General features: G+C 54.9%; 84 protein-coding genes (1 of these 84 running past the window's edge). 37 read left to right on the top strand and 47 right to left on the bottom strand.

The window, feature by feature from the left end; genetic code table 11:
- A protein-coding gene (locus tag CGZ80_RS18325) for an excinuclease ABC subunit UvrC (RefSeq protein WP_094417104.1) crosses the window boundary here: on the top strand, nucleotides 1–590 show its 3' portion. 793 nt of this gene lie to the left of the window's left edge; only the last 590 of its 1,383 coding nucleotides appear in the window; its start codon lies off the left edge, out of view; its stop codon occupies nucleotides 588–590.
- Between the two features lie 693 nt (nucleotides 591–1,283).
- On the opposite strand, the gene CGZ80_RS18320 is transcribed toward CGZ80_RS18325, so the two are convergent.
- The 5 genes from CGZ80_RS18320 to CGZ80_RS18295 all read right to left on the bottom strand — a co-directional run bounded on the left by CGZ80_RS18320 (nucleotide 1,284) and on the right by CGZ80_RS18295 (nucleotide 9,555).
- On the bottom strand, nucleotides 1,284–1,712 hold the full coding sequence (locus tag CGZ80_RS18320) for a response regulator (protein WP_094417102.1): 429 nt from the start codon (nucleotides 1,710–1,712) through the stop codon (nucleotides 1,284–1,286).
- Between the two features lie 8 nt (nucleotides 1,713–1,720).
- On the bottom strand, nucleotides 1,721–3,175 hold the full coding sequence (locus CGZ80_RS18315; RefSeq protein ID WP_094417100.1) for a sensor histidine kinase: 1,455 nt from the start codon (nucleotides 3,173–3,175) through the stop codon (nucleotides 1,721–1,723).
- Nucleotides 3,176–3,575: 400 nt separating this feature from the next.
- Entirely contained in the window at nucleotides 3,576–5,585 is a 2,010-nt protein-coding gene (locus CGZ80_RS18305; RefSeq protein ID WP_094417096.1) for a methyl-accepting chemotaxis protein, read from the bottom strand.
- A gap of 303 nt (nucleotides 5,586–5,888) precedes the next feature.
- Nucleotides 5,889–8,372, bottom strand: coding sequence for an ATP-binding protein (locus CGZ80_RS18300; RefSeq protein WP_094417094.1), 2,484 nt, complete (start codon nucleotides 8,370–8,372; stop codon nucleotides 5,889–5,891).
- Complete coding sequence (locus CGZ80_RS18295) at nucleotides 8,356–9,555, bottom strand: ABC transporter substrate-binding protein (RefSeq protein WP_233148507.1); 1,200 nt, start codon at nucleotides 9,553–9,555, stop codon at nucleotides 8,356–8,358. Before CGZ80_RS18295 ends, CGZ80_RS18300 begins: the two co-directional genes overlap by 17 nt.
- A 316-nt stretch (nucleotides 9,556–9,871) precedes the next feature.
- On the opposite strand from CGZ80_RS18295, the gene CGZ80_RS18285 reads away from it, so the two are divergent.
- The 3 genes from CGZ80_RS18285 to CGZ80_RS18275 all read left to right on the top strand — a co-directional run bounded on the left by CGZ80_RS18285 (nucleotide 9,872) and on the right by CGZ80_RS18275 (nucleotide 14,298).
- Nucleotides 9,872–10,459, top strand: a complete 588-nt coding sequence (locus CGZ80_RS18285) for a response regulator transcription factor (RefSeq protein WP_094417090.1) — start codon at nucleotides 9,872–9,874, stop codon at nucleotides 10,457–10,459.
- A 282-nt stretch (nucleotides 10,460–10,741) separates the two neighbouring features.
- The gene (locus tag CGZ80_RS18280) at nucleotides 10,742–11,389 is read left to right on the top strand and encodes a hypothetical protein (protein ID WP_143544020.1); all 648 of its coding nucleotides are present in this window, start codon (nucleotides 10,742–10,744) and stop codon (nucleotides 11,387–11,389) included.
- On the top strand, nucleotides 11,386–14,298 hold the full coding sequence (locus CGZ80_RS18275) for a PAS domain-containing hybrid sensor histidine kinase/response regulator (RefSeq protein ID WP_094417086.1): 2,913 nt from the start codon (nucleotides 11,386–11,388) through the stop codon (nucleotides 14,296–14,298). Before CGZ80_RS18280 ends, CGZ80_RS18275 begins: the two co-directional genes overlap by 4 nt.
- Here the strand turns inward: CGZ80_RS18275 and CGZ80_RS18270 are convergent, their stop codons facing one another.
- From CGZ80_RS18270 to CGZ80_RS18215, 12 genes are all read right to left on the bottom strand, one after another.
- Complete coding sequence (locus tag CGZ80_RS18270; protein ID WP_094417084.1) at nucleotides 14,299–15,984, bottom strand: pilus assembly protein TadG-related protein; 1,686 nt, start codon at nucleotides 15,982–15,984, stop codon at nucleotides 14,299–14,301.
- A gap of 101 nt (nucleotides 15,985–16,085) precedes the next feature.
- Nucleotides 16,086–16,559 (bottom strand): TadE/TadG family type IV pilus assembly protein, encoded by a 474-nt coding sequence (locus tag CGZ80_RS18265; protein WP_158222762.1) that lies wholly within the window; start codon nucleotides 16,557–16,559, stop codon nucleotides 16,086–16,088.
- A gap of 16 nt (nucleotides 16,560–16,575) precedes the next feature.
- Nucleotides 16,576–16,995, bottom strand: a complete 420-nt coding sequence (locus tag CGZ80_RS18260; protein ID WP_158222761.1) for a TadE family protein — start codon at nucleotides 16,993–16,995, stop codon at nucleotides 16,576–16,578.
- A gap of 38 nt (nucleotides 16,996–17,033) precedes the next feature.
- Nucleotides 17,034–17,963 carry a type II secretion system F family protein gene (locus CGZ80_RS18255; RefSeq protein WP_094417078.1) on the bottom strand — a complete coding sequence of 310 codons (930 nt, stop codon included), beginning with the start codon at nucleotides 17,961–17,963 and terminating at the stop codon, nucleotides 17,034–17,036.
- A 17-nt stretch (nucleotides 17,964–17,980) separates the two neighbouring features.
- Nucleotides 17,981–18,826, bottom strand: coding sequence for a type II secretion system F family protein (locus CGZ80_RS18250; protein ID WP_143544019.1), 846 nt, complete (start codon nucleotides 18,824–18,826; stop codon nucleotides 17,981–17,983).
- Nucleotides 18,827–18,936: 110 nt separating this feature from the next.
- Nucleotides 18,937–20,232, bottom strand: coding sequence for a CpaF family protein (locus CGZ80_RS18245; protein WP_103296576.1), 1,296 nt, complete (start codon nucleotides 20,230–20,232; stop codon nucleotides 18,937–18,939).
- A 28-nt stretch (nucleotides 20,233–20,260) separates the two neighbouring features.
- Nucleotides 20,261–21,478: a CpaE family protein gene (locus CGZ80_RS18240; RefSeq protein WP_094417076.1), complete on the bottom strand. Its 1,218-nt coding sequence runs from the start codon at nucleotides 21,476–21,478 to the stop codon at nucleotides 20,261–20,263.
- 334 nt (nucleotides 21,479–21,812) lie between these two features.
- On the bottom strand, nucleotides 21,813–22,991 hold the full coding sequence (locus tag CGZ80_RS18235) for an HD domain-containing phosphohydrolase (RefSeq protein WP_158222760.1): 1,179 nt from the start codon (nucleotides 22,989–22,991) through the stop codon (nucleotides 21,813–21,815).
- On the bottom strand, nucleotides 22,981–24,195 hold the full coding sequence (locus CGZ80_RS18230; RefSeq protein WP_094417072.1) for a response regulator: 1,215 nt from the start codon (nucleotides 24,193–24,195) through the stop codon (nucleotides 22,981–22,983). Before CGZ80_RS18230 ends, CGZ80_RS18235 begins: the two co-directional genes overlap by 11 nt.
- On the bottom strand, nucleotides 24,192–26,003 hold the full coding sequence (locus CGZ80_RS18225; protein WP_158222759.1) for an ATP-binding protein: 1,812 nt from the start codon (nucleotides 26,001–26,003) through the stop codon (nucleotides 24,192–24,194). Before CGZ80_RS18225 ends, CGZ80_RS18230 begins: the two co-directional genes overlap by 4 nt.
- A complete protein-coding gene (locus CGZ80_RS18220) occupies nucleotides 25,996–28,308 on the bottom strand; it encodes a PAS domain S-box protein (RefSeq protein ID WP_233148506.1) in 2,313 nt (770 codons plus the stop codon). The genes CGZ80_RS18225 and CGZ80_RS18220 overlap by 8 nt, the downstream gene beginning before the upstream one ends.
- A gap of 83 nt (nucleotides 28,309–28,391) precedes the next feature.
- Nucleotides 28,392–28,988: a hypothetical protein gene (locus CGZ80_RS18215; protein ID WP_094417066.1), complete on the bottom strand. Its 597-nt coding sequence runs from the start codon at nucleotides 28,986–28,988 to the stop codon at nucleotides 28,392–28,394.
- Between the two features lie 759 nt (nucleotides 28,989–29,747).
- Here CGZ80_RS18215 and CGZ80_RS18205 point away from each other — a divergent pair.
- The 4 genes from CGZ80_RS18205 (at nucleotide 29,748) to CGZ80_RS18190 (ending at nucleotide 35,083) form a co-directional block, all read left to right on the top strand.
- Complete coding sequence (locus CGZ80_RS18205; RefSeq protein ID WP_094417062.1) at nucleotides 29,748–31,604, top strand: 2-oxoacid:acceptor oxidoreductase subunit alpha; 1,857 nt, start codon at nucleotides 29,748–29,750, stop codon at nucleotides 31,602–31,604.
- 90 nt (nucleotides 31,605–31,694) lie between these two features.
- Complete coding sequence (locus CGZ80_RS18200; protein WP_094417060.1) at nucleotides 31,695–32,705, top strand: 2-oxoacid:ferredoxin oxidoreductase subunit beta; 1,011 nt, start codon at nucleotides 31,695–31,697, stop codon at nucleotides 32,703–32,705.
- 221 nt (nucleotides 32,706–32,926) lie between these two features.
- Nucleotides 32,927–33,868: a cysteine synthase A gene (gene cysK, locus CGZ80_RS18195; protein ID WP_094417058.1), complete on the top strand. Its 942-nt coding sequence runs from the start codon at nucleotides 32,927–32,929 to the stop codon at nucleotides 33,866–33,868.
- 183 nt (nucleotides 33,869–34,051) lie between these two features.
- On the top strand, nucleotides 34,052–35,083 hold the full coding sequence (locus tag CGZ80_RS18190; RefSeq protein WP_094417056.1) for a DUF4261 domain-containing protein: 1,032 nt from the start codon (nucleotides 34,052–34,054) through the stop codon (nucleotides 35,081–35,083).
- A 393-nt stretch (nucleotides 35,084–35,476) separates the two neighbouring features.
- On the opposite strand, the gene CGZ80_RS18185 is transcribed toward CGZ80_RS18190, so the two are convergent.
- A complete protein-coding gene (locus CGZ80_RS18185) occupies nucleotides 35,477–36,472 on the bottom strand; it encodes an AI-2E family transporter (protein ID WP_094417054.1) in 996 nt (331 codons plus the stop codon).
- Nucleotides 36,473–36,972: 500 nt separating this feature from the next.
- Here CGZ80_RS18185 and CGZ80_RS18180 point away from each other — a divergent pair, with 500 nt between their 5' ends.
- Genes CGZ80_RS18180 through CGZ80_RS18170 form a run of 3 tightly spaced genes read left to right on the top strand, consistent with a single transcriptional unit; the run spans nucleotide 36,973 to nucleotide 41,388 of the window.
- Nucleotides 36,973–38,721 carry an Hsp70 family protein gene (locus tag CGZ80_RS18180; RefSeq protein WP_094417052.1) on the top strand — a complete coding sequence of 583 codons (1,749 nt, stop codon included), beginning with the start codon at nucleotides 36,973–36,975 and terminating at the stop codon, nucleotides 38,719–38,721.
- Nucleotides 38,718–39,746, top strand: a complete 1,029-nt coding sequence (locus tag CGZ80_RS18175) for a hypothetical protein (protein ID WP_094417050.1) — start codon at nucleotides 38,718–38,720, stop codon at nucleotides 39,744–39,746. Before CGZ80_RS18180 ends, CGZ80_RS18175 begins: the two co-directional genes overlap by 4 nt.
- Complete coding sequence (locus CGZ80_RS18170) at nucleotides 39,733–41,388, top strand: hypothetical protein (protein ID WP_094417048.1); 1,656 nt, start codon at nucleotides 39,733–39,735, stop codon at nucleotides 41,386–41,388. Before CGZ80_RS18175 ends, CGZ80_RS18170 begins: the two co-directional genes overlap by 14 nt.
- A 6-nt stretch (nucleotides 41,389–41,394) precedes the next feature.
- Here the strand turns inward: CGZ80_RS18170 and CGZ80_RS18165 are convergent, their stop codons facing one another.
- The 5 genes from CGZ80_RS18165 to typA form a co-directional block, all read right to left on the bottom strand.
- Nucleotides 41,395–42,048, bottom strand: coding sequence for a sensor histidine kinase (locus CGZ80_RS18165; RefSeq protein WP_094417046.1), 654 nt, complete (start codon nucleotides 42,046–42,048; stop codon nucleotides 41,395–41,397).
- 29 nt (nucleotides 42,049–42,077) lie between these two features.
- Complete coding sequence (locus tag CGZ80_RS18160) at nucleotides 42,078–42,443, bottom strand: STAS domain-containing protein (protein WP_094417044.1); 366 nt, start codon at nucleotides 42,441–42,443, stop codon at nucleotides 42,078–42,080.
- A 220-nt stretch (nucleotides 42,444–42,663) separates the two neighbouring features.
- Complete coding sequence (locus CGZ80_RS18155; protein ID WP_094417042.1) at nucleotides 42,664–43,221, bottom strand: hypothetical protein; 558 nt, start codon at nucleotides 43,219–43,221, stop codon at nucleotides 42,664–42,666.
- Nucleotides 43,221–43,754 carry a hypothetical protein gene (locus CGZ80_RS18150; protein WP_094417040.1) on the bottom strand — a complete coding sequence of 178 codons (534 nt, stop codon included), beginning with the start codon at nucleotides 43,752–43,754 and terminating at the stop codon, nucleotides 43,221–43,223. The genes CGZ80_RS18155 and CGZ80_RS18150 overlap by 1 nt, the downstream gene beginning before the upstream one ends.
- A 389-nt stretch (nucleotides 43,755–44,143) precedes the next feature.
- A complete protein-coding gene (gene typA / locus CGZ80_RS18145; RefSeq protein WP_409994555.1) occupies nucleotides 44,144–45,934 on the bottom strand; it encodes a translational GTPase TypA in 1,791 nt (596 codons plus the stop codon).
- Nucleotides 45,935–46,420: 486 nt separating this feature from the next.
- On the opposite strand from typA, the gene CGZ80_RS18140 reads away from it, so the two are divergent.
- The 9 genes from CGZ80_RS18140 (at nucleotide 46,421) to CGZ80_RS18100 (ending at nucleotide 54,823) form a co-directional block, all read left to right on the top strand.
- Entirely contained in the window at nucleotides 46,421–47,770 is a 1,350-nt protein-coding gene (locus CGZ80_RS18140) for a Na(+)-translocating NADH-quinone reductase subunit A (RefSeq protein ID WP_094417036.1), read from the top strand.
- Between the two features lie 103 nt (nucleotides 47,771–47,873).
- On the top strand, nucleotides 47,874–49,172 hold the full coding sequence (locus tag CGZ80_RS18135; RefSeq protein WP_094417034.1) for an NADH:ubiquinone reductase (Na(+)-transporting) subunit B: 1,299 nt from the start codon (nucleotides 47,874–47,876) through the stop codon (nucleotides 49,170–49,172).
- A complete protein-coding gene (locus tag CGZ80_RS18130; RefSeq protein WP_094417032.1) occupies nucleotides 49,159–49,977 on the top strand; it encodes a Na(+)-translocating NADH-quinone reductase subunit C in 819 nt (272 codons plus the stop codon). Before CGZ80_RS18135 ends, CGZ80_RS18130 begins: the two co-directional genes overlap by 14 nt.
- Nucleotides 49,978–49,980: 3 nt before the next feature.
- A complete protein-coding gene (locus CGZ80_RS18125; protein ID WP_094417030.1) occupies nucleotides 49,981–50,607 on the top strand; it encodes an NADH:ubiquinone reductase (Na(+)-transporting) subunit D in 627 nt (208 codons plus the stop codon).
- Nucleotides 50,608–50,628: 21 nt separating this feature from the next.
- On the top strand, nucleotides 50,629–51,267 hold the full coding sequence (gene nqrE, locus CGZ80_RS18120) for an NADH:ubiquinone reductase (Na(+)-transporting) subunit E (protein ID WP_198953730.1): 639 nt from the start codon (nucleotides 50,629–50,631) through the stop codon (nucleotides 51,265–51,267).
- A 57-nt stretch (nucleotides 51,268–51,324) separates the two neighbouring features.
- Nucleotides 51,325–52,545 (top strand): NADH:ubiquinone reductase (Na(+)-transporting) subunit F, encoded by a 1,221-nt coding sequence (gene nqrF, locus CGZ80_RS18115; protein WP_094417026.1) that lies wholly within the window; start codon nucleotides 51,325–51,327, stop codon nucleotides 52,543–52,545.
- Between the two features lie 36 nt (nucleotides 52,546–52,581).
- Nucleotides 52,582–53,946: an FAD:protein FMN transferase gene (locus CGZ80_RS18110; RefSeq protein WP_233148505.1), complete on the top strand. Its 1,365-nt coding sequence runs from the start codon at nucleotides 52,582–52,584 to the stop codon at nucleotides 53,944–53,946.
- Nucleotides 53,947–54,008: 62 nt separating this feature from the next.
- Entirely contained in the window at nucleotides 54,009–54,362 is a 354-nt protein-coding gene (locus tag CGZ80_RS18105; protein ID WP_143544018.1) for a hypothetical protein, read from the top strand.
- Entirely contained in the window at nucleotides 54,344–54,823 is a 480-nt protein-coding gene (locus CGZ80_RS18100) for an NADAR family protein (RefSeq protein ID WP_094417022.1), read from the top strand. The genes CGZ80_RS18105 and CGZ80_RS18100 overlap by 19 nt, the downstream gene beginning before the upstream one ends.
- On the opposite strand, the gene CGZ80_RS18095 is transcribed toward CGZ80_RS18100, so the two are convergent.
- The 5 genes from CGZ80_RS18095 to pilM form a co-directional block, all read right to left on the bottom strand.
- Nucleotides 54,824–55,366, bottom strand: coding sequence for an HD domain-containing protein (locus CGZ80_RS18095; protein ID WP_094417020.1), 543 nt, complete (start codon nucleotides 55,364–55,366; stop codon nucleotides 54,824–54,826).
- A gap of 236 nt (nucleotides 55,367–55,602) precedes the next feature.
- Nucleotides 55,603–56,604 (bottom strand): porphobilinogen synthase, encoded by a 1,002-nt coding sequence (gene hemB / locus CGZ80_RS18090; RefSeq protein WP_233148504.1) that lies wholly within the window; start codon nucleotides 56,602–56,604, stop codon nucleotides 55,603–55,605.
- A gap of 109 nt (nucleotides 56,605–56,713) precedes the next feature.
- Nucleotides 56,714–58,840, bottom strand: coding sequence for a hypothetical protein (locus CGZ80_RS18085; RefSeq protein ID WP_094417018.1), 2,127 nt, complete (start codon nucleotides 58,838–58,840; stop codon nucleotides 56,714–56,716).
- 126 nt (nucleotides 58,841–58,966) lie between these two features.
- Nucleotides 58,967–60,850 carry a hypothetical protein gene (locus tag CGZ80_RS18080; protein WP_094417016.1) on the bottom strand — a complete coding sequence of 628 codons (1,884 nt, stop codon included), beginning with the start codon at nucleotides 60,848–60,850 and terminating at the stop codon, nucleotides 58,967–58,969.
- 75 nt (nucleotides 60,851–60,925) lie between these two features.
- On the bottom strand, nucleotides 60,926–63,163 hold the full coding sequence (gene pilM / locus CGZ80_RS18075) for a type IV pilus assembly protein PilM (RefSeq protein WP_094417014.1): 2,238 nt from the start codon (nucleotides 63,161–63,163) through the stop codon (nucleotides 60,926–60,928).
- A gap of 912 nt (nucleotides 63,164–64,075) precedes the next feature.
- Here pilM and CGZ80_RS18070 point away from each other — a divergent pair.
- Nucleotides 64,076–66,958: a hypothetical protein gene (locus CGZ80_RS18070; RefSeq protein ID WP_094417012.1), complete on the top strand. Its 2,883-nt coding sequence runs from the start codon at nucleotides 64,076–64,078 to the stop codon at nucleotides 66,956–66,958.
- Nucleotides 66,959–66,999: 41 nt separating this feature from the next.
- On the opposite strand, the gene CGZ80_RS18065 is transcribed toward CGZ80_RS18070, so the two are convergent.
- From CGZ80_RS18065 to dxr, 5 genes are all read right to left on the bottom strand, one after another.
- On the bottom strand, nucleotides 67,000–67,620 hold the full coding sequence (locus CGZ80_RS18065) for a LuxR C-terminal-related transcriptional regulator (protein ID WP_094417010.1): 621 nt from the start codon (nucleotides 67,618–67,620) through the stop codon (nucleotides 67,000–67,002).
- A 360-nt stretch (nucleotides 67,621–67,980) separates the two neighbouring features.
- Nucleotides 67,981–69,945: a family 16 glycoside hydrolase gene (locus CGZ80_RS18060; RefSeq protein ID WP_233148503.1), complete on the bottom strand. Its 1,965-nt coding sequence runs from the start codon at nucleotides 69,943–69,945 to the stop codon at nucleotides 67,981–67,983.
- Between the two features lie 320 nt (nucleotides 69,946–70,265).
- The gene (locus CGZ80_RS18055) at nucleotides 70,266–71,573 is read right to left on the bottom strand and encodes an adenosylmethionine--8-amino-7-oxononanoate transaminase (protein WP_094417006.1); all 1,308 of its coding nucleotides are present in this window, start codon (nucleotides 71,571–71,573) and stop codon (nucleotides 70,266–70,268) included.
- A 6-nt stretch (nucleotides 71,574–71,579) separates the two neighbouring features.
- Complete coding sequence (locus CGZ80_RS18050; RefSeq protein ID WP_094417004.1) at nucleotides 71,580–73,727, bottom strand: site-2 protease family protein; 2,148 nt, start codon at nucleotides 73,725–73,727, stop codon at nucleotides 71,580–71,582.
- A gap of 269 nt (nucleotides 73,728–73,996) precedes the next feature.
- Complete coding sequence (gene dxr, locus CGZ80_RS18045; protein WP_233148502.1) at nucleotides 73,997–75,310, bottom strand: 1-deoxy-D-xylulose-5-phosphate reductoisomerase; 1,314 nt, start codon at nucleotides 75,308–75,310, stop codon at nucleotides 73,997–73,999.
- 453 nt (nucleotides 75,311–75,763) lie between these two features.
- On the opposite strand from dxr, the gene ftsH reads away from it, so the two are divergent.
- From ftsH to CGZ80_RS18020, 5 genes are all read left to right on the top strand, one after another.
- Nucleotides 75,764–77,731, top strand: coding sequence for an ATP-dependent zinc metalloprotease FtsH (ftsH, locus tag CGZ80_RS18040; RefSeq protein ID WP_409994554.1), 1,968 nt, complete (start codon nucleotides 75,764–75,766; stop codon nucleotides 77,729–77,731).
- Between the two features lie 27 nt (nucleotides 77,732–77,758).
- The gene (locus tag CGZ80_RS18035) at nucleotides 77,759–78,754 is read left to right on the top strand and encodes an SMP-30/gluconolactonase/LRE family protein (protein ID WP_094417000.1); all 996 of its coding nucleotides are present in this window, start codon (nucleotides 77,759–77,761) and stop codon (nucleotides 78,752–78,754) included.
- A gap of 100 nt (nucleotides 78,755–78,854) precedes the next feature.
- The gene (locus CGZ80_RS18030; protein ID WP_094416998.1) at nucleotides 78,855–79,088 is read left to right on the top strand and encodes a hypothetical protein; all 234 of its coding nucleotides are present in this window, start codon (nucleotides 78,855–78,857) and stop codon (nucleotides 79,086–79,088) included.
- 32 nt (nucleotides 79,089–79,120) lie between these two features.
- The gene (locus CGZ80_RS18025; protein WP_094416996.1) at nucleotides 79,121–79,849 is read left to right on the top strand and encodes a TIGR00266 family protein; all 729 of its coding nucleotides are present in this window, start codon (nucleotides 79,121–79,123) and stop codon (nucleotides 79,847–79,849) included.
- A gap of 185 nt (nucleotides 79,850–80,034) precedes the next feature.
- A complete protein-coding gene (locus CGZ80_RS18020) occupies nucleotides 80,035–80,790 on the top strand; it encodes a hypothetical protein (RefSeq protein ID WP_094416994.1) in 756 nt (251 codons plus the stop codon).
- A gap of 131 nt (nucleotides 80,791–80,921) precedes the next feature.
- Here the strand turns inward: CGZ80_RS18020 and CGZ80_RS18015 are convergent, their stop codons facing one another.
- The 4 genes from CGZ80_RS18015 to msrB all read right to left on the bottom strand — a co-directional run bounded on the left by CGZ80_RS18015 (nucleotide 80,922) and on the right by msrB (nucleotide 88,954).
- Complete coding sequence (locus tag CGZ80_RS18015; RefSeq protein WP_094416992.1) at nucleotides 80,922–85,898, bottom strand: Ig-like domain-containing protein; 4,977 nt, start codon at nucleotides 85,896–85,898, stop codon at nucleotides 80,922–80,924.
- 587 nt (nucleotides 85,899–86,485) lie between these two features.
- Nucleotides 86,486–87,043, bottom strand: coding sequence for a DUF6580 family putative transport protein (locus tag CGZ80_RS18005; RefSeq protein ID WP_094416988.1), 558 nt, complete (start codon nucleotides 87,041–87,043; stop codon nucleotides 86,486–86,488).
- A 198-nt stretch (nucleotides 87,044–87,241) separates the two neighbouring features.
- Complete coding sequence (locus CGZ80_RS18000; protein WP_143544017.1) at nucleotides 87,242–88,072, bottom strand: hypothetical protein; 831 nt, start codon at nucleotides 88,070–88,072, stop codon at nucleotides 87,242–87,244.
- Between the two features lie 240 nt (nucleotides 88,073–88,312).
- The gene (gene msrB / locus CGZ80_RS17995; protein WP_233148501.1) at nucleotides 88,313–88,954 is read right to left on the bottom strand and encodes a peptide-methionine (R)-S-oxide reductase MsrB; all 642 of its coding nucleotides are present in this window, start codon (nucleotides 88,952–88,954) and stop codon (nucleotides 88,313–88,315) included.
- A 114-nt stretch (nucleotides 88,955–89,068) separates the two neighbouring features.
- Here msrB and CGZ80_RS17990 point away from each other — a divergent pair, with 114 nt between their 5' ends.
- Complete coding sequence (locus tag CGZ80_RS17990; protein ID WP_094416982.1) at nucleotides 89,069–90,001, top strand: ABC transporter ATP-binding protein; 933 nt, start codon at nucleotides 89,069–89,071, stop codon at nucleotides 89,999–90,001.
- 8 nt (nucleotides 90,002–90,009) lie between these two features.
- Here CGZ80_RS17990 and CGZ80_RS17985 read toward each other — a convergent pair whose 3' ends face one another.
- The 4 genes from CGZ80_RS17985 to CGZ80_RS17965 all read right to left on the bottom strand — a co-directional run bounded on the left by CGZ80_RS17985 (nucleotide 90,010) and on the right by CGZ80_RS17965 (nucleotide 95,671).
- Nucleotides 90,010–91,449, bottom strand: coding sequence for an aldehyde dehydrogenase family protein (locus tag CGZ80_RS17985; RefSeq protein ID WP_094416980.1), 1,440 nt, complete (start codon nucleotides 91,447–91,449; stop codon nucleotides 90,010–90,012).
- Between the two features lie 132 nt (nucleotides 91,450–91,581).
- Nucleotides 91,582–92,715, bottom strand: a complete 1,134-nt coding sequence (locus CGZ80_RS17980; protein ID WP_094416978.1) for a hypothetical protein — start codon at nucleotides 92,713–92,715, stop codon at nucleotides 91,582–91,584.
- A gap of 366 nt (nucleotides 92,716–93,081) precedes the next feature.
- Nucleotides 93,082–94,191 carry a hypothetical protein gene (locus tag CGZ80_RS28080; protein ID WP_158222757.1) on the bottom strand — a complete coding sequence of 370 codons (1,110 nt, stop codon included), beginning with the start codon at nucleotides 94,189–94,191 and terminating at the stop codon, nucleotides 93,082–93,084.
- Nucleotides 94,192–94,444: 253 nt separating this feature from the next.
- A complete protein-coding gene (locus CGZ80_RS17965; RefSeq protein WP_143544016.1) occupies nucleotides 94,445–95,671 on the bottom strand; it encodes a hypothetical protein in 1,227 nt (408 codons plus the stop codon).
- Nucleotides 95,672–95,834: 163 nt separating this feature from the next.
- Here CGZ80_RS17965 and CGZ80_RS17960 point away from each other — a divergent pair, with 163 nt between their 5' ends.
- Nucleotides 95,835–96,191: a hypothetical protein gene (locus tag CGZ80_RS17960; RefSeq protein ID WP_233148500.1), complete on the top strand. Its 357-nt coding sequence runs from the start codon at nucleotides 95,835–95,837 to the stop codon at nucleotides 96,189–96,191.
- A gap of 170 nt (nucleotides 96,192–96,361) precedes the next feature.
- On the opposite strand, the gene CGZ80_RS17955 is transcribed toward CGZ80_RS17960, so the two are convergent.
- The 3 genes from CGZ80_RS17955 to CGZ80_RS28075 form a co-directional block, all read right to left on the bottom strand.
- Nucleotides 96,362–98,791, bottom strand: coding sequence for a TolC family protein (locus CGZ80_RS17955; protein ID WP_094416968.1), 2,430 nt, complete (start codon nucleotides 98,789–98,791; stop codon nucleotides 96,362–96,364).
- A 266-nt stretch (nucleotides 98,792–99,057) separates the two neighbouring features.
- Nucleotides 99,058–99,834, bottom strand: coding sequence for a hypothetical protein (locus tag CGZ80_RS17950; RefSeq protein ID WP_158222756.1), 777 nt, complete (start codon nucleotides 99,832–99,834; stop codon nucleotides 99,058–99,060).
- A gap of 277 nt (nucleotides 99,835–100,111) precedes the next feature.
- Complete coding sequence (locus CGZ80_RS28075; protein WP_158222755.1) at nucleotides 100,112–100,276, bottom strand: hypothetical protein; 165 nt, start codon at nucleotides 100,274–100,276, stop codon at nucleotides 100,112–100,114.
- Nucleotides 100,277–100,408: 132 nt separating this feature from the next.
- On the opposite strand from CGZ80_RS28075, the gene CGZ80_RS17945 reads away from it, so the two are divergent.
- From CGZ80_RS17945 to CGZ80_RS17925, 5 genes are all read left to right on the top strand, one after another.
- Entirely contained in the window at nucleotides 100,409–101,941 is a 1,533-nt protein-coding gene (locus tag CGZ80_RS17945; RefSeq protein WP_143544015.1) for a GAF domain-containing protein, read from the top strand.
- A gap of 387 nt (nucleotides 101,942–102,328) precedes the next feature.
- On the top strand, nucleotides 102,329–102,931 hold the full coding sequence (locus tag CGZ80_RS17940; protein ID WP_094416962.1) for a nitroreductase family protein: 603 nt from the start codon (nucleotides 102,329–102,331) through the stop codon (nucleotides 102,929–102,931).
- Between the two features lie 287 nt (nucleotides 102,932–103,218).
- Nucleotides 103,219–104,568 (top strand): PP2C family protein-serine/threonine phosphatase, encoded by a 1,350-nt coding sequence (locus tag CGZ80_RS17935; protein ID WP_233148499.1) that lies wholly within the window; start codon nucleotides 103,219–103,221, stop codon nucleotides 104,566–104,568.
- A 40-nt stretch (nucleotides 104,569–104,608) separates the two neighbouring features.
- A complete protein-coding gene (locus CGZ80_RS17930) occupies nucleotides 104,609–105,976 on the top strand; it encodes an ATP-binding protein (RefSeq protein WP_094417128.1) in 1,368 nt (455 codons plus the stop codon).
- A gap of 18 nt (nucleotides 105,977–105,994) precedes the next feature.
- Nucleotides 105,995–106,804: an inositol monophosphatase family protein gene (locus CGZ80_RS17925; protein WP_094416958.1), complete on the top strand. Its 810-nt coding sequence runs from the start codon at nucleotides 105,995–105,997 to the stop codon at nucleotides 106,802–106,804.
- A gap of 11 nt (nucleotides 106,805–106,815) precedes the next feature.
- Here the strand turns inward: CGZ80_RS17925 and CGZ80_RS17920 are convergent, their stop codons facing one another.
- A complete protein-coding gene (locus CGZ80_RS17920) occupies nucleotides 106,816–107,613 on the bottom strand; it encodes an aminotransferase class IV (RefSeq protein WP_158222754.1) in 798 nt (265 codons plus the stop codon).
- A 71-nt stretch (nucleotides 107,614–107,684) separates the two neighbouring features.
- Entirely contained in the window at nucleotides 107,685–108,797 is a 1,113-nt protein-coding gene (locus CGZ80_RS17915; RefSeq protein ID WP_143544014.1) for an alpha/beta hydrolase, read from the bottom strand.
- A 255-nt stretch (nucleotides 108,798–109,052) separates the two neighbouring features.
- Between CGZ80_RS17915 and CGZ80_RS17910 the strand changes: the two genes are divergently transcribed.
- The 3 genes from CGZ80_RS17910 (at nucleotide 109,053) to CGZ80_RS17900 (ending at nucleotide 111,135) form a co-directional block, all read left to right on the top strand.
- A complete protein-coding gene (locus tag CGZ80_RS17910) occupies nucleotides 109,053–109,517 on the top strand; it encodes a hypothetical protein (RefSeq protein ID WP_233148497.1) in 465 nt (154 codons plus the stop codon).
- 138 nt (nucleotides 109,518–109,655) lie between these two features.
- Nucleotides 109,656–110,624 (top strand): transglutaminase-like domain-containing protein, encoded by a 969-nt coding sequence (locus CGZ80_RS17905; RefSeq protein ID WP_094416952.1) that lies wholly within the window; start codon nucleotides 109,656–109,658, stop codon nucleotides 110,622–110,624.
- A 130-nt stretch (nucleotides 110,625–110,754) separates the two neighbouring features.
- On the top strand, nucleotides 110,755–111,135 hold the full coding sequence (locus tag CGZ80_RS17900) for a hypothetical protein (protein ID WP_094416950.1): 381 nt from the start codon (nucleotides 110,755–110,757) through the stop codon (nucleotides 111,133–111,135).
- Nucleotides 111,136–111,144: 9 nt separating this feature from the next.
- Here CGZ80_RS17900 and CGZ80_RS17895 read toward each other — a convergent pair whose 3' ends face one another.
- Nucleotides 111,145–112,707, bottom strand: coding sequence for an alkaline phosphatase D family protein (locus CGZ80_RS17895; RefSeq protein WP_233148496.1), 1,563 nt, complete (start codon nucleotides 112,705–112,707; stop codon nucleotides 111,145–111,147).
- Nucleotides 112,708–112,818: 111 nt separating this feature from the next.
- On the opposite strand from CGZ80_RS17895, the gene CGZ80_RS17890 reads away from it, so the two are divergent.
- Nucleotides 112,819–113,868 (top strand): alpha/beta hydrolase, encoded by a 1,050-nt coding sequence (locus CGZ80_RS17890; RefSeq protein ID WP_233148495.1) that lies wholly within the window; start codon nucleotides 112,819–112,821, stop codon nucleotides 113,866–113,868.
- Nucleotides 113,869–115,343 lie beyond the last annotated feature (1,475 nt).

Below are 115,343 nucleotides of genomic sequence, written 5' to 3'. Positions count from 1 at the left end.
TGCTGGAACGGCTCGAAGAACGCGGTGAACTGGACACGCACGCCCAACCGGAAGTGTTCTACATCGATCCAAAGAAGGGCTTGGCTGGCCTACGCAAAGTCTTAGGTCTGAGCGAGACGCCACGAGTCATCGAAGGGATGGACATCGCGCACCTCGGTGGCGGCGAAACGGTTGCCAGCTTGGTGCAATTCATTGACGGCCTACCTTTCAAACCGGGTTACCGCCGCTTCAAAATCAAAGACGTCGACGGCATCGATGACTTCCGAAGCATGTATGAAGTCGTCTCACGACGGTTCCGACGACTTTCAGATGAACAAGAATCGTTCCCGGATATCCTGCTGATCGACGGCGGCAAAGGTCAATTGAATTCGGCAATGGCGGCGTTCCGCGATCAAGACATCACGCCGCCAACGGTGATTTCGCTTGCCAAACGCGAAGAGGAAATCTTCCGTCCTGGCGAAAGCGAACCACTGCGGTTGAGCAAGAATTCGTTCGCACTTCGCTTGCTCCAATACGTCCGTGACGAATCTCACCGATTCGCCCAGCACTACCACCACATTCTGCGCAACAAGTCGACCTTCGACCGATAGGGCGGCGCGCTGCAAGGAACGACTTCTAGTCTGCTTCTACATCAGCCCTGTTACAGCGCCCAATTCACTGATTGGCCGACCCGAAAGCCGGCACAAAAGCCCGGCTCACTTCACGTGATGGACCAACACGCAACTCAAACCGAACACAAAACATTCGAAAGAGTTGCTTTGGGCGAAAATTTTCAAAATTAACTGATGATCGATTTGGCCAATTGAAGCGTGAAACGCCGTCCATTAATCGGGATTAGGGGCAAACCGTTCAAAACTAGCAACCAAAATCGTTCAACTCGGCGATAGCAACTGTGAAGCCTTAAGCAAGGCCCAAATTTTGATATTGGTGGATTTTGCGTTTCGCCATAGACTCTGCGTATTCAACAACGAGGCGGGGCAAACCTGCTAAAGCGTTTTGGAAGATGAGTTAGCAGCAGGCCAAATTGTTGGATAAACGTTGGGGCATTGGACGCATGATGCGTTCAAGGTTGAGTCGCATGACGCGATCGAATGAGATGGATTTTATTTCGACTCGATTGTCGGCTCTTATTGCACCTCAGTGGACCTGTTTCAAGGTCCACTGGGGTTTTTTCATGGACTGACCGAAACGCCTGTACGTAAACAGTGATCGCAAGACTTCCTTGCTACCGCGAGGCAGTGATTACACCATCGCTGCAACTGAAATCAACAGCGGATAGACGCTTATTCGCTCGTGTTCAGACAGTAATCTTCGATCAGACGTTTCGCGTCTTCTTTTGAGATCGGCTTGACCAAGTACTCTTTTACAAAGCCAAACTTGGCCGCCCGGTCACGGTCATCTTTGAAGTTGGACGACGTGTACATCGTGACGACCACCTCGCGGTCGCTCTGTTTCCCAAAGTGCTCTTGAATCGCTTCGAGGACTTCAAAACCGTCTACACGTGGCATGTTGATGTCGAGCAGAACCAGTGTTGGCGGTGGCGGATCACCCATCACACGCGTGCGTTCGTCATGATCGATGAACTTTTCAAGAAAGCGGTCACCGGCAGGAAACTCAACCACCTCGACTTCATAGCCCAACATCCCAATCACTCGTTTGGCGAGGTATCGGTCGGGTTCACTATCATCGACGACGACAACGGAAATGCCCATTGTGGACCTTATTGAGCGGTGTTCGCTGGCAGGGGGAGTATCACGGTGAAAATGGTCATGCCTTCGGCACTACACACTTCGATCGAACCTAATAACTGCAGCACATTCTTCTTGGCAATCGCCAACCCCAACCCACTTCCCGGGATATCACTGTCAGCAACACGCTCGAACGGTTCAAAAACCCGGACGTGGTGCTTCTCAGCAATCCCGATGCCGTTGTCAGCAACTGTCAGATGAAACCCGTCAGGCTCGATCGCCGTGATCACTTGGACGATCTTCTCCGCCTCCGACTTCTTCTGGAACTTAACGGCATTGGAAAGCAAATTCTGCAAAATGATATCAAATCTCGCGGGGACTGTTCGGATCGGTTGCTTGTGCGCTAGATAGGTCTGCAAAGAGACATTGCCGACATCTAGCCCAGCCCAAATCTGCTGCAAGTGCTCATCGACATCAATCTCCTCCCAATCAGACTGCATCATGTCCGACTTTGCTAGTCGCAAAGTGTCTTCGATGCGCGTCGTAAGTGTTGCCGCAAGATCCGTACACTTGATCAAATTATCACGCACTTCCGGGATCGCACCGGTGTCGAGATCGACCAGACAAAACTGCAGCAAGCCGAGGATAGACGTCAATGGAGCCTTTAAATCATGCGATGCACTGTACGCAAAGTGCGCAAGTTCTTCGTTTAAACGCAGTAATTGCTCGTTCTTTTCCTGAGTGCGTTCCTCACGCGCCTTGCGATCGGTCGTGTCAATGATCGTCGCCATTGTCGATCGCCCCCCTGTTTCATGGATGGGGGTTAACGCAATCTCGATAGGAAACTCAGTTCCGTCTTTGCGCAGTCCAAAGAGGTCGCGTCCGAACCCCATTCCCCTTGAACTGTGATCGGCAAGATAGCTGGTTCGATAGACAGAGTGCTTTCTGCGATAGCGTTCGGGCACCAGCATTTCGATCGAACGACCGAGAATTTCCTCGGTATCGTACTGAAACATCTCGCCAGCACTCACATTGGCCAATTCAATGATGCCTCGTTCATTGACCTGGATCATTGCACTCGACGCAGCGTTCAGAGCGCGACGGATGAACGCCTCGTTCTTTTTCCGTTCGCGAATATCCAGCACCGAGGCCAACACTACCGGATGGCCTTTCAGTTTTAGATGATCGAGTCCAATCTCGACCGGCAATAGCGTCCCATCTTTACGAACCCCATAGAGTTCGCGGCCGGAACCCATCTGGCGACTGGTCGGCAATTCGAAATAGGCATTGCGCAAATCTTGGTGATACTGGCGCGCATCCTTCGGCACCAAAATCTCGACCATTTTGCCGGTCAGTTCGCCACGTTCATAGCCGAACAGGTCGTCCAGGCGTCGATTCGTTTTTAGTATCACACCATCGGCCGATGCCAACAAAATTGGTACCGGGCTAAGCTCTGCATCGATCACGAATTGATCGCGCTTGTCCATCTAAACGAATGCCTGCTGAATTGGAATTGTCACCATTGCCTGTCGTCGTGAAACTGAGCGGAGCACTGTGCCGAAAAGTCACAATTGCTAACTTTATCACCATTAGCTGATTCCCATTGGAAACGAAAGACGTTTTCGACAGAGGAACGAGTGAACTTCTCATTCGGCGACATGATGCGTTTCCTGAGTCCCCCGTGGACGTGGGCAGCTTTTCCATTGAAAGTTGCCCAGATCAGTCGCATCAATTGCTCAGCGTTTCCACACCAATCAGTGAATACTCGTCAGGCAGCCAAATTGCCTCGCACGAGTATCTCCCTCCGCCATCCTGAGAGTTTAGAGCACAAAGAATCTTCAGGATGGCACACAAAGGGAAGTCCCCAACAAGTCAATCGACCTTGTTCTAGGCGTCCATATCCCAGTCAAACTCGTCATCCACCGGCGTTTCAGGTTTGATTTCGCGCGGTGGCGGATCCGAGAACGCAGGGGGCCCCTTGGGCAACGGTGGTTGCCCCAAATGGAACTTGCTCACCAGGTCGTTCAAGTGGTGAGCGTGATTGAGCACCGAGGACGAGGTCCCAGCAAGTTCTTCGGTTTGATTGGCGTTGGACTGTGTCACTTCATCCATCTTCGACACCCCACCGTTCACTTGCTGAATCGCAGTCAATTGCTCGACGGACGCCGATGCAATCTCCGCAACGAAATCGGTCACTTGGCGAACCGAGTTGACAATCTCGTCGAGCGTTTCACCCGATTTATAAACCAACCGTGTGCCACGTTCGACTTTGCTGGTCGAATCCTGGATCAACAATTTGATCTCTTTGGCCGACGAAGCACTTCTCTGCGCCAAGTTGCGAACCTCCGATGCGACGACCGCAAACCCGCGTCCTTGTTCACCCGCTCGAGCAGCCTCGACCGCGGCATTGAGTGCCAGCAAGTTTGTCTGGAAGGCGATTTCGTCGATCGTTGTGATGATGTCAGAAATTCGCTTCGACGAGTCGTTGATCTCCTGCATCGCTTGGACGGCTTCGCCGACCACTTTGCCACCTTCAGAAGCAACGTTACGCGACGAATCCGCAAGCGAACGCGCGGTCTGTGCACTCTCGCTATTTTGCCGGACCGTCTGTGTAATTTCCTCAAGGCTGGAAGCCGTCTCTTCCAACCGGCATGCTTGGTCTTGGGCACCGCGTGAGATCTCGGATGCCGCATTGGTCATCTCTGTTGATGCCGTTGCGACCATCGAGGAAACTTCTCGCACGCGGGTCAGTGCGTCGCGGACCGATTCGACGGCACGTCCCAGCGCCTTGGCGACTTTTCCGATCGCGTCATTGCCGAAATCGGGGAACTGCAAATCGAATTGACCTTCGGCGATTCGATTGACGATCTGCAAAACCGACTCGACTTTATCGTTGGTTTCCTGTGCCTCGATACGCTGTCGTTCAGAGTTTTCCTTGATCTCCTTTTCCATCTGAACCTTTTCCGAAATTACCTCCCAGGTAACCATCGTCCCCAAGCGGACACTATTCGGATCAAAAACCGCCTTGACGCTCAATTCCAATGTCTCAGGGCCGACAGGGATTCGGGTCTTAATGGGCAGATTTTTGTGATCGCCAACGATACCGCGTTGCTTCGCTGGCGTTCGGTGAAAGATATCGATTGATTGACCGACAATGTCATCTGCCTTGACGGGAAGAAACTGCTCGAGCTTCTTCAGCGTCACGGTGGCTTCCGGATTCATGTAGCGAATGATGTTGTCGTTGTCAGCAAAGACCATCGCTGCCGATGCTTCCATCATCGCATTGACGCGATTGATTTCAGAATCCCTTTCGCGTCGGGACTCTGTGATGTCGTAGCCCACTTTGATGACTTTGGTTACTTTCCCACTGCCATCACGGATCGGGCTGTACGTCGCACTAATCCAGATCTCGTCGCCGTCCTTGTTCACTCGCTTGAACTCGCCCGACTGACTGATGCCTTGCGCAAGATCCGCCCAAAACGAACGATACTCTTCGCTCTTGGCAAGTTGTTTGTCGACGAACATTCGATGATGTTTGGCTTTGATTTCGGACAGGCTGTATCCGACCAGCGACAAAAAAGGCTCGTTTGCCGATTCAATCGTTCCGTCAGGATTGAATTCAATACAAGCCTGGCTATTGAAAAGGCTATCGTGGATCTCCCGATAGCGATTGAGCTCGCGCTTCGTTTTGTCCAGCACTTTGAACGCCGACTGCAACTCGCCATAGAGATGCCCGACCGCATAGTTCTCCGTCGCCGGGAACTCGTCAGGAAAGTCACCTTCGATCGCCCGATTGACAATCGTGGAAAGCTCTTCCAACCGTGAAAGCGTTGCGTTGTACTCGCGCGACTTGCTACCTGGTACGAGACTGACGAGTCTTTGCCCCAGTCCAATCATATTAATCGCCCCTGCAAGGATCGAAATGAAACAGTACTTGTGGCGTCTTATCGCAAACGACAATCCGCCGACTACCGCCCAAAATGCACCGGAATAGCGATCAGTTGCCGTTCCATTGAGTATTTCAAGCTCACACTTTTTCTTACGTCACCCCCCTTGCACCAAAGCGATTGGGCGAGTGGATGACGGTAAACGGCACTGGCAAATTCATCCAATCAAATGACGGCAATCTCGCTGTCCGCAACGAAGTGAGACAACGAAATCGGCTTCACCTTTCGTTCGAGTGTTTGCCTCGAGCGACGGTCAAACCAAAGCTTCTTGAGGAGCTTCGCGACCGGCATTTTCGATTGACTCAGTCGTCGGCAACGTCAAAGTAAACTTGGCACCTTTCCCAAGCCCTTCACTTTCGACTTCCAACTTCCCGCCCATATTCGAAGCGGCCAATGCGCAGGAATGCAAGCCAAAACCATGGCCTTCATCTTTCGTCGTAAACCCATGCTGAAAAATTTTCATAAGGTTCGACTCTTCGATCCCGCATCCGTAATCCTTCACCGAAATCTTTACATTCGGGCCTTCCTGGTGGATGTCGATCTCGATGCTCTTCGCTTCGTGATCGTCGCCGTTGGACGCTTGCTGCGCATTCTTGATCAAGTTCACCAAGATCTGCAGAACGTCATGTTTGGATGCGAAAATGCATGGTGCCGCCGAGAACTTTTTGACGACTTCAACACCGTGACGCGTCAAACTCGCACTGTGAAGCAGGATCGCATTTTCGATCAAGTCGGTCGGATTCAGTGATTCCGTACCGCCGCCTAGACGGGCAAACGATTGCTGCGATGCGACAATCGCTTTGATGTGCTCGATACTTTCGAATAACTGATCGACTTCTTTGAGCTGCTCATCTTGGTCGGTAGCCAACTGTGTGGAAACGCGACCAACAAACTGCACCACCGCATCGCGTCGCCCCGTATCGCTGAGAAACTCGGAAAGGTCGCTTTGATGTTCTGACAGCAATGCCGCAATCTTTTGCAGCGACGCCAGTTCAGATGAACCGATACTATCACGCAAGACGTTGGCCGAAACATTGACACTGTTCAAAACGTTTCCGACGTTGTGCAACACGCCGGTCGCGACCTCGGCCATCCCCGCATAACGTTCCGCCATCCGCAGTTCAGAGTTCAAGGTTTCGGCAACGCGTTGGGCTGCGATTTTCCCCGAAATATCGCGTTCGATCCAAATGTATCGGGCACCGCCCGTCTCGTGCAAAATCGGACGCATTTCAAGAGCGACCCAATAAAGATCGCCTTCCCGGTTTGCGACGCTTAGTTCACAGTCAATTCCTCGTTGGCTTGCAAATGCCTCATGAAACTCCTCTGCCATCTCCGCATCGACACCAGATCTTTCCAATCGGTCGAACCAGTGCGATCCGGCGACCTCTTCGTGTGTGTAACCGGTCATTCGCTCAAACGCTTCGTTGACCCACTCGATGATGCCCTCGGCATTGGTAATGGCGACCGCATTGTCAGTGTGCTTAGCAACCAGGGAAAGCAATGAAAGGTGTTCCGATGATGATTTCAGTTCAAGCGACGCCGCTTCCAATTCGACCGCTTGATGTTCCAATGCGGTGAACTGCGTCACGATCGTATCGGAAATCTTTCTCGCCAATCCCGTAAACACGAGACCAAAAATCACTCCAAAAACCAGAATGAGATACATCGCTTGGCGAATCGCGCGCGATGCGACCGTTCCCGAACCATTTGAAAACTCCGCAAGATTCGTAAAAAGTTGATTGCGAGCTTCTACAAATTCGTCAATTCGAGCATAGCGGAGTTGCTCAAGTTGATTGAGTTCTTCTTGGAGTAAAAGCCAATTCTCACACGCGTTAAAAAAACCGCCATGTCCAGGCTCAATCGTTTGATACGTCGAGTGACGACGGAATCCTTCACCGAGCAAGTTATTCATCACGTTGCTTAGCAAGTTGCGGTACTCTTCCAACGGTCCAACCGGTGTCCCCGCTGTAATCTCTCGCTCGAGTCTCAAGAGACATCCGGAAATGTAGTTGTCCTTTAAGTCGGTCAATAAATCACGATCCGTTGTCACGAGTAGTCGGTCGCAAAGCGATTCCAGTTCGACAACTTCGTCCGTTTCTGCTCCAAGGTGGTAAACAGGGCGGAAGGTTTTCACAAACTCAACCGCGGCTTTTTCCTTGTCATCGCCGTCCAAATTGCGATAGTCTCGCAACTGAATCGCTTGACGCAGTGCCTCTTCACCGACCGCTACGTCGAGGCTCGCATGAAGTGCGCCGATCGCAGACCTCGTCGATTTTGAACACGCCAACCGTTCTTGCTCCGCGACCTGCAACCGTTGGGCAAAGTGATAGCAACGGCGATTTAGGTCTTCGAGGCCGGCAATTTTTTCTGCTAGATCCTTCGCAGTCTCTCCCATCTGTGTCGTCGCAGTGGTTCGCATGTCCTCCGGGAGATCGAGGAACTCCCATCGTTCCGTCGGTGGCTTTTCGGCAATCAGATCGCCTTGGAAGAGCGGGGTGGTGTAGTGCACCGAGCGTGTTAGCTGGTCATTTGCCGACGCGATCGATGCGGCGACTGCTTCGGCAATCTCGTCGCGTGCGTTGCGGTCGTTTTGAATTTGCAGCATCGACCAAATCAGAATCCCGACAATTGCACCCGCAGCGATGATTCCGAACCACGCCAAATTACGTACAGATCCGTCCGGCGCTTTTGATTTCGCGATTGTCGCTGAAACCTTCGATTCATTCGATTTTCGCATCGACAATTATTTCCTCCCAACGCATCGGCTGGACATTTTCTGAATGAATAACTGTGGGCCAAACGCTGTCGCTGGCTTGGTGGTGAGTAGTTGACAGATACAGCGGGCGTTCGAGTCCCAAATCAAATTCGCCGAGACCATCAAACGCGTCGACGATTGCGTCGCGTGTAATTTCGCCTTCGCAGGAATCCAATGCGTGAATCAACATGCGGGCTGCGATGTACCCCTCGAGCGCCCCGAATGTCGGTGTAGCATCGCTCTTGATTGCGCTAAACGCGGCACGAAATTCTTTAGCGATGGGGAGATCCGATTCCGGATGAGGGACGACCTGCGTCACGATGACGTTCTCGCCTTCGTCACCCAACAACGAGGCAAGTGACTCGGCGCCGACGAACGATACGTTTGCGAAAATCACGTCCAGTCCCGACGACTTGGCAAGCTTGATGAACTTTGCGCATGGTCCATAGGCGCCGACCATGATCACTGCTTTTGGCGGCACCGGGCTGAGCAACAATTCCGCGAGTGCCCCTTCAATGGCCATCGTGTTTCGCTCGTACCGGACATGGAGAATCTGGTGCTTGTCCTTGATTCCATGCTCGCGCAACACGTCGACTCCGCCAAAGTAGCCCGCATCACCGAACGCATCTCGCTGGGTAAAAAAAGCGATCTCATTTGGCTTGCACCCGGCATACCGCATGAGCGCGCTGACAATCTCTCGCGTTTCTTGAAGATAGCTAGCACGGTAATTGATCACGTACCGTTCCGTTGGCTCTTTACGAAGCACGCTACCACCAGAGTATGCCGCGATAAAAGGTGTCTTGTTTGCAATTGCGATTGGCATCGCTGCGATCGCTGTGGGTGTTCCGACATTGGCAATAATGCCTAGTACAGCTTCCTCTTCGATGAGCGTTCTCATGTTGGGAACCGTCTGCTTCGGTTCATAGGCATCATCCAGCACCACAAGTTCGAGTTCCTGACTTGCGATGCCGCCGTTTCGGTTTCGTTCCGCGAATGCGGCTTCCACCCCAATGCGGACTTCGCGTCCGAGTGCACCGGCTGGACCTGTCAAAGCCGTCGACATGCCGAACTTCAACGTTCGCAGGTCACTTTGCTCTGCATTCAATTGTCCGCCGGCGAACACTCCCAGCAACGCGATCGTGGCTGGAACCCATAGTGATTTCACAACTAACTCCGGATGGCAATTCACGAAAAGAACTTCGCATCAATTCAACTAGCGAACCCCTATCGTAGGAAACGAACCACCGAATTCAGAATCATCTGACTTGACGGCAAACAGTTGTCTGTGTCGGTTGATCTCCAACCTGCTGCGACAATGCATCCACGTGGCTTGATCGTGAGGCGACAGTGCATCGTCCGAGTTCCGTCGCCGACACGTTGTGCAATTCTTTTCGCTGTATGTTTTTGAGAACAGGCGTTCGACGCAGTGTGTTGAAACGCTTTGGACCATTGTTTGTAAAACAGGCCCTCGGAAACCGCACATGAGCAACACGGTCATTACTGATCCACGTCGAATCCTTATTGTTGACGACAACCCAGCGATTCACGACGACTTTAAAAAGATCCTCAAACAGAACGCAGCGACTGACCTCAGCGATTTGAAAGCGCAACTTTTTGGCGAGTCCGCTGCCGAAGAAGATCAACTTTGCTTCGAACTTGAAGATGCGTTTCAAGGCCAAGAAGCTCTCGAACGACTTAAAAGCGCGATCGCCGCCGGAAATCCGTTTACCGTCGCATTTGTCGACATGCGAATGCCACCGGGTTGGGATGGGATCGAGACCATCAAGCGTCTGTGGGAAGTTGACCCAAGCCTTCAGGTCGTGATCTGCTCGGCGTACTCCGATCGCCAATGGACAGATGTCGTGAAGGACTTTGGCATTCGTGACAACCTGCTGATTCTCAAGAAGCCCTTTGACAACATCGAGGTTCTTCAACTGGCGCAAGCGCTCAGCGAAAAACATCGTTTGACGAAGCTCTTCGAAAGTCGAATCGAAGACCTCGGTCAGCTTGTTGAAAAACTTTCCGCAAATGCGAATGCAGATGAAAGCGTTGCCACCACGTCCAGCTAGTGGCTTCTGTCTGTCGTCCAAGAGACGACGATTAGTGACAACGTGACGTGCACTGGATGCGTCACTTCGCAAAACGCGGCACAGTTTCGCGTCGCCGTCACTCTCTCCTGACGGCGGAATCCCCCAGTGGCACGGAGCTAATCGAGACAGCTCTCAGAACCGATCGGATGAGACGTTAACTGATCTGTCTGTTTGAACTCGTCCGGCTTCGGACATGACACCGATCTATGTTTGCGAAACTGATTCTGATGTTTCGCCACCTCGATATTCATGCCGCAATTGATGGACTCTTCCGACCCAAAACAGTCAATGGCTTGGCGTTGGATCATCGTCTGCTGGGCGGCCGTCGTTTTGCTCGGCTGGGTAGCGATCAGCCGCTACGAGTTTTCCACAACGGACCGTGGTCTCGCCGGTTCGCAACTCACTTGGCCAGAATCAAGTTCAATCCCACGCTCCGGTGAAAGCAACACACTGTTGTTTTTCATTCATCCGCTTTGCCCGTGTACGAACGCCAGCTTGCATGAACTGGAACGCGTGATTGATAGGGCGGACCTAGCCAGATTCCCGGTTTCCATCGTTGTGGTCGCATCTGTCCCTAAGCGAAGTGGCAGAGACTGGGCAAACACCGAAATCATTCGTTCGGCCCTACAGTTGCCGAACTCCCAACTGCATCTCGACTATGGCGGTATCGAATCGAACCGCTTTGCTGCCGACGTTAGCGGCACCACGCTTCTGTATAGCCGTGACGGGAACCAACTCTTTGCCGGCGGCATCACGATTTCTCGTGGTCACGAAGGCGATAATGTTGGCGCATCGCGACTGGTCGCTGCATTGAACCAACCTCAAACGATCGAATCAACATTGACGCCCGTTTTCGGCTGCCAGTTGTGTGGCGAAGTACCAGGCCCAACCGAGTCAATCATCCCATGAACCAACTCAAAAAACTGATCTTCCCAGCAACGTCAAACGATCCGGCGATCAGTCGTATTCTGAAAGAGCAATTCGTTTCGATCTATTCACGTACGGATCGGATGTTCGCGGTGCTGATGGGGTTGCAGTGGTTGGCCGCAATTGCAATCGCATTTGTGACGTCGCCCTTTACTTGGAACGGTTCCCAAAGCAGTATTCACCCGCATGTTGTGATGGCCTTCTTCGGCGGTGGCGTGCTGGCGCTGATGCCAATTGCGTTGGCAGTATTTCTACCGGGGCGTACCTCCACCCGCATGACAATCGCTTGCAGCCAAGCGTTGTTTTCAACCCTATTGATCCATTTGAGTGGCGGTCGAATTGAAACGCACTTTCACGTCTTTGGATCACTCGCATTTTTGGCCGCCTACCGAGACCCGTTAACTTTGGCACCCGCGACATTGATCATCGCGGTCGATCATTGGGCACGAGGGATCTGGTGGCCTGAATCGGTTTTCGGAATTGCGACTGCCTCTCAGTGGCGGTGGCTTGAACATGCCGCCTGGGTTGTTTTCGAAGTTGTCATTTTGCTGATCATCACCAAACAAAGTGTGAATGAGATGCACTCGCTTGCATCAAAATCCGTTCAACTTGACGCTGCGCTCTCGCTGGCCGAAAAAAGCGAGCAACGTTTCCGCGAAGGCTTCGAACAGTCTGCGCTTGGAATGGCGTTCAAAAAGCTTGATGGGACCTACATACGGATCAATAATCGCTACTGCGAAATCACCGGATACAGCCGTGACGAATTATTCACGAAGCGATACCAAGACATCACGCACCCTGATGACATTCCGCTGCACGCCAAAGCACTTGAACAACTGTCGTCAGGGCAGGATTCGAGTTGTCAAATCGACAAACGCTACCTTCACAAACAGGGCCATGAGGTCTGGGTTCGTCTAACACTTTCGCTCGTCCGTGACAGTGATGGCAACCCCCATCAACTGATGGCCGCCGCAGAGGACATCACTGCTGAACGAAACGCCCAAGCCTTGATCAAAAAGCTTTCGCTGGTAGCCAGCAAGACCAGGCACTCGGTGATTATCGCCGGCCCAAACGGATGTATCGAATGGGTCAACGAAGGCTTTACAAACCTGACCGGATATTCCGCCGAAGAAGCGATCGGCAATTCACCTGGCGACCTGTTGCAAGGCGTCAAGACAGACACCGATACCAAGAACTTGATCCGCAAACGACTTCAAAACCAAGAAAGTGTCAGCGTCGAAATCCTGAACTACGGAAAATCCGAAACGCCATATTGGATCAATCTAGAGATCGATCCGGTATTCGATTCTCAGGGCAACCTCACCAACTTCATTGCGACGCAAACCGACATCACAGACCGGAAAAAACGCGCCGAACAACTTGAACGGGCGACCCAAGCGGCAGAAGCAGCCAACCGCTCGAAAAGCCGGTTCCTGGCAAACATGAGCCACGAGATTCGCACACCGCTTAATGGGATCCTCGGCTTTACCGACGTCTTGTTGCGTGATTGGCAAAGCCTTGATCCCTCTGAGATGGACGACCACCTCAGCACGATTCGTCGAAGCGGCCAACACTTGCTCTCGCTGATCAATGACGTCTTAGACATTTCCAAAATTGAAGCCGAACAGATGCAGGTCGAACTGTTGGACTGTTCGCCCCACCAGGTCATCTCCGACACGATCTCGATCCTACGTGTCACCGCGACCGAAAAAGGCATCGGCCTTGACCACCGCTGGGAAGGCCCGGTACCGGCAACGATCAAAACCGATCCGTATCGCTTCAAACAAATGTTGCTGAACATCGTTGGTAACGCGATCAAGTTTACGGATCAGGGTTCGGTGCTCGTCGTCGCTTACCTGTCACAAGAAACCGACAATCGATTGTGTATCGAAGTTCGTGATACCGGTGCGGGCATACCCGCTGAAAAAATCAACGCGATCTTCGAACCCTTTGTGCAAGCCGACGACACCGTCACTCGCAAATATGGTGGAACCGGACTCGGCCTGCCAATCAGCAAAAAAATCGCTGAATCGCTGGGCGGTACGCTTTCTGTCGCAAGTTTTGTTGGGCGCGGAAGTACGTTTACAGCGACGATCGATACAGGTGACGTTGACTACATCGATCTAGACAACATGGCTCGCCAGGTTCCACAACATTCGCATGCACAAAACACGCCAATGCCTCGCAAACCAATCACCACCAATGGGCTAAACGGGATGAGCGTGCTCGTCGTCGACGATGGCGACACGAACCGCAAACTGATCCGGTTATTGCTCGAGCGCGAAGGTGCCAAGGTCTGGATGGCCGAAAATGGTCAAGTCGCGATCGATATGGTATCCCGTACCAACTTCGACGTGATCCTGATGGACATGCAAATGCCGGTTCTTGACGGCTACACCGCAACGTCGCGATTGCGACAGCGTGGATTTGAAATGCCGATCATCGCGTTGACAGCACATGCCATGCAGGGTGATCGCGAAAAGTGTCTTGAAACAGGCTGCAGCGGCTATCTGACTAAGCCGATTGACGCATCCGCGCTCTATGAAACGCTGTCCACGATCAGCCGCACTGGCGAGATCGACGAAAGTTCGCAGGCCCCCATTCGCTCGGCACTCCCAACCGAAGACCCCGAATTCCGTCATATCATCGAGCAGTTTATCGATAAGTTCGATGTCAAAGTACGAGAACTCGAGCACGCCTGGGAAGCGAACGATTTTGACGAGATGGAACGAATCGCCCACTGGATTCGTGGCTCTGCAGGAACAGTCGGGTACAGTTGCTTTACGATTCCGGCAGCGGAGTTGGAGCGTTCCGCACGCAACAAAAAAACGTTCGACTCACGCCGAACGTTGGACCAGATTCAAGATTTGAAATGCCGAATCACTCTTTAGCTATTCCAAGAGCATGACGGTTGTTGCCGGCGGAAAGGGAACATCAGGCGACACCGTCGTATTGGTTACGGTCACGACTCGAAGTGTTCCACTGACAATCTTTACGTCATAGGTTCCGCCACCGGCAACCCACGAAACATGGCCGGCCTTGTTGTAGATCGTTCCGGCGAAAGCCCCCGCACCGATCAAGTTTTGTGACTCGATGATCATCGGACGAGCATCGGTACGATCTTGAAATAGCAGTACGTCGTTGTAGGGTGACGATCCGTCTTGCAGCCCTTCGAACGTGCAGGTGTGAATCAGCGGTGCGATCAAAACGCTCGGCTGAATCGTCCCCGGAAGCGGAAGATATGAGGACGGCTTGGCAATATAGAACAACACCCCTTCGGCTTTCACCGAGCCGATGATGCAAAGCGACATCTGTGTGATAGGGCTGACATCATTGATGATGTAGACCCCTGGCTTCAACTCGACCGATCCGCCAAGAGACACGATGGTTAAGGAATCGTAGACCCCTGGTTCCAAAGTGACACGATTAAGCCTGTCAATGATCGGACCGGTCAAGGGAGTCAGCAACGTTTTCAATAGCGGCGATAAACTATCCAGTACGGCATTGACCGTCGTGAGGGCACCGGCAGCAGTCAGCGCTACCGTAACGCGATCGCCGTTGCTGGTCGCCGCTCCAGCGGAAGGAATCGGTAGCGAAGCCAGCGGGTCATCCACGGGGCGCTGATTGCAACGCAATGGATCTTTGTCAGCGGTGTTGTACGGCAGGTAGTTTGCCGGATTATCGACACCGCCAACGACGTGCATGTACTTCGCTGCCAAACGAGTCGTCGATAAAAGCGGCATACACGACAGTCCATAGGGCGGCAAAGGTCCGCTTCCGGCCGCTTTTCCCTTTTCATCAAAGCGTCCGCCTTCGTGATTCACATGAACTGCCCCGTTGACGTTCAACCGTCCCAAGCCCTCGACTTCCATCCCACCGGCGAGCGTCAAGAGAGGCGGACATATCGCGGAAACCGTGTCCAGCAGCTCAGTGTCGAGAAGGTCCGAAACGGTATCACCGAGAGTGTCTTGGACCAAGCCCAAGACTGTTGCGAGTGTCCCAGGGATACTCAGTGGGCCGATCGCAATTCCCGTGGTATCCAATTGGCTGATTGCCGCATCGACCAGTGCGGTTTGATCGAGATTGGCGATCAAGTTCTGAACGCTGTCAAAAGAGATGTGTGCAGGGTCTGGATCCAAAACGGAGATCACACCACCATTTGGATTGGGAACAATACCAGAGACCGATGAAACCTTGATCGTCCGCGAAAACACGCCATCGATCGCGCCACTAAAGATCGAGTTGTATTCCTCGTCAGCGAGCACTTCGACGTAGCCATCCTGTCCGGCATACTGACCGGATTGGGGAGGGATGTTGACGATTACATTGGCATCATCCATTCCTTGTCCGTTTGCCACCATGTCATAGGCGGTATCGCGAGCGACGCCGGGATCATTGCCGGCGTGCAAGCTTGCCGCGGCGGCCGTTGACGCGGAATCGGCGGCGTGCTGCAGATTGAGATGCTCTCCCATTCCCAGCCCACCGTCCATCACAATTGCCGCCATCGCCACCAACACCGGAAGGCAGATCACCACCATCGCGGCGATCTTCCCGGGGCGTTTTTGTTTCAACTTCATTCAGAGATCTCCAGGTCAGGTGAAAAAACAGCGGGCAAAATTGGAATAGCGCATGCGCTAGCGACGGGAATCACGGCATCGTCCTGTTTGATTGCCAATGGTTAGTTGACGATTGGCATCGTGCAGCGAGACGTCAGCGTCCACTCGGTCCATGGCAACCAGCCATAGAGAAACGAATCGTGGACATAACGCAAAGAAACTTCGACACGGTCACCAGGGTCATTGCTCCCGGACGGCCAAACGATTGAAACGGCGACGTCTTCGAGTGCCATCGTCGGCAATGTCTGTACCGCGCTCTGCACCATCGGAATACCGCTGCCGGCATTCGATTCGATCGGTGCGGGTCCCCATTGCGTTTGTACGACGTCCGCATCGCTACCATGCGTCGTCACATCACGACAGATACGCCGTACTGAGTATTCGAGCGCATTTTGCCGCGCCGATACCAAACCAAGATCCAACATCGCAAAGATAATCAACAATGCGATTGGTAGCGTGATCGCAGTCTCTGCTGCGCATACACCTTGTCGGCCCGATCCTTGTCGGTGCCGAAATCCAGAAACATGCTGCGCCATTGGTCTATACCGTTGATTACCGAAATTGGTTGAATTCGACATGGTGCCGGATATCCAATTCGGAGGGCAAACCCGGCCACGGCACAATTGCATTGAATCGGTATCCGACATCGATCCGGACGCGGTGAAAACCAGAAGCGTTTTCTGTCACGCTCAAGGCGTACTCGGTGGGTCCGGTTTCCGTCACGGGCAAGGCTGCGAATTCGTCAAGCACTGCGTTCTGTACCGCTTGCTCCCAATCTGCCTTGGAGAACTCGGTGTATTTGTGGCTGGCACCATATGCTGCGCCACTTCGAGCCGCGTTGCAGACAATGCTGCGTATCCCAAGTGCGCGGCCATAGTCAATACATGCGAATGTCAGCAGCAACAGTACTGGCGCGACAATGGCGAATTCGACGGCGGCAACCGCTTTGCGATTTTGATTGCGACGATTCATAAAGCTCACGCCCGGCATTGACTACTTACGACAACCGACTACTTCACCGAAAATGCTTCGTAGATCTTGATAGCCGCTGGACCGACCAACACGATGAATGTCGCCGGGAAAATGCACACCATCATGGGAAGCATGATTTTCACCGACGCTTTTTGTGCGTTTTCTTCCGCGGCTTGCTCGCGTTGATAACGAAGCGTGTCCGAATGGCTTCTCAACGCGTCTGCTATGTTGGCCCCGTGCCGATGGCCTTCAGAAATCAAACTGCTCAGGATCTGGACCGGCTCGTAGTCGGTCCGCTCCGCCAAACGCTTCATCGCCATGTCGAGTGAAGAGCCGAGCTCGACGTCGCGTTGTACCCCCGCCATCTCTAGTGCAAGCTCACGGTGTGCCGATTGCAGTTCACCTGCGACACGCCGCAGGCTGTCCTGCAAACTGAGGCCCGCATCGAGACACACGACCACAAGGTCCAAGAAGTCGGGCAACGACGCCTTCAACGTCGATCGGTATCGTGTCAGTTTGCTATTCAACCATAGAATCGGAATGATCCAACCCAATGCGGAACCGCCAAAGAGAATGTAAACGGCCACGGTTCCAGTGCACCAATGCAACTGCCAAGCCAAGAACGACACGATCACCGGGAGGATGACCAAACCACCGCGGACCGCGAGAAAGAAATGAACCGCACTCTTGTTTCGAATTGCAGCCGACGCGAGTCGCTTTTGCAACGTTTCGGTCTGTGCCAACTTCGAAAGCGATCCGTACTTCGAAAGCTTCGCGAATAGCTCGCCCAGTTTCTTCCGGTCGATCCATTGTTTTCGTTCAATTTGCTGGGGAACGCCGTCCGAATACAAGGACTCCATCCGCCGATGGACAGTTACCCCATAGCGGTTGAATTGGCTCATCACCAAGTAAACAACGATCGCCGTAAAAACGAACACCGCGAGGATCGTGACAACCTGAGTACCCATTCAAGACCCCCGTGAGCTTAGAACCGGAAATTGACGATTCGATAAATCCAGAAGAATCCAACGGCTTGTAGAGCCGCGGTGACCAACAGCAATTCCTTTTTTGTCATCAGGACTTCGACATAGTCCGGCGCGATGAATTGCAACGCAATGAATGCCACAACGGGCAACATCAACAGAACGAATGCTTGCATCCGCCCTTCGCTGGTCAGAGTTTTGACACGCTGTTTCAGCCGCCCCCGCTTTTCCATCGTTGCCGACAGGTTTTGCAACAACTCTGGCAAGTCGCCACCAGACTTCGATTGAACGAGTAATGCGACTACGAAAATCTGCAAGTCCATGACTCCCGTCCGTTCGCCCAGTTTCCGGAGGGCTAACTCCTTTGCCAAACCTCGGTCTTGCTGCTCACAACAAAGGGCAAACTCCGTCGAAATCGGTTTGGGAAAGCGGTCCGCAATGCTTCTCATTGCCGAGTTAACCGTCTTCCCCGAGCGAACCGCACGACTGATCGATTGGAAGACGCCAGGCAATTGTTCGATCAATTTACGGTTCCGCGCCCGACGCATCATTTCCAACATGATCGCGGGGACGAAGACTGTGAACACACCGATCGGTATCGCAACCCATCCGATCAACCAAAACGCCGCGACGCCGAGCACAACGCCGGCCCCCAGGCTGCCCCAGCAGAACGTACGAACGCTGCAATCGATTTCAGTGTTCTCGATCAAACGCGCGAGGGCTTTCACCAACTTTTGTTTCGGTGAATCGTGTTCCTCGGTTTGCAAAGACGACTGCTTAAAGATCGAAAGAATCGACCCTTCTTCCATCGATCCGCCGAGGTCACGAAGGCGGCGTTCTGTAATCAACCTTCGCGAAGGCGATCTCGCGAAAGAAAGACACCGACTAGCAGCACTACTCCGCCGACGGCGAGGAAAGCGATACCGGCAATCAGATATGGAATCATCGCTGCTCGCTGTTAGATAACCTGAACGTCTCTTGGCCTGATTCCCGATTCTTGCAAGCGTGACATGCAATTCGGCACCACCCCGGTCGCTTCGAAAACCCCTGTCGCGTGTCCGTTTTTGTCGAGTCCCGTTCGCCGGAATTCGAAGATGTCGTGCATGCTGATCAGTTCCCCGTGTACGCCGGTGACTTCCGAAATCTGTACGATCTTTCGGTGTCCGCCGGTCATACGCTCAACTTGAACGACGATATTGATCGCGGATGCGATTTGCCGGTGGATGAACCACATGGGAAGTTCCGGTGCAGCCATCCCGACCAACATTTCGAGACGGCTAAGTGCTTCACGCGTGTTGTTCGCGTGAATGGTCGACATACTGCCGTCGTGGCCTGTGTTCATTGCCTGCAGCATGTCAAACGCTTCTGCGCCGCGGCATTCCCCGACGATGATTCGGTCCGGACGCATCCGCAACGCGTTCCGCAAAAGGTCACCTGATGTGATTGCACCTTTTCCGTCAATGTTGGCCGACCGGGTCTCCATTCGGGCGACGTGTGGTTGTTGCAGTCGCAGTTCCGCAGCATCCTCGATGGTGGCGATCCGTTCCGATTTGTCGATGAATCCGGACAGCAGGTTCAGCAGCGTGGTCTTACCACCGCCGGTACCGCCAGAAACCAAAACATTCAGCTTGGCTTTGACGCACGCGGACAAGAACGAAAGCATGTCCGATGTCGCCGTTTGACGAACAATCAAGTCCTTGATATCGAGCACGTTGCTGGAAAAGCGTCGAATTGACACCAGCGCGCCGTCCAATGCCAATGGGTGTATCACCGCGTTCAAGCGGCTGCCGTCAGGTAATCGAGCGTCAACCATCGGTGACGATTCATCGATGCGACGTCCCACGCGCCCGGAAATTCGTTGCACAATGTCGATCAAATGATCGTTATCACGGAACCGCACCGAAGTCCGTTCCAACACCCCTTTTCGTTCGACATAAACGTTCGTCGGACCGTTGATCAAGATGTCCGAAACGGACGGGTCATTCATCAGCGGCTCCAATGGTCCAAGCCCAAGAGTCTCGTTGAGCAGTTCTTCGATCAGCCGAACGCGGTCGACGCTCGAAAGCAGATCGGAGTGCTTGTTGCAAAGACGCTCAACACCCAGGCGGAGCTCTTGCCGCATGACTGCTTCGTCAACATTGCGCGACGCTTCGAGATCCAATTCCGCAATTAAACGCTCATGGATTTCCGCCTTCAGGTTTTGAAACCAGATTTCATGCGCCGGGTTGTTTGCCATCGCGACAGCTCGGTCCATTCAACCTACTCCTAAATTAGCTTGACGTTTAACGGGGCGCTGGACTTGGGGAAGATCGAATGACACTCCCCAATCGATCGAGAAATGAGGTCGACTTTTTGGCCGCGGTACTGTTTTTCCGCTGCCGATCGAGAGAAACGCCGGTGACCGATTCAGAGATCTTCAGCAACCCCTGTGCACAACGGCAACCGGGGTTCTGCAGGACCAACGGTTCCCCCAAATTGATTGACGACGTTTGATTGACCGGCTCCAACTTGACTGTCGCAAGCTCATTCACTTGAAGCACTTTCTTGACGCTTGCGGGCGGCAACTCACTTTCACATTCGTTGAAGAATGCGACAACTTGTATCAAGTCCGGTTTGATCCCGTTGGCCGATAAGTATTTGATCAAACCCTTGGTGCGTACCACTGATGCCATGTCCAACCGACAAGGGACAAAAATTGCCTCGCTAGAAACCAGCGCACGCATCTGTTCTCCGAATGCCGGGCGATCACAGTGGACCAACGTGTAGGGACGCGAAAGCATTGCGTATTCCACAATTCGACTGCATAAGTTCAAGTCGAATTCTTCGCGGTTGGAATACAGCGGGGGACTCGCCACCAAGTGGATACCGCAATCGTGTTTGGCAATCACTTGATCAATCATCGAATCATCCAGACCCATTCGCTGGGTGAGCAGATCGCGCAGCGTATGCGTCGGACTCATGTTCAACATCGTCGCTAGGTCGCCGCCGTGCAGGTGCAAATCGACCAGTGCACACTTGCCGGCCGTTTTCGCAAACGCAGCTGCTAAGTTGACAGCCAACAAGGACGATTCGAGGTAGCAGTTCGATGACAGCACCGAAACGATTTTCCCAACCTTTCCCTCACCGACAGATGCGGCATGTAGGCGTGACAATAGCTTGATAAAGTCAGACCTAAAACTCTCCGTCAGTGTCAGCACATCGGACGCGCCCGCGCGAAACAGATTCAACGCGACATCGGACTCGATCGCTTCGAGCAATACGACGACCTTGGCCGACCCCTGCTCATGAAATCGACTAATTGTGCGGAGCAAGTTTTGGTCGATCGACTTCACCGCGAGGAAACAGACACACCCTGGAACCAGCATGTTTTCCATTTCTTTGGCAATCCAGGCCAATTCGACTTCGCGTCCTTCGTGGTGCGCCACCCCTGCTTCGAGAAGCTCATTTCTCAGCCTCGACGTGACGTTTTCATTTTCATTGATGATCCAGAATTCATTCATATAAGTTGCGTCTTTGCTTCAGCAGGAGAACGTGTCTATGCCAACTGGCTCGACACGGTGCGTATCAATCGCAAGGAGGATGCGTTGATCACAATTACATTGGTATTGATTGCTTTCCCTCATCCGACGCCGACCGCCTGCGACCTTCCACTCGGACGGTCAGTTCGGATCGTCTGCTCAACTACAATCATCCCCAGCAATCGCTGTCGATTCGATAAACCTGGCTCCCGAACTTTACCTTTGCAATCCACAACAATGGTGGGTCTGAGGGCCAAACTACAAGTGCTATTTGCCTGATCTCGAGTAATAAAACAGTCGTCATCCACAAGAAACTTTATGCATTTAACACCGCAGACTCTTTCGGCTCTGATACCAGGCTGACAACCTTCACTGTGTCACCGATCGCCCCGTGTTGATAGTGATTTTCGATCATCCTCAAGGCGGATTCCGTAATCTTCTGACCTTTGCTCATCAACAGTGTCCCGCCGCTGCAACGCAGTTCCTCGGCCAAGACTTGACCCTCAGTGAGGCTGTGAATCGAGATCGTTCTCGATTCGGCATGTTTCTCTTGACGGACATAATCAACGAGCGCGTCGACCAACTCATCGCCAAATTTCTCAGCCGATTTGCGTAATTCGTTCATCGCGTGCAGCGGCGATTTGCTTCGTTTTTCAAGACGCTCGTATTCGAACGCCAAACGCAGCACCTTTGATTTCCGGGTGAGTTCCGGTGACTGCTGGACGCCCTGCAAACCGCCAGGTGCTTGTGCCGCAATGATGTCGCCAACACTCTCGAGCCGAGGGATTTTGTGCAGTAGACGACTTGCCAGTTCAGGATGCCTATCAAATTGAGTTTGTTCTTCGCTGGTCAGCGGTTGACCCATGAACTTTTTCTCCAACAGTGTGGAGGGCAAGGTCACACACCCGAGCGACGAAAGCATGGCGGCAATCTCGACTTGCCAAGCGTCGTCGATGTCAAGTCGGCTGAGTAACCCTTCGACGATTCGACGAACCCGTACAGACTGGCCGAATGCGAGCGGCCTGACAAGCGACAACATGTCGGCAAGCATATCGACGCTTCCATGCAATGTTCCTTCAACCAAATCGTGTTCGGACCGAACCAATTCGTACTGACGAATCCCGGCACGAAGTGAGAGTGCCATGTCTTGTTCGCTACAAGGTTTCGCCAAAAAACGAAAGATATGCCCTTCGTTGATCGCACGAATGATCAAATTCAGTTCGGCAAATCCGGTCATGATCATGCGAACCGATTCCGGAGATCGCGCACACACTTCTTTTAGAAAATCGACGCCGTTCATTTCAGGCATTCGCATGTCAGAAATGACGACGGCGAAAGGACAGTCAGGATCAATTTGATCGAGTGCTTCTCGGGGGCCCTTGGCTGTCGAAATATCGAACGAATCGCCTTGTTGGCGAACGACTCCGCGCAGCAGTTTTTCGTCATCATCGACGACCAGGACCCGACTCGTTCCCACTGACCGACTAGTTCCCATTGTGCGCCTCCTCCGACTCATCGCACGCTCGTTGTCCCCATTGGGCAAGCTTCGATCTAAAGTCGGCCAATTCCTCGACCGATGCGTGACCACGGAAATCCGACTCTGGGATTGCGGTCTCTTCGATCTCCCCTTCACAACCATTGGCGATCCAGTTCGCCGCGAATAGGATCTGGCACGCTTGGCTAGATCTTGCGCAGATATCCAGACTGTGGTGTGTTGCGACCGTTTGGATCAGCGATTCAGGAACTCCCCAAAGTTCCAGCAGGTATGCACCGATGCCTGAATGCGAGGCGCCGAACTCCTCCAATTCACATCTCCACAGCGCGATCCCTTCCGCCTGCTTCCGTTGCAAGACTTTCTGATATCGATCGGGAAATGCGTTCCACAAAACCATTTTGCCGATGTCGTGCAGCAGACCGCCAGATAGCACCGTATTGAGCGTCGTCGAATCGACGGATTCCCATTTGGCGATGCGACGGGCCATGTTTGCGACTTCGACGCTATGGGCGAAAAGGTGATTTACTTTCTCGATGTCACCCGTCTGACTCGGCGAAAACACCGCAAGCGAAATCGCGACTGCTTTGACGAGTTCCGTTCCGATCAGAGACAAGCACTGTTCAATTTCAACGACCTGATGCCTTTGTCCAAAAATCGCTGAATTTGCGAGCTGCAACAGCTTCCCGGCAAGGATCGGGTCTTTGGAAATCACCTTTGCCAGCGAGGCCGTTGTGCTGACATCAGAGTTGATTTCACGATCGATCTCCTCGATCATTTTCGGAATCGTTGGCAAACAGTTTGCTTTGCCGATGGCATCGAGAACTTCGACGGAAGTGATCATTTGTTGGAACACTTCCGCCCGACGAATGATATTGATCAAAACATCGGGATCGCATGGCTTAGCCAAGTATTGGTGCATCGGTTTGATCGCCCGCAGCACAGACTTGCGGTCGGCCTGGCCCGAAAGCACGATGCGGAGAACGTTGGGAAACCGCTGCTCGACGATCTCAAGCAGTTCAGCGCCATCCATTTCGGGCATGCTCATGTCCGAAACGACAACGTTGAAGCGGTCGCCCTCGAGCATTTTGATCGCGTCGGAACCTGACAATGCGGTTTCAACCTCCCAATGATCGGCTTCGCACTCGATCATCCGAGAGACTCCACGCAATACATGTGCCTCGTCGTCGACCAACAGGATCTTCACAGGGCGCCTCCGTTGGCGGCGACCACGACATCCAGCTCGTTCGCTTCGTCATCGGCAATGAATGGCAAACGGATGTAAAACGTCGTCCCTTCACCCTCACGAACATCAAATGTCAATTCGCCCGCGTGTTTGTTGACAACAACTGCCCTGGCCAACGCCAAGCCTTGACCGGTGCCTTTGCCGACATCTTTCGTCGTGAAGAACGGCTCAAATACCCGGTCCCGAATTTCGCTCGGGATACCGCCACCGTTATCAGCAATGACCACCACCGCATTGTTGGCATCATGGCTGGTCGAAATTTCAATCTTGCCGCGTTCAATTCCCGTGCAAGCGATGCGATCTTGGATCGCGTGGATCGCGTTGACAATGATGTTTAAAAAGGCTTGATTGAGCTCACTCGGGAAAGCCAACAAGTCTGGCATGTCCGTCGAGAAGTTTGTTTGCACGTCGGCGATATGCTTCCATTCATTGCGTGCGACCGTGATGGTCGATTGCAAAATGTGATTCAGATCGATGTAGGACTTCTCGGCCGTTCCCGGATGGGACAGCTCTTTCATCGCGGACACGATTTTCGCCACCGCGTCGACCCCTTGAATGGAATCCGACAACGCTTCTGGCAATTGCGTTAACCAGTAGCCGAGCTTCTTTGCGGTGATATCTTTCGCGAGAGTTTTTCGCCGAGCGATGATTTCGTCGTCACTGATCGATTCGTCAATCAAGTCCGGAAGGCACTCCAACAAACTGTTGAACCGACTTAAAGTCTTTTCGACATAGCGAATGTTGTCGCCGATGTATTGCATCGGCGTATTGATCTCATGAGCGACCCCGGCCGCCAACTGTCCCACGGATTCCAAACGCTGAGCTTGGTCAAGTTGCGATTGCAGTTTCTTTTGCAGAGTCACATCGTTGGCAAGAATCAAACGCGAGTGAGAGTTTGCGGCATCGATCACCGGAAAGACGCTCGTTTCCAATGTCTTTCGATTGTTCTCGTTGTCGATGAAATGCAATTCGGATCGGCAGGGACCGTGCGACGAACGCTCCAAAATCAAATGGGCAGTGCTCAGCGGGTCGACCCAGCGGATGGGCAACTCGGAAAAGAATTTCCCCAGCGCCTGTGCCTCGCGAATCTTGAACACGTGTTCGGCGATTGGGTTCCAACGGGAAACCAGCCCGGTCGAATCGAGGCTGATCAAGATGGATGTAATCGATTGAATCAAGGTCTCGGCGTTTTCCTGGGCTTCCTGAAGTTCGGCCGCCTGCGCCGTAAACGCCTTCTCGAGATTTTCCATTCGCGTGAGTGAGATCTCCAGCAACCGGCGTTTCTCGCAAAGCGATGTCGCAAGCTGGACGACTTCGATTTCGTCGAAAGGCTTTTTGAGGACTAACAAACGATCGTTGTGCCCAAGTCGTTCGACAATCCGCTGCCAACTGTGATCGGAATACGCGGTGCAGATTACCACCTGCAGTTTTTCATCGGCTTGCCAAAGTCGCTGAATGGTTTCAACGCCGTCCCAGCCTGGTGGCATTCGCATGTCAACGAACGCAACGCTAAATGGCTCTTCGTCCTTGAGCGCAGTTTCCAACAGTTGCAGACCTTCCTGGCCTTGCGTTGCGTGGACCAAATCAAAATCGAAAAGCTTCTGTACGTTGCCCTTGCGGCCGAACAATTCGGCGTCCAATTCATCGAGCGATTCATTTCGAGCATCCGATCTTAGGATCTTGTCAAAATCGCCATGAATCGCTTCGTTGTCGTCGATCACCAGGATCCGGCGAAACCGACTCCCCTCGTCACTGATCGGCTTATTCATACGCACGCTCCCCTGTAATACAAATTGTCTCGTGATCAATTGATTCATTCAGCGACGCCTCTGTTGAAGGCAACTTCAACTCAAATGTCGCTCCACATCCCACGCCATCACTGAACCCCGTCAGGACACCACCGATCTCCTTTGCGGCATTGGCGCTGCTGTGCAGACCAAAGCCATACCCAGTCTTCTTTGTCGTGAAACCATGCTGAAAGATTCGCGCCAAACGTTCGGGAGGAATCCCGACACCGTTGTCACCGACGCTCAAAATCATCCATTCGTCGGTGCAAGTCGCGGTGACGGTCACGGTCGGTGACGGCACACCCGACTCGCGTAGCGAATCGATCGCGTTTTTGATCAGGTTGATCAGGATCTGAAGGATTCGATGCTTGTCCGAAACGAACACTGGCACACACTCATCGATTTGTTGGTTGATGATAATTTTGTCTCTTTGGATCGATGCCTTGTTCGCCGATATCGCGTCGCGAAAGACATCATGGACATCAAGCTTTTGCACCAATCCGGAGCACTTCGCCGTGGACTGCTGCACCGAGATGATCGCTTTGATGTGATCGATGTTTGAAACGAGATCGGAGAACTCCGTGATCATGTCCAGACGCCCTTCCTGCATCGAGTCTTTCAAACGTCTCAGGTATTCTGGAACGAGTCGTCCCCGATGTTCGTCTTTCACGAACGCGAAAAAGTCGCCTTCATATTCATCGATCAATCCAGAGATACGTTCCAATTTGTCGATCGGACTGTCTTCGAGTTGTTTGCGAATGATTGAAGCAGAAACATTCACGCTATTGAGGATGTTCCCCACGTTGTGAAGCACTCCAGTAGCGATCTCCGCCATGCCTGCCCGTCGTGAGACATCCAACAATTCCTGATGCAGTTTTTGGTTTTCCTGCTCGGCCTCGATCCGCTCGGTAATGTCAAAAACCGTTCCATCAATTAGCGGGTCTTCGTCGCAGTTATCCACACACTTGCCGCGTTCCCAGACCCACCGAATGTTTTCATTCTTGTCAACGATTCGATACTCGATCGAGAATTCACCACGCTGCTGAATCGACGTTTCGATATGTTTGCGAACGCGTGCGTCGTCTTCCGGATGAATGAAATCCAAATGGGAGCGTCTGCGGATATGGCAGATGGACTCGGAGGCATCCGAGACAACGAACTCGTCTGCCGGATAGCCAGTGATCCTTTCGATCCATCGGCTCATGAAGATGCTTTTGTCATCTCGATGCAAATAGCGCCGATAGAACGCACCGGGTACGTTGTCAAAAATCGATCGCAGTTGCTGTTCGGCTTGTGCGAGTGACAATTCGACGTTTTTGCGTTCGCTGATATCCCGGTCAATGACAATGAACCGATTCAGATCGCCGCGGATTGTCTTGATCGGACGAACCTCGGTCGCCAACCAATAGAGTTCTCCGTTCTTTCGCCGGTTGACCAATTCCAGGTTGCAACCGTCACCGTGCCGAAAAGCCTCACGCATTGTTTTGACGATCTCAGGCTTTGTCTCGCTGCAGTGTAAAAAGTCGAGGATTTGTCGCCCCAAAGCTTCTTCGGCAGAGTAGCCAGTGATCCGCGTAAAACCCTCATTGCTCCATTCGATCTTCCCTTGCGCGTCGGTGATCGAGACGGCGTTGTCGGTATGCCGCGCAACCATTGCCAACTTCTCCGCCTCGTTCGTTTTCTTCCTCAGCAGTTGATTGATTTGGACCAATTCCTGTGTCCGTTCATCGACCTGCTGGTCAACGGTGTGCTTGGCGATCTCAAGTTCCGTCTGTCGATCGCAAAGCTCCTTGAACTCGCTACGATGCCGACGACAACTGGGAACTAAGTAGGCGACGGCGAACAGCACCCAACTGACGTGCTCCAGCCATCGAATCGGGGTCTCAGCGGCAACGCCAAAAACGGATAAGGGATAAAAGACACCACGAATAAAGTGATCGATTCCGATCGTGATCGTGGCAGTGACGAGGGTTTTCCAATCACGGTAGCTGCTCAGAATCGCAAGCGACGCAAAGACGTGGAAGTGTGTCTCGATACGTCCGCCCGATAGGTGAATCAACATCGCCGACCACAACATCTGTGCAACGGCAACGACATGCCGGGTATGCGCTGCATCCGGAAAGGTTTTCAGCCAAAGGATCGTGAAACCTGATAACGCACCGCCAGCGATAATCGCGCCCCAGACATGGATGTGCACCTGGCTGGTGCTTCCGATCCACGTCAACGGTGTCCAAAACAACGCGAACAAGATGCCCAAAATCCATTGGCCAAACATGAGTCTCGCCATTAAACGATTGACCCATCGGCATTCATTCTGATAGCGAGTTTGAAATAAGTTGTTGCGTGAGGATGCCGAGTCCATTTACGAACCTAAAGAGTGGAGGAGATCGAACACCCGAACACCGGCCACTCGCTCAATGGCTCGGACGCATCGTTGATGCTGTGAATAAACTGGGTCAACGATGGACCAGTCCCTTCGTGTCCACGAAGCGATGTCAAACCGCCGCTAAAGATGCCACCGCGTCTTGGCGCAAGTACCAGACAATGCCCCGACGTCGTTATGCCGAGCGATTGTGCAATCATCCCTTGAGCATCATCGATCAATTTGATCGGCGAGATTCGCAGCAGCGTTTCGGATGTCCGTGTGTCGATCCAATCCGCAGGCGCGTCTTCAGGGAGATACGCGAACGCGATGATTTGATAGGGAGTATTTAAGAGCGGACAGGCACGCTGCAGACTTCGAGCCGACGCAACGGTACATGGACACCCCGGCTGGTAGAAAAACAAAATCGTTGTGACGTTGGTATCGCCGCCAACCTCGGCGACAAGAGACTCGACATCACTCCAAACAACATTGGTCGCGACGGCCGATGGGCGGCTGGAATAGTCAGTCAGCTGGATCACGCCAGCGAGATAAGACGCCAGCAAACTCGGAAGCGCGACGAACCGTATCAATCGATCGATCATCCAACACCGGAAGTTTGGCTTTGCTAAACACTGGTAGGATGGATATCGCTGGACTCCGCCTACGCTGCGAAGTGCAACACCTTCGTGACGGTTTCAACACCGCTCACAAGGAGCGTTCATCGAAGGTCCACCATCGTTTGCAACGCTAGCATGACTCGCGCCGACGAGCGCGAAGGTGTTCCCTTGCGGGCAAAAGGCCAGAGCCGAAGAGTTGACAATCTGGTGAACGTCTTTTGTCTCGCGTGCGTCACTTCTATCGATTCCCGCTGGCGACAATTGCCGCTTTTGACATTTGCCGCTGGCGACACTTCAATCAGGAACCGAGCGGGTGGAGATGAAAGAGTTTGCTGCCAGCGAGGTACTGCCATCAGGCGTCGAAAGACTGAAGCCGGCGACAAAGGGATGTACAGGAGTGGCGGCAAACCAATCGGGTGACAGCCTGAGCGGAGAATGACGGTCGCGGATGAGAAACAACCAGGGACCTGCACTGATTGACCCGATTTGCATACCGAAAAGTCGAAAGCAGGGCCGTTTCTTGCCCAAAATGCCCGAATCGCCGCGTGCGGTCATTACGTTTTGGCAACTGATTTATAGAATTCGGAAAAGTTTCCGATTTGGAATACTCGATACAACCCTTACAGTCCGTCCGGATTGAACTCCGCACGGCAGTGGCAGCCATTTCCCCGCTGGCACGGAATACAGAACCCACCCCGATCACGCCCCGCCGCTGATCGACAGAATTCGAGCTTTGATTCGTTAATGACTACTAAAGACGTCAAATCGGTCACCGGAATCACCGTGCGATTGGCCGGTGACTCCGGTGACGGAATGCAATTGTTGGGGACCCAACTGACCAATACGAGCGCCCTGGCCGGTAATGATGTGGCGACGTTCCCCGACTTCCCCGCCGAAATCCGGGCCCCCCGTGGGACCCGTGCCGGTGTCAGCGGTTTCCAGGTCCAGTTTGCCAAAGAAGAGATTTTCACTCCCGGCGACACGTTGGACGCGTTGGTGGTGATGAATCCAGCGGCATTGGTCACCAACATTGGCGACCTCCGCAAAGGCGGCATCTTGATCGCCAACGAAGACGGTTTCACCGAGAAAGACTTCAAACTGGCGAAGGTCGACGCCAACCCGCTTGAAGCGACGGTGATCAACGACACCTATCGCTTGTTCCGCGTCAACATGACGGAACTGACTCGCAAAGCGGTTTCGGACCACGGCCTGAGCCCCAAGATTGCTGACCGTTGCAAGAACTTCTTCGCGATGGGCTTGGTGTATTGGCTGTTTGGCCGCTCGTTGGATCCGACATTGCGATTCATCGAGGCCAAGTTTGGGAAAAAACCTGAAGTCGCTTCCGCCAACGAAGCCGCGTTGCGCGCCGGTTGGGCCTACGGTGAAACGACTGAAGCATTTGGCGAGAGCTATCAAGTCGAGGCTGCCGAGCTCGAACCTGGCACGTACCGCAACATCATGGGCAACCAAGCCTTGGCATGGGGTTTGGTCGCGGCCAGCAAACTGAGCAACAAAGAGTTGTTCTACGGCACGTACCCGATCACGCCAGCAAGTGACATTCTGCACGAACTGACCAAGCACAAGAACTTCGGCGTTCGCACCTTCCAAGCGGAGGACGAAATCGCGGCCGTCTGTGCCACCATTGGCGCTGCATTTGGCGGAACAATGGCGGTGACCGCCAGCAGTGGTCCAGGTATCGCGCTTAAAGCCGAAGCGATGGGCTTGGGCATGATGTTGGAATTGCCAATGGTCGTCGTCAACGTCCAGCGTGGCGGTCCTAGCACCGGCTTGCCGACGAAAACCGAACAGAGCGACTTGCTTCAATCGATGTTCGGCCGCAACGGCGAATCGCCATTGCCGATCATCGCACCACGTTCGCCCGCCGATTGCTTTGACATGGCAATCGAAGCTTGGCGGTTGGCGGTCGAGTGCATGGTTCCGGTGATGCTGCTCTCAGACGGCTACATCGCCAACGGTAGCGAACCATGGAAACTTCCCGAGATGAACGAACTGCCAACGATCACGGTGAAACATCCCGAGGGAGCCGATCCGGACGAGCCGTTCTTGCCCTACCTCCGCGATGAAAACCTGTCACGTCCCTGGGCGATTCCCGGTACCGAAGGCTTGATGCACCGAGTCGGCGGATTGGAAAAACAACACGAAACCGGCAACGTCAGCTATGACCCGGCCAACCACCAATTGATGGTGCAAACACGGGCCAACAAGGTCGCGAAAATTGCCGAAAGGATCCCGGAACAAGACGTCGTCGGCGAAACCAGCGGTGACTTGCTGGTCGTCTCGTGGGGCGGAACGTATGGTGCCTGCTTGACCGCAGTTCGCCGTTGCCAAGAGGCCGGCCACCGCGTCAGCCACGCGCACATTCGCTACCTGAACCCACTGCCACGAAACATCGGCGATCTGCTGAAGTCGTTCGACAAGGTTCTGGTACCCGAACTGAATATGGGACAACTACGCATGTTGCTCCGCAGCGAGTTCCTGGTCGACTGCATCGGATTCAACAAGGTGCAAGGTAAACCGTTTTCGGTCAGCGAACTGATCGAAGTGATCGAAAACCACCTGCCATCGGCGGTCCCGGCTTAAGCTGCGACGAACATCATTCCTTGCCGCCGAACCGACCGCGGCAAGTTTCCAAATCAATCAAGCCTTCATAGATACAAGCCTGTCATTGTCATGACACTTCCAGTTCTTAAAGCCGCCGATTTCGCTTCCGATCAAGACGTCCGCTGGTGCCCCGGCTGTGGCGACTACTCGATTTTGGCGCAAATGAAGAAGGTCCTGCCCGAGTTGGGCGTTCCTCGTGAAAAGACCGTGTTTATCAGCGGCATCGGCTGCAGCAGCCGCTTCCCGTACTACATGAACACCTACGGAATGCACAGCATCCACGGCCGTGCTCCAACCTTTGCGACCGGACTGAAAGCGACCCGTCCCGAACTAATGGTGTGGGTAATCACCGGTGACGGAGACGCCCTTTCAATCGGCGGCAACCACTTCATCCATGTTCTGCGCCGCAACGTTGACCTGAATATCGTCCTGTTCAACAACCGGATCTATGGCTTGACCAAAGGCCAGTACAGCCCAACGACAAATGAAGGGCAAGTCACCAAAAGTACGCCGATGGGATCGATCGATCACCCGCTCAGCCCGCTGTCGGTTGCGTTGGCGGCCGAAGCGACGTTTGTCGCAAGGTCACTCGACGCGCACGTCAAACACCTCGGAATGGTGCTGCAGCGGGCCGCAGAACACAAAGGCACTTCGCTGGTCGAGGTCTACCAGAACTGCAACGTGTTCAACGATGGTGCGATGGCTTACGCCCAAGAGAAAAAGCAACGTGCCGACAACGTCGTCGAACTCGAACACGGCAAACCGCTGACGTTCGGTAAGGACAACGAAAAAGGCATCCGCTTGGTCGGCAACCACCTGCAAATTGTTGAACGTAGCGAAGTTCCCGATGACGACTTGCTGATCCACGATGAAAAGGATCCGAACCCGTCGATCCAAATGATGCTCGCTCGCATGCGATATCCAGAAATGCCGGAACCCATTGGGGTCCTTCGTGATGTCGAAGGCGTGCCGACTTACAACGACCAAATCAACGACCAAGTCAAACTCGCACGCGAAAAACGCGGTGAAGGTGACCTTCAAGCATTGTTCACATCCGGTGACACTTGGGTCGTAGAATAATGCGATCGTCATGATCGCATGACATTCCAAACACGCTGCCAGTCAAGGATTGATCGACAGCGAAGCAGCTACTCAATTCAGCAATCCGGTACGGACGAGTCACCATGCTCGCCGGTCACCGGATAACGGACTTGGGTGATTGCAAACCGTTTCTTGCAACATTGTTTTGCAACTTAGTCGTGCAACACTGCACACGACCGGATTCCCCAGGGAGGAATGAGATGCCACGTGGAAAACTTTACGCCGACGCTACCAAAGCCTTTGGCGATACGCCGATGATTCAAATCAATCGGTTGGTCCCCGATGGCGGCGCAACGGTGTTCGCCAAGTGCGAGTTTTTTCAGCCACTCAATAGCGTGAAGGACCGTATCGGCGTCGCGATGATCGAAGCCGGCGAGAAAGACGGCACCATCAATGCCGATACTCACGTGGTTGAACCGACCAGCGGCAACACCGGTATCGCGTTGGCATTCGTTTGTGCCGCCAAGGGCTACAAACTGACGCTGACGATGCCCGAGTCGATGTCTGTCGAACGACGTGCATTGCTCCGCGCGATGGGCGCCAACTTGGTCCTGACCCCTGCGGGTGAAGGCATGAAAGGCGCTATCAATCGGGCAGCCGAACTGGTCGAAGAGAACGAAAATGCGTTCATGCCGCAACAGTTCGAAAACCCTGCGAACCCCGCCATTCACGAAGCGACCACCGGCCCAGAAATTTGGGAAGACAGCGGCCAACAGATCGACGCCATCGTCGCAGGAGTTGGTACCGGCGGAACGATCTCGGGTGTGACGCGTTACCTGAAATCGAAGAACCCTGATTTCAAAGCCTTCGCCGTCGAGCCGACACATTCGCCCGTCATCAGCGGCGGATCGCCCGGCAAACACCGCATCCAAGGCATCGGCGCCGGATTCATCCCCAAGAACCTTGACACCAGCTTGATCGATGATGTCGTTCAGGTTGATGACGAAGATGCATTCGCCTGGGGACGACGCTTGGCCAAAGAAGAAGGGATTGTCGCCGGCATCAGCAGCGGTGCCAACATGTGGGCCGCCGCACAAGTTGCCGCCCGCCCCGAAATGAAAGGCAAGCGGATCGTCACGATCATGTGCAGCCTTGGCGAACGCTACCTGAGCACCCCTCTGTTTGGCGACTTGGGAATGTAGTCCGATTCAATCGGATCGGACTTCAAATGGTCATTTTCACGGTCACCGATTCGCCTCTAGCGCGCCATCGGTGACCATCTGGCCTCGTCGATCATCGCCCGATGCGTTAAAACAGCGGTTTGGCGCACGGCATTCGCTGCCGTGCCAAACGGTCCCGAATCGAGGAATAGGTCGGCAACGACGATGGCGAAAGGTTTATTCACCCAGGGAATGTGCGTGCTATTCAAGCAGCCGGTGTCCCTGGAAAAAATCCAAGAAGCGCTATCATCGTTTGAACTCATCGGTGTTCAAGAATCCGTCGTCGACAACGCTTCACCCGAAACACTCGTGATGAAGTTTCGTCCCGAAGTCGACGGACACCTGCTCGTGACCCCGTCCACCGAAAAGTGGCCGGACGACATGGGCGACCCAGAATCCACGCCGGATGTGTTCGTCGCTTGGTCGCTGGGCCAGTTCGGTCCTCTGGCATTTCCCGGATGCCTTGAACGCGCCGCCGAACAATCATGGACATGGGAAGAAGGCGAAAAAGCGGTTGCCGAACACACCTGCCATGTCCGGTTGCTGATCAGCTATGTCCTCGGCTCCGAAACCGAAGAGCCAGACGACAGCGATTCCGATGACGTCGTACTGATCCCGGATGACTACGACTCGATGGCAGAACTGAAGTTCCTCATGCGAGCGGTCTCTGAACTGCTCGAACTGCCCGAAGCGATTTGCTATTTCAACCCGGGCGGCGAAGTCTTACGCGATCAAACCGGGCTTCGCCAAGGCTTGAACTTCGCTTGGAACTATGACCTGCCGCCACTCGACATGTGGGCGAACGTGCGTCTGTTTCGCACCGAAGAACGCTGGGCTTTGATGGACACCGTCGGCATGGGGCAATTGGACTTGCCCGATATGGAAGCCGTCTACGATACGAATAAGTACGAACCAGAGGACGTCGAACGTTTTCTTCGTAATGCGTCGCTGTACCTGATGAATGGCACCGAAGAATTCGAAGACGGTGATTCAGCAGACGGCCCAGGCGACATTTCCTGGATCGCGCTCGAATGCGACGATAGTTTGTCGGATCCACCACGTGAGACGATTCGCTGGATCCCCGATGACGGAAGCGAACCACCAGAAAATCTACTTCGCCGCGCCGAAGTCGACCTGGATGACGACGCTTTCGACGAAGAACCCGATGACTTGGATGACGAAGCGTTCGAGGCCTAAAGTGCGCTCGTACGCCAACGCTTGCCTTACCAGCACTCCGGCCGGGAATGCTGTCTCGCGACTCAACTCAATAGCACGACGTTGATCATTTGCCATTGAGCCAGATCATCTTGGTGCCCCCGCACTGAAGCACAAACAAAAGCAGCCAGACAACTGCATTCAGCCCGCCGTGGAAGAAATGGGCTACAAGAACGCCGCAATTTGACCGCACCCTGGCTATTCTGAAAAACCCGGAATCTGTGTTCGCCAAATAGCTGTCACAAAAATCGGTTAAGCACGCATGCTACTTAAGTGTTCCAGCGCCAAGCCGGAGGTAGCTAAGGTCGCCGGACATGATCCCAGCAACTGGTCGTGTACGCTCAATGCGTTCAAGGACAACCTTGAGCGAAGCGGTTATTGGAATTGCCAGAAGCATTCCGACGAATCCCCAGATTGCATACCAACCATTAAGGCGAGCATCACAACGACCGGATGTAGTTCAAACGAGGATCCCATTATGCGAGGCTCTACGACGTTTCCTCCAATCACTTGAACTCCGCATGCAAGAACAGTTGACGCAACCATTGCATTAAGACTGAGATCGGGACTTAACCAGATGACTGGAAGCGGCACGACGCAAGTCACAAGCGGACCAAAATTTGGGATGTAGTTCAAAAGGAACGTCAGCAGCCCAAGCAGGACTGCAAGAGGGACTCCGAAAACGCTGAGCACTAACCAGACTGCGATGCCTGTGCCCGAAGAAATCATCGTCTTAACAACAATGTATTCCCGCAGTTTTCCCTCGATCAGGTCCCAGAGCTCGCTTTTTTTCCCGGTAGGCGTGCTTGCCCCGAGAAGCAAAAACAACATGTAGATCAACACGACGCTAAGCGAACCGCTCAAGGACATCATGCCTTTAGTCAACCAGTCCCGTGCAGAACCAACTCCCTGACGGATGATCAGCCTAAGCCGCTTGCCACTTGAGATCTTTACTTCTCCCTCTTCAAACCCGGCCGAGGGCAACATGTTCAGCCTCTCAGCAATCAAGGCAATTTCTTCGGTAACCGCCGCCGCTCGGTGCTGATATGCGTCGTCGCTTGCCAACTGGTCGATCGAGGATGCGATCGCCCCACCTAGCAATACCAGCGAGACAACGACGAGAAGAAAGACAATCGCGACTGCCACTATTCGATTCGTCCGAAGGCGCCGCTGGAGTAGCTCAAGGATTGGGCGGAGTCCCACTGTCAAAAAGATTGCGACAACAAACGGAGCCAAGACCGGGCGAAGTACATAAAGCAAGGCCCCAATGGTACCAGTCGCAATGATCGAAAGACATCGATTGGCCCAGCGAAGTTCTGCATCGATCGCTTGCAACTTGGCGAACCGATCATGATCTGGTGTTTCAATCATATTGCGTCCTACCGGTTGCGATGCACCACTTTCCAAATAAACATTGCGACAAAGCCGGCTCTAGAATACCAATAGAGCGAAACGACGGCATCACAACGCGAAGACTGCGCGGGGGCAATTTTGCGAATGAGGCCCCAAAGGCAATCACCACTGGAGCTCGCCACCCGGCCCTGCCAAACTCACTCTCGCATCGAGAGGTACTGTGCACACTTAAACGTGGTCTGTTACTGTCGAGACGTGCTCAACGCCCCGGGAATACCGCAATCCAATCCGCAATGAACTCTGAACCCGCTCTTTTCCGCCGAATTTAGCGATACTTGCCGAACAGAGGCGACCTTGCCAAATAATCCACTTTGCGATTTGCACATCGTCTGCGAGACGGAAACCTTTTTCGTGAATTCCAGGTGACGCCGACTCGAGTGCGATGCGTATTTCGATGGGATATCATAGGCGAAGGCCTGCCGTAGTCCCGATCGCTCCCATCGCCACTCCTTAATTGAATGACCGAGACCCAAAAGAATGCCCCGTGTGTCGGAATCGACTTGGGAACGACCAACTCGCTGGTCAGTGTTTTTCTAAATGGTAAACCAGAACTGATCCCAAACAGTCACGGTTCGGTTCTAACACCATCCGTTATCGGCGTTCTCGAAAGCGGCGAAATCATTGTTGGACAAGCCGCAAAGGAACTACGCGTCACGCAACCCGATGCGTGTGTGTCCTGCTTCAAACGGTTTATGGCCCAAGACCGTCGGTTCAATCTTCGCGGCCAAGAATTCTCGCCGATCGAACTTAGCAGCCTCGTACTACGCTCACTCAAAGAAGACGCGGCGAATGCACTCGGGATGCCGATCACTGAAGCGGTGATCACGGTGCCTGCATATTTCAATGACCATGCTCGCCAAGCGACCCGTCTTGCCGGTGAAATGGCAGGCCTGACGGTTCGCCGTATGATCAACGAACCAACAGCCGCAGCGTTGGTGCATGGCTTTCATGATCGCGACGACGAGAAAATGATCACCATCATCGATCTCGGTGGCGGGACATTTGATGTGACAGTGATGGAGGTCTTCGAAAGCACTCTCGAAATTCGTTCAACGGCCGGTGAAAGCATGCTGGGCGGTGAAGACTTCACCGATCGAATCGTCGCTCACGTCCTGCAAACCCAAAACATCGCTCTTGAGGTTGCCGAATTTCAGTTCCCCCGCCGTGTCGCGCGATTGCGCAGTGAATGTGAAAACGCAAAACGACAGCTCACCCGATCGGACTCTGCGAGCATTCGTTTGCCGAATGAAGAGGGCGAGTTTGGTGGCGATCCCAAAACCATCCACATCGATCGAACAACCTACTCTTCACTGTGCGGCCCGTTGCTGCGACGCGTTTCGGCACCGATCGCAAGAGCGATGCGTGATACGGATTTAGCCCCAGAAGACATCGACGATGTGATTTTAGTTGGCGGTGCGACACGCATGCCGGTGTTCCAATCGTTCGTCGAAAACTACTTCCAAAAGCCAGCCATCGCGCGTTTCAATCCTGACGAGATTGTCGCACTCGGTGCCTCGGTCCAGGCAGCATTGATCGAACGCGATGCGGCGGTCGATGACATGATCATGACCGACGTCTGCCCGTTTACCTTGGGAGTTGAAGTCAGCAAGGAATTAGGTGGCCAACGCAAAGACGGGTACTTTTCGCCAATCTTGCATCGCAACAGCACCATTCCGATTTCACAGGAAGAGATGTTCTACACCGTCGCGGCAAACCAGCCTTCCGTGACGGTTCGAGTGTATCAAGGTGACTCCAGAAAGACCGCTGAAAACATGCTTGTCGGCCAACTCGAAGTCAGCCCACTCCCCCAAGGTCCAGCCGGTAGTCCGCTACTGATCCGTTTTACCTATGACATCAGCGGAGTCCTCGAGGTCGAAGCATACACGCCCGGCGGTAAAAAATTCCGTACCGTCCTGACCAGCCACGTTGAAAGCTTGTCTCCGCAATCGGTCGAAGACGCCAAACGTCGAATCGCGTCTTTAAAGTTCTACCCCCGTGAAGACCAAGCTAACTTGCAACTTGCTCGCTTCGCGGAACGGATGCTGGGGGAACTCCCAAGCTGGCAAAGACAACAACTCGATCAAGCGATCGACTTCTACGAATCGGCGATGAATCGATCTAATCGCGACGAATTCCATCACGCAAAACAGATGCTGCTGACATGTTTGTCCAGCCTTGGAATCTCCCCAGAGGATGACTTGGCATGATGTCGGGCGACAACAAAGATCGGATCACTGACGAAGAATTCGAGGCGTATGTAGCGGAGCAAATCCAGATCAACCCGGTATGGGATTCGGCAACGATACTGCGTCGTCGAAGGGAATTGTTCGGTCTCCAGACGCGGACATCCGAAACTCCTGTCCGCCAGGAACGCTCTCGCACCACTGATACGGTACGACTTCGCGAACACGCTCGACAAACCTTGTCCCGGCTACAGCGTGATTTTTATTCGCTTCCCATCGAGCAACTGGCATCGGAAATCGATGCCTTAGACAACGATCAAATTCCAGAATATGCGGCTCGCGTCACGCAATTCCGGCGGATTGCCAACCACCGCAACGAGCTGCTCGAACTGCCAAACATACTTTCTGAACCAGCCTTTGTTGAAACGCTCCATCGGTCGCTGGTCGCTTCCCATGCCGCATCAGGCCAGTTGTGGGAAAGCTACATCGCTGAAGCGGTTGCGTCGCGCGTCGTTTCCCAACGGGTACACGTCGCAATCGAATTCCGAAACAAGTTTCCCGACCTCTACGATCTCAGCCGAGCTTGGATCGATGAGATCTGTGACCCAAGCAATTTCCAAAAATGGAAACGAGAAAGCACTGCGCCCAATCTGTTTAGAAACTTCATTCAAAACCGCGGCGTGCAGTGCGCCGCAGCTGCGTTTCTTATCTCGGTCGTCGTAGTGACCGCAAAAAACGACAAAGTTCGTGACCAACAGGATCCGCGCGCCCCAACGCAACCAAATTTGCGACGGTCACTCCCTGGCCTGCCCCGATATCAATCGCCACTCAACGATCATTCAACGCAAACCGATGCCGACGACGACGCGACATCACCACCACAGCCAGATGTGACTGCGGCTGATGTCGTTGACATGATGATCGAAAACTACCGAAAACAAGCCGAGCAAATCTCTCCATACGAAAGCCTACGAGACCCAATCCCCGGTTTGCGAACAACGACGGAAAGGATGCAGGGGACGAACGGGAACACGAATGTACAAGATTGATTTACTGCCATCGGATCCAGAGCAATTCTTTGCCTTGCAGACGGGAAACTACGATCGCCGCGAGTTGAAACGCAGCTATGGCAAAGCGATCCGTCAATTCAAACCCGATGAACATCCTGCTGAGTTCCAACTGATTCGCCAAGCCTACGAACGACTCGAACGCGCACTGCGATACCAAGCCGACAATGATCGCAGCGAACAGGCAAACTCCGCATGGCAGCGGCTACCAACAATCCCGCCTTCGGCAAACTCCGCCGAACCTGCATCGACCTTCCCAAACCTTAAACACGATTCATACGAATCACAATCGATAGAACAGCTTGCAATCGCGAATCCCAACGAGGCGTTCGCTCAACTTCGACGGCAACCTTCGCGAACACCACAAGAGTATTACTTAACCGCAGTTCTGACAGATTTCAGTCACAGCGATCAGCGGCATCCGTTCTTGATGGAGTTGCTGGACGGACTGGCAATTCATTCAAACGATCCGGGATTGATGTCGCTGACGCTCGAATATGTCCGCAACGAAATCTCGGATGACGAATTGATCGATGCAATCTGCTTGATCGCAGAACGAAATCGCACCCCGTTATGCTATGCATTGACAGAAACACTTTGGACTCGCCTGGTTCGACAACGACCTTTCGAAAGCTGGTCCAAAGAGCTCGACTCCTTTGAATCGAAACTCCGCCAAACCAGTCCTCGGACAAGAGCATGTTTTTCAATTCGCTTGTTGCACAGTGCCATCTGGAACGCCCCGAGACAATGGACGCACGATCGACTCACCCAAATTGAATCGAACTCAGCTCACCTTGATGAAGCGAGCCAATACGAACTGGAATTCCTTGAAGCGATCGGCCAAATCCTGGAGCATACGTCGCCGGAAACGGAATCCAACGCAGTTCGACGGCATTTGCTGACGCTTATTAAGTCACACTGCGAAGCAAATGAAGGTGAAGCAATCGGTGTAGTCGTACCGATCATCGCAGAGCTTGTGCGAGATCCGACAACATTTCGAGATGCCTTCCCGATGAACCACGATCCTTCGATCGAAGGTTGGGTGACCGCGGTCCAAATCCTGGTCAACGAACTAAGCCCTTATACGATTCAAGACGAGCACGAACAACGCAACGACAACCAGCCGATCATTCGTCTTCTCAAGGAACTGGAACCGACTGTCGTTCAAGTTCTCAACGGACAAGAACGGGCAAGATCCAAATACTACATCCATCCAATGATTGCTTGGTCGCTTATTGGAACGCTGGTCGGAAGCCTGTTTACCATCCCCATCGCACTGATGTTTAACACCGGCGACCTAGGCGTGGTGCTATGCGCCGCTCTGATCGTGATGTGGCTCGTTGCCATGCTCCTCTCGTATTACCGATGGCTGTACCCTAAATATCTGAAAGCACGCCATGAACGAATGACACTTCAGTGGTTACTTGAGGGGTACTCCCAATTTTGGCGCCAAAGATTGTTCCGCTTGGCGCAAACCACCGACCAACCGATTGGACACTTGCTGAATCAAATCAACCATCTGTCGAAAGCGACGATGAATACCAACACGGGCAACACCGTCCACTACTTTGCGACGCAAGATGCAGGACTGATCATTTTCGTCTCGCTGCGTTCGCTACTCTAAAGACTGCTATGACAAAGTGAGTTGCACTTCGGTTGGACCACCGGGTTCTGAACGAACCGTCAGAGTTTGACCGACAAGCGTGGCTCGCCCTTTCATGGCCCGAATTCCGAAGTGGCCACTTGGAACCGAGGTGGGATCAAAACCAGATCCATTGTCGCTGATCACCAATGACCTTGCATTGCAGCGGATGACAATTTCAGTCGCGCTTCCATGGCGAACCGCGTTCCGCACCGATTCGATCAAGATACGATACGCTGTCGTTGCCAAACCCTTTTCGAGCTCGGTTAGGCAAAGCGGGCAATCGTCACTAGCGACCCAATTCGCTTGACAACTCTGCTCACAGACTTTGCCCACCGCGTCCTTGGCGGCCAACAACCAAGGCATGTGCTCGAGTTCAGGAGGATAGATCTGGGTGAGCATGTTGCGTCCAAGCGAGAGCGCGTCCTGCAACCACTCCTTCACCATCTCGATCTTGTCTGCCGACGCTTGATCGAGACAAACCTCTCCGTCAGTGGACTTTGTCGGGACGGATTGCAACGTCGCCGAAGCGCCAAAGATCAACGGCAAAAGCAAGTCATGAATATCATGGCCGATCTGAGCACGTTCCAGATCGATCAACTCGGACGCAGACAATCCCGAATCTTGATCAGGCGTGCTCATGGCGTTTGGCGACTCTTTAGTGACTCAGCTCAGCTGAACCAGCCTTTCTTGTCGAAGCTAGCGATCGCCTTTTCTTCAGACGCCTGAATGTCGAACAGTTTGTTCAAGTTGGTGATTTTGAACACTTCCAAAACGTTCGGCGAAACCTCGCAAAACTTCAGGGTCACGCTTTGTGCTTTGCAGGTCTTGTTCAACATGACCAGCTTGGTGATCATCGCGGACGACATGAACGAAACGCCGCGGAAATTCAGCAGCAACTTTTTGTTGAGTGCCTGCGGCACAGACTCTTGCAACTCTCGGCCGACAAGCTCGATCCGTTGACTGTCCAAGATCTTGCTGTCCTTAAATCCGACAACCAAGACTTCCCCGTTGTTTTCCTTAGTGGTGGCCGACATTGACGCTGCTGCTATAGGTATTGGGAGGGGCCAATGAATTCAAACCAGGAATTCATTCTTGGCGGACTTCCAGAGAAACCCGCCTTTTATTGATGTCAACAGATTACCAGCCCGGAGGGCCCAGGGCAATTCGGCGCCGCTTGAGGGGGCCATTTCCAACCACTTTATGCAGCTTTGGTTCGAACGGGCCTGCCGGTCACAACGGTCCGGTAAACCAGACCTAGCGTGGCGGCATTCGGTAGAGCCCGGTTGCCTTGACCAGAACCGTGTCGATTTCCGGTTTGAAGGTCGCTTCACCGGTCACGACCACCTCGTCGCCTTTGACAACCCCAAGCGTTTTGCGGGCATCCCCGCTGCGAATCTTTCCGTCGGCGTCCAGGAACTGAATAATCGCTTTGGGAGCCTGTGCCAACTTGCGCTTACAAAACGGACAATTGTCAGCGTGATCGGGATCATCACCGGCGTGCTCTTCGTCCGGCAATTCCGAAATCATGAACGCGACTTCGCCTGGCTGAAACGGATCCGTGTCCCCCGCATCAATACGTCCGGCAAGTACGACTGAAGCGGTTTCCAAAGCAGCGTCTTTGATTTCGGTCGGCGTACTCACTTCGCCAGCGGGCATTTCTGTGAGAACCAATTCCGGCGCAGTTGGCTTCGAAGCGGTTTGCGCGTTGGTTCCGTTGACACCGACTTTCTTGCTGCTGCAACCGACCGCAACCAAACATGCGATCGAGATCGATGTCAAATAAGCCGAGAGCTGCCTACGTTTGATCGCCATTACTCCAACCCTTTCAATTCGTCGATCGACTTTTGAATTGAGTCCTTTACGCTGTCATACTTTTCAGTGCGTTCGCTCACGTCGTCGACTTCGTGCATCGTATCGTCGACAGCCGTAAAGTCATCGAGCAGCGAATCAACGGCTGCTTGTGCTTTGGCCTTCTTATCGGCGTCGTCCATCTTTGCCACCCACTGCTCAGCTGCGAGCAAGACTTCGCCAACGTGGTGCAACGGGTCGTGCGCACCCTCTGGATCGCCTTCGCCGAAGTGCTTGCCGATGTCAGTATTCAGAGCAGTCAACTCATCGGCGATCTCGACAATTGAAGCAAAGTCATGGCTGTGCTCGTCACCGTGATCGTGTGCACTATGGTCGTGCTCACTGTGATCATGTCCGTCGTGATCATCATGATCGTGGCCTTCCTCGCCACTGCTTTCACTGACAGAGGTGGTGGAAGCTTTATCGCAGCCAGACAGTGAAGTGAATGCAAATGCAGCGAGTAACGTCAGACCGAACGCGAAGCGTGATTTCGTCATGGGAGGTGGCGCCGTGGGAATTTTGGATGTGGGCGTGTAATGATGTGGGGAGCAAAGGTTGCACTGAAAACCAAGCACGATTCCGCTGGGGAGGACAATCGGCGGAGCACCCGCGATGGACCTTCTCTGTCTTGCAGCCCAACAGTGCTTCAAAACAATGCAACCGTCGTCTGTGGAATCGATTTTGTACGGAGCTGGAGGCTAAGTTTTGATACGAGGCGATCTTTCGATTGTGGGTGCCTTCGATTCCGATGTGATTGTACGCCAACCCATCACACTCGGTTCGTCGCTCACCCGCAACAAAGCCTGCCCAGACCAAAATTGCCAGCTCCAATTAAGCCGCGACTCCGCCGGAGACGAAATCGCAGTAAACCGACCAAAGCCAACTTCTAGCGACGTGATTCGCGTCGGCGGTCCGATTCTTTCAACAAGATTTTGCGTAATCGGATATTTTCTGGGGTAACCTCAACCCACTCGTCTTCTTCGATGTACTCCAAAGCCATTTCCAGTGACATGCCGCGTGGCGGTTTCAGGACGACGTTTTCGTCACTGCCCGATGCACGCATGTTGGTCAGCTTCTTTTCCTTACAGGGGTTCACGGTGATGTCGTTGTCGCGGGCGTTCTCCCCAACAATCATCCCTTCGTAGACTTCCTGGCCTGCCCCGACAAAGAATTCGCCGCGATCTTGCAATGCGAACAAAGCAAAAGGCATCGTTTTGCCGCTGACCATCGAAATCAGCACGCCGTTGGCGCGACGTGGGACATCGGCCTCAAGAGGGCGATAGCATTCAAATCGGTGGTGAATCACTGCGGTCCCGCGAGTCGCGTTCAGCAATCGTGTTCGCAACCCGATCAAGCCACGCGATGGAATCGTGAATCGCAGCAAGCTGTACTCACCACGCTGTTTCATCTCCTCCAGCGCACCGCGTCGCAAACCGACGAGTTCCATGACAGGCCCCATCGCTTCGGTGGGCACTTCCACACGCAGCGATTCAAACGGCTCGTGCGGTTTTCCGTCGATGTCGCGGTTGATCACGCGAGGCTTGCCGATGCTGAGCTCGTATCCTTCGCGTCGCATCGTTTCGATCAAGACGGCCAAGTGCAGAACGCCGCGACCTTTGACAGCATAAGCTTCGGTGCCGGGGATCATCTCGACCCGCAGTGCAACGTTTCGTTCGAGTTCCTTTTCCAAGCGTCCTTTGATCTGACGGGTCGTCACGAACTTGCCTTCGCGACCGGCCAACGGAGAAGAGTTGACCGCAAACACCATTTCGAGCGTCGGTTCGTCGACAGCCAAACGCGGATAAGGGTTGTTCGCATCGACCATCGAAATCGTGTCGCCGATTTCAACGCCCTCAAGTCCTTCGATCGCGACGATGTCGCCAGCTTGAGCGGAATCGGTCTTGGTACGGCCGAGTTTATCGAAGACATAAAGGCCTGCGACCTTCTGTTTGACGACGCTTTCTTTTTGGTGCATCTCGATCGTCTGACCGGCAGTGATTCCACCGGCACCGATGCGGCCAACCGCGATCCGGCCGACGTATTCGCTCCAATCAAGCGTCGTCACCATCATTCGCAGAGGCGAATCGGCGTCGACTTGTGGTCCGGGCAAGTGATCGACGAGCAGATCCAACAACGGCCGCATGTCCTCACTTGGCTCATCGGGATCGTTTGTCGCGAAGCCGCTTTTCGCACTCGCGAAGACGTAAGCGACCGAGTCTAGTTGATCTTCACCACCGAGCTCTGCGAGCAACTCGAGTGCTTCGTCGAGAGCTTCAGCCGAACGGGCGTCGGGGCGGTCGATTTTGTTCACCACGATGATCGGCTTCACACCGGCGGCGAGTGCTTTTTCGAGCACGTAACGCGTCTGGGGCATTGGCCCCTCAGCGGCATCGACGAGCACCAAGCAGCCATCCGCCATCCGAACGACGCGTTCGACTTCACCGCCAAAGTCAGCGTGACCAGGCGTATCGATCAAATTGATTTTCGTGTCGCGATAGTTGATCGCGATGTTTTTCGACAGAATCGTGATCCCGCGTTCACGCTCCAAATCGTTGGAGTCCAGGATTCGCTCCTCTCTCAACTCCGTGTCTCGGAACTGACCACTTTGTTTGAGCAAGCAATCGACGAGGGTCGTCTTGCCGTGGTCAACGTGCGCGATAATGACAACATTCCGGATATCAGCGCGCCGTTCGGTTGCGTCGTTCTGATCGGAAACTGCGAGTGGTTCGGACTGAGACAAGGTAACTAAGGCGTGTTGGTGAAGGACGGGAAGCCAAAACACAGATCGTGATTGGCTCAGCGATTGGCGCCTATCAGATCAATTACACTCCTAGGGATAAACGACGAGATGCCTTAAAACTTCCTCTTGCGGAAGATCACCTCGCTAGACTGCAAACACCGGCACCGAGCCCTCCCTAAAGGCCAGCTTTATCTGAGGACTGACGCTACATCTGCCACCTGCCCTTTGCGGGCACACTAAAGAGTTGTAATATTCCGCACAGCAACGTTGTGAAGAGTCTGAAAAGCCCGTGATTTGTTGTCGCGGGCTTTGACACGGACCGAGTTTGTGAAAAATATCACAAACTTTCGGCACGTCCGCGATTCGCTGCCGCGATCTACATCACAATCGCCGGATGCACACCCACCGCTCCTCCCTAGCCATATGATCACGATCAAAGAGGGCTTGGATCTTCCGATTCTCGGCAATCCCGCCCAGCACATTGAAGTCGCCAAACCTGTCAAACAGGTTGCCTTAGTCGGCGACGATTACATCGGCATGAAACCAACGATGTTGGTCGCACCCGGTGACAAGGTAAAACTCGGTCAACCACTGTTCACCGACAAAAAGACAGAAGGCGTGACCTACACGTCTCCTGCCGCCGGGACGGTTGCTGACGTCATTCGAGGCAAGAAACGGAAATTCGAAGCCATCGTGATCGATGTTGACCCCGCGGCGACTGAAGCCGATGCGGTCAAATTCGATGTCGCGGAGTTGGATTCGATGACCAAGGATTCGCTTACGGGTCTGTTGACCGAAAGCGGTCTGTGGACTTCGTTGCGGACACGCCCTTTCGGGAAGGTGCCGGCACCGGCGAGTTCGCCGAGCTCCATCTTCGTTCAAGCGATCGACACCAACCCGCTTGCCGCGTGCCCGGCAACCGCAATGGCAGATCGCAAAGATCAGTTCATCCTGGGATTGCGAGCCCTGACGAAACTGACTGAAGGCACCGTGCACGTCTGCAAAGCCCCTGGATCAGAAATCCCCGGCGATGGCGTCAATGGCGTGCAGGTCAGCGAATTTGGCGGCCCGCACCCTGCCGGACTGGTTGGGACTCACATCCACGAGCTTGATCCCGTCGGCCCAAATAAGACCGTTTGGTACATCGGCTACCAAGATGTGATCGCGATCGGTGCTTTGATCACCACCGGAATGCTGGACGTTCGCCGTGTGATTTCCCTCGCCGGTCCAGTCGTGGACAAGCCCCGATTGCTGGAAACCCGCTTGGGTGCTTCGGTCACCGAATTGATCGATGGCGAATATGCGAGCGACTTGAACATCCGACCGATCTCCGGCTCAGTTCTCAACGGACGCACATCCACTGCCCCACACGACTTTTTGGGACGTTATCACACCCAGATTTCGATCATCGAAGAAGGCAACGTGCGTGAATTCCTGGGCTGGCAAATGCCCGGATTCGACAAGTACAGCACCACACGCGTGTTCGCTTCGGCGATGCTTCCCGGCAAAAAATTCGCATTTACCTCCAGCACTGGTGGCAGCGAGCGAGCGATGGTTCCCCTGGGAACCTATGAAAAGGTGATGCCGCTCGACATTTTGCCGACCCAGCTGTTGCGAGCTCTGATTGTGCGTGACACCGACCAAGCTCAACAGCTTGGTGCACTTGAACTAGAAGAAGAAGACTTGGCTTTGTGCACGTTTGTCTGCCCAGGGAAGTACGAGTACGGCTCGCTACTTCGTGAAAACCTGACGACGATCGAACGCGAAGGATAAACCAATCAACGATTGGCGCTAGCCGCCATCGATTCCAGCAATTTGATTTCGGCAATTCTGAATCGATTCAATTCATCCGAAATTTTTTGGACACGGATAACCAATGAAAGCACTTCGCGATGCTCTGGACAAAGTCCATCCGCTCTTTGCTAAGGGCGGACCGCTGCAGATCGCGTATCCAATGTACGAGGCGCTTGATACGTTCTTGTACACACCGGGCGAAGTCGCACACGGTAAAACACACGTGCGTGACACGATCGATCTGAAGCGAATGATGATCACCGTCGTCATGGCCCTCGTGCCAGCGACTATTTTCGGAATGTGGAATGTTGGTTACCAGGCCAACCTCGCAATCCAACACGCCGCTGAAGCCGGCGAACTGTACCAAGGTGGACTGTATTTTGACTTCCACCATTGGCTGGGCTTCACCAATGATCCGACCAATATCACCGACTGTTTTTTCCTCGGCGCGATTCACTTCCTTCCGATGTACATCGTGTGCATGTTTGTCGGGGGACATATCGAGCTGGTCTTCAGTGTTCTTCGCGGACATGAGATCAACGAGGGATTCCTGGTCACCGGTTTGCTCTTCCCACTGACGCTCCCCGCGTCGATTCCGCTTTGGCAAGTCGCCGTCGGGATCGCGTTCGGTGTCATCGTCGCCAAGGAAGTGTTCGGCGGTACCGGGCGAAACTTCCTGAACGTCGCTTTGACCAGCCGTGCGTTCTTGTACTTTGCCTACGCCGGCCAGATCAGTGGCGATAAAGTTTGGACCGCTGTTGACGGGTTCAGTGGAGCGACCGCGCTTGGCCAGATGGCTGCTGCGACTCCCGATCCGACCGGCGAGACCAATGCCGCACTGAGCGCACTCCAAGGCGTGAACTATGCACTCGGTCAAGCCGACCCGGTCACCTGGACCGAACCGATCACCTTGAGCAGTGCTTTCCTAGGCACCATCCAAGGTTGCGTCGGCGAAACCAGCACCCTGATGTGCTTGATCGGAGCAGCCATTCTGATCGGAACCGGAATCGGTTCGTGGAAGATCATGGCGGGTGTGCTTGCCGGTGTTGCGGGAACGTCGCTGTTCCTCAACGGCGTCAGCGGACACACCAACCCGATGATGGACGTGCCGTTCTACTGGCACTATGTCGTCGGTGGCTTGGCGTTTGGCTTGGTCTTCATGGCCACTGACCCTGTCAGTGCCTCAATGACTGAAACTGGAAAATGGATTTACGGCGGCTTGATCGGGTTCATGACGGTTCTTATCCGTTGCATCAACCCGGCGTTTCCCGAAGGCATCATGCTGGCGATTTTGTTCGGCAATGTCTTCGCACCGCTGATCGACTACTTCGTTGTCTCGATGAACGTTCGTCGGAGGATGGCCCGCTATGCCGCAACGTGATTCAATGATCGGAACCCTGCTGGCCGCAACCGTTCTGTGTGTGGTCTGCTCCGCCGTCGTCAGCGTTGCTGCGGTCGGCCTACGCGAGAAGCAGGAACAGAATAAAGTTCTCGACCGTCAAAAGAACATCCTCGACGCGACCGGCTTGGCTCGCGGCGAGTATGGCTTGCCGGCGGCAGAACTTTCCAAAGAACAAATCGATGAATTGTCCAGCTGGATCAGCGAAAAGCTGGTCGACCTGGAAACCGGTGAATACGTCACCGACATGGACCCAGCCAAGTACGACCCGCGTGAAGCAGCTGAAAAGCCCGACACGAGCGTCGCGATCACTGATGTGAAGTACGACCCAGGCGTCGACCGCCGCGAGAAGATCGCCAAGGTCTATCTGGTGAAGAAGCCTGGTTCGGAAGGCGAGTTCCAACAAGTTGTTTTGCCCGTCTACGGCAAAGGCTTGTGGTCAACGCTGTACGGGTTCCTGGCTCTCCGCAGTGACCTGGAAACCATCCAGGGTTTGACGTTCTACCAACACGCCGAAACACCGGGACTGGGTGGTGAAGTCGACAACCCAGCATGGAAAGCCCAATGGGAAGGCCAGAAGCTTTACGACGAAGCCGGCGAACCTGCCGCGATCGTCGCCAAAGGCCCCGCCCCCTCGGGCAGCATGTATGCCGTTGACGGTTTGTCGGGTGCGACGATTACCAGCCGCGGTGTCACCACGTTGCTGCGTTACTGGTCGAGCGATGATGGCTACGGCAAATTCATCAAAAACTTGAACGAACAACACGCCGCAAAGTCGGGGTCCTAAGACATGGCAGCATCAAAAGCGAAAAAGGTCGTCTTCGATCCGCTCGTCGACAACAACCCGATCGCCCTGCAGATCCTTGGGATTTGTAGTGCACTCGCGGTCACGACCAAATTAGAAACCTCGATCGTAATGGCGATCGCCGTACTTCTTGTCACGGCGTGCAGTAACTTTTGCGTCAGTGCGATTCGATCCTTCATCCCCAGCAGCATCCGAATCATCGCGCAAATGTGCGTGATCGCCTCGCTGGTGATCGTGGTCGACCAGATCCTCAAAGCGTACCTGTTTGACATCAGCAAACAGCTCAGCGTTTTTGTTGGTCTGATCATCACCAACTGTATCGTCATGGGTCGCGCCGAAGGCTTCGCAATGAAGAACAAACCCGGTGTCAGTTTCCTTGACGGTGTCGGTAACGGCCTCGGTTACGGCTTGGTCCTACTGTTCGTCGCGGTTTTCCGCGAAGTGCTCGGTAGCGGCACCTTGCTTGGCTTCGAGATTCTGAAGCTTGACCGAAACGGTGGTTGGTACAACCCCAACAACCTGATGCTGTTGCCACCAAGCGCGTTCTTCCTGATCGGCTTCTTGATCTGGATCATCCGCGCCAACAAACCCGAACAAATCGAAGAGGCGTAAGGGAGCCGAACCATGGAAAATGTGATCGAAACTCACCTCAGCATTTTGCTGAAAGCCATCTTCGTGGAGAACCTGGCACTCTCGTTCTTCCTTGGGATGTGTACGTTCTTGGCAATCAGCAAGAACGTGAAAACGGCACTAGGCCTCGGCGTCGCCGTGGTCGTGATCGAAGCGATCACCGTGCCTGCGAACCAATTGATCTATGCGTTGCTGTTAAAGAAAGGCGCGCTTACCTGGATGAATGGCTTCGTCTCCACGGAAACGATCGACTTTTCAACCGTCGATCTGAGCTTCCTCGGATTCATTAGCTTCATCGGGGTGATCGCCGCGATGGTCCAAATCCTCGAGATGTTTTTGGACAAGTTCGTTCCCTCGCTTTACAACACGCTGGGGATCTTCTTGCCGCTGATCACCGTGAACTGCGCCATTCTGGGTGCTTCGCTGTTCATGCAAGAACGCAACTACAGCTTCCCCGAATCGTGCACCTACGGCCTTGGCTGTGGTGTCGGCTGGGCACTGGCAATCGTTGCTCTGGCCGGTATTCGTGAAAAGATGAAGTACAGCGATGTGCCTCCACCGCTCCGCGGTTTGGGCATCACGTTTATCACGGTTGGTTTGATGGCGCTTGCGTTCATGTCGTTCAGCGGTATTCAGCTGTAGTCAATCGCCAGCCCTTTGTTGCATCCCTTATAAAATCAATCAGCCAAAGAGACAAAAATGTCCACCATCATACTTGGCGTCCTCATGTTCACCGCGGTGGTGGTGGCACTGGTGGTCGTCATTTTGCTAGCCAAAAAGCAGCTCGTCGCATCGGGTCCGGTCAAAATTCTGGTCAATGAACAGAAAGAGATCGAAGTCCCCGCCGGTGGCAAGTTGCTGGGCGCCCTCGCGGACGCCGGTATCTTCGTTTCCAGCGCCTGTGGTGGCGGTGGTACCTGTGCCCAATGTCGCGTCAAAGTGACCGAAGGCGGCGGCGAGATCCTGGCAACCGAGAAGGACCATATCAATAAAAAGGAAGCTGCCGAAGGCAATCGCTTGTCATGTCAAGTTGCTGTCAAGCAAGACATGCACGTCGAAGTCCCCGAGGAAGCTTTCGAAACCAAGAAGTGGGAATGCACCGTCAAAAGCAACGAAAACGTTGCGACGTTCATTAAGGAATTCGTTCTCGAACTGCCCGCTGGCGAAGACGTTAACTTCAAAGCTGGTGGTTACATTCAAATCGAATGCCCTCCTCACGTAGCTAACTACAAAGACTTCGCGATCCAAGAAGAGTATCACGAAGACTGGGACAAGTACGACATTTGGCGATTCGTCTCCAAAGTTGACGAGCCAGTCGTGCGTGCTTACTCGATGGCTAACTACCCGGGCGAGAAAGGCATCATCATGCTGAACGTCCGTGTTGCCACGCCACCGCCACGCAACCCCGAGTTGCCTCCAGGAAAGATGTCCAGTTACATCTTTAACCTGAAACCCGGCGACAAAGCGACCATCAGCGGCCCCTATGGTGAGTTCTTCATCAAAGACACGGACGCCGAAATGGTTTACATCGGTGGTGGTGCGGGTATGGCTCCTCTGCGTAGCCATATCTTCGAACTCTTCAAACGTCGCAAGACGAACCGCAAAGTCAGCTACTGGTACGGCGGTCGAAGCATGCGAGAATTGTTCTACGTCGACCACTTCCGCGAGATCGAAGAAGAGTTCCCGAACTTCAAATTCAACATCGCGTTGTCGGATCCGTTGCCAGAAGACAACTGGACCGGCTACCAAGGTTTCATCCACCAGGTGTTGTTGGAAAACTACCTCGCCAACCACCCTGCACCGGAAGACATCGAGTACTACATCTGTGGCCCGCCGATGATGAATGCGGCCGTCTTCAAGATGTTGGATGACTTGGGTGTTGAGCCTGAAAACATCATGTACGATGACTTCGGCGGATAGGAACCGCAAGTTTCCCCATCTCAAGATAACTGTCTTATGACAATTGAAACCACGCGGCGAAGTATTGCACTCGCCGCGTTTTTTTACGCCTGTGCTTTTTCTGCCATCGCGCTGCCGCTTACAGTAGCGTCCAATGCGTTTGCCCAGGCACCGCCCGGCGACGAGATTCGCCAGTTCAACGGCGGAACGATGGGCACCAGCTATATGGTCAAAGTGCTGGGCGGAAGCGAGCAAGACGACCAGACCCTGAAACTGGCCATCGATGCCGAACTGCGTCAGGTCAACGACGAGATGTCCACTTACATCAAAGCGTCGGAGATCTCGCAATTCAACGATTCCGATAGCACCGACTGGATTGAAGTCAGCAAGCCATTTGCGGAAGTCGTCGATTACGCACAGCAAGTTTCAAAGCTGACCGAGGGTGCCTTTGATGTCACCGTCGGACCGCTCGTCAATGCGTGGAGCTTTGGTCCCACCGAACGGACCAACACAGTCCCAAGCGATGACGAGATCACGAAACTTCGCGAGATTGTTGGCTACGAGAAACTGCACGTTCGCCTCGATCCACCGTCTCTCAAGAAAGACGTCGCGGGATTGCGAATTGACCTTTCGTCAATCGCCAAAGGCCATGGTGTCGATCGCGTGATCGATCGGCTTAAGTCTCTCGACATTGAATCCGCGTTTGTGGAAATCGGCGGAGAGGTTCGAACGTTCGGAAAGAAACCGGATGGTCCGTGGCGCGTTGGCATCCAGTTGCCCGACACGAACGAAGAAACCGTGATGGTCGCACATGCAATGAATCCAGGTGATGACGCCGGCAATTCGATGGCGACATCCGGCGACTACCGCAACTTCTTCACCGTTGGCAAAAAGCGATATTCGCACACCATCGATCCTCGGACGGCAAAGCCAATCGAACACAACCTTGCATCCATCACGGTGATCGCCCCGTTGTGCATGCAAGCCGATGCGTGGGCAACAGCGCTCAGCGTCGTTGGCACCGATGCGGCACTAAAACTCGCCCAAGACAACGAGTTGAACGTTTTGCTTGCCCAGCGGACGGAAGACTCATTTGCCTTGCACGGAACTGGCAACTTAGCGGCCTACGCCGAGGGTTCCGAGCAGAGCGATCAAGCCGATGCTGACGCCGGTGCGGCTCCAGAGAAAAGCTTGTTTCAACAGGTGCTGCCGATCACCATCCTGTCCTTCGGTGTGTTTTCAATTTTGCTCTTTGCGATGGCAGTCGGAGTGATCTTTGGGCGCAAACAAATCAGCGGATCTTGCGGAGGCCTAAACGCCCAAACGAATCCAGATGGCAGCACAAGTTGTTCGCTGTGCAGCAGCCCATCGGATGCGTGTAAAGAGCTTCGCGAAAAGATGGCGCAAAAGGACCAGGTTTGATCGTTCGGTACAGCCGCTGAATCATTCACCAACTCCCGTCTTCGCAAATTGTCAAAATCAAAATGCGAAGCAAGCGATTCTCCATTCGGACGCTCCTTATCGCGATGATGCTCATCGCGATCGCGTTCAACTATGGCCCCACATGGTACCGACGGTCCAAATTCGGTGATCAATACGAGGCTGTTCGTAATAATACCTGGAGTCGTGATAGCGGTACCTCGAACGGATACGAGTTTCGTGCCGCAAATGGTGCGATGCTTTCTGTCTGGACCACAGAACATGAATACGTCGAACGAAGCGGCCTTATTGAACCGCTAAACTTTGACCCGGATCCATCTCGCTATTATGTTTACCCGCCCGGAAAGTGGGTCAACACCGTCGACGAAGTCATGGAAACATGGGACCAATACGACTAAACGAAAGCATCAGGTTTTACCTAGTGGATGAGGAGTACGGCGAGTTCTCGAACTTTGCCCCCTTTCCTTTCGAACTTGACGGCAAGACCTGGCCGACGAGCGAACACTATTTCCAAGCTCAGAAGTTTGTGGGCACGCCCCACGCAGAAGAGATCCGGATTGTCGAATCACCAATGAAAGCGGCAATCATGGGCCGTGACCGTAGCCGCCCGCTGCGATCGGATTGGGAGAAGGTCAAAGACGACGTCATGCGAGGGGCACTGGCTGCAAAGTTCGCTCAACATCCACCGTTAACCCAATTGTTGTTGGCGACCGGCGACGCGATGATTGTTGAACACACCAGAAACGATTCGTACTGGGGTGACGGTGGCGATGGTTCAGGACAGAACAAGCTTGGAATCCTGCTGGTCGAACTCCGGGAAAAACTTAGTGCGGCCGCTCGCAAGCGTAGCGACAGCTAATCAGCTCGCCTGACGCTTGAGATGTTCAAGGCAGTCACGCACGACCGCATCCGCTGCGTTGTCGAGCGCTTCGTTGATACCTTTCAGTCCGGCGATGACTTCGTTTGCCCAGCGGACATATTCAAGTTGCCTCGAAATCGGCCAATCTTGCGGCGGATCATCAAGCATCGTACGTAGGTTACAGGTCTTGTCAGCAAGTTTGATTTGCTTGGCACCATCGCTTTTATGGGGAGCGTTGACGACCTGCAGGCGTTTGCGTTCTTGCTTGGGCAGCGATTTATCATCGGTGCACTCCATCACCAGCGCCGCGATATCGCAGCCAAAGCGTTCGCGAATTTCTGATTCAGTCGCCTCGGTATCTTCGACGGTGTCATGCAATAACGCCGCAATCAAAATGGACTGGTCCGCGACATTTCCAACACGCGCCAAGTGGTCGGCGACTTCGATGGGGTGATTGATGTATGGAGTCCCGGCAGCATTTTTCCTTCGTTGGTCGCTGTGTTTATCGGCCGCGAAAAGGACTGCGTCGAGTAGTGCGTTCATTGATAGAAAGCCAGAGAGCGAAGTGGAATGTGACGCAATCAGTTAGGCGTGGCCAGAAGCCAACGTGGGCGCGTCGATCGCCAAGGAATTGTCGCCCGATATTCATCCGCAGCCACACGCCAATTCTGTTGCGAGGTAGCGACAGCCGCGTTCAAATTCGATACGGAACCAGGTTGGAAGCCTGAGTAGCAGCATGCGCGGCAGAACTGGTATACGAAGTCTTGAATGACTCGGGCTTAACTCAACCACTCTGCGGCTTCGGGAGCGAAATAGGTGAGGATCCCGTCGGCGCCCGCACGCTTGAACCCAAGCAAACTCTCGAGCGCCACCTGTTTACGGTCGAGCCACCCCAACTGCCCCGCTGCGGAAAGCATGGCGTATTCGCCGCTGACCTGGTAGACGAATGTCGGCACCGCAAACGTCTGCTTGACTCTCGAAACGATGTCGAGATATGGCATCCCCGGCTTTACCATCACTGTGTCGGCGCCTTCTGCCAAATCCAACGCGACCTCTTGCAGTGCTTCGTCGCCTTGTGCGGGATACTGCTGATAGGTCTTCTTACTCGCACCTCCCAAGTTGCCTTTTGACCCGACGGCATCGCGGAACGGACCATAGAACGCGCTCGCATATTTAGCGGCATACGACATGATCTGGACATTCTGGTGACCGGCGGATTCAAGGGCGTCTCGTATCGCCCCGATCCGACCATCCATCATGTCACTAGGCGCGATGATATCGCAGCCGGCATCCGCTTGGACAACGGCCTGCTGCTGAAGGATCGCTACCGTTTCGTCATTGACAACGTCGCCATCACGCACGATTCCGTCATGCCCATGACTGCTATAAGGATCCAGTGCGACGTCACAAATGATGCCAAGAGAATCCCCCACCGCTTTCTTGATTGCACGGACTGTTTGGCAGACGAGATTGTTCGGATTGGTCGCTTCCTCAGCCCCTGGCGTCTTCAAATTCGGAGGCGTCGCGGGAAAGATGGCAACTGCGGGGATTCCCAGATCAACCGCACGCTTCGCCGCATCGACTGCGAGCTCCGCTCCCAGACGATTTACACCGGGTAGCGACTCAATCGGCTGAGCCCCGGTATCGGGATGCACAAAGATCGGCCAAATCAAATCATCAACCGACAGATTCGTTTCGGCGACCAGACGTCGCGACCAATCATAGCGTCTCGAGCGACGCATCCGAGTGCGGGGAAATGGTCCACGAACAAAGTCGGTCATGTCATCGCTCCGGCGACAAATCGTTGCAGGTTGGAGGGCTTTTTACGTTCCCTCCAACCTATCGAGCGATTCACGTTGGGGCTAGACGGTGCGACGTCTTACCGTTTGATTAGAGACCGCGTTCTTTGGCGTACGACTTGATGCGGTAAATCCGTTGTTCTTCGACGGAATCACGTACCACAAGTTTGCCATCGCTATCGACCATCAAGATCATTCCAGGCGTCGTCATCTCTTCATCATCTTTGACGATCGGCATCTGAACGCCACCTTCTAGATCGATGATCGTGGCCGCAGACTCGATAACCATTTCGCCGGTCTTCTTGATTTCCAAAGTGATTGGGTCAACGACATCAGCGGATTCGACAGTGGCACTTAGAACCGTACCTTCGCTGGCTTCGATGGTCGTTGGAACGAACGTCCCCAAACCGAGGTCGAAGCTGCTAGCGACGACTTCGGCGGTTGGTACATCGCCTTCCGCGACGACGACCCGGTTCCCAATTTCCATGTATTTGGCACGGCTGTTAGGCTTTGCCGGTCCCACGAACGACTGGTCCAACTTCTTGGGCAACGAAACGGGCTCGCTAATGTCGCTCCATTCGCTCCATCGTTTGTAGTCACGTTCTTGTGTTTGTGCAGCTTTGGCGACCAGTGAGACCACACGGCTGTAGGCATCCGGATCGAGTGACTTTCCTTTGGGTTGCAATTCCGGCTTCTCAGGGAAGTTCGGATCATTAACCGCAAACCGAATTCGATAGACGTACTTGTGGTCTCGAAGAGGTGCGTTCTTATCCCGCTGTGCACCGCGGAGGTAGGCAAAGTCATAAAAGCGAAGCAGCTTGTAATCGACCGGGTTTTCCTCGGCCGCCTTGCCTTCCATTCCGCGAGCAGAGCCACCGCTACCGCCATAGCCACTGCCGCCGTAGCCGCTTCCATACCCACCCATGTCGCTATCCATGCCGCTGCCGTAGCCGCCCATGCCCATGTCGCCTTCCATGCCGCTCCCATAGCCACTGCCATAACCGCCACCACCGGCGCGAGTTTGGCCACCTTTGAGATCAACCTGGAAGTTACTCATGTCGACGTTACCCAGCTTTTGCGCCTCCAGCTCGGACTCGGTCAAGAGCTGCTCTTGATCCAGTTCGCGCTGGGTCTTCAACGGAATCAACGGGTGAGTCGCCAATCGTTGGTACGGATCCAGCAAAATTGGCGGAATCCACATCGTGACCCCAGTGACCCAATAATCACGGGGCACGATTTCCGGTGCGAAGCCTGACCAGTAAAAGGCGGCGTTTCGGATCGTGATCTCGTTCGAATCGCGAAGGATCCAATCATCGTCGGTCAATTGATCCACCGTTTTATTGGTGACGTCTGCCCGCTCGACTTGATACGCAATGTACGTGGGCAAGTCACGTGTTCGCGGGTTGTATTCAGCCGCGTAGGACAAGGCCTCTTGATAGGAATCGATCAGCTTCTTGTGAGGAATCGCAGCTGACCCGGCGATGAAGTAGCCGAGACCTGGTACCGGCGGCTGATCTTCGCCGTTGGCAACCGATTTGGTTGGTGCCGCCTTTGTACCGAGGTTTTCGTCGGCGGGAAGCTTACGAACCGGTCCCGAAGTCGAGGCGGCCATGCCCGAAGACGAAGCGCCCATACCGCTCATCATCATGTCTGACTCGTAGCCTTCCATTCCGCCGCCCATCATGCCGTACATGTCGGCCATGTTGTTCTGGCGAGAATTCCGACGACTGCTACGTGTCGGCTTTTGCTCGACTTTTTCGACTTCGTCGGCGGCCTCAAGATCAGCCAATGCATACAAGCCATCCTTCGATCGATATGCCATCGATGCGATCACGCCCTGTACTTGAATGCCCTCTGGTTTGCTGAGTTCGGGGTCTTTGCGGCGTACTTTATTTGCCGCAACTTTTCCTGGTTCCCATAGCTGTGGCGTGTAGAGACTGGCCGGAATCGCGGTGAGAAACTTTTGTTGTTCTTTTGCGATATCGAACTCTTCAAAGCTCGTTCGCCGCTCGGCGAGAACCTCTTCATTGTGATTGTTGTCGACTTCGTTCTTCACTTCATTCGCACTCGTCGCCAAACGCTGCGGATCACGTGTCGCTCGAATATCTTCTTTGCTGTAACCGATCCATGCGAGAAACCCTGCCGCCGCAATGATCAGCAACACAATCAACTTTTCGAAGTTGTAGAGCGCGAAATCTTTTAGTTTGTCGGAATCCATAGCAAGTCTCGTGGTTACGAGCGACTGATTGAACGAGAGTTCGTATTCGGTAAATCAACAGGATGACTCGATTCATCCCGCTGCTGTGAAATGAGTTTGATTAGGTGCCGCACAGACACGTGCTGACTATGGCTCGTCAGTTACTTCGGGATCTGTTCCGGCTGGCGTTACTGTTGCCGCTGGTTGCGGCGGAGTGGTTGCGGCCCCAGGCGTCGCTGGGTCACCAGCATCCGGTGCCGCAGGCTGCGTGGTTCCTGGTGCCGGAGGCGTTCCCGCATCAGGCGTCGTCGGTGGCTGGGTACCGGTCGCGTCCGTTGCAGGTGTGCCGGTTCCCGGTGTCGTCACGGTCGGCGGTACCGTATCAGCAGCGGGTGTGGTTGCCGACGGATTGGGCAAATCGTCAATCACTTCGGCAGATGCGTCGATGGTGATCTCAGCTTGATCCTTCAGTTTATCGACCCCAAGTGCTTCATCACTCGGCGGGTTCCAGAAGTAGATCAGACCGTAAATTTCCACATCCAAGTCGGTGGGGAATTCTTCGTCAGCGCCTCCGGCAACAGCAGCACCGCCGCCGGATCCCATTCCGCTCATTCCCATGTCCATCCCCATACCCATGCTTTCCATGCCGCTCATCCCACTCATTCCCATGTCCATCCCCATACCACCGCCCATTCCGCCGGTAGCAGTACTGGATTTTCCTTTCGGCATGATGCGAACTTGGTAGACGTCGACCATTAGCGGCGCGTTACCACAGGCGGCAAGCAGTGCAGGGATGCTCTGCTGTTCCATTTGCAGTTTCAGCGTTACGGGAATTCGTTTCGCAACCGCGATGGCGACTTGGGAAGGATCGTTACTGGAGAATGCGCCGCGGAGGCTTGAGGCATCGATCGGCTCAAACGCGGTGTTCACATACCGGCCATCGCCCGGATCAACAGCGGCAACGTCAGACGCCATGCCGTAACCCGCACCTTCACCTCCCATTCCCCCCATCGAATCCATCATCCCACTGCCATAGGCTTCACTGCTTCCCATGCTGCCGTAACCACCCATACCGCCCGCCGAGATGCGTGAACCGGGCTCGGACATCGTTCCCTCGGTGAAGGAAACTGACTTACCAATCGCCAGGCTTTTGATCTCGCGGATTTTGGCTTCGAAAGCTTGTTTCGCATCGCCGTTGACGACGGCCACGATTTGCAACAGCTGTTTGAGGATCCAGAGGTTTTCTTGGGAGTAGTAAACGTCGAGTTCCGACGGATAGTTCTTTGCGCCACGCCATGGGAACAAGTCCTTCAGCAACGCCTCTTGGCTGCCGGAACTCCATTTTACGACCGGCTCGTCAGTGGTTCCGGTGATATCAACCTTGCCACGACTGGTAGCCGGGCCGCTCATTCCGCTGGCCATCATGTCACCATAGCCGCTGTCCATGCCCGTCCCCATGCTCATCCCCATCCCGGCGGAGGGCCGTTTGTTAAAATCGGCGGTCCATTTCGCTTTGGGGATCTCGGCGAGCGCCGGCAACTGGGTGCCGATGTAACGCTCGTAACGGCGAAGCAGTTCGGGGTTGACGTTTTCGTGTTCGGTGTTGCCGAACTCTTCGTACTTTTCGAACGGCAATTTCAGTTTGCTCTTGTCGACCTTCCCCGTTTCTGGATCACGAACATACTGGAATTCATTTAGAAACTCATCCTTCATGATCGTCGGCCAAGTCAGGATGTTGCGTTGGGCGTCAAAGACGTTTTCCCAAGCCGCCATGACTTCGCCTTTTCGTTCTTCGATCATTTCGTTCATGACGATGTGCGACAGCTCGTTGGGCTGTGCAGGCATCTGACTTTGATACTGCGAGACTTTCTTGAAGTCAGACTGAATGCTGCTGATCTGGCTTGCGATCTCCTTGTCCAGGGTGCTGGTGGAGAGGTACCAGACGGTCAGCGCACCGATCAGGACAACGGTACTGCCGATCCAGAAGCCGTACTTCAATGCGACGGCGAGGGCTTCTTTGACTTGGTCCATGGCGAGTTGGTTAGGTTGAAAAGTGGTGCGCTGTTGGTTGACGAGAGGCGATCAAAAGACGAAGGAAATAATCTGCTAGGAGTTAGCTGCGACGGAATCGTCGGTCGCAGCGGGATCAGTCCCGGAATCTTCTGAGGCCGGATCCGTCGTGCCATTTTCTTCCATCAAGGCCTTCTCTTCCTCGGCCTTCAACCGACGGGCTTCCATCCGCTCGGCGTAGGTGGTCGGCTTCCACAGAAACTGAAAGACGAAGTCCATCCGTTTCGGTGTGAAGAACTGCGGTTCCGCATCCGGATCCGGTTCGGCAGGTGCAGCGGCCGGACCGCCAGAAAACCCGCCGGGTCCCGTTCCGGTCGTCAATGGCGGCTCGTAATCGGGATTCGGAATTTTCACTTCATACGCATCTTCGACGTTCAGCATCAGCGGGTAGCTGATCCCCAGTTCCGCAGGCGTGTACTCGTCGATGTCATTGGGATCGTTTGGATTGGGCAAACGGATCACACGGTTTCTGACATCATCGGGCAGCTTGCTGGGATCACGAAACGCGGTCGTCAGATAGCGGCGCGTATGGTTGTTCCCTTCCAAACCGATTTTCGCACTGGAATCGTCGTTGAAGTAGTGGAACCCTTGTAGTTCGATCACCCAAGCGGGTCCCGTCGGCGGCTCGATCGTTACGCCAGCCGCTTTCTCTTCCTCAGTCAACGGCACGTTCATGACTTTTCGCCAGTCAGCGTCTTCGTCGGTGAACCGTTTGGTGCGTTTTTCGAACCACTCCGTCAGCGAGGCCTCGTCGTAATATTTCGTTTCGAACGACGTGATGTGGAAATCGATTTGCTGCTCGTAAGGCAATTCCTTTGGCGAAGGCAGCTGGCCATCGGGATAGTTGCCACGTGGGATGATTTGGTTGACGCCACGAATCAACTCCATCCACAACACTCGCTTATCCGCGTCACCAGCGATTTCTTCGCCGACGGCGTTCAAGTACGTCAATGTTTTTTCAAGATCGGCGTCTTGGCTGGTGTGTTCGTCAGCGTACTTCGCCATGTTTGCGACGGCGGTGTTTGACGATTTCCAAATGTCTTTGTGGCTGGTCTGCCAACTGTGCTGTGTAAAGTAAAAGTTCGTCGACAGGCCGAACATTAGGCAAGCCAATCCGGCGACCGTCCAAGGCTTTTTGGCCCGGATCATTCGCTCGGTAATGATATCCTGTGGCACCAAGCTGGCATGCATCTGCGATTGGCCGAGACCTTGCAAGCACAAGCCATAACAGACAGCAAAGGTCGTCGCGTTGTCGCGGAACGCGGGCATCGACAAGACGTCTTCGCCACCCAGACGGTTGAAGCGATCCAACACGTGAACGTCGAAGCCCAAGTTTTTGCCAAGATAGGCCGCCAAACCTGGCATTTTGACGGTGTTGCCGGTCACCAGCAACTCGCCGATATCCGCCTTGCGATCGATACTGCGGAAGAACCCGATCGAGCGTTGGACTTCGGTAACGAGGTCGTTAAACACGGGACGCATCGTTTGGAAGATCAGCTTCGGATCGACCGCTTCGCGGGCATTGCGTTTGATGTGTTCCGCTTGCGCGAACGTCATCTTGAGGTCTTTGGTCAGCTGGCGGGTGAAGTGGTTCCCGCCGATCGGCATGCTACGCTGCCAAATTCGAAACCCGTTGGTGACAATCAAGTCTGAGCTATCAGTGCCGATAGACAGCACGACGCTTGATTGTGGCGGATCGTCGGAATTAAACACCTCGCCTTCGAGTCGCTCATTCATGCGATCGTAAGCGACCATGTTGTAGAGTGCGATCGGGGCAAGCTGAACAACGTCGACTTCCAAGTTCGCGTCATTGAAGGGCTGCATTTGACGCTTGGCTTGCTGCTGCTTCATCGCGAACAGGCCAACTTCACAGTCCAGTGCATAGCCGTCTTCGACCATGCTGCCGGGCATCATCTGGTAATCCCACACGACCTCGGACAAGTCGAACGGGATCTGTTGGCGAGCTTCGTAACGGACCAGGTCAGCGATCTTTTTGACTTCGACCGGCGGCGGCTTGAAAAACTTCGAAAGACCGCTTTGTCCGGGGACACTCATGCAGATCTTTTCATTCATCCCGTCATTGCGCTCGATCAATTGATTGAGCGCTTCGGCGATCATTTCTTCGGGATCCGCTTCGGGCTGGCTGAGGATCTTGGGGTACTCGATCAGATCAAAGGCGTCAGCGACGACTTCGTCATTGACCAGCGAGCAACGCAGTGCTTTGAGCGCTGACTGGCCGATTTCGATTCCCCAAACCGATGAACTTTTTGCCATAGTGCTGAATGCAAGGAAAAGTGGTGACGATGGACGTCGAATAGTTTTGCCGTCGCAAACCAGCTATCGCGGCTCAGATCTTGCGATCGAACCGCGACCACTGAAAAGCGAGCTACCCGAAACCCCTTCCTGTAGGGTAACGAGTCTCCTTCGGTGGTCGTGTCCGCCGACGGGTCAAAACACCGGCGACCACTAGTTTAACGATCGAGAAGCCAATCCCTTGGGGTCGTTCTGCATTGAATTGTGGCAGATTTCTAAGTCCCCGTGCCTTTGATGTGTCAAAAAACACTGGCACAGGCCCCTCGTCGTCCTCTGAAGGTTACTCACATTAACTGCGTGACTCCACGACAAGCCTCCTCGGAGCATCAATTTCCAGGGTGAAAACTGGTGCGACTGGGCTGATTGATGCAAATTTCGGTACAACCGGAAACGGATTCGGTCCTCCCCCGGGCAAAAACCTACGATCACCCCACCCGGCTGTCGCTTGGGACCAGTACACTGGCATTCCCAATCACGATCTGGCATTCCCCATCACGATCACGCAAAAAAACGGAGCATTCGAATTCGGGGTATCGCTCCAGGGCATGGCTACAGGGTAACGCTTCAAAGCACGGCACCCTGCCGCAGCAGTGTTTCCCATGATGTGACTGATTGGTAAATCGAGAAGCCCGTGGTCCGCCCGACGCCCCGTGGCTCGACGACCGGTGATTGAACGGCCGACAACTGGCACGCCCCCCGCAATCAACTCGCGGGGTTGCTTCGGTCGATGACCCACGTAGTCTATCCACAGCTGGCAAAGGCTGTCCGCACGCAGTCTATCCGTACGCAATGGCAAGCGTCAAATTTTCAGACGTTTCGAGCTTCCCCTTCGGCGTCTTCAACGCGACTCAAGTTTAACTTCCAAGGTCATCGATGGATCCTTTTGACGAGTGCTCCGTTCTCCTTCCCTCGGCAACCTTAGACGACTTCCCAACCGGCGGCTCTGACACGGACGCCCGCAGCTTGCTCGCCGGATGGACGGTGCTGTGGCATCCACAGTTGCTTGCCCGCACCGAGCAGCTGCCCACGTGGTACCGCGCCGATGTGGCGCCGACTCCAGACGGGCCTCGCGTCGTCGTCGTTCCGGATTCAAGTCAGGGGATGGTGCCTGCCGAATACCGTCGCAAGTGTGACGCGAACCCCAATTGCATTTGGGTGGCTGGCGCCGATCGTGCCGAGATGCTAAGCGTGCTGGCGATCGATTCGCAAGCGTCTGATCTGCAACCGCTTCAACATGAATCACGCACAATCGGCGTCGAAGATTTCTATGCGGCCGGATACCTGTCGCTGCAAATTCAGATCATGACGCGACGACTGCGTTACACCAGCAACCTCGACGAGTTGCACCTGCAATCGCGTATTGTTGCGGCGGCAAAGGCGTTCTGCGATCGAGATGCTGCCGGAACAGCCGAAGCACTGCATGATGTGTTCGATTGCTTGAGCGAAGAACGCGACCACTATTTCACCAGCGATCCACACTTGGTTGACCTGACGCTGTTGACACCAAAGGTACTGCGAGACTCGATCGAATCAGGATGGCTGGACCGCTTCAATGAACTTGCCCGATGTGAAAACGAATCCGCCGGCATCTTGGGAACCCCGCTGAACGTTTTGCTGGATGGTGATGTCGCATCCGCGATCGTGAACGATGCCTCGGAAAAAGGCGACGCGTCAATCCTGGCCCCCTTCGTCGAAGCCCTGGGCAAAGACTCCGTCGGCTGGGCGGGCGGAGGATCGGCGAGCGATCCCGAATCCGAATCCAACTGCTTGGACGCGATGACGATGGCGCACGCGATGAGCTCATTCCGCGAAGGCAGCGTGCTGGCTGAGCAAGCCACGAAACAACCGCCCGTTGTTTATGCGCGTCTGAGCGGCAGCACACCGGTCGACTTGATCCCGTCGCTGACCGCGATCGGATATCGCGGCGTGATCCCCATGGATTTTTCAGGCGGCACGGGCTACGGCGAAGAATCCAAACTGTTGATTCGCAGTGGCAATATCGAGATCGAAGCGTTGACGGCGAAACCGATCGACGCGTCCAGCGATGCGGCTTACCTTTCAATCGGTGCCCACATGGGTGAAGCGATCGATGGCGGCGAAGTTGCCACGGCACTCTTGGTTCATTGGCCGGACAAAGTTTGTGACAGTCACCGCGATTTACTCCGTGCTGCGTCATGGAGCCTCGCGATGGGCCGCTTCTGGCGAATCGATCAATACTTTACCGAAGGCGAACGCCCCTACCATTCCGGCCACCTGAATGCCGTCTCCCCCGAAGCGGCAGACGCGATCGTGCACCAGATCACAACCGCTTCGTCGCCGAATGAACAGCTTGCCAATTTGGCCAAGTCGTTTGTCAATTCGGTTCGCGATGAAGCCGCGCAAGTGACGCAATCCATTGCCGAATTGGTGCGTCCGGCACTCGTTGACCAAGACCAACGACAATCGCCCGTTGAAAAGATCGCCACCGCGATCGGCGAAAACGCGACCGGAACGGACGAGCCAACCGAGGACTTGGTCTGCTTCAACCCGCATGGTGCTGCGACACGCTGCCAAGTCCAACTGGGCGGAGCTCCCGATGATGCGGACTACATCTATGGAAACTCGGCGGCTCGATCGATAAGGAACATCAAGAATGCCTGTGATAGCACCATTGATGTGCCTGCATTCGGATTCACCCGTCTGCGTGGCGGAAACGCGATCAAAGGCGCAGGGCTACTGAAACGCTTCACGGGTAAAGCGAAAGACATCGCCGAAACCGCGGTCTTGAAAAACGAGTTCATGGCGGTCTCCATCAGCGAAGAGTCCGGCGGTGTTTCGGGCGTCTATAGCGCGTCGCGTGGTAACCGGATGTCGATGCGGTTGAACGTCGGCGAAACCTTGGCCGGCGGTCGCGATGGCGGTCAAATGTTGTGCCGCGAAATGAAAACGGTTGAGTCTGGTCCGGCGAAAGGTGTGATCCGTTGCCGGGGCGATCTCTGTCGAGCGGATGGAAAACCGATCGCCGGGTTCGAACTGCAGTACACAATGCATCGCGGCAGTCGATTCCTGCATCTCGACGGAACCATCCAACCACGGGAACCGTTCCCCGATGCGGAAGGCCTGTTCAAGCGAGCATTCAGCGTACGGACCGCGGTCGCGGGTGAAGCGTCCGTGTTGCGTGCACTTGTCCGGGACAAGCTACACTCCACCAGTTCACGCCGTTTGGTATCGCCGCTCGGTGTACTGATCGATGAAGCGGAAAAGCAAACCTTGGTCTGCGGATACGGACTGCCGCTGCATCGCAAAGTCGGCGACCGGTTTCTGGATACGGTCATCGGCGTCGCAAGCGCAGACCAAAAGCCATTCAGTTTTCAACTCGCGTACGGGTTTGATTGCCCGAACACGATTGCGGCCGCACGCAGTTTGATCGCACCGCCGTTTTCGATTCCGCTGAACGGATCTTCAAATGGTAAAACGCATCAAGCTTGGTTGCTGCACACCGGATCGCCGGACGTTCATGTCACCCAAATGCAAACGGCCCGGCGCAGTGACGGTCGACTGGCATGTCGCATGACGTTGGTCCAGACGAAAGCCAAAACAGCGAAAGCCAAGCTGCAGTTTGCAACGCATCCTCATGCGGCGTTTCATGCCGACCCGAGTGGCATCGAACGCGTCTTGGACGAATTGCCCGAAACGGTTCGATGCGAAGACGGCACCGTGTCACTACAACTGACTCCGCATGAGGCGGCAGACTTGATCGTGGTGTTCGATCAATAACGCCGCATCGGACAAGTCAGCATCGCACTGGACATGCGGCACTAGTATTTGCGATAGAGTTTCATCGCGAGCTCGGTCATGTTTTCGACCTTCATCTTCTCGATCACATGCTTGCGATGTCGATCGATCGTTTGATAGGTCACCGCATGAAGGCTGGCCAGCTTGCGGGAGGGAATCCCCAGCAGCAGTTCTGGAAGCACCTCGCGTTCTTTGGGCGTTAGTTTTCCAAAGCAACTGCGGATTTCACAGAGCGAGTCTTTGCCATCGCTATCGGTGCGAAAAGCTTCTTCGACCGAATCGATCAACGATCGACGATCGAGTGGTCTGTTGACCAAATCGGTGAAGCCACTGCGGACGGCCAGTTGGAATGTCTTCCGTGACTGGTCTGCCGAAATGCCCACCATCGAGAACCGTATCCCGTGGTCTGCGAAGTGCCGAACTTGATTCAAAAGCGTTTCGCGTTCGTGGTCGAAGTCGACCAACAGGCATCCCGGACGAAACGAACTGAGTTTCCGGAAAACCTGCTCCCATGAACTGACTTCCCTGCATTCAAAGGGAAGCGCATCCGGAAGGGAAGCGATATTGAAACGGTCATTTTGTAGAACGACAGCGAACGGTCGGATGCCGAGCGAAGCACCCATCTCCTGACTTGCTTTGATCATGATTGCCCCTAGATCGAAACAAATAGAATCGCGATTGTTTAAGTGTTTTTTATGGCAAACCTAATCGCAGATTGAAGGAAAAAACGAGACGTCCGGCTGCGTTGCCCAGTGCCGCCAGTGCCCCTAACGGTTGAATGGGACAGTAGCCGAGGAGACTTTAGAAAATCTAGATCAATTTGTAGAAAAAACTCCGGCGTATTGTGCGCGAGCGACATTCACACCGTGTTTTGCACGCCGGCCAGCGTGAACACGAGCGGCGAACACATCAAAAAAGCCCGCCAAACACCGGTAATCACCAGTATTCGGCGGGCCAAGTTTGTTCCCGCGATTGCATGACGGAAACGAATTCCGCAGCGACGCTTACTTACTGAAGCGATAGATGCACTCGCCGCGTGGGCTGTTGGTCATGTAGTAAACCTCGCCCGACTCGTCTTCGCCAAAAGCCAATACAGGAATGCTGTCTGGAATGACTTCTTCGTTTGATGAAACGGTGCCGGCATCGGCGTCGTAGGAGAGGGCCCAGATCTTGCCGGTGACATAGTCCGCATACAAGTACTTTCCAGTCAGCTGATCCACACGCGAACTGTTGTAAACGCGTCCGCCGGTGATCGAACGCCCGATGCGGTGATCGTATTGCCAAACCGGATCGATGGGATCGCTGGTGCCTTCGACGCTTGCACGGTTGCCAAATGCGTTGGTGCCTTCGCGGTTGCTCCAACCGTAGTTTCCGCCTTTGGTGACCAAGTTGACTTCTTCCCACAACTCTTGTCCGACGTCAGCAACCCACAGGTTTCCGGTCTTGCGATCGAATGCCAAACGCCATGGGTTTCGGACGCCATAAGCGTAGATTTCAGCCTGGCGGTCTTTTGAATCGACAAAGGGATTGTCGGCGGGAATGCCGTACGCCTTGCCATCCGCCTTGCTGTCAACGTCGATACGCAGGATTGATCCAAGCAGCGTGTTCAAGTCTTGGCCACTGGCTTTGGGGTCATTGCCCAGTCCGCCGTCACCAAGCCCGATGTAAAGGTATCCGTCGGGACCGAACTCCATGCTGCCACCGTTATGGTTTTGGAACGGTTGCTCGATCTCCATCACGATGCGTTCCGATTCAGGATCCGCTTCGTTCGGATTATCAGCCTTCATCGTAAATTCGCTGACGACGGATTTCAGTTCGGTCGGGTGCGTGTAATAGACGTAAAACTTTTGTGTCTCTTTGAAGTTCGGGTGCAAGGCCAAGCCCAACATGCCTTCTTCGTTTCCGCCGGGCCGTTGCCAGTCAGCGACGTTGCCACGTTTGTCCAACACCAAGTGGCTTTCGGTTACGTCAGCCTTGTTTTCGAAGGCCCAGACGGCACCATACTGTGACGCGGCGAACAGACGATTGGTCCCATCACGCGATGGAGTCAGTTCCAGAATACGCAAAGGACGAAGGCGTCCGTTGTCGTCCACTGGTTCCCACTGGTCCCATTTCAGGTTCGGAAACGCGAGTTCGCCTTTGAGGCCCAATTGACCGTCGATTGGTTGTGGGACGGAGCCGTCATCGTTCAATCGGCGAACTTTGATATTGCGGTAGGAGACCATGTCGCCGTGGTCTTGCAGACAGATGTGGCCAGCCTTTGCTTTGCCAAATCCTTCGAACTGCGAGAACTTGCTCTTCGCGACACGACGGTTCCAGTCGTCACTGCCAATCTTAAAGGTGTAGTACCGAACACCGTTGACGCAGACTTCGCAGCCATCGGGTGCGATTCTGACGTAAAGCTGGTTCCACTCCCCAGCCGGGCGCGTTGCATCTGCAGTTTCGCCATTGGAACCATAGGCAGTGCCTGGACGATAAAGCTGGTACAACCAACCGGCCTTTTGCGGGTCGTGTCCATCAACGTTGTCTTGGACCTGGATTTCTGGACCGCTGAACCAAGGCTGGCCGCCGTCTTCGGTGACATGGAACATCAGACCGCTGTTCCCTTCAGGACTGATCTTGTAGTCGATCAGCATTTCGAAGGCACCGTATTCTTCTTTGGTGACGATATCGCCGGCACCGCCTTGGGCACGGATCAGAACGCCGTCTTCGACTTTCCAGCCGTCGCTGATCGAATCTTTTTTGTAGTTGCGCCAGCCGTCGGTCGATTCACCGTCGAACAGCAATTGCCAACCGCTACGTTTTTCGGCTTCACTGAGCGTGTTGACTGCCGTTTCGGCGCGGGCAATCGAAGTCACAAGGGAGCTGGCCGCTAGAACGGCCGATGGCAACACGCGACGAAACAGTGTCGTCCGCGCTGCCGTGATCGAAAATCGCATGTCTGAATCACCGATACAGAAAGGGAACATGAGGGGTTGAAGCAAGCGGCCCATTATCGCCGAAATGCCCGTCACCACAACAATCGCAGCCCTGAAATGGCATAACGAACCGACAAAAAGCGGAGTATGGCACGCAGGAACGTCGACGTCGCGGCTGATGGGAGTGGATTGCAAATTGCAAATTGAACAATGCAAATTGAACAACGCAAAGTTGCAATTGAAGGGGGGGCGATCCATCCGAACGCGATCGCGTGCCTATTGGGCATCGGTAGTGGACGAAGCGATGAGTCCCCAACGCGGGAATGACGCTGTCGCGTTTCGGTTGAGGAGGGCGCGAACGCTTTACTCCGCTAGCCGTTGGCGTCGTTCCATGTTGCCCAATCTTGGGTTACCGCAAACATGGCGTCTGTGATGGTGGTCAAGTCGTCTTGCCCAATCACCAAGGGCGGAGTGGTGTAGATACAATCCCCAAAAGGTCGCAACCAGACGCCTCGCTGAGTAAACGCGTCGCGCAACCGATCGACATGATCCAATCGGTCCACTTGAATCACCCCAATCGCACCTTTAACTCGTACATCAACGACTCGGTCAAGCGAGCGGCAACGTTCGAGCTGCTCGGTCAACTGCTGCTCAATCTCGTGAACTTGCTGCAGCCGCGGCTCGGTTTCGAACAAGTCCAGTGAGGCGTTCGCGGCGGCACAGGCCATGGGATTCGCCATAAACGTTGGACCGTGCATCAATGCTCGTCCGGCATCGTCGTCGTAGAACGCCGCAAACACATCGTCACTAGCGATCGTCGCCGCCATCGGCAGCATGCCGGCCGTCATTGCTTTGCCGATGCACATGATGTCAGGCACCACCTCGAGATGGTCCACCATAGCCTGTTCAATCGCAAACATTGATCCAGTGCGCCCAAACCCTGTGGCCAATTCATCACTGATCAACAAAACGTCATGCTTGCGACAGCACGCGGCAATCGCCTGTAATGTCTCGACGCTGTGGAACCGCATCCCACCGGCGCCCTGAACCAAAGGCTCGATAAAGACGCCTGCCAAGCGATCGCGATGCTGTGCAATCAACCGTTCAAACTGTTCGATCGCTGTTGGCGTGCCGGGCAAATCGCAATGCAACTGTTGAAGTAATCCGTCGCCGAAACTAGCATGCATGCTGCGTTTCGGATCGCACAGCGACATCGCGCCGGTCGTATCGCCATGGTAGGCATTGTGAAATGCCAAGAACTGCGTTCGCGACGACTGGCCATGATTTCGCCAATAGCCGATCGCCATTTTCATCGCGACCTCGACGGCTACCGATCCGCTATCTGCAAAAAAGACACGGTTGAGATCGCCGGGCAGCAGCTTGGCCAAGCGTTCGGCGAGTCGCAATGCAGGTTCGTGATTGATCCCGCCGAACATCACGTGTGACATCCGGCGGAGCTGTTGATCGATCGCGTCAATGACATACGGGTGACTGTACCCATGACAGACCGACCACCAGGACGCCAAACTGTCAATCAGCGACCGCCCATCGGCGAGCTCTAATCGGACGCCTTCGGCCGCGACAACCGCAGCCGGGAGCGGCGCGGTCTTCATTTGGCAATAAGGCATCCAGATGTGTTCGTAACCGATGGATTGCCAATCCGGCAAATCGCTGCTCATCGCCGACTAGCTACTGATGTTGACGATGTCGTTAAAGAACACGAACACCATGAGCGCGAGCAGCATTAAACCGCCTGCGAGCGTCAACCGGAACTCGATCTCTTCGTTCACCCGGCGTCCACGGATCGCTTCATACATCAGGAACACCATGTGACCGCCGTCGAGAACGGGAATGGGCAAGAAGTTCAGGATCGCCAAGTTCATACTGAGCATCGTCAAGAACAACAACTGCGACGAGATCCCACGTTCGGCCTCATAACCGGCAACTTGGAAAATCCGGATCGGTCCGCCGACCATGTTCGCAGCGACTCGGCCGGTGACCAACATTTTCAAAAACCGGAAGACATCGCCCATCCGGATCTTGCCTTCGCGAATCCCTAAGTTGACCGCTTCGCCAAAGGTCTCTGCCGTACGGACGGCACTGTAGGGAGCCAAGACAAACCCACGATCAAACCGAACCTGATCGCTATCTGATCCGACCTGGATCGTCGATTCGATGATTTTTTGGGTGTCACCGCGTGAGCACAGCAAGCGAAATTTGGTCCCGACCGGCAACGTTTGGATCGATTCAAAAAAGCCCCAAGAGGTTTCTTTGTTGCTGATTTTCCAGGGCTTTGACAATTGCTCGACGACCATGTTGAGCGGTGCCTTGCTGTATTCGGCGGGAAAATCATTGTCCGTCACCAACACGACTTCTTTCAAGACATCGCCGGGCTGCGGTTGGTCACCGTCGACCAACATTGACTTGTCGAACGAAGCAATGGTCGGACTGATTTCGAAAGCGAACCCGTATGCGTTGACCGCCGCAATGTGTCGAACGCTGTCGAGTGGCTCGCTGGTTTGCAGTGCGTCGCTGGGAGTAATCGAAATCGATTCTTCAGCACCGTCGCGTTGAACCGTCAAGTTAACGGGTTGTTCGCCGGCGAGTTTCAGAAGCAGGCTGCCAACGTTCAGCTCTTCGATTCCGTCAGCCGCGATGACACGGTCACCGACTTTCAAACCGGCTTTTTCCGCAGGTCCACCTTTGACCAAAGCAGTCACAGGTCCAGGCTGGATGCGGATCCCAACCCATTTGTTGGTTTGGGCAGGCAACGTCACTTGGTGTTCTGTACCATCGGTCCGCTTGACGACCAACTCGATTGCCTCACGCGGGTGCGTGTAGACATAATCGAGCAGCGGTAGACTCGGTACGGCGGTGTTTTGATCGATCTCGGTCCCGTTGAACGAAACGATCGTGGCACCACGGTCTTCTTCCGTCAAAACGCTGTCGGCGGCAGACTTCGGGACAGCGACCTCTTGTTCGCTAATGACAGCGCGATGTGCCATGCCGACACCGATCAGCCGGTGATTCTTTTGCCCAGGCACCGACATCATCGGCAAGTCCAACGAGCGTGTTTCGTCACCGTATTTCAGCGTCACCGGCAAAGCTTGATCACTGTCTTCGAGTCCCGAGTGCAGGACTTCGAGTTTCATGTCGCGGAAACGCATTTGCGAGTCCGACATACCGGCGACCGAAACAACTTGACCGCCTGGTTCCAGGTCCGCTTGCCAAGCCGGACCGCCAGGAACGACGCTGCCCACGATCGTTGGCGTATAGGGCACGCCATACATGAACGCGATTGCGGCGAACATCACGCCGGTGATGACGTTCATAAATACGCCGGCACTCATGATGATCATTCGCTGCCAAACCGGCTTGGCAGGCAGACTTCGCGGGTCAAACTCTTCGGACAACTGCGGCGCCGCCTCGTCATCGCCGTCTTCGTTTTCGAAGCCTTCCTCGTCGTTTTCGATTTGCTTGGCTCGTTCCGATTCCTGCTTCAGCTTCCGCGGATCGTCGTCTTGGCCGAGCATTTTGACGTAACCGCCCAACGGAATCACGCCGATGCCATACTCGGTTTCGCCGTAGCGGAATTTGGCCAGCGAACTGGGCAGCTTGATCGGGCCAATTTTGAGTGGCGGGTCAAACCCGATATAGAACTTTTCGCACTTCACGCCAAACGTCTTGGCAGCCACGAAGTGGCCTAATTCGTGGACGAAGATGACCACACCAATCCCCAAAGCGACTCGGGTCCACAGTAATACTTGTGCCCAAAAAACCTCCATTCCGGAGGGTTCCGCTTCAGCCAGCAGGAGCAGCAGGTCGGTTAGCATTGCGATGTCTTATGAATTTACAAACGGGTGGATCGGACGCACCGGCGGCAACAGGTGGCGAGTTTACCGATCGCGGCAAATAGTGTGATTATTCAAGCAAAATCGGCCACTGGCCACTAGGGCGGGCCGGCTAAAGCATTCATCGGGATTCGCTGACGGGTCGTGTTTCTTTGCAAAACACGTTCTTGATGACCAAATTCCCGTCTGGATCCGAATTGTTCCGGCAAGCATTTTCGCAGGATTGCCAGTCTGGGCGTAGACCAATCGGTCTAGTTTAGACCAACCGCACAACGACAGGCTTCCTCTCGCGCCCACCGATCCAATTCCAAAAGCCTGGAAAGCGTCGGGGCGGATTCGAAGTCATGGTTTTGCAGCACCTTTTGGCAGGTCGGGACAATTTCGGTGAAGCGGATTTTTTGGTCCAAGAAAAGTCCCACTGCGATCTCGTTCGCCGCGTTAACCACCACTCCGGCGGTTCCGCCGACGCGAGCCACCTCAAAACCGAGCTGCAGCGCCGGGAATCGATCCAGGTCGGCGGGCAGCAAAGACAATTCCGTCGCTTGGGTGAAATCCATGTCGGGTGCGGGGCAAGGAAGTCGACGTGGAAAGGTCAATGCGTACTGAATCGGCATCCGCATATCAGGAGGACTCATCTGCGAAAGCACCGATCCGTCATCAAATTCGACCATCGAGTGAATGATCGATTGCGGATGAATGACGACTTCGATTCGATGTGATGGAATGTCGAACAGCCACCTGGCTTCGATAATTTCCAACGCTTTGTTCATCATCGTCGCAGAATCGATGGTGATTTTCGGCCCCATTTGCCAAGTCGGGTGGGCCAGCGCATCTTGAGGAGTCGCGGCTTCCATCTCGGCGCGTGTGGCAGACCGGAACGGGCCGCCACTGGCGGTGAGGATCAATTTTCGGGGCGTGGCGTCGGCGCTGGCGATACACTGAAAAATTGCCGAATGCTCGCTGTCGACTGGAAGTAGCGATGCCCCCGATGCGGCGAGCTTTTTCTGGACGAGGTCACCGGCGACAACCAACGTCTCTTTATTGGCCAAGGCGACACGTTTTCCCGCGTCGACCGCGGCAATTGTACTTTCTAGCCCCGCACGTCCGACGATCGCAGCGACCACCACATCGACCTGGGGATCTTCTGCGATTTCGACCAGCCCGGCGGCACCGAATCGAAAACTGTCCTCCCCAAGGGTGGGGCCTGAAAATCGATCGCAGGCGTTTTCTAAGGAGATCGCCGAGGGATCGGAAAAGATCACTCGCTCCGGCCCCCATCCGGCGTCGTTGGCTTGTCGAACGACGTCGGCCAATGCATCGAGATTGCGATGCCCCGATGCCGCCCACAATCGCCAGCTCGACTGCGGATCTCGCTCATTGAGGTTTCGAATGACATCGACGGAGGCCGTTCCGATGCTGCCGGTACATCCCAGCACGGCTACATTTTGCGTCGTGCGTGGATTTTCGGACAGGCTTTGACTTTTGGTCGGACTTGGGGGTGCGATCTCGCTCACATCCATCGCTGCGGTAGGGGAAAATGGAATCGTCGTGGGGAGTGTTATCATGGATCATGCGGTCCGTCAGTACGACCCGACCTTTCGTCACAACGGAATCCCGCCTGGGTTGTCTCTGTTCCGGCCAAGCCGAACAATGGGGCGACGGATTTCTTTAGTCGCCTAGGCTTGTCTAAGATTCATCGTTTTTGCGGGCTCGCGTCGCGACGGTGGTTCCTCACGCGGTGCGGATCGTTGGCCATTTTCCCCGCCGGTGTCAATCCCGGCATGGTTTTTGATGGCCAATTCGACTCGGCTGAGCCTCGATTCGCGCGAACCCACTTCGCACGAACGATGGGCGTTCGAAACTCCACACACTTCCTTTCTCGTTTTCATAAATTCATGAGTGACAAAAAACGTTCCGGTCGCGATTCGGACGGCAAGGAAACAAAGGGCGATAGCCCGTCGCGCGAAACCCGTGGCGGTGGAGTCTGGTTGGTCATTATCGCGGTCGTCGTTGCGGTGATGTTGAGCGCGATGATGTTCAACAACAACGAGATCGCGATGCCTTATCCGGTTCTCGAACGGTTGCTCGAAGCACACGCCGACGCCAAAACCGATCCATCGCTGGAACCGCCAACCGTAGTCATCGACGCTCCCAATCATTCGACGGAGACCTGGGAGTTTTCGAATCTCAAACGCGTCGAACTTGGCGAGAACGAAATCACAGGAGTGGTGATGTGGCGTTCGCTCAGCACCACGCCTCCTCAGGACGAAGAAAACCCTCCGACTCAGAAATCGTTCCGCACGATTCGTGACCGCAACGAAACACAAGACGCTCGGATGGACCAATTGGTCGCCCAATCGGGGGTCACTTGGGACAACGCGCGACCGAATACCTTCCTGGCAGACAACTGGTTCAATCTGTTGATGCTGGTCGCGATTATCGCCATCGGAGCGATTATGTTGCGCCGAATCGGCGGTGTCGGATCGCCGATGTCCTTTTCGCGGAGCCGCGGGAAACTTCACGGGCAAGAAGACCTGTCGATCACGTTTGAAGACGCGGCGGGAATTGATGAAGCGGTCGAAGAAGTCCGCGAAGTCGTCGACTTTTTGAAGAACAGCGAAAAGTACCAAGCACTCGGCGGGCGAATTCCCAAGGGTGTCCTGTTGGTCGGACCTCCCGGCACAGGGAAAACGCTCTTGGCAAAAGCAATCGCTGGCGAAGCCGGTGTGCCGTTCTTTAGTTTGTCCGGTAGTGACTTCGTCGAAATGTTTGTCGGTGTCGGTGCGGCACGCGTGCGTGACATGTTCCAACAGGCCACCAGTCGCGCCCCTTGTATCATCTTCATCGATGAACTCGATGCCCTCGGTAAAAGCCGCTCGGGCAGTGTTGTCGGGGGACACGACGAACGCGAACAAACGCTGAACGCTCTGCTGGTCGAAATGGATGGGTTCGATTCGAACAACGGCGTGATCGTTGTCGCCGCGACCAACCGACCGGAAACGCTCGACCCCGCCTTGCTCCGCCCCGGCCGATTCGACCGCCAAGTATTGGTTGATCGACCTGACGTTGCCGGCCGCGAAGCGATCCTGAAAGTTCACGTCAAAAGCGTCAAGCTTGGCGATGACGTCGACTTGCGACACATCGCGTCAATCACCAGTGGTTTTGTCGGTGCAGATTTGGCCAACTTGGTCAACGAAGCGGCTTTGCTGGCTGCGCGTGCCGATAAATCAGCCGTCAACACAACCGAATTTGACGAAGCGGTCGACCGAGTCACCGCCGGTTTGGAAAAGAAGAACCGTGTGATGAACGAGGACGAGAAAATCCGCGTCGCGTACCACGAGGCCGCACACGCATTGGTCGCAGCTGCACTGCCTAACACGGATCCCGTTCATAAAGTCAGTATCATTCCACGCGGTTTCGCCGCACTCGGTTACACCATGCAACGTCCCGAGTCAGAACGTTACCTGATGACCAAACTGGAACTGGAAAGCCGGATGAAGGTTCTGCTGGCAGGAACGCTGGCCGAGGAAATGGTTCTGCAGGACATCAGCACCGGGGCTCAAAATGACCTGGAACGCTGCACCGAAATCGCTCGCAGCATGGTGATGGATTACGGGATGAGCCGCCTCGGGCGAATCAACTATCGACGTAGCACCGGTTCGGCGTTTCTGGCTGGCGGTGGTGGCAACGGCCACACAACCAGCTATGGCGAAGACACCGCGAAAATGATCGATAAAGAAGTCTCGCGGATTGTCGAAGAAGCCCTTGGACAAACGCGAGATATCCTCGCCCAACGACGCGAGGTTTTGGAAGCGATTACACAGCGGTTGTTGGAGGTCGAGGCGATCGACAATACCGAGTTGTTCCGCGTGATCGAAGAAACCTCCACCGGACCTTGGTTGGTCCCAGGAACGATCACCGAAAAACCTCGCGCCCAGATTCGCAAACCGGAAAATGATTTGGATACACTAAAGGACGCGAATTAACGCCTCCTTCCCCAGTGATTCACTTCCATGCGTAAACTGCTCTGTTTATTCGGCCTTGTGGCCACCAGTTTCGGTTCAATATCGACCACCCAAGCACAAACCCCGTCGTCGATTGGGCGAATCGAAATCACGTCTCCTGAAATGGAGCAGTTCGTCGATGCCGGCACCAAAATCGAAGTGCTGGCCGGCGGGTTCACTTGGACCGAAGGCCCGGTCTGGATCGAGGACGATGCCGGCGGACACCTGTTGTTTTCTGATATCCCACGAAACAGCATCTTCCGCTGGTCTGCCGCGAAAGGCATCGAACTCTTCATGAGCCCCAGTGGCTATACCGGGGTGACTTACTATGGATTGGAACCTGGCAGCAACGGCCTGGCACTCGATCCGAAAGGCCGCTTGGCGATGTGCGAACACGGTGACCGTCGGGTTTCGGTTCTGACACACGGTGGTGGCAAACGCACCCTGGTCGATTCGTACCAGGGAAATCGCCTGAACAGCCCCAACGATTTGGTTTTCGATCGTGCCGGGAATGTGTACTTTACCGACCCACCCTACGGGCTTCCTGAACGCGCCGATGACCCACGGCGTGAGTTGGATTTTTGTGGCGTCTATCAATTGGACACTGCAGGCCAATTGCATCTGCTAACCAAAGAGATGACACGTCCAAATGGGATCGCATTGTCCCCCGACGAATCCGTGCTCTACGTAGCGCAGAGCGATCCTCAGAACCCAATTTGGAAAGCTTTTCCAATCGTCGACGGCAAGCTTGGCGAAGGAAAAGTCCTGCATGATGCCAAGTCAGCGATGCGTGATTTTCCTGGACTGCCAGACGGGATGACGGTTGCCAAAGACGGCACCCTGTTCGCCAGCGGGCCAGGCGGAATCTACGTGATTTCGCCCGATGGAAAGTTACTGGGGCGAATTCTGACCGAGGGCCGAGTGAGCAACTGCACCTTCGATCGCGAGCAGAACTACCTCTACATGACAGCCGACGATTTTCTGTGCCGCGTTAAAGTAAAGTAATTGGGATCGGCGGGTTTGGCGATTACTGTACACTATCGGGGGGCCATGCCGCCTCGAAGTGACAAGACGCACTGTACTATCCCAAACAGGATCGCATTCGATGAAGCTTTCGACCTCAGGCCTTCTCGCACGACGCGGCGGCCTTGGCAACATTGTGGGTTGGTTTATCCGAGTCGTGATTTATGACATTTGCATTACCGGGATCTCTGACATCCTTGGTGTGCCACGCATGGTCGCCCTCGTCATCTTTTTGGGAATCCTAGGTTTGATCGCTTTGGGCGGATACATCATGCAAAACAAATATGCATCCGGCACTGCGGATCGAGATTTCTAACTCGATCCACTGAATATTCAGTAGGTTAGAAAATGGATTTTCAAGTCAATCACGCACCGACGTTTTCTACCCTGCAATTTGAATTAGACGAAGGCGAATCGGTCATCGCTCAGCCCAATAGTATGCTGACGATGACTGAGGGCATTCGTCTTTCAGCACGCGCTGGACGCAACGATCCCGGTGCTCCGACCGACGAAGTTGCGGCGAGACTGCCTCGCCGACATTCATGGTTCGGTGGTTTAAAGAATCTTTTGACCGGCGAAAACTTCTTCACCGCCGAGTTCACTGCGAACGCCGATTCCCAGCAAGTCGTGCTGGCACCCGAAAGCTACGGTGATCTCGTCGCTTTGGAATTGGCCGAAGGAACCGGATTTTATCTAACAAGCGGTTCGTATCTGGCAAATGTCGGGGCCACATCGCTGCAGATCAAGTACGGTGGGCTGAAGTCGCTCATGAGCAAAAAGGGGCTGTTCTTGATGCATGCCACTGGCGTCGGTCACGTATTTTGCCAAAGCTTCGGAGCGGTCGTTCACCGGCAGCTCGAAGATGGCGAATCACTGTTTGTTGACAATCGGTTTATGATCGCATTTTCAGATACAGTGACCTACAAACTTGTAAAGGCGACCGACAAGGTCAGCGATTCACTGATGTCCGGTGAAGGGCTGATCAACCGATACACCGGGCCAGGACACTTGTACTATCAAACGCGAAGCAAACCATCCGGCGGCATCCTGTCGACGTTGATTGACGCAGCGTTTTGACGCCACTGGTTCTGGTCGCGACCACACATCGGTGCAGTTTTTGCAGTGTCTCCGGAAGACGCCCAACGGCGTCCGCGCGGCTGATTTGCATCACCGACGGCGGATGCGTTAAGTTGACCTTTGGCCTCTGCCATCAACAATTCATCAGATCGGCATACCTCACGCCGGAAATGGAGGTCACCTGAATGATCTACGATCCCTTCCTGTCACGAAAACTGACTGGACCTCATGCGGTACTCTTTGAAAAGTCCCTGGGCCTAATGCTGGACATTTTCAGAGACTGCTTCCAAAACCCGGACGAAGAACAGATTTGGGTGTTCGGTGTCGGCATGTTTGATCAGCTGCTCTGGCGCGAAAAACTCGGACTGTTGGTCAAAGTCGGACGCTTGGCGTTGCGTGGGAAAGGCGACGCGTGCGAGTGGGGAATGCTCGAAAAAGCCGCCTGCTACAGTGTTTACCAACACATTTACCAACAGATGGAGATCGAACAAGACATCTTCATCATGGAAAGCCGGTCGCATGGCAGTGGTGTCTGGGACGAGGATGGCCCAGAACAGCAGCTTGCACTCGACGAATACCGGTCATGGACGCAATTGATCGAATCAGCCTTCTCTTCCGATGCCCGCGAACAAGGCATCGACGAAGACGAGATCCGCGAACAATTGCATTTCGACGATGAAGATAGCTTGGATCACTATTGGATGATCATCGATAAACTGTCAGATCGTTTGATCGGTGATCGAGATTTCGAACTCGCAGATCAGATGCTCGACGCAGACCCTGCATCCGCTTTGGAAGTCAAAGAGAAATTAGGCATCGGCAACGATGACTACATTGCGACCGTCGAAGAACTTTCGATGGCACAAGCCGAAGACGCTTTTGATGAACTCGCGCAGATGTCGAACGCATCGTTGCTGTTCCGTCGCGACCAACAAAGCTAATCCGTTTCGTCGGCGACATTCGAACTGACGCACACCGACGACGAAGTCAAAAGAAAACGCCGAACAAGACATGCAAAGTCTTCTTCGGCGTTTTGTCGTTTCTCGTTAACAGGCTTGGCCCGTCCAGGCCATTACCCCAGTTCGGACTGATCACTCGCAAGCAGCGAGAACACATCGTCGTCGTCGTCAGAGTCGGTGCTCATCAAGCCAACGGCAGCTCCCATGTCGCTGAACGCGGCATCGTTGGTCGATGCGACGGCCACTTGCTCACCTTCCGAATTGACTTGCGTTCGCATACGGGCCAGGTAGTTGATCACCATCAAGGCGTCCATCGGCGATGTTTGGAAGTCACCGTTCACGTCGGTGAACTTGCTTGATCGAGCCTGTTCGCCTTGACCTTTGAGTGCCAAGGAGTTGATGACCGCCAAAGCGTCCGACGGAGTTACCAAGCCGTCGTTATTGACGTCTTCTGCCATCGCTTGGTTTTGCAACGCACTGACAGGATTGATGGTGATGCTCAACGTGTCATATCGAATTTGATCGACTGGCACTGGGGCATCACGATCGAACAGCAGCGTGTCTTGGAACGGCTGGGAATCGGCCGGGCTGCCTTGTACTCGCGTGGTTGTGGTCGACGTTACGGTTCCTGCGGTGAAGTAAACCGTTGCCATCAAGTTGGGCTCGTTGACGTTGCCGTTTTGAGCGACCGATTGCAGCAACAACGAACCGAATTCGTCGATGATGCCGTCACGTGCGGCAGTTCCAACACCTGACGAGGTGTCAAAGTCACTATCGAATTCCACGTCGAAATCGAAGCGATTGCCGGTCGCTGGGGCAGGACTGATTACGCCCGAGTCGTACAGCATGTCGAGGTACGCGGCGAAGACAAACGTGTTGCCGGCATTCAGAGTACGCAGGTCCTCGGTGTAGACTTCGACACCGAAGGTCTCACCAGAATTGACCGATGTAACAGGGAGTCCAGCTTCGTTCACCAGTCGGAACGAGATGTCGACCAAATCGTTGAACAACGAGGGGGCACCGAGCTTCATCGTCACTTCGGCTTCGCTGTAGACACCGTCACCAGAGACGATGAAGTACGTGAAGCTATCGAAACCATTCGCATTGGCATTCGCGGTGTAGACGACCGTATCATCCGTCAAATCGCTTGGCGTGCCGTTGTCGTCGAAGCTGGCAGTTCCCAACAACGGATCGATTTTGATACCGCGGCTAGTAATCGTGTTGGTCGGACCGAACAAGTCATTTCCAAGCACGTCCAGCGTGTTTGGCCCGTTCATGGTGTTGATCACGACACCGTTGCTGTCGCTACCATCCATGAACGCGTCATCGATCGCACTGGAAAAGTCATCCGACTCTGGGAAGATCCGCAACTCGGTGCTGCCCAAACGCTGTTGTGCGGGCGTCAACGCCACGTCTTCGCCGATCAGAATCGTTTCGGCGACAGCAGTATCAGCGGGGTCGGCGGAGAAGATGGCGATCCCGGGCGACACAGCGGTCATCCGCAAAGTGAACAACTCGGCAGGTTCCGAGTGAGTCTGCAGGTTGCCGTTGCCTGGAATCGGTTGAACGGCCCCAACTTCGTTGATAATACCGGGCACGTCGGCTGAACCAAGTTGGAATCCGCCGCCCTGGAAAATCGGCCCGAACGTGATGTCGAATGGGAACGAATCAGTGTCATCGGTGTCCTGAGTCGAAACTAAACCGTCGGTGTAAAGCAGGTCCAAGAATGCGGACGCGACGCCTTCGGGATCGAACGGTTGGTTATTCAGTTCTTGAACATAAACACGGACATAGAACTCGTCGCCGACTTGAACGTTGGCAATCTCTTCATTGTTGACAACATCGAAGGTCTTGATTGTGAAATCGACCAAGTCGTCGTTGCGTGCACCCGGCTGTGAATTGACCGTCACCGTCGCGGTACTGTTGACACCATTGGCGTCTTGAATGGTGTAGTCGAATTGCTCGGTACCACTGAAACCTGGCGTTGGCGTGTAACGGATCGTTTGTCCGCCACCTTCCATCGAAACGCTGCCGCCTTGATCGCCTGCGGTGACGGAGATGATTCGCAATCCGCCGGCGATACTGGGCACGTCGTTATCCAAAACGTTCAACGGCCGGTTGTTCGAACCCTGTGGGATGTCAAAGGTATCGTCGATCGCGATCGGAACGTTGGACTGGAAACTGACCGTTACAACGACGTCCGCCGTGTATCGGTTGCCAACTTGGTCTTCGACAATGTATTGGAAGACGTCACGCCCGGTGAAACCGTTACGTGGGGTGTAGAAGATCGATTCGCCGTCGCCCGAGATCGTTGCGACGCCGTTTGTCCCGTTGGTATTCAACGCAACAATCGAAAGCTGCGTCAGGCTGGACTGGAAGTCGTTTGCCAAGACCTCCAACTCGTTCGAAAGCGAGTTGCGAGAAACGGTGAAGGCATCGTCATTCGCGACTTGAGCCTGCTGCAGAATCTCGAACTGATAATCTTCGACTTCACCCAGATCGGCTGCACCGCCAGGTCCCAATCCAGCCGTTGGGCTGTAGCGGAATCGAGCATAGGTGTTTCCAACAACGGCCGAACTCGGCACGTCAATTGGCAGGTTGGAAACCCCATTGGGAACCAGCAAATTCGTGAAGATTTGCTCGCTGGCGTCAAAGGTACCGTTCGCGTTGAAGTCAATCCAACCTTGCAAGTAAGCAGGCTGTGTGGACGTGTTACGAGCCGTCACTTGGATCTGTGCGGTACCACCTGGGCCGAGTGGCGACAGCAATTGGATACCGTCTTCGTCATCAACGTTGTTGTTGTCGTCACCCAACGCGTTGCTAGATGGCATCCCATCCAATTCGCGGTCAACCTCTGCTCCCAATCCGATTGCAAACGAGGTTCCGTGGCTTGGACCACCACTTGCGATCAGCGTTTGATACGAATCAGGCGCGTCACCATAGTCACGCGACGGAACGTTGCCAAAGTTGTAGTTGTCCGTCAGGGCGACACCGTTGTACGTCACCGTGTGGAAGCCAGCTGCCGGGAAGGACTGCTGGAACCCTACTTCAACGACTTCCCGAATTCGATACGTGCCTGGGCCGGGGAAATCGATCGTGTAGCGTCCGTCTGCATCGGTGTAGTCAGCCGGTTCGCCAAGGTCAGGACGACCGTCGTTGTCCAAGTCGAGGTAGATGTAAACGCCTTCAAGACCCGACTCATTGGCATCGAACAAGCCATTGCCATTCATGTCGGCCCACTTCACGCCAGCAACGTCCGAGATCACCTTCGTGAATCCGAAGTTGACATTGGTCGCGCCCGCGGTGACCACTCGTTCGGTCGCAGTGCTGGCGGCATATTGTTCTGGCGTTTCTGCGACGACGGTGTAGGTCACCCCCGGGGCAACGTTCAACCGGTAGGAACCGTCTGAACCAGAGATTGCCGATGGCTCAGTCGCATCGTGAACACGGTCACCGTCGAAGTCCGCGAACACCATGACGCCGGACAATCCCGAATCGCCTGCGAAGTTGCCGTCACGATTGGCGTCGTTGTAAACACGTCCTGTGATGGACGACGTCACTGCACCGGTTGCCAATTCGAAGGACAATGAGGCCGCAGTACGCGTGTAACCGAGGTATCCGGTTGTCGGATCGAATTGGTCTTCAACGGCGAAAGCGGCGGGAACGTCATCCGGCGTCCCCAAGATTCCGTCGTTCCCGGTGCCGATCAGATTGTTCGCCGAAAGCTGCGATCCGCCCGTATCCATGATGTTACGGGTCAGGTTCGTGTTCGTCGTGTGCCATTCGCCGAACGTGTGTCCCGCTTCGTGAGAGATCACACCGCCGAGGAACTTGGAAATCACATCCAGTTCGCTGAAGGTAGGCGACCGTGGCGTCGCGGTGGTGAATGTCGAGATATCGTCCAGATTGACGATCGCGATTTCGCCCGGACGGAAGTTGCCGACGTCGATCGATTCCGCGATCCCCACAGTTTCCTGACCGGTCGTCGCGATCAGTGTTCCCACCAGCATTCGCGTGACAAGTGGGTTGTTTGTCAGGTCGGTGTCGCCTACGGCACAAGAACTACGATCGCCAAACTCTGGACATTCCAGCGAGCTGACAACCGTGATACCGAACTGACCACCAACGCCAGTCGCGTCGTAGTCACCGTTATTGCCATTGGTGACGATCGTGTCGAAGTGATCACGAACTTCGTTCAAGACGCGCTGCTGAAGCAACACACCATCGGTGGCCGTAGGGTTGGTGAACCCCAACGTTTGCAGATTGTCGACCAAGCGATCTGCCCGAACCATTCCCAATGGCAATGTCGATCCACTGATTTCGCTGGTCGGATAGAACCCACCGTCGAAATCGAGGTAAAGAATTTGCTGAGCACCGAGTGGAGCTTTCTCGATAGCCGGACGGTAAACGCGCAAGCCCATCGTGTAATCGTTGCTGGCAAACGATGGCGCCAGCGCGATGTAGTAGCGTCCGGTTTCCGGGACAACTTGAGCCGCGACTGCACTACCAAACGTTTGCAGCGGCGAACCCTTTGCGTAGATCGACTGTCCCGTCAACGGATCGATCAATGCTTGGTTCGCATCGGTACCGAACCAGAATCGCCCAGGTGCTTGCGTACCTGTGCCGTACTGGACGCTGATGTTCCCAGCTGAGCCGGTCAAGGCGATGTCCAGAATGTCACCCGCTCGCAAATCGACCGAAAAATAATCCACGTCGGTCAAGATCTGGTTCTGGGCGTTGACAGACAGGCCGATCGTTCCGGACACATCGATCGTGTCGTCTTTGCCTGGCAACGTACCCAAATTCAGATGCTGGGCCGTCGCAATGTTGTCGTTGCCGCCACGAGCGCCGGCCACTTCGACTTCCCCGATCTGTACCGCAGGTACGGTACCGATGTTTCGCGGCATTTGTGCCGCGAACAAGGCCGGGTCGACAGGGACTGGGGTGAAGTCTGTGTCGCTGGCCAGGAGGCGCCGGCCCTCCAGATTCTCCATCAACAACCGCCGCTTTTGCCCAGAACGCGCAGTTCGCTTTCGGTTGCCCTTGGCCGTATCACGGCGAGTAGAATCAGAAAGTGTTCGTCGGATCATCGAAGGTCTCTACTTATAAACCCGGCTTGGCGTGGATCAGAAAAGCGGGCAAAGTCGCGGGACAGGTTGGGAATATTCGCGAGTCGGGCAGTGTAATTCCGCCAAACTCACCGAGCTAATTAAATCCATTCTCTTATCAGCCACAGCGTCTCGAATTCGCACCGAACGCTGCAGCACGGAGCTGACGCACGTCTGTATGACATCGGACATTCGAAAGCCGAGCATTGCAAAATACGTGTTGCTCGCCCAATCAGAAGGATGGGTAAAATACGAAGCCTGAGGCGATTGGATAAGGGTTGGCTGCGATTCTAGTTGGGGCGAGTAGTGTGTCAACGAATCACCCCGCTCTGACGCCGCTGTCAAATGCGAAGTTCCTCAGTAAATCCTTGGAAATGCCCGATTTCCGCTCAAAGTGTCGGTCATCCCCCAGACGCTTGACTTTACCAAAAACACGGCCAATTCTTTCGATTGATGCTGGGTGAAAGTGCGTTTCGTCGGTGGGTAACGGATCCGAAACGAGCGCAAAAAGAAAGCCGGCTGCGAGATTTCGCATCCGGCTCCGCTTGTAATTATTCGAACCGCTTTCGCTATGCACCGATTGTGACGGTTGTTCGGCGAGCTGGACTAGCAGCCAAGACTCGGCTGGCTTCCATTGCACCGAACATCGCTGCGGCGAAGAAGAAGTCGCCAGCAATGGTGTACTGAAAGAACGGAATTGCGGCGGTGTAGCACGCGATCAGCCCCTCAATGCTGGTGGTGTACCAAGGCCCCAGCCAGACACCGAAATTGCTGAGCAAGAAAAATGTCGTTGATGCACCGGCAACGACAAAGGGAAATCGAAGCCACGAAACGCGCGACTGGGCAGATTCGCTACCGCTTCGGACGTGACGGCCGATCGCGACCGACGCCAGCATTCCGGCGTAAACAAACGCCATCTGCTCTGGACGATAGAACCCCATGCCAGACACCGAAAAGACCTGACCAATGATGTCGCTAATCAGCAGCGCCAACAGCGGCAACAAATACGCACGACGGCCGGCGACATAGCACCCCGCAAATAGCCCCAACGCGCCGATGCAGGCGAAGTTTGGTGGGTGCGGCAAAAATCGGGAAGCGACGGCAATCAGTGAAAGCACGTAGATCATGTGTGATCATCCATCTTGGTAAAACGCGGCTGAGAGACAATTTCTACCCGAGACGGTTGCAAATCGAAAGCCCTTTCAGGCTCCGATGATGCCCCCAATGACAAGAAACCCGCCAAGTCACTAAGGACACAGCGGGTTTTCGATTCAGCGGGGCATTGAAGCAGGTTCGTCCGGCGGGCAGGCGATCAGGTCAATTGACTAGGGCAACGCCGTCAGGGTCGCCATCGACACGGCTTGTGCCACAGCCGCTTTTCGGTTGTACGGCGGACGCTGCAGAAATGCTGGGACGCATGATCCCGCGCGGTAGTACCCAAGTGTGTACTGACACTCATACGGCGGCGAGATCGCGACTTGGTATGGCAACATGGCAAATTGCCCCGCAAATCGCCCAGCCGAAACGAGCGGTTGCATGTGCGGAAAACGCGACTGACCGTGGCGTTCGAGCATCCGGTCTTCAAAGTACAACGGGTGCGAGAACGTATTGGCTGCCGCCCAGTAACGCTGACTCCAGTACCAAGTCGATGCTCGCTCCGCACCGCTCTCAGGCAGCGCGACGGGCGCCGCTTCGGCACCTTGACGGAAACCGTCTGGCGTTTCGCCGTTGCCGATCTTTGCCGTTTCGGTGGTCAAAGCCTCAATCGGGGGCAAGGCAAATCGACCTTCGGTGAACTGCGTCACACGACCGGCAAACAGCGATTCGTTGCCATCGGAATTGCCTACCGACGGCGAGTTGTCGCCAAGTTTCACGTCGTCGCTAGCGTTTCCGTTTTCTTCGGCGAGCATTTCCAACGCATCGCGAAGCGTCTCGTCACTGTCGCCGCTCAATGTGGGCGCCGCCTGTGCGGATTCCGTCGCCGGCTGATTCAATTCGTCCTGCGGCAACATCGCCCAGCGGGGAGCATCCAATCTGACCGTTGGAATTGGCTCGTCGGCCCACACTGCGCTGTTGGAGCACACGCAGTTGCCCGTCGCCACGACTGCCAATGCAACGATTCGCAGTGCAATGTTTCCAGTAATGGTCCGTCGCATATTTCGTTTCATCCTTGATAGTGGAGGCGAGCGATCACTCAAACAACTCGCCCTAACTCAAGGCAACACCGCTACGAGCGAATCCGTGCTCCGGCGGTCTTACCACGGTTGTCATTGTTCCCCACGTCAATGCGGGTGCTAAATCGCTGACAATCCATCCTGTGTAATCGACCGATTCGAATCGCATCCCGCACCTCGTCTCGGGAATCCGTGACAATTCGCAATTCGGGAACGACCGTTTCAGTCCTCAAAGTCGTTCTCGCGGCCTGTCTCGAAAAATTTCAGCGCCGCGCTGTTCATGCAGTACCGTTTGCCCGTTTTGTCTTGGGGACCGTCATTGAACACGTGTCCAAGGTGTGCATTGCAGCGACTGCAGTGGACTTCCGTACGAGTGTAGAAAAAATGGTGGTCGTCCTTGTAACCCACATGATCCGCCTTGATTGGGGCATAAAAACTGGGCCAACCCGTCCCGGATTTATACTTCGTTTCCGATGTAAACAGAGACTGCTCGCAGACGATGCACCGATACAGCCCGCTCTTTTTGTTGTTCCAGTAGAGGTTGCGGAACGCCGGTTCGGTGCCTTCGCTCTGTGTCACTTTGTATTGCATCGTCGAAAGCTCACGACGCAGCACCGCCTTGCTTTTGGGTTCGTATTCCGGCTCTTTGACTTTGGATTCAGTGGCGTCCTTCTCCACTTTGTCGCCGTCTGCTCCTTCCGCGACATCCTTCACGGCCGATTCGCTGCCGGAAACAGATTCTGGAGTCGATGACTCCTGAGCGCCGAGCGGAGAAATCGCAATCCCCATCACGCCCCCGCATAGCAGCACACAAGACAGCACTGCTGGGGACCATGTAGGTTTGATCTTTGATACGATTGGCATGGCATTTCCTCTAATGTGCAAAACCGATTGGTTGTCTGCTGGTGAAATGCCCGAAGGTCCGTGTCTCCCGCCTGGCTACACCAGCGATCGTTCCCCCTCTGCCCGCTCAATTGTATGTCGCATGTTCGGCTGGAAAATCTCGTCTTTGGATTTGGGAGTGTCCCAGTTCTCGATCAACTGTCGTTGGAGGTTGGGGCGGGGGAATACACCGTGGTGCTCGGGCCTAGTGGATGTGGAAAGTCTTCGCTGTTGCGACTGATCGCGGGCCTTCTCAATCCCGCATCGGGGAAGATCTACATCAACGGCGACGACGCCAACCGAACCGCACCACGTAAGCGAAACGTCGCACTCGTCCCACAGGACGGTGGACTGTACCCACACATGACAGTCCGCCAAATCTTGACTCTCGGCGCGAAACGAGGTCACCAAACGTCCGAGTTATCGCGTGCGGTTTTGGATGCGGCCACACTGGTCGAAATCACAGACCTTCTCGATCGACTGCCCGAACAACTCAGCGGCGGCCAACGGAAACGAGTGGCGCTTGCCAAAGCCGTCGCATCAAATGCGAGCGTTCGCCTGTTAGACGAACCATTGTCTGCGATCGATGCATCGACACGGTTTCGAATTGAACAAGACCTCCGCCGTGTGCACGACCAGAGTGGTGGTGCGACAATCCATGTGACACACGATGGCGCCGAAGCAATGCGATTGGCAGACCGCGTCGCCGTAATCGAGGCCGGAAAGATCGTCCAATGCGATACGCCCGAAGAAATTTTCCGCCAGCCTCGTTCACTCGCCGTTGCGTCGGCGCTCGGGACGTCGCCGCTGATCACGGCACAAGTGACCCGCCGAGACGATCGCTGGATCGATGAGTCAGAGGCGGCAGTTGATGGCCCGCAGCAAGACAACGGATGCCAAGCGACGATTGCTTATTACCTGAGTGATTGTCAGCGTCATGACAACGCGAACGCCACCGAATCGACATGGCTGGACCCACAACATGGCAACCGAATCTCGGCTGCCAAGTTGCGTTGGTTCTTTGACTGATCCGCAGCTTAAGACGCGGCAGGAACCGGCAAGTCGGCGACTTGGTACGCTCGCGAGCGGAACAAGAAGTCGATGATGTTGCCCTCGTGCGGCTGCAACCAATTCAAGCGGTTGGTTGGGATCGGTCCAATGTTGACACGATCAATGTCAACACACGCTCCCGCTTGTGCGATCAGCGATTGATCACGTGTCAGCACGGTACCGACCAGGGTCGGACCGATTCGACGAAGCATGTCGGCCTGCGGGCACTCGACCACGCTGACGAACGGGAACATGTATTCCTTCATCGCGACGGCGCGATCCGGCGAGTCGGCATGCAGAACCATGGGCCGCAAGTAGGCACAGTGCTCGCGTTCGATCAGCTTGTCGCCGTATTGTGCGGTCATGTCGGTCACGCCTGCTTCGGCCAAGTCTTGCTCGACCATGGCGTGTGTTCCGGTCGCCATCGCTTTGACGGTAAACGCGGCCAGTTGTGCGTTGTCATCGGTCGGCGGCAGCACGTCGACTGGACCGATTCGCTCGGCAATTGCCTGAGCGATCTCGCGAGTATGTCGACTTGCCCAGATACCGCTGCAGTTGATGCACGATCGACCCGAATTGCTGAGCACGCTTTCGACCATCATGTCGAGGTACAGTTCCCAATCGTCGACGATGTCGTCAGCGATCAAGATCTTGGACCAACCTGGGCCGTGCGCCTGAACCTTGGGATTGCCGGCATGCTGTGCAACCGTTTGCGCGCTACCAAAAATCATACTTCGCGCGGTCTTGGTCATGATCGCCCCACCGGCGTCATGGCCACCGGGATAAAGTCCGAATGCTTCCGCAGGGACACCGGCTTCAATAAAGGCCGACACCATACGGTAAGGCGTCCAAGGCTCTTGCGATCCGGGTTTTAGCGCCAGACCGATCTGCAACGGAATCGCGGGCAGCCACAGCGTATGAACGCCGGGCGAGTTGTTCGGCAGGATCGCACCCAAGATCGGCGTCTGAGCCTGGTAGCTGATCGTCACTCCGCGACCTTCTTCGCCGTAGCCGCGACTGAGAATGTTCAAGTCCAGGCCGCGAGTCAAACAGCCAAGGATTTCGCTCATGTTGGCCAACACGAAGCTGTTCTTCGTCATGTTCGACCGGCACATGTGCTCCGGCAGCCCCGTGCTCGCGGACTGCTGATGAACGAACTGATCGACCGACTGTTTTGAATCACCAACCTGCAGGTCTGCGGTTTCAAAAAGCTCGGCTGCTTTCTTGCACATGTCCAACAGCTCTGCCGGCGTGTACTGCAGCAGTGCTTCGCGGGCCTTGTCCGCTTTCTTCATGTCACGCGCGACGATTCCACCACCGACGGATCCGAATCGGGCGATCGGTTCACCGGTGTCAAAGTGGACGACGTCCTTGATTTCAATCGATTCGTACGGCTTGCCCCAGCGAAGTGGTTGCAGTGTGATCATGTCGGCAGTGAAGTTTGGTTGGAAGGCAAAAAGGCTGGAGTGCACCCGGTGGCGAAGGAACAAGTCTCTTCGCCACGGTGCGAGTGGCTGCTGCCGCGAAAGTTTCGACGGCAGTCAAGTAACGGTCGCTGATTAGTAGACGCCGACCGTGGTGGCACTGGCGAGTTCGTGGAATGGTCGCACGCCGCTGACCCCGTCCCATGGGTACATATCGAACGGAGCTTCGCGTTCGCCTTCGTCGCGTTCCATGAAGCCGGGCACGAAGAACTCGTCAGTCAGCGTGTAAAGCTTGACGCGTCCAGTCTCGCCATAGCCGACGACTTGATTGTAGTCATCGAACTGAACGACCTCTGTCACCGCACGTGGTTGCGGTGCGTAGTAACTGATCTTGTACCCATCAGCCGCAGTGATTGGCTTGCTACAGGCCAAGCCCATCAGGGTGTTACCGTATGTCGGCGTCATGTAAACGCCGCCCTCTTCGACGGGACCGCCGAGCATCTCTTCGACGCAGAATCGCGTCCACTGTGGCGTGAACTCAGTACCGCCAGAGAAGATGCCCTTGATGCCAACTTCTTGCAAACTGGTGCCGCGGTCTTCGAGAGCTTCACCAAGCGACTCGAGCAATTTTGGCGTCGCGAACATGCACTTGATGTCGTGCCCAGCGGTCAAGACTGTCACCGCTTGGTCGATGCAGTGCTTCTTGTACTCTTCAAGATGCTCCATCCAGCCCTTCTTGATCAACTTCACGACCCAGCGTGGGTCCAAGTCGATGCAGAAGCAAATGCCGCCGCGATGCTGTGCCAAGTGTTCGACGGCCAAACGCAAGCGGCGTGGTCCGCTGGGGCCGAGCATCAGCCAGTTGGATCCGCGTGGGAAGTACTCATCGGGAAGCGTGTCGCTAAACAGCTCGTAATCCTTCCAGTGATCCTCGATCACCATCCGACTTTTTGGAATCCCAGTGGTCCCGCCGGTTTCAAAAACGTAGGTCGGCTTGCCGGCGTGCCCTTTCGGAACCCAGCGGGTGATCGGTCCGCCACGCAACCATTCATCTTCAAAGTGCGGAAACTTTTTTAAGTCATCGAAGGACTTCACATCAGTCAGCGGGTCGAAGTTCAGCTCCGCTTTTTTACCCAGCCAGAACGGGCTTCCCGTTTCTTCGCTGAAGTGCCAGTGGACTGTTTTCAAGGTGTGCTCGTTGAGGCGATCAAGAGCCTCGGCAGCACTTTTGGCGACTTCATCGGAGATCGCAGGTTCAGCTGAACTCATTCTATTCGGCGGGTAATCTAGGAGGTGGGACGGATGGTCACTGACCAACAACGGCTAACGAATCAGCCCATTGTTGCGTGCGGTAAAGTGGGATGAAAGAACCCTGCGGCGAAAGATACTCGACACCGCACGGCTTGCGTATGCATCCTAAAAGAAGTACAGCCAATTCCGAGCCCGAAAACTTTGACGATCGGGCTGAATAATCCCGTTGCCCAGCGGTTACAAAATCGCCTTATCTTGCCGACGCCGCAAAGTCTCGCGACATCTGTGAGAATGTCGAAACCGCTGGTCAGGAAATGCAAAAAGCCGCGTCCAACTCGATGGACGCGGCCTACGCTAGCTCAAATCTTTCTTCGACGCGGTCGACTAGTTCGACGCTGGATCGGAAGGACTTGCGATCGGAGGTGCAACGTTGTCGTCATCGTCCGAGGCAGCGATCGCGATCGCCGCACCGATACCGCCGAGGACACCGAGGCGAGCCATTCCGCCACCGCCACCGACTCCGCCGCCACCAGCACCACCGCCACCGCCGACGGGACCGCCCATGCCACCACCGGCAAAGATCGGTGCACCACCGTTGTCGTCATCGGTCATGACGACTTCGTCAGCAACAACAACGTCAGCGACAACTGCGTCCGAAGTCACTGGAGCGACTTGCATGATGAAGGTTTCTGGCATCGATTCGGCAACAACCAAAGTCGACGCGTCGCTGCTCGTCGTCGAAGCTTGAACCATCATTGGGTCAACAAGCTCAACGCCCAACACGCCGAAACCGTCACGGCCTGAGCCGATTACGGTGTAGCTACCTGGCTCAAGTTTCTGAACCGCGAAGTAACCTTCCGCGTCAGTCGTCGTACGAGCGACTTCGCTTCCGTCTTTGTAGATCATCACGTTCGATGCACCGGCACCAGGATGATCCGACAGACCAGCACGAGCCAAACGTCCTTTCATGCCGCCTTCGAATTGGCGGATGCGGATCGACTCGCCGGTTTGGGCGCGGCCCGAAGTGAGTGGGTTTGTCGAAGGGTCAAACACGATGTCGCTGCTGCCTTCGTTGTTTGGCAAGTAGCGAACCATCACGTTGCGAACGACTTTCGCATCGACAGCACCAGCGGCGATCTCGAATTGGTCCTTCAGAGGAACCAACGAATCAACCACGTGCATCGCACAACATGCGAAAGAGTGCTCGCCTTGAATGACCAGTGTGTAAACGCCAGGCCGCACGCCAGTCATGGTGAAGCGACCGGTGTTATCCGATTCAACTTCGCCAACCGCCAAGCTGCCGTTTGCGTTGATAAGGTGTACTTTTGCGTTTCGAACGGCCGAGATGCTGTCGCCGCGGGGCACAACCACGCGGCCCTTCACGGCACCGTTTGAAGCACGTACCCACTGATGTTCAGTCACATCGGCTGCTGACGAATAGCCAGCCGACGCCATCAGGGCGAGCGTTGCAGCAGCACGAGTAAAAAGATTCATTTCCAGCTTCCAGTCAAAGTTGAGCGTTCTTAGTTGCAGGCAAACATTCCTGCTGTTTGACTATAAGTGCAGCAAATAGGGAATTCAACGCTTGCAGATACCAAAATGGCAAAATGGAGAAGATAAAAACAATGCCCTTCTGGGCGGTCTTTCCGGTTTAGCTAATACGAGTGGCTTAGGCCGGTTTTCAGCGCCGTAGAATTAACCGCGCTGACATCTTTTCGACCACGCTTTGCCAGCAATTTGACCACCCTCACGGTGTAGTCGGACTGGCGATAGCAGGTGGCTCCAAATTGTCGTCATCGTCACTCGCCGCAACCGCGATCGCGGCACCGACCGCTCCCAGTCCAATGACGGGGCCTATTCCAGCCCCAGCACCAAGACTTCCTCCTCCGCCACCGCCACCGATTGGTCCTGCACCGCCAGCCCCACCCCCCATCGCGGAGAGTTGATTCGCCGGCACACCGGAGATTGGCGACGTGAGCCCGGCTCCGCCCAGCATTCCGCTACGCGAGGGGTCAAAAACGATATCCAAAGCTGGCGATTCCAGCCCCACCGGGGCCAGCTGGATCGCAAACCGCGTGTGCACGACCGATTCAACTTGCGTGACGAAGTGCTGGTCCGCAGCGTTCACCTGTGCGGTGGTGGTGTGGTCGCCAACGACTTCGAAGCCAGTCACGGCGAGTCCGTCAGGTCCGGCGATGATGATCGAGTATGGGCCAGGCAACAAATCGTCCAGCGTGAAAGTTCCGTCAGCTCGACTGACAACCTGTGCAATTTGATCCAAACCGCTGTAGACAAGCACGTTGTTTTGGCCGGCTTTGGTAAACCCATTTCCCTTATATCCGGCCCGATAGAGCTGACCTTGAAGCTGAGATCCAGAGACGCGAATCAACGACGCACCCGGCAGCTTCGACTCGTTTAGAACCTGTTTTCCGTCAGCAGTCGCAAACGTCGTGGGGAAGCTCACGTCCAGAGGCAGATACCGGGAGACCGCTTTTTGGACCGTCTCCAAACTCAGATGCGCTGGCGAAACCAGGAGCGGCTCGGCGGGCGACGATGATGGACCTCCAACCAAATGGACCGCATAAATTGCGACCAACCCGGGTCCGGTCGCAACGAGCGAATAGGTACCAGGTGCGACGGCGTCAAATTCCAGATCAGTGCCTGAACTGCGGCTCGGATGACCGTCGATGACCGTTCCGTCCAGACTCGTGACGGCGACACGGACCTGGCTGCCCGTTTTATCGTTCGAACCGGGCGGTGGCAAAATCGCCGCACGAAACGTCGTGGAGGATGCATTGTCCGATCCGATCGGGCTCCATTGCTGCGCGGTCAATTCGCCGTAATTCATTCCGCCAGAGCTAGTCCCCCCCGGCGTTTGAGCGTGGCATTGCTGCGCACTGGCAAAGGCATTTGCCATTCCCAGCGCTATGACCAACGCGGCACGACGGAGGGTTACTGGGCGAGATGAACGCATCGCTTGGCTGTCGCGTAACATAAGGGAGCTCTCACGAATCGTTGGGGCATGGTCTTCAGGGCATTGAAAATGCGGTGTCGAGAGAGGAGATCCGACATCACCTGATCTGACGGTAGGATAGTACCGCGTTAAGTAATTCCAAGTCGACAGAGGTGCTCTGAACGTGAATCCCTACTCCGTTTCGTCGGAAGCACCGCTACAAACCGGCATCTTCACCGAGCGTGCTTCGCTGATTGACCGCACGTTTCTTTATCGCGTCATCGAAATCCGATCTCCGCTGGAATTCGAATTGTGTTATTCGGGGTGGTGGTTCCGCCAGTCGATCCAAATCGCTGGCGTGACCGCATGGAGCAAAATCAGTTGGCTGGACATCGATCGAAACGTCGAATTCCGGTTGCCGGAATCGATCGATCCTGAACAGCGGCGGGGGCAGATCGAAATCGATTTCGCCCGCGGCCTGCGAATTAGACGTTTTCGCGTTTGGGTCGCCGACCAATTGGTTTACGACGAAGTGGTTTAGAAACGACGAAAAGCTCGAGGCGCCTTTGGAGCGCGACTCGAGCTGTTCGTGAGCGAGAGCGATCAATTCATTGCTGACTTAACCAGCGGTCTCGCTATTCCTCCGCCCTACGGATGGATTGGTATCTGCTTCGGCCGGGTGTCCGGACTTTGAAGCGTTTGATGAGAGCGTTACTGCACCCGGATAGGTTTGCGTCGCACGGGGATCGGTGCACCGTTGGGGTCAACCAAGTCGGCTTGCTTCATTGACTTCGCCGCCGAACGAACACCGCTTCCGATTGCGGATGGTGTCTCGTAGCTCATCGGCTGGATTACTTGGTCACCCGATTGGCCCGCGTCGTTCGGCACCAGCACGCTGCTTGGCGGCTGGAGCGTATCGATCGCACTGCTGCCGTCTTCGATGCTGTTGGTGGCATCAGGTACAGGCACATAGCGTGGCATCTGAGGATCGGGAGTTAGCAATTCGCCGGTTGAAGGCAGCTCTTGCAGCGAGTTCTGATTGACTTCGGGAACATCATCGACACCCGGAGCCAGGAAGTTCAGTTCGTTGTTAGTATTCGCATTGGCGTTGTCACTGAACCCAATCACCTCGACCGCCCCGTCGGCGTCGCGGACAGGGCCTTGGCGAACGACACCAGGTCGAGTGACGCCATATTCCAGTTGGTATCCGGCGGCACGTTCGCGAGCACGTTCCAACGCATCGCAGTACGCTTTGGTGTTCCAAGGACCTTCACGCAAGGTGATGCCGTTGTTAGCCAGCAAGGTGCCTCGGAGGAAGTCGACGTAGTTGATTGACTTGTTGTATTCGGTCAGTGCTCGGTAATACGAAATCTGGGCTTCGGCACGACGCTGTTGACTTTGCAGCACCACGTTTACGTCGCGGAATCCTTTGTAGTACTCCAGCAGACGGGCGTCGACTTCTTGCTCGCTTTGTTGCCATTCATTGGCTGCGAACTGCATCATCGAGTAGTGACTGGCAACTTTCGCAACCGCGTCGCTCAACTGGCTCACCAGCAATCGCTCGCTATCGGAAAGGTTGTCCTCACGAATCCGCAGGGTCATCTGGGCGTTACGGATCCGCAGGTGCTCGCGACGCAACCCGATCGGCATCGAGATGTCCAAACGAACTTGCGCTTCTTGATAATCGCCACTGGTTAGTTCAGCCAACGCACTGCTGCCATTGGCGGGGAAACTGTCACCACGTCCGGGAGGTCCCAGCGTGTCACCCAAACCGACCCAGCGGTACAGGAACGACAAGTCGACTTGCGGCAGGACTTGGTTCTTGGCCAAGGCCAGTTCCAATTCGCCTTGTTTGATGCGGTATTTCTTTTCACGAAGCTCGGGGCTGAGGTACAACGCCTGAGCGACGGATTCCCACCAGTCGAACTCGACGCGAGCCAATGTGGGTTCGTCGATCGGACGGATCAAACGTTTGTCCGTGGGCGACAAGCCAATCAATTCACGCAGTGCGCGTTCGCGGCCGTAAACGCCGAAGCGGTCGTCACCGGGAAGGTTGGATCCATTCAACGCTGCCGTCAGGCGGCGTTGTTGGTTCCAGTACTGGCTGACAGCTTGCGACAATTCCTGGATCGTGGCGTTGCCCTTTTCCAAATTCAGTTTCGTGAACTGGGCGGTCGCTTGTGCACTGTCACGAGCGATCGTCGCGGTCGAAACCGAACGATAGGAAAGGTACAGGTCCCAGTAGGCGACTTCGACGTTACGGACCAAGTTTCGCACTTGGGCTTCGTAGGTCGCAATCGCGATGTCTTCGTTCATGCTCGCCAACATCACCGGGATGCGGTTGACGAAGGTGCCGCGGTTGCGTGCCAGCGGGTGTTGAATCTGTGCTTCCAACAACGCGGTGTAGTCGCTGGGATACAGACGCGAAAAGCTGCTGATTTGCGAGTTATTACGGGTATAGATCGTCTGTTGACGCAGGGTCGCGACGCCACCGGTGCCCAATCGCTTGCTGATCGCCGATTGTTGGGTGGTGTTTTGGGCAACCGAAATCTGCGGATTGATCGAGTTCCCGGCACCCACGTTCTGTGGTCGGTCGGTCGTCGACAGATCGATGAAGCCACTGGCGACAGCATCGAATTCCGCCAACGCGTCTTCAACGCCGCCAATCTGGTTCGCTCGCTGCACACCACGCGACAACAAACGGTTGCCGGCGCCATCGGTCGTCAATGGGATCGACTGAGTCGTCGTTTGTTGCAACGCGACATCGTAGATGCTACCGAACTGACCCGGTTGGCTGCTGATGAACTGTGCGGCCAGGTTTTGCTGTGTCTCCGAGGTGCCGCCGTTTGCCAGAATAAATCGCGCGTTATTGAGCGCCATCGAGACGCACTCTTCGAGCGACAAGTTCCAGTACTGATAGTCGTGGTTACCGACCGTCAGCGGCGGAAGCGAATCAATCGCCTCCGGCATCGGTTGCACATCAACATCCGGGTATTCAATGGATGTCGCGGTGTCGAGATAGTGTTTGAGGTCTGGTGACTCGTTCACGAAAAACGGTTGCGTTGGCGTACATCCGGTAGCCATCACAATCGCCAGCGCGAGTTGCACAGACGCAGCAAAATGAAATAACGAGCGATTCATGCCCTAAGCTTCCCTAGGTCGAGCCCGAACAGAATATGTACGCGTGAAGGAGGATCACACGTCAATTCAATTCAGACACGAGCAGTCCAAATGGAAGCCCCCCACCAGTTTCTCGCGTCATCGCAAACACGAGAACCTGTCCAGGAGTTGGGTATCGGTGGCAAGGCGTGCAGACTTTGACGGTTCTGTCAAAAATTCGGATTAGTTTCCAAATTCCGCCGTGAAACACGTCCCGTGCGTTTCACGGCAAGCCTTCAGCACTCAACCTACTCCGCCGAGACGTTTTCTTTGGGCGAGAATCGCAAGTAGACGGGGGCCTTCAGGACCGACAACATGCTCAGCTTCTTTTTCGGCTGAGGATCCTTGGCTTGATTGCCTGTTGCGGGGATCACCATTTCCGGAGCATCGACGGCAAAATCGGCGGCCGTCCCAGGCACCTCGTTGCTGGCCAAACCAAAGGGAGAATCCGAATCAAAGAAACCTTGCACGCCGGAACTCTGCTGCAGGACTCCAGCGTGTGATGCTGGCGATGCGAGATTCACTGCGGACGAGCTTGCTTGGTGATGGTGGTGATCCGAAGCCGACGAGCTTTCAAAGTCTTCCTTCGACGGCGCTTCAAGCACCGGGCCGGGGATCTCCATCGGCACTTCCAAGGCGTCGATCTGCTCTTCCAGAATCATCTCTTCGGTTGGTGGCAACACGACACTGGCGGTCGGCGCATCGGTTTGACGGCGCGGACCAGTCAGCAATGCTTCCCAGGGTTTGGGATAGAAATACAGGTCCGTCACACGTTTGTCGCGACACGGTTCGTTGTACAACCCGCGATGCTCGGCGCGGTGCCATGCCATCGCTTCTTGGCTGCTGGGCGCGATGTAGTATGCGACTTTGCCGCCAATGTAGGTGGGGCGGTTGTAAGTCCGTCGGTAACCCGCTGGTAACCGATTGCCGACTGGGCCGATCAAGTCGACGCGTTGGTGAACCGTTTGGTTCTCGCGATCGGGGTGGTGCGCGTCCGCAGCCCCGCTGGCAATTGGCAACGACATGACAAAACTGCCCAGCAATAGCGCGAGGCGTTTTCTGTTTCCGATCTTGGTCCTGAATTGGGACATCCTTTCCCACCTCCGATTGAGCACACCTGGTGTAGTCTGCGCGATCGATTGATCGTGCCATGTCAGCCGTGACCCTTACGTTGCCGACATCGCTTCGGTGTGGCGGTCCCTGCCGTACCGAAGCGAGCGAATGGATCACATGCCCTGGCTCTACTTTTCGACCTGATCGGACGAATTATGCGGACTTTCATTCGAAACGCGGGTTGGTCGGTTAGTAGCGATCATGCGGAGCATCGACGTCGAGTCTGCGGCCATCGAAAGGTTTACTGGCAAAACAGTTCATACCGACTGGGGGCAGTTGACGATGCCAATCACCGTCAGCCGGCCAATCGGTCGGGTGCATCCGATGGATATCGTTTCTGGCAGGGATTGCCATCGCTCCGCTTCATCGACCGAATGTCAGGGTCGAGCTTACTGACCGAATTGGCTTATAGACCGATTGGGTTGGGCGGGTGTGTCCTTTACCTTCCGACGCGGCCCCGTGCGTCTCGACTGCCAGGAACTTGCTGTGGAAAAGACGGCTCAGAATCATCTTCGCATCCATCGTGGCGACGAAACCGCGACGGACACCTCGCTGAAATCACGCACCACCAGCCAACGCTTTTGGCAAGCGTTTTCGGCGGCAACCGGATGGCGAGTCGACTCCTCGCACCGTAGCAACGCCGCAAACGATCCGTCCGGACGCAAAGCGGTTCGCGTCTTGCCGGCGATCGAAATGGACGTGATGGCCGATCATCCGCTCGATAGCTTTCCTCCCGTTGAAAAGGCAAACGCCGCACAGTTGGCCGAGATTGCCGCCGACATGGCCAGCGAGATCGAAATCCTTCAAGAGCACGTTCGCAAACGCGAGCTCGAACTCGCCGCGATGGCGGTTGCCCCCTACAGCACGGCCGATGTCGAAGAAACCTGTGCCGGCATCGAAGCGACCTTGCGGGACGCCGTGATCGCATTGCGTTTTGATGCGGCCGCGATATACATCCTCGATGACGACACCCAATTCCTGAACACACGCGTCGTGTTCGGCCTTCCGCAAGATCGTTTGGCGGGCGAGCCACGGCAACTTCGCGGCAGCCGCGGTGACCTAGAAGCGATGGTTCAAGAGGTCGTCTTGATGGACGACTTGAACAACGAAGTCGGCTCGACATGGAACTGCCCCGAACCGGCCGGCGCCGCGATCTGTGCGGCAATTTACAAAGGTGATCTGCCAGTGGGCACCCTTTGGCTGTATTCGAAAAATCGCAAACCGCTGGATAAATCACACGCGGCGATCGCTCGCATGGCGGCCAAACAAGTCGCTCTCAGTCTGTCGGCGGCGGTCCAAAGCCGCGCGCAACTTTCGTCCAAACAGGCTACCGAAGCGATTGCCGATATCGCCGCTTGGCAATACTCGTCACTGCCATCGACAAACGAAGTCGCCACCGGCTGGACTGTCAACGGCATGATCGACTCGCCGGACCGCTGGGCGGCTGGATGGCACATGTGGGATGTCCTGCCCGATGGAACCATCACGGTCGCGATTGCCGAAGCCCATGATCACCATGCAGGCGGTGCGATGGCCGCCGCCACCGCACGGGCCGCACTGACCGCACACAGTGGTTATCGGCATTCCCCACGGCAAATGCTGCAGCGGATCAGTGACACCCTTTGGCAGACCAATACGGCAGACCAACTCGTCTCACTGATGTACATCCACCTGGATCCCGAGACGGGTGAAGGCGAAGTCGCCGTGGCCGGTCAAATCGAAGGCATGATCGCGGGTGACTACGGATATCGGCCGCTGGTCGCATCCGGTTGCCGCCCGTTGGCAAGTTCCATCGATATCGACTGCTTCGAATCGACGTTCAAATTAAGCAAGGGCGAAAAACTGCTCGCTTACACGGGCGGCCTACGCAAAGACGGCGTCAGCCAAGACCTCATCGGATGCTGCTTGCGGAATTCCGACAGCAATGCCAAGGACCCGCTTGCCATGCTGCGACGCGAGATCGCCGATTTCCCGGTTCGCAACGAACGCGGTCTGCTGTTGCTTTCTCGCAAGGTTTAAGTGCAAGCGTCGAGATCATTGCGATCCAAATCAATGCCATCCAAAGCGCCCCCAGCGATCGGGCGCAAATGAACTGCGACACCAGTTTGATTTTTCACGGCGGGTTTCAGATTTAATCGCAACTTAGTCGTCTGGCAAACCGCTATGCTGTGCAACGCCGAATACGTTTGGTGACTGTTTGGGTCACCTTGCCGGCGCGCAGGCCTGTGATGGGGGATCGCGATGCTCGTCGCGAGAGGCTTTTCACGGCACTACGATTTGCCTGCCAAATTTGCCGTTCACCGTATGCCCTAGACCGTGCTTCCCTTCGATCTGACTGTCGACGCGATCGCGAAAATGAACGGCTGACGTTCAACCAATGAATCAACACTCGGAGCTGCCAACACTGTGACGAACCCCACCCGTCATTCGGTGATCGACTCAATCGAAAATCGGTACAGTCCCTATCGTTTTTCAAGCGAGCCGGTGCCGCAGGAATTGTTGGCACAGTGTTTTGAAGCGGCATCATGGGCGGCTAGTAGCTACAACGAACAGCCGTGGCGTTTCTTGTTGGCCGGCCGCGAAAACGCGACCGAGTTCGAACGGATGCTCGGCTGCTTACTTGAAGCGAACCAGGACTGGGCAAAAAACGCCGGTGCTTTGGTGCTGACAGCCTTTCGCAGCAAATTCACTCAGAACGAGAAACCCAATCGGGTCGCGCTGCACGATCTAGGACAAGCCGTCGCCCACTTTGCCTTGCAAGCGACCAAGCTCGGGCTGCAAGTCCACCAGATGGCCGGTGTGAATCTCAGTCAGGTGCGGACGGAATACCAAATCCCTGACCCCTTCGAACCCGCGACCGCCTTTGCCATCGGCTTCCCGGCACAAGCTGCCCCGGAATCCGAAACTGAAAAGCAATACGCAAATCGGGAGCAATCCGCTCGCAAACGCAACCCGATTTCTGAACAGCTGTACCAGGGAAAGTGGGGAAATTCGGTTCAATGGGGATGATTTCGCGTCCAATGGTGTGGGAAAGGAAAGATTCGTCTGACACGCCGGTATTCGACTTTGGTAGATAAGAACGAATCGTGGGTCAGGCATGACGCGTTGACGGTTCGAAAAGCCGCCTAGGTCTTCCCAGGGCTGGCAAATACAATACGTGTAACCCCGATCCCAAATGTGTCATGTCGGGTCAAGCCATTTCTACGTCCTACATACTTAAGCAGCCTCAGGAAAAACGATCGGTGTCGGAGTCTTGGAATCCTGGTGTTGTCTGCGCTGCCCGCACCGATGTGGGAATGCGCCGAACCAACAATCAAGACTCGCATTCGATGATCCCTGCCCATTCGCAGGAACGGTTTGACGCCCGCGGCCACTTGTTCACTGTTGCCGATGGAATGGGTGCACATGCCGCAGGCGAACTAGCCAGCAGCATGGCGACCGAGTTGATTGCGATGAACTACTTTCGCACCTCGGCACTCAACGCACGCGACTCGCTGCATGTCGCCGTCAGTGAAGCGAACGCGGAAATTTTTCAGCGCGGCCAGCGGAACCCCGAATTCCACAACATGGGGACCACCGCCAGTACCCTGGTGCTGCTACCCACAGGTGCCTTAATCGCCCATGTCGGTGACTCGCGAATCTATCGGCTTCGCGCGGGCGTCTTCGAACAATTGACGTTCGACCATTCGCTGGTCTGGGAAGTTCAGGCGAGCGGACAAGTCCATCCGGATAGCGCACTCGGACAAGCCCTGCCTAAGAACGTGATCACACGCTCGCTCGGCCCCAACGCTGATGTCCAGGTCGACATCGAAGGCCCCTTCGAAATCCAACAAGGCGACAAGTTCCTGTTGTGTAGCGATGGCCTGTCGGGTCAGGTCGATGACGTCGAAATCGCGACCCTGCTGGACTGCCTCCCCGAGGACCTGGCCGTTGAAGTCTTGGTCGACTTGGCCAACCTGCGTGGCGGCCCCGACAACTCGACCGTCGTTGTCGCCTCGGTCACTGACGGCCCGCTCGTCAACGACGACAATCCGACCGCTCGTCGCGAAGAGGAAGACACACTTGTGTTCTGGGGCACCATCGCTTCGATCCTTGCTTGTGGGATCTCCGCAGTCGCAAGCGTGACGTTCTTGATGCTTGACCAACCGGGCCCCATGATCATCGCCGTGATCGGTGCAATCATCTCAGGCGTGATCGCGGCGATGAGCTACTCGAACTTCAAAGAGCAATCGCGACGACGCAGCTTGGCACTTCGCGATGGCACTGCGATTCAAAAAGCGTTTGGTGGAAACGCACCTTACCGGCGCTACCTCGCCCGGCCAGACGAAACGCTGTACCAGCGGCTCGGCAAAACGGTCAATGAGCTGCGTGATGCGGCCAAGATGAAAAACTGGTTGATGGATTGGGACCAGATCGACGCGCTGCAAAAATGTGGTGCCGCAGCAATGCAATCTGGCGATGGCAAAACCGCGATCAGCTACCAACGAAAGCCATCATCGAAACGATGCACCAACTTCGCGAACAGCATGACCGCAGTGCCAACGAAACCGCAATCGACCATTAATCGTTTGCCGCCACACGGGTTGTCAGTGGGTGTGACAACGCCTGAACCGATGCCGTTGCCTTTTTCTTGCTCTCTGTTTTGAAAAGCCGATCGAAGTGAACGATCAATCCTCGCGTCTGGCCATCCCCTTGATTCCGGCCGCACGACTCGGCTCTTCAACTTGGCTGTTGCATCTCAGGTACTTCGCCGTTGCCGGCCAATTGGTTGCGATCGTTGTCGCTGTCCTGATCGGCATCGAACTTCAGTTTGGCCCGTTGCTGGCCTTCGTCGCGTTTACCGCGATCACGAATTTCATTTACGGCGTGTATCTACGAACCAGTTCCACTCGGTTGGAATCGGACACTGACCTAAACAATGGGAACGGAGAATTCGATACGCCGACGGTCGACGACACACCGACGGTCCGTGCGGTCACGCTGGGCCTGATGCTGCTCGATTTGATGACGTTGACCGCGATGCTCTATTTCAGCGGCGGTCCGACAAACCCATTCAGTTTCTTCTATTTCGTGAACCTCGCCGTCGGTGGCGTGATGATCTGGCCTCGTGCGGCGTGGTCAATGACGGCGGTTGCGATCGTTGGGTACTCGACGATCCTGCTGGACTGCGTGCATGTTCCCGAACTGGGGCCGCCGGTCGACGAAAACGGTTTTGGTCTGCGATCAATCGGTCTGATGTTAGCGTTTGCGACCTGCGCTTCGGTGGTCACCTATTTCGTCACTCGCACCAGCGGGTCGCTGCGAGCCCGCGAAAAAGAACTTCGCGAAAGCCAACTCGCGAAAGCGGCCAATCGTCGAATCGAAGCCTTGACCACCTTGGCGGCCGGCGCAGCTCATGAGTTGGCCACGCCGCTTTCGACAATCGATGTCATTTCTCGCGAACTGTCACGCCACCTAGAAGGCGTCGAGAAACCGGAGTCGGTTGCCGAAGACTTGCGGCTGATCGACCACCAGCTGGAATTGTGCCGGCACATCCTGCATCGAATGCGCGGGGCCGCCGGCGATACCATGGCACAGCAGTGGTACAAAACGACGGTCGGTGACTTGATCGATGCGACGCTGGAAGGCGTCCGCGACCCACACCGTGTCGATGTCATCGATGGAACCGAAGACGACGAAAATCGAACACTCTGGATGCCCGAAGAAGCGGTCGCGCAGGCGATTCGCAATCTGATTCACAACGGCCTGGATGCCAGCGGCGTTAACGGAAGGGTGAAAGTCGAATCGCGGATCGACGAACAATATGTCGAGTTCCTGATCACCGACGAAGGCCAAGGGATGACCGACGAGATTCTGGGACGAATCGGCGACCCATTTTTCACAACCAAGGAACCCGGTCGCGGAATCGGTTTGGGGCTTTACCTGACCCGCAATGTGGTCTCACAATTGGGCGGGTCACTGACCTTTTCATCGATCCCAGGGCGCGGCACCTCCGCAGTTGTCAAATTGCCGATCGCCAATCCGGAAAACGCCCCAAACGTTCCCGTGGTCTAGCCAACAAGTCACTCCATCATGCCAGACAATTATCAAGCGATCCTGCATTCCGCAATGACTGCCGCACAGGCGGGTGGCCATGTCCTGCAAAGGTACTGGCATGACGGAATTGAATTGCGTGACAAATCAGAATTCGGCGGCAAGACGTACGACTTGGTAAGTGACGCCGATTTGGAAAGCCAAGAAGTGATCGCTCGCTCGATCGCTAACGATTACCCCGATCATGAATTGCTGGGCGAAGAAGACCTAACGGGCGACATCACGGCAGAACACCTCTGGGTGATTGATCCTCTCGATGGGACGAACAATTTCGCGCACCACATCGGTCATTTTGCCGTTTCGATCGGCTACTTCGTCGATGGAGTGCCCACGGTCGGTGTCGTGCACAATCCGATTTCAGGCGATACCTACACGGCAACACGTGGCGGAGGCGCGTTTCGGAACTCGCAACCGATTCGCGTCACCAACGCCGACCACCTTTCCAAGTCCATGGTCGGATGCGGCTTTTACTATGATCGTGGCGACATGATGCGCAGCACTCTGGCGGCGATCGAAGAATTCTTTTCACACGACATTCATGGCATCCGTCGTTTCGGCACCGCGGCCCTCGACTTGTGTGCCGTCGCGTCCGGTCAATTCGGAGCGTTCTTCGAATACAAACTTTCACCCTGGGACTTTGCCGCCGGACAATTGATCGTTCGCGAAGCCGGCGGAATCGTGACCAACGCGAAAGGCGACCCGCTTGGTTTAACGCAATCGAGTGTGCTCGCTGCATCGACAGCAATCCACCCGCACGCACTCGCAATCACCAAGAAGCACCATCCATAGTGAGAGCGGTTTCACTGCGATCTGACAAATTCGTCGAACGCGTCACGCAGTTTTCGGTAGACAGGCCGGTCGGTCGGCAAGTTTTGTCCGTTGATGCGATTCGCAAACCACAATCCACAACTGGTCCCTGTCAAAAGCACTTCGTCTGCTTCGCGAAGTCGATCGATTGAAATCGGTTGCTGGTTCCATGTGATTCCGTGACGCCGGGCAAGCTCCACCACCGTTTGCATCGAAACGCCGAACAGGATCCGTTCAACGGGCGGTGACAGTAGTTGGTCGTGTTCGACAATCAAAACATTCGCGATCGCGGTTTCGGTAATCGTCCCGTCGTTATCCAACAAGACGGCCAACGCATCAGGATCATGTTGGCGTACTTGCCGTTCGGCGAGATAGTAGTGCAATCGGGATCGCACTTTGATACTGCGAGGCCAGCAACTGGGATCTGGCAACTTAACCTCTGTCGTCAACAACGCAGAACCTTGGTCGATACGTTGCTTCATCGCCAAACGATCGATCGGAAACAAATCAATCACAAAGGTTGATCCCTTTGATTGACTTGGCGATGCCAGCAGGATCACGCCAAAATCGGGATTCGCGGCAACCCATTCAATATTGCGGTCGATCACTTCGTCGATCAACTCGCGCAGCGGCTTTGGATTGGGAAGCGAATCAATTCCCAAGACTGACAAGGTGTGGTACCAGCGTTTGAAGTGCAGGTCGACTTGAAACAGTCGCCCAGCATCGGCACGGATCCGTTCGACCGCTGTGACGCCTTGCGTGATGGCAAGGTCGTCGATGGGAATTGTCAAACCGGTTGCCGAAACCCACGCGCCATTATGGTACGCGATCCTCGGCGGTTGACCGTTAGGACCGAATGAACTCAATAGGTTTGATTCCCTGCGTCACGGATCAAACGGGCAAAGTCACAGCCGCACCCGTTTTCATAGTATTCGAGTTCTGCATGGCGAAGCCGGACACTCCCCGAAAAGTCACGCGCCCGGACGGGTAACTTGCTGCCATCGACACGTGGGGCAAAACAACGTGGACCGCTGTAACCTAAGGCTGTCTGATTGCGGACCTTCTCCAGCAACCAATAGCGTTTCAGAATCGCGTCGCTACGGTTGTACATCAACGACAACTGATCCATGTTCTTTGTCGCCAAGCAGTGATAACCGCAGCTGCCCAGCCAAGTGGACTCGATCGCGGGAGCCACAAGGCCCACGTTTATATTGGCGCCTTGGATCGTTTCGCCTGGAATTGTCCGACCGCTCAATCCCCCACCTGCCAAGGCGTGAAGCGAACCGGTTACAACCCGCCCTCCAAAGCTAAACCCGACAACGGCCATCGGCGTACCGGCGACGACATGCATCCGGAGCAATGTCGCCAAGTACAAGCTTTGCGCATCACATCGATCGGCTTTTCGTCGAACATCGTGAACAGCAATCCCTTCTTTCGCGCTTGGCCAACTAAAGATCAGCCAGTCGACAGGCTGGTCCAAACCACCTTGAATCGTGCGTCGAACCTGCATCGCTCGGTTGACGATGTTGGACGCCGGCATCCGGTTGCCGTGTACGTACACAACAACCGGTCTGCCAGGATGGAGCGATGCCAGGTACTGATCACAATCCATCGCCTGGCTTTGACCGCAGTGGATCTGCCAAACCTTAAACGGCGGCGCATCGAGTGGTGCATGACAAGCATCAAAGGGCAGGTGCCGTGTCGAGAATAGAAAAACACGTTCGCTCGGCGCCGCAACATTCAACAACTCGCAAGGCACGCTCGATTCGAATTCTTCATCTGACAAGTCACTCGCCTGGGCCTCTTCGGTGACTCGCACTTCATCGCCTCGAACACTCGACAAGCTAAACGCAAGCGATGATGCCAGGACAAAAGCGACGGACACCGGCAAACACCGCCATACACTCCACCAACGTTGCTGGCGGTGCTGGGAGGTTGCGGGCGTCTCGCTAGAAGTCATCACGCTAAAAAACATGGTGGCAATTGGGTAAAGCGATCAAGGCGGGACGAGGGAGGTGACGGAACGATTCGATAGCGTTGTTGATCCCGAGGCTTCGTGGGGGGGAATGAAGTAGCGGCAGTCGAAACGCAACAAATTGTTGCCGAAAAAAAACGATGTTGCGTTTGCACATCATTTAGAACGTCCTACTTTTGAACAGAACTCGATACGAGTCCAACGAATACGCCCACTGTGCAAATCGCGGAAAATCAAATGAACAAACGCCCTTTCATGATTGTACTAGCTGTGCTGGTCATGACATCGGCAACTGGATGTACCCCGTTCCGAGACTTCTTCTTCGGACGAGGCGCCCAGTGCGGTTTATGCACCAAAGTCGCTGCCCCCTTCCGACGCACAGCTCCGGTCGCCGTCGCACCGGCACCAACATGCGGAACACCGACCTATTCACAACCGGTTTATGGCACACCGTATGCTGCTGCTCCTGCGAACGCATGCGGATGCGGACCGGCCTATGCGGCAGACCCCTGTGGTCAATACGCTGCATACGGTCCGATCGATTCAGGCGTAATCGGAAACGGCGTTGCCCCCGGCTATTATGAAGGAGGTCCTTGGTACCAACGACAGTACCAATCCAACTACGGGTACTACGGGCCGCCTGGGTATCGGGTCGACAAAGACGGAGATCGGATCATCTATGAAGAACCGCTACCGCCTGGAGCAACCTCGGCAAACTGAGCCGACGTGGCCACCGATTAGCCACCATCGATTCAAACTCCCACGGGACGCAAGCGAGTGAGACCAGCACGGGGATCTCACACGTTTGCGTTCCGTGTTTTTTATTGATTCGGAATTGAAACCCCAACAGAAGAGCTCATGACCAGCAATCGCATCCTGACGAGACGAAAAGCACTTCAGAAGCTCGCGATGCAGTCCGTCGGCGGAATCGCCGCACTCGCACTTCCCACCCGTTCTTTTGCACAAGAAGTCAGCTTTGAACAGCAAGCCGCTTCGCGATGGCGGATCGGATTGGAGTTGACGACCCCCGTGACCTGCGCCAACGTCCTCGCGACGTTCCCAATCCCGACCGATTGGCCCGAACAAACCGTCACGCTGCGCAGTCAAACCGTCACACCTCCGACGCGATGGCAAGTCCGTGAACTACCCGGCGGTGCAAAACAAGTCGTGGTGCAAATTCCACAAGTTGCGGCCGGAACCACTACCGAAGCGATTTTCGAATTCGACATCGCTCGATCAAAGATCTTGCCGCCCGATAACACCGAAACGCTGACGATTCCCAAACGGCTTTCACGCGAGATCAAACTGTATACCGGCAACAGCCCTTTCATCGACGCTTCCCACCGATTGATTCGCAACGCCGCCAAAGAAGTCAGCGAAAAAGAATGCGACAACGACTGGCAAAGAGTGGAGCAGGTTTACGATTACGTACGCGACAAAGTCGAATACACCGAAGGCGAATTGAAAGAGGCATCTCAAGCACTCAAAGATGGCACTGGTGACTGCGAAGAAATGACCAGTCTGTTCGTCGCGATCTGTCGTAACCTGGACATCCCCGCGCGTGTCGTTTGGATCCCCGATCATTGCTACCCGGAGTTCTATCTCGAAGACGAAAACGGCGAGGGTCATTGGTATCCTTGCCAAGCTGCCGGCACTCGACAGTTTGGCCGGATGGATGAAATTCGACCAGTGTTGCAGAAAGGCGATCGATTCAAAGTTCCAGAGAAAAAGATCCCGGTTCGATACATCTCGGAATACTTCCGCTGTGACCGTCGAGGCAGTGGAAATCCCAAACCCACCTTCATCCGGCAAAGGGTCGATGGCTGACCATCGATCAGTGTCGATCGCCCAAAATGACTCGTAATCAACAATGGGTACGCATGTTGCTCTCGCAATCGCTCGAACGCTCGCGATTTCGTCTAGTCGCGGCAGCCGATTTCCTTGTTGAGATGACCTCATGCGATCCATCACTTTTTTCCACCGTTTGACTCTCGCTGGTTGCCTGGCAGCTCCGCTGCTTCTGGTCGGCTGCGGAAATCCAGACAGCCCGTTGGGTGAAGCACGACAGGCGCAGGAAGACCTGGAAGAAGCTCGCGAAGAAGCCGCCGAAATGGTTTCGGACGCAGAATCGGATGCGGTCGAAACGATCGCCGATGCGAAAGAAGCGGCCGAACGCCAGATTCAAAACGCGAAGGAAGACGCTGGCGAAATGGTCGAGCAAGCGAAGCAAAAACTGGACACGAAACTCCAGCAACTGCAAACGCTTCCGGTCGAACAAAGACCGCAATCAGACGCATCACAAAACCCGACGCCTCCGGCGAATGCCGAGATCGAATAGGTCGCCGCTTTACTGATTCGGTTGTGACACGGCATTCGATTCGGTATTCGTTGGAAACCGAAATGCGCTAACCTCGGTACCATCGACTGCGTGGTGACGTAGCACAAGCTTCGGACCGTCTGCAGCAACACTGACTTGGCCCGATAGAAAACCGCCAGCAACACGCAGAAATTGGTGTGTCGGTCGCACGTCTCCTTCCTTCCAACCGAGCTGATGCTTCTCGCTGCCCGGGCCGCACCCGAACTCCCATAAACCGGTTTCGGAATCGGTCGATGCGTATTGCCAATGGCGGTCCCCACAAAGCACGATCACGTTTTCGATTCTTGCGAAGGCGTCTCGCAATTGCTCTCCTTCGAATTCGAACACTTGGTTGGAGTGATTGTCATGCTTGTTGTTTCGGTCGGGGCCTACGATCGGTGTCGGACTGCAAACGAGTTTGAACGTCGCATCACTTTTGCCCAGCCCTTCGAGCAACCATTGCTTCTGTGCCGTCCCAAGGATTGATTTCCCTGGTCCGTCAGGTTGGTTGTTGCCGCTGCGAAAATCCCTCCCTTCGAGTAACCAGATCTCTAAGTGCTTTCCCCAGCGAATCGATTTATAGCGTGACGGATTCGACGGGAATTGCTCTTCATTGAACAATCGCACTCCCTGATCGAACGTGACCGAACCGTACCGCTGACCCGACCAACAATCGTTTTTTAGAGTGTCGTGGTCGTCTTTTAAGAAGTAGCTGGTCGTCGTGCTGTAGAAATCTCGGTTGCTCGGCAGTGCAAAAATCCTGCCCCACTTGAATCTCATCAGCGGCAAGGTCATCGCCCAGGGATCCGGCTTGTCATAGTATTCGATGTCTCCCGCATGAATGATAAAGTCGGGATGCATCGAACGCATCGCAGGATAGATTTTATGCCCGCGCATACCGTCGTCGCGGCGGATGAAGTCATGGCAGGTCGTGAAACAAAATTCGATCTGTCGATCAGACGATGCTGCTGGCGCCGTCTCGAATCCGCCACGTACCACCGCCGTGACTTTCGATTCACCGATCGGTTTCGCTTCGGCGATCAGCGTGTATGCGGTCCCAGGTTTCAAACCCGATAGTCGCCATTGCTCGGTCCCGTCGCTGTCGATCGAAGTCTGCTTCCAAGCGGTGGTCTGGACATCACTGGGACTTTCGATCGGAAAGTACGTTAATCGCACCTCACCAGCTGCCGCGGGACAAGCCCCGAACATTTCGTCCAGCGTACTGCCAGCTGGGATTTGTGCGGAATGGATTTCCGCAACGTCGGTCCGTTTCGCTAAACGATTGGCTTCGCCAGCGGACAGCGACAAGAACTTGGCGCCTTCGACAAGCATTTCCGGAGAACGCGTCGTACGGGTCCAGATCTGAATCGACGTTTGATCTGCCCAACCATTCTTGATCCCATTGCCTAAAAACGGTCCTGATGAGCGAACAGGATTCACCGCCGACAGACTCCCAGGTTCGTCTGCGAAAACAGCATCCTTTGGCAAGAAAGCCCCAAGCGTCAAACCAACGAGCAAGGTGAGTCCGCCCAGGATTCGGTGTTGAACGTTCATGTTTGCAATGAGGTAACGAAGTGAAGGTCAAGCGTCGCGGTGAATCGCAACTGCATATACTAACGCATTGTGAAACACGCCAGCTTCCAACTTTCAGCCCATCCCAATCGCATGCCAACGATTCGCTTTCCAGCCGAGATTCAATTTCGACCGAGCCGGACCGTTTCGAAATGTGTTCGCAGCATCGTTTATTCTGTCGTGGTGGCGGGGCTGGCAATGACGACCATGCCGTCATCGTTCGCACAGCAAAAGTCACGAAGCCAGTCACAAATGGACAAGGCCGACCAACAATTACGCGATGAAGGCGCGATCGTCGAGATCTACAAATCAACCGTCAACGACCAAGGCGAACCGGTGGCACTCCGAGCCTATCGTTTTGATCCGACGAACGAAGACTCATCAAAGCAGCCCGCCGCGGCAATCGTGTTCTTCTTTGGCGGCGGATGGAATGCCGGAACGCCGATGCAGTTCGCTGGGCATTGCAAACACTTTGCCTCGCGTGGCATGGTTGCGATCACGATCGAATATCGCGTCGCATCGCGGCACGGGGTCAAAGCGAAAGAGTGTGTTAGCGATGCCAAATCGGCGATTCGGTGGGTTCGAACCAATGCAAAGCGGCTTGGGATTGATCCCGACCGAATCGTTGCGGCGGGCGGTTCGGCAGGCGGTCACCTTGCCGCTTGTACCGAAATGATTGCCGGATTTGACGAACCGACCGAAGACCAAACCGTCAGCAGCCGTCCCAACGCACTTGCCCTTTTCAATCCAGCCGCGGTACTTGCCAGTGTCGAGGGCCGCACGCCGTTCCCCAAAGACAAACAGCAAGGCTTAAACGATCGAATGGGCGTCGATGCGATTGATGTCTCGCCATACCATCACATTGGCCAACATCACCCGCCAACGATCATCTTTCATGGCAAGGCCGATACGACGGTGCCCTACTGGACGGCAGAAGCGTTTGCCTCAAAGCTTGTCAATCAAGGCAATGAATGTCAGCTGGATGGCTTTCCAGATGCGGGACACGGCTTTTTCAACCGTGGCCGCGGTGACGACAAAGCTTATCTGGAAACCCTGCTATTGCTGGACGCGTTCTTGGTCCAGCACGGTTTTTGTGCCAAGCAGGAATCGGTCAAAGCAAAAAGCCCCGGTGATCCAGATTGATCACCGGGGCTTTCGAGATATCGCTTAGGTCAGCGGTCACAGCTGGGAGCGGTGCACAACCGTCGCGGCTTGTCAAGGGAGAAGCATACAAGCGGATGGGCGACCATTGAATGTCGTGCTAGGCGGGAACTCCTGGGGAATTTTGACCCGACCGAAGCAACTCGATTCAGTGCTTAGTTGCATCCGCAAGCGGGAACAGCAACTTCGCATCCGCAAGCTGGTTCGATGACTTCGCAGCCGCAAGTCGGCTCGCAAGCCGATGCACAACCGCTGTCGCAGCAGCTGTCTTTGCAGCTGAACAGTTTCTTCAGCAAACCGAATGGCTTGTGCTTTGGTGCACAGCAAGGAGCAGCAACTTCGCATCCGCAAGCGGGTGCAGCAACTTCGCAACCACAAGCTGGCTCAGCAGCACATCCGCAAGGAGCGGCAACTTCGCATCCGCAAGCTGGCTCGCAGATCGAGTCGCAACCGCAACCCTTTTTGCTGAACAGTTTGGCCAACAGGCCACCACGGAACTTGCTGCCGCAACCGCTGTCGCAGCAAGGGTCAACAACTTCGCATCCGCAAACAGGTGCAGCGACTTCGCAGCCGCAAGCTGGTTCCATTGCACATCCGCAATCAACCGGAGCTTCGCAGCCACAGGTTGGTTCGACGTCGCAACAAGTGTCGCAGCTGGTTTTACACAATTTGCTGAACAGGCCAAACGCGTTAGCGTTGGCAGACGATCCTGCGGCCAGAGCGATGGCCAACAGTGCTGGTACGATTACACGACGCATCGTGAATTCTCCATGAATTAAATTGGAAGGGTCTTGCCAGTCGCGTTTGCCGCGTTTCGATCAAATTTGGTGGTGAGCTGTGCCGGTGGGCACTTGCCTACGATGCCTCCGAAGAGAACATCACCCGCCGACACATCCGTTCGAACTGCGGCATACACGTCACGTGACCATCGGATCAACTATCCATAGTCTTCGTGCAGAAGTGGCTATCGACTTCGCCGTTGTTAACTCACCGGCTTAAGTGCAATATTTTTACTCAGCCCACTCTTTGCCACTTCAATTGTGCCGATGGTTCGGGCCGTACCGATCATCGCGTCTGTATGTCGACGCAGATGCGAAACTCTTGTCCGACTTTGGTCGGTTCCGTCGTCGATCCCTCGCACACCACCTTCATCGCCAGAGTAGCCGCCCTCAGCACAAAGAATTCTTCTGCCACGATTCCGCTTGCCCAATCGCATCAACAGCAATTCCTGGCAAGGATTCCGAAGTCGCTACCTTGCACGGCGATCGTTTTACAAAGACGAAACGGCACAGTGATTACAGCTGGCTTAGCTTGCCAGCCGCCTCCCTTGCGGAACTGTCGGCGTTCACCTGTGACACGTGACCCACCCTGTTTCCGTCGATCGACAAACCCGGGATTATTCATGGGAGATTGATTGGAGGATGATGTCGCGGACGTCGAGGAATTGGTTGGCAGGG

The organism is Rhodopirellula sp. MGV, from assembly GCF_002251265.1.
Lineage (GTDB): Bacteria > Planctomycetota > Planctomycetia > Pirellulales > Pirellulaceae > Stieleria > Stieleria baltica_A.
This window is presented reverse-complemented; position numbering and strand designations above follow the sequence as displayed.

Coding starts and splice junctions, on each gene's coding strand:
- CGZ80_RS18320 (WP_094417102.1), bottom strand. CDS start 1,712: ATGGGCATTTCCGTTGTCGTCGTCGATGATAGTGAACCCGACCGATAC.
- CGZ80_RS18315 (WP_094417100.1), bottom strand. CDS start 3,175: ATGGACAAGCGCGATCAATTCGTGATCGATGCAGAGCTTAGCCCGGTA.
- CGZ80_RS18305 (WP_094417096.1), bottom strand. CDS start 5,585: ATGATTGGACTGGGGCAAAGACTCGTCAGTCTCGTACCAGGTAGCAAG.
- CGZ80_RS18300 (WP_094417094.1), bottom strand. CDS start 8,372: ATGCGAAAATCGAATGAATCGAAGGTTTCAGCGACAATCGCGAAATCA.
- CGZ80_RS18285 (WP_094417090.1), top strand. CDS start 9,872: ATGAGCAACACGGTCATTACTGATCCACGTCGAATCCTTATTGTTGAC.
- CGZ80_RS18280 (WP_143544020.1), top strand. CDS start 10,742: ATGGACTCTTCCGACCCAAAACAGTCAATGGCTTGGCGTTGGATCATC.
- CGZ80_RS18275 (WP_094417086.1), top strand. CDS start 11,386: ATGAACCAACTCAAAAAACTGATCTTCCCAGCAACGTCAAACGATCCG.
- CGZ80_RS18270 (WP_094417084.1), bottom strand. CDS start 15,984: ATGAAGTTGAAACAAAAACGCCCCGGGAAGATCGCCGCGATGGTGGTG.
- CGZ80_RS18265 (WP_158222762.1), bottom strand. CDS start 16,559: ATGGCGCAGCATGTTTCTGGATTTCGGCACCGACAAGGATCGGGCCGA.
- CGZ80_RS18260 (WP_158222761.1), bottom strand. CDS start 16,995: ATGAATCGTCGCAATCAAAATCGCAAAGCGGTTGCCGCCGTCGAATTC.
- CGZ80_RS18255 (WP_094417078.1), bottom strand. CDS start 17,963: ATGGGTACTCAGGTTGTCACGATCCTCGCGGTGTTCGTTTTTACGGCG.
- CGZ80_RS18245 (WP_103296576.1), bottom strand. CDS start 20,232: ATGGACCGAGCTGTCGCGATGGCAAACAACCCGGCGCATGAAATCTGG.
- CGZ80_RS18240 (WP_094417076.1), bottom strand. CDS start 21,478: ATGAATGAATTCTGGATCATCAATGAAAATGAAAACGTCACGTCGAGG.
- CGZ80_RS18235 (WP_158222760.1), bottom strand. CDS start 22,991: ATGGGAACTAGTCGGTCAGTGGGAACGAGTCGGGTCCTGGTCGTCGAT.
- CGZ80_RS18225 (WP_158222759.1), bottom strand. CDS start 26,003: ATGAATAAGCCGATCAGTGACGAGGGGAGTCGGTTTCGCCGGATCCTG.
- CGZ80_RS18220 (WP_233148506.1), bottom strand. CDS start 28,308: ATGGCGAGACTCATGTTTGGCCAATGGATTTTGGGCATCTTGTTCGCG.
- CGZ80_RS18215 (WP_094417066.1), bottom strand. CDS start 28,988: ATGATCGATCGATTGATACGGTTCGTCGCGCTTCCGAGTTTGCTGGCG.
- CGZ80_RS18205 (WP_094417062.1), top strand. CDS start 29,748: ATGACTACTAAAGACGTCAAATCGGTCACCGGAATCACCGTGCGATTG.
- CGZ80_RS18200 (WP_094417060.1), top strand. CDS start 31,695: ATGACACTTCCAGTTCTTAAAGCCGCCGATTTCGCTTCCGATCAAGAC.
- cysK (WP_094417058.1), top strand. CDS start 32,927: ATGCCACGTGGAAAACTTTACGCCGACGCTACCAAAGCCTTTGGCGAT.
- CGZ80_RS18190 (WP_094417056.1), top strand. CDS start 34,052: ATGGCGAAAGGTTTATTCACCCAGGGAATGTGCGTGCTATTCAAGCAG.
- CGZ80_RS18185 (WP_094417054.1), bottom strand. CDS start 36,472: ATGATTGAAACACCAGATCATGATCGGTTCGCCAAGTTGCAAGCGATC.
- CGZ80_RS18180 (WP_094417052.1), top strand. CDS start 36,973: ATGACCGAGACCCAAAAGAATGCCCCGTGTGTCGGAATCGACTTGGGA.
- CGZ80_RS18175 (WP_094417050.1), top strand. CDS start 38,718: ATGATGTCGGGCGACAACAAAGATCGGATCACTGACGAAGAATTCGAG.
- CGZ80_RS18170 (WP_094417048.1), top strand. CDS start 39,733: ATGTACAAGATTGATTTACTGCCATCGGATCCAGAGCAATTCTTTGCC.
- CGZ80_RS18165 (WP_094417046.1), bottom strand. CDS start 42,048: ATGAGCACGCCTGATCAAGATTCGGGATTGTCTGCGTCCGAGTTGATC.
- CGZ80_RS18160 (WP_094417044.1), bottom strand. CDS start 42,443: ATGTCGGCCACCACTAAGGAAAACAACGGGGAAGTCTTGGTTGTCGGA.
- CGZ80_RS18155 (WP_094417042.1), bottom strand. CDS start 43,221: ATGGCGATCAAACGTAGGCAGCTCTCGGCTTATTTGACATCGATCTCG.
- CGZ80_RS18150 (WP_094417040.1), bottom strand. CDS start 43,754: ATGACGAAATCACGCTTCGCGTTCGGTCTGACGTTACTCGCTGCATTT.
- CGZ80_RS18140 (WP_094417036.1), top strand. CDS start 46,421: ATGATCACGATCAAAGAGGGCTTGGATCTTCCGATTCTCGGCAATCCC.
- CGZ80_RS18135 (WP_094417034.1), top strand. CDS start 47,874: ATGAAAGCACTTCGCGATGCTCTGGACAAAGTCCATCCGCTCTTTGCT.
- CGZ80_RS18130 (WP_094417032.1), top strand. CDS start 49,159: ATGCCGCAACGTGATTCAATGATCGGAACCCTGCTGGCCGCAACCGTT.
- CGZ80_RS18125 (WP_094417030.1), top strand. CDS start 49,981: ATGGCAGCATCAAAAGCGAAAAAGGTCGTCTTCGATCCGCTCGTCGAC.
- nqrF (WP_094417026.1), top strand. CDS start 51,325: ATGTCCACCATCATACTTGGCGTCCTCATGTTCACCGCGGTGGTGGTG.
- CGZ80_RS18110 (WP_233148505.1), top strand. CDS start 52,582: ATGACAATTGAAACCACGCGGCGAAGTATTGCACTCGCCGCGTTTTTT.
- CGZ80_RS18105 (WP_143544018.1), top strand. CDS start 54,009: ATGCGAAGCAAGCGATTCTCCATTCGGACGCTCCTTATCGCGATGATG.
- CGZ80_RS18100 (WP_094417022.1), top strand. CDS start 54,344: ATGGGACCAATACGACTAAACGAAAGCATCAGGTTTTACCTAGTGGAT.
- CGZ80_RS18095 (WP_094417020.1), bottom strand. CDS start 55,366: ATGAACGCACTACTCGACGCAGTCCTTTTCGCGGCCGATAAACACAGC.
- hemB (WP_233148504.1), bottom strand. CDS start 56,604: ATGACCGACTTTGTTCGTGGACCATTTCCCCGCACTCGGATGCGTCGC.
- CGZ80_RS18085 (WP_094417018.1), bottom strand. CDS start 58,840: ATGGATTCCGACAAACTAAAAGATTTCGCGCTCTACAACTTCGAAAAG.
- CGZ80_RS18080 (WP_094417016.1), bottom strand. CDS start 60,850: ATGGACCAAGTCAAAGAAGCCCTCGCCGTCGCATTGAAGTACGGCTTC.
- pilM (WP_094417014.1), bottom strand. CDS start 63,163: ATGGCAAAAAGTTCATCGGTTTGGGGAATCGAAATCGGCCAGTCAGCG.
- CGZ80_RS18070 (WP_094417012.1), top strand. CDS start 64,076: ATGGATCCTTTTGACGAGTGCTCCGTTCTCCTTCCCTCGGCAACCTTA.
- CGZ80_RS18065 (WP_094417010.1), bottom strand. CDS start 67,620: ATGATCAAAGCAAGTCAGGAGATGGGTGCTTCGCTCGGCATCCGACCG.
- CGZ80_RS18060 (WP_233148503.1), bottom strand. CDS start 69,945: ATGTTCCCTTTCTGTATCGGTGATTCAGACATGCGATTTTCGATCACG.
- CGZ80_RS18055 (WP_094417006.1), bottom strand. CDS start 71,573: ATGAGCAGCGATTTGCCGGATTGGCAATCCATCGGTTACGAACACATC.
- CGZ80_RS18050 (WP_094417004.1), bottom strand. CDS start 73,727: ATGCTAACCGACCTGCTGCTCCTGCTGGCTGAAGCGGAACCCTCCGGA.
- dxr (WP_233148502.1), bottom strand. CDS start 75,310: ATGATAACACTCCCCACGACGATTCCATTTTCCCCTACCGCAGCGATG.
- ftsH (WP_409994554.1), top strand. CDS start 75,764: ATGTTGAGCGCGATGATGTTCAACAACAACGAGATCGCGATGCCTTAT.
- CGZ80_RS18035 (WP_094417000.1), top strand. CDS start 77,759: ATGCGTAAACTGCTCTGTTTATTCGGCCTTGTGGCCACCAGTTTCGGT.
- CGZ80_RS18030 (WP_094416998.1), top strand. CDS start 78,855: ATGAAGCTTTCGACCTCAGGCCTTCTCGCACGACGCGGCGGCCTTGGC.
- CGZ80_RS18025 (WP_094416996.1), top strand. CDS start 79,121: ATGGATTTTCAAGTCAATCACGCACCGACGTTTTCTACCCTGCAATTT.
- CGZ80_RS18020 (WP_094416994.1), top strand. CDS start 80,035: ATGATCTACGATCCCTTCCTGTCACGAAAACTGACTGGACCTCATGCG.
- CGZ80_RS18015 (WP_094416992.1), bottom strand. CDS start 85,898: ATGATCCGACGAACACTTTCTGATTCTACTCGCCGTGATACGGCCAAG.
- CGZ80_RS18005 (WP_094416988.1), bottom strand. CDS start 87,043: ATGATCTACGTGCTTTCACTGATTGCCGTCGCTTCCCGATTTTTGCCG.
- CGZ80_RS18000 (WP_143544017.1), bottom strand. CDS start 88,072: ATGCGACGGACCATTACTGGAAACATTGCACTGCGAATCGTTGCATTG.
- msrB (WP_233148501.1), bottom strand. CDS start 88,954: ATGCCAATCGTATCAAAGATCAAACCTACATGGTCCCCAGCAGTGCTG.
- CGZ80_RS17990 (WP_094416982.1), top strand. CDS start 89,069: ATGTCGCATGTTCGGCTGGAAAATCTCGTCTTTGGATTTGGGAGTGTC.
- CGZ80_RS17985 (WP_094416980.1), bottom strand. CDS start 91,449: ATGATCACACTGCAACCACTTCGCTGGGGCAAGCCGTACGAATCGATT.
- CGZ80_RS17980 (WP_094416978.1), bottom strand. CDS start 92,715: ATGAGTTCAGCTGAACCTGCGATCTCCGATGAAGTCGCCAAAAGTGCT.
- CGZ80_RS28080 (WP_158222757.1), bottom strand. CDS start 94,191: ATGAATCTTTTTACTCGTGCTGCTGCAACGCTCGCCCTGATGGCGTCG.
- CGZ80_RS17965 (WP_143544016.1), bottom strand. CDS start 95,671: ATGCGTTCATCTCGCCCAGTAACCCTCCGTCGTGCCGCGTTGGTCATA.
- CGZ80_RS17955 (WP_094416968.1), bottom strand. CDS start 98,791: ATGAATCGCTCGTTATTTCATTTTGCTGCGTCTGTGCAACTCGCGCTG.
- CGZ80_RS17950 (WP_158222756.1), bottom strand. CDS start 99,834: ATGTCGTTGCCAATTGCCAGCGGGGCTGCGGACGCGCACCACCCCGAT.
- CGZ80_RS28075 (WP_158222755.1), bottom strand. CDS start 100,276: ATGGCAATCCCTGCCAGAAACGATATCCATCGGATGCACCCGACCGAT.
- CGZ80_RS17935 (WP_233148499.1), top strand. CDS start 103,219: ATGCGCCGAACCAACAATCAAGACTCGCATTCGATGATCCCTGCCCAT.
- CGZ80_RS17925 (WP_094416958.1), top strand. CDS start 105,995: ATGCCAGACAATTATCAAGCGATCCTGCATTCCGCAATGACTGCCGCA.
- CGZ80_RS17915 (WP_143544014.1), bottom strand. CDS start 108,797: ATGTTTTTTAGCGTGATGACTTCTAGCGAGACGCCCGCAACCTCCCAG.
- CGZ80_RS17910 (WP_233148497.1), top strand. CDS start 109,053: ATGATTGTACTAGCTGTGCTGGTCATGACATCGGCAACTGGATGTACC.
- CGZ80_RS17905 (WP_094416952.1), top strand. CDS start 109,656: ATGACCAGCAATCGCATCCTGACGAGACGAAAAGCACTTCAGAAGCTC.
- CGZ80_RS17900 (WP_094416950.1), top strand. CDS start 110,755: ATGCGATCCATCACTTTTTTCCACCGTTTGACTCTCGCTGGTTGCCTG.
- CGZ80_RS17895 (WP_233148496.1), bottom strand. CDS start 112,707: ATGAACGTTCAACACCGAATCCTGGGCGGACTCACCTTGCTCGTTGGT.
- CGZ80_RS17890 (WP_233148495.1), top strand. CDS start 112,819: ATGCCAACGATTCGCTTTCCAGCCGAGATTCAATTTCGACCGAGCCGG.